This is a genomic window from Leptospira kirschneri serovar Cynopteri str. 3522 CT, assembly GCF_000243695.2.
GTDB lineage: Bacteria > Spirochaetota > Leptospiria > Leptospirales > Leptospiraceae > Leptospira > Leptospira kirschneri.
Genome location: NZ_AHMN02000005.1, coordinates 95,172 through 210,514 on the forward strand (window position 1 = coordinate 95,172; position 115,343 = coordinate 210,514).

Genomic DNA, 115,343 nt, shown 5'->3' on the forward strand with positions numbered 1-115,343 from the left:
TTTCCGCGGTCGGAGTCGGCATGAAATCACACGTAGGTGTCGCTGCAGGAATGTTCAAAGCACTTGCAGACAACGGAATCAACATAGAAATGATTTCTACTTCGGAGATCAAGATCTCCTGTGTAATTGCAGAAAGTCAGGCTAAAATCGCTGTCAATAAAATTCACGACGTATTTGGTCTTTCTTCTTAAAGTCCGTTCCAAAATCCACAAACGTCACTTTGAAAATTTACTGTACCACGACAGTTTCCAATCCTTTTTTGTTTAGGGATTTTTAAACCTTATTTTCCATTCGCCACTTTTATCAAAACCCAATTAGTCGATGATTTTTTGATAGTATTCATTTTATCTTTTTTAAACCGGTTTTATTTTTTTCAAAGTATATTCAAAAAAAATTATAAACGATTATGATTTTTTTGAAAGACCATTGGCACAGTCAAAATTTATTTTTAGATACTTCTACAAAACCGGTCCTGATTCTTATTTTTATGTAAAGCTTTAAAAAATTATATTTATTGAATATTATATAGTTTTAATTAAAAAACTGTTTCAACTGACCACTCCCATAAAACAGATTGAAAATTCATTTTTCAATAACTCTAGTTTTAAAAACGTTTATTTTAAACTAACGTGAGTTAACACAAAAAGGATCGATGCGATAGGAACTTTAGCAAAACACTCTTTCAAACTAAAACGTCTCACTGTTCGACAGGCTCATATACTACATTGGATTATACAGAACTCTCCTAACCGACGCTTTATAACAACATTTACCGAGGTTCAATTTTATGGGATGAGTAAAACATATATTCTAGCAACAAACATAATTCAAAATTAAAAATACGAAACACAGTAGTTTTCATAATTACGTCTCTTTAGATAGTTATAAATTTCTAATTCTATTCTTTCTTTAACTATATTATAGATTTTTAAAAGCCGATCATTTATAATGAAAACGCTTCTGCGAACCTGTTTCTCCCGATCAATCACGAACCTTTCGCACCCTTGTATTGATTCTCTGTTTGGCGATTGAACGGTTTCGCTTAGCATTTGTTCAGCATGGCAAAAGTAGGTTCGCAATTATTATGTCTATAAAAGCCAATAAAGCTTTTATAATATATAATTTTTCGACCTATCAAGCCGCTGTTCTTTCTCTTCTTTAAAAGGAGAGAAAGAACAAGCCAAAGCCAATCCAGATTGTATTCAATTCCGACAGAACCCAATTTATTTCAGTTTGAATTCTCTATGACAAAATAGCGCCCCTTCTGAACTTGAAAAGAATGAGTTCAGCCGAGAAAAAATTCTCTAAAAGTATGATATCAGAATTTGTTCGTAAAACCGCGATTCGTGGTAGTTCCCACATTTTAGGAATCGATCTGTAAAGTTCAGATTTCAACTTTTTTCAGAAAAATGAATCATGTTCAAACTCACGTTAGTATAAAATCAATTTTAAGGTAGATCCCCACTTTGTAACATGAACAAAAAAGTGACTACTCACACATGAAAATAATACGATTCTAATATTTCTTTCAAAACTTAAAATGTGGGAACTAACACAAAACAAGCATAAATTACGGAACAACACAAATTATAAGAGCTTTTACACTTTCGCAAATAATACACTGCTCATTTTTGATGCCATTTTCATAATAATTTAACATGGGTTTGGCGTAAAAGATTCACTTTATAAAAACCTAATCTTTCCATAAAAAATAAATATGGAACTTTTCGACGCGAATCACAAAAAATGAATGTTTAAAAATTCGTAATGCGACTTAATCCGTGGGAACTACTGCAAATCGGAATTTTACGGTAAAACTTAAAATGTGGGAACTCCACTATTTTTAGTCTTTAAAAAACTAGGATTCATCATACTATAAATGAATGTAGGAACTCTTCTTTAGAAAAATTTCTCTTATGCTCAAACCCACTCTAAAATATTTCCGAACGATAATTCCAAACTAAAACTTCAACGTGAGCAGAGCGTTTTGCTTTAGTTCATTCATCGATCCCTTTCGCGTTAACTCAAGATAATTTTAAAATAGAGTTATTGAAAAATTCCATGGTGGGATTAACAAAACTGCGTCCATCTGCCGTTTTCATAAAACAAAAACAGATGGAGAATTCATCTTTCAACAACTCTAATGATTATCTTCGAATTTTACAAAATCATCGAAAGCAAAATCAATCAATTGATAATTTGATAAAATTTAAATACCTATAAATAAATTATGGAGTATTTTTTTATATTTAAATATTATTTATTTTTAATAAATAAATGAATTAATTGTTTTTCCAAACAAATTTTCATTTTAGGGCCTGTCCTAAAACCGTCCAACGTGGGAACTCATACAAAAATGATAATAACAAAAGAATACTACTGATCTCTATAAAATTGAGCACCGTTAAGTTTATCACAAAACACTCATTCCATGCAAAATATTAGGTACTTTATTATATTAGTTATGAGTAAAAAAGAATAAATCATTCCATACGACGGTTTTTGTGGGAACTAACACATTGGATTGAAGATTTAAAAAAGATTCATTCTAAAATTTGGGGACAAATTTTAACTAAGAATCAAATTTTCGCATAAAACTATTAACTTTCAGACATGACAAAAATTAAAAATCTATTTCGGAGATGAGTTAAAGTCCAAAAAGAGACGACTCCCTTCTATAATTTATACTTTCCGAATATACAAAATTCCTAAAAATCTAAATACTATCTTATTTTTTAAAATTTTTATTTTAAAAAATGATTTTATTTAAGAAAATTTGAATTTCTTTCCGAAATTCTATATAACATTTTCAACCACTTTCCAAAACTCGGGATGACAAAAGATAAACAATCCATTTTTATAGCACACGTTCTTCGCAAAGATGACGGTAGTTTCGTTGAACATCTCATAGACGACCACCTCTATTCGGTAGCGGAGTTTGCAAAAAAATTCTGTGAAAAATTTGGAGCAGAAACTTTTGGTTATCTAATAGGTCTTTGGCACGATTTAGGAAAATTTAAATTAGAATTTCAAGAAAGAATTCGAATCCGTTCAGGACATATTGGAGAAGAAGCCCACCTAGAAGGAAAAACGGCAAAGTCAGTAAAACACTCAGTCAGCGGAGCGATTCACTGTCTCAACAAATTCAAACAAAGCGATATTATTAAAAAATTAATATGTCTACCAATACTTTGTCATCACTCCGGTCTAAAAAATTTTGGGATCGACGTAGATATTCAGCTAAACGACGAAAAAGAAATTTCGGCATTATCCGAAACCATTACGTATATCCCTCAACAAATATTAGACGGAATCGAATTAAAGCAACTCGGTAAAAGTTTTAAAGATCATTCCTTATTAATCCGGATGTTATTCTCCACCTTAATCGACGCGGATAGACTAGATACAGAAAGATTTATGGATCTAGTCAAATTCAAAGAAAGATATTCAAAAACCATAATCCTACAAGATTTAAATATCAAATTAGACAAACACCTGAACGACATACAAAAACAAGCAGATGCTACAAAAGTAAATTCAATTAGAAAAAGAATCTTAGAAGAAGTTCAATCAAAAACAAATCTAAAACCCGGATTTTATACTTTAACCGTTCCTACCGGAGGAGGTAAAACGTTAACTTCTTTATCGTTTGCTTTAAAACATTGTATTGAAAACAAAATGGATCGAGTGATCTACGGTGTTCCTTATTTAAGTATCATAGAACAAACCGCAGACGTATTCAAAAAAATATTGGGGGAAGATTCCGTTTTAGAACATCATTCGGGTATAGATATTTCCAAGGAAAAAGAAAATTCTATAAATAGGCTTTTGACCGAAAACTGGGATCATCCTTTAATCGTAACCACAAATGTTCAATTTTTTGAAAGTCTATTTTCCTCTAAAACCACAAAAGTAAGAAAACTTCATAATATTATAAATAGCGTAATTATTTTGGATGAGGCGCAGATGATTCCTCCCCAATTTTTACAACCGATCGTAAAAACACTAAAAGAATTAGTAGAATATTATAATGTAACAATAATATTATGCACCGCCACCCAACCCACGTTATCTTCTATAAAATCTACCGATCTCAATTTTGACGGGATTGACACAGCAATAGAATTGGCTCCAGAACCGGAAAAACTTTTTCAAGAGCTAAAACGAGTAATAATTCACAAACCGGAAGAGAAAAAACTAAGTTTTATGGAAGTTGCAACAAGAATTTTAAATTACGATCAGGTTTTAACAATCGTAAATCGTAAAAGCGACGCCAGTGGAATTTTCAATCAACTAACCGGAAATAAATATTATCTAACTACAAATCTTTGTGCAGAACATCGCAGAGACATTCTTAAAAAAGTAAAAAATCATCTAAACAATGGAGAATCGGTTTATCTAGTCAGTACTCAATTGATTGAAGCGGGAGTTGATATTGATTTTCCTATCGTTTTTAGAGCCGTTGCCGGACTCGATAGTATCGCCCAAGCGGCCGGAAGATGTAACCGTGAAGGTAAATTATTAGATGAAAACGGACAAGAAAAACTAGGAGAAGTATTTTTATTTAAACCAGAACAAAATCCTCCTGCCGGACATCTTTTACAAACCGAACAAGCAAGTAGAGATTGTATAAAAAACTTTGAAGAGCTAATCCATCCAGATACTTTAAAACAATACTTTAACACTTTATTTTGGTTAAAACAAGATAAAGGATTAGATAAAGAAGAAATAGAGAAAGATAAAAGAAGTTTTCAATTTGAAACGATCAATAAAAAATTCAAGTTAATCGACGAAGACTCCAGACCAGTCATTGTACCTTACAAAGAAGGTAAAGATCTAATCGTTCAATTACAAAACTCAGTCATACAAAATAATTTTTTAGACTATAAACTGATTCGAAAATCACAACGTTATACCGTAAATCTCAAAACAAATCTGTACAACAAACTTCTATCCGAAGGAATCATTTCCGAAATCGAAGGGATTATAGGAATTTTAACTTTCGGTTCTTATTATCATAATGATTTAGGAATATTAGAATCTCCGAATGAACAAGATTTAATCATTTAATGGAAACAAAAAGTATGAAGGAATCAAAAATATTTCAATTAAAAGTGTGGGGAGAAAACGCGTGTTTTACCAGACCCGAAATGAAGGCGGAAAGAGTCTCCTACGACGTGATCACTCCTTCCGCAGCCAGAGCCATTTTCGACGCAATCCTTTGGAAACCCGCAATCCTTTGGATCATCCATAAAATTGATATTCTAAAACCGATCCTCTGGGAATCCGTTCGTAGAAACGAATTAGGTTCTAAAATTGCTCCTCAAAATATTACGCAAACGATGGAAGCCGGAACCGGTAATTTAGCTCTTTATATCGAAGAAGAAAGACAACAAAGAGCGGGACTATTTCTTAAAGACGTATCTTATATCTTACACGCCAGTTTTAAACTCACCAAAAGAGCGGGAGACGGAGATAGCATCACAAAATTTGAAGAGATGTTTAAACGAAGAGCCGAAAAAGGACAATGTCATCATCAACCTTATTTTGGTAATCGAGAATTTGCCGCCTACTTTTCGTTAAACGATCAAACAGAAAAGTTAATCAAAATAGAACAACAAGATTTAGGTTGGATGTTATACGATCTTGATTTTGAAGACTATGATTTTGATACAAAAAGTTATAAGGATGCTAGCCCAAAATTTTTCCGAGCAGAAATCCAAAACGGTAGTATTGTAATTCCGGATCTGAATACAAATGGAGCAAGACTATGATTTTACAAGAATTAGTAAACTATTATGAACGAAAATTAGAAGAAGGGGAAATAGCGAGAGAAGGATTTGAAAGAAAAGAAATTCCTTATCTGATCGAAATTGATCAAGAAGGTAATTTCATTCGATTTATCTCAACGCGGCAAGATGAAAAAAAGAAACGAGCTTCCTCATATACAATTCCAAAAGCGGTCATAAGGTCCAGCGGTATCAACGCAAATCTACTTTGGGATAATTTCGAATATATCTTCGGCTTAGAAAAAAAAGAAAAACAAAAAGATTTTATCCGCAAAATTCAAGATTTAGAAAGTAAATCGGAAAAGCCTTCGTCTTTAACATCCATTCTAAATTTCTTTTCTAAATTGGAAATGTCCGAACTTAAAAAAGATCCTCTCTGGGCTGAAATCGAAGAGGACAAACACTATCTCACTTTTAAACTACAAGGACAAAATGAAATCATCTGTTCCGATAAAAAAATCGTTCAAACGATTTCTAAAAACGTTTCCGAAGATGAAGTAGAAAAAGGAATCTGTTTAGTTACTGGAAAAATGGACTCCATTGAAAGACTCCATTCTAAAATCGGTTTAACCGGAGCCAATACTTCCGGCGCCAACTTAGTTTCGTTCAATTTAGATGCCTTTGAATCTTATGGAAAAAAACAAGGCGCAAACGCTCCTACGGGCAAATACGCAAACTTTGCTTACGGAACTTCGATCAGTTCATTAACCTCAAAAGACAGCCGTCAAAAAATGCTCATAGGAAATACGACCATGATGTTTTGGTCGGAGTCTAAAAATGAATTAGAAGACGAATTCCTATTTTTATTAAAACCCTCAGATGAAGACCCAAAAAAAGACTCAAAACGAGAACAAGAAGCACGCAGTAATCAAACAATCAAAGAACATTTTGTTTCTCCTTTTACCGGAAAATTGCAATATCTGTTAAACGATGGAACTAAATTTTTTATCTTAGGTCTTGCACCTAACGCGGCCCGAATTTCCATTCGTTTTTGGTATCCTTCCACAGTCGGAGAAATTTCTAAAAACATAAATCAACATTTTACGGATCTAAAATTAGAAATACCTAATATTGAGTCCGGTTTTATCAGTTTAAATCGAATCCTGAGTTCCACTGCCATTCAAGGTAAAATAGAGAACGTCAATCCATCCTTAAGCGGTAAATTAGTAACTTCTATTATTAGTGGAAGTGAATATCCTAGAACCTTACTTTCTTCTATTTTGACCCGACTTAAGGCAGACAAAGAAATTTCTTTCGTAAGAGTCTCCGTACTAAAAGCAATCTTAAATCGAAAAGGAAGATTTGAAAAATTTAAAAACTATAAGGAGTTAACTACATCCATGGACGAAGAAAACATAAACGTAGCCTACCGACTCGGAAGACTTTTTGCCGTAATGGAAAGATTACAAGAAAGAGCAAATCCGGGAATCAATGCTACTATTAGAGACAGATATTTTTCCTCTGCATCTTCAAGACCTGCTACTGTTTTTCCGGTATTATTCAACCTAAGTATGCATCACGCACGCTTCTAAATCCGGAAGTGTCTGGTTCGAAAAACTAAAAGGCGAAATTTTATCTCCTTTATCGGGAAAAATCCCCAACACATTCAGCCTCGAAGACCAAGGACTGTTTGCAGTTGGCTACTATCACCAAAGAAACGCTCTTTTTAAGAAAAAAGAAGAAGAATTACCACAAGGAGAATCAGAATGAGCAATCCAATTCAAAATCGATACGAATTTGTCTATTTATTTGATGTAAAAGACGGAAATCCAAACGGAGATCCTGACGCTGGAAATCAACCTAGAGTTGATCCGGAAACAGGAAACGGTTTAATCACAGACGTTTCTTTAAAACGAAAAGTAAGAAACTACGTGACTATCGTAAAAAGCGCCGCTCCGCCTAACGATATTTATATTAAAGAGAAAGCGGTCTTAATTGAAACTCACGAAAAAGCATACGTAGCAGTCGGAGCTAAATTAGAAACTCCTAAAAAAGAAGAAAAAGAAAAAAGAACCGGAGGAGACCAAGTTGGCAAAGCGAGAGAATGGATGTGTAAAAACTTTTACGACGTGCGCACCTTTGGAGCCGTAATGGCACTAAAAGTAAATGCTGGCGTAGTTAAAGGACCCATTCAATTTACTTTCGCTCGTAGTATCGATCCTGTTATCAATCTAGAACATAGTATCACTAGAATGGCGGTTGCAACCAAAAAAGAAGCTGAAGACCAAGACGGAGATAACAGAACGATGGGCCGTAAACATACAATTTCTTACGGACTTTATCGCGCTCACGGTTTTATCTCTGCTCATTTTGCAAACGACACTGGTTTTTGCGAAGAAGATTTAGAATTATTCTGGTCTTCCTTACAGAATATGTTTGATCACGATCGTTCCGCTGCCAGAGGAGAAATGAATTGTAGAGGTTTATACATATTCAAACACGTAGGAGACGGAAAAGACACCAACCAAGCAAAGTTAGGAGTTGCACCGGCACATAAACTTTTCAATCTGATTTCTGTATCCAAAAAAGACGATTCAACGCCTGCTAGAGATTTTTCAGATTATTCTGTCAAAATTCAGGAATCGGATCTGCCGGCAGGAGTGGAGTTGATCAAAAAAGTTTCTTAAAAAGAAAAATATACAAACAATATTAGTTTAGTTTATTTTTATATTTAAATATATCAATAAACTAAATTAATTTTTGTATTACTGATTTCTATAAAATTGAGCACCGTTAATTCTATCACAAAACGCTGATTCTATGTAAAATATTAGGTACTTTATTATATAATTATGAGTAAAGCAGGAAAGCAAAATATTCAACTCCCTAAAATTAGGCGCAAATCGTTTCAAGATTTACTACTTAATGTCGAGTAAATCAATAAACAGAATGTTTTTTATATATTCAATTTATTTTAAATGAATCCCACTAAAGGTTACAGATTAGAATATTTTAAATTTTGCCTTTATATAGAGTTTTTTCTCAAAGTTGTAGTATTTTATTATATAGAGATCGGTAAATTCTACTTACGAACAAATTTAAATTCAATGAGGACCATTAACGATAATCTTACTCAAAAATTGAATGACTTTATTTAACTTGAATTCGACGTAATAACGTCCGGGTAAATTGTTCACAAATTTGATGGCCAAAGAGACAGACAAACCGCCCTGTTTCAATTTCTTTGGAATTTCCACTACGATTCGCTTTCGTATTATGTTGTTTTAGGTTTATCTTAAACTTCTAAAAAATAGAAAACGAATTCGTTTTGATAGGTTTTTTAAAATAAGTTTTGAATGTAATAGTTCCCACAGATTACGTCTCATTCTATGATTTTAGCAGTTTCAGAACATTTTAGTTTGATTCATAAAATGAAGTAGTTCCCACATTCTAATTTTTTAGATAAATTTATAGTATTCATAGTTCTAGAATAAAGTGCTCAGTATTTTGCGTTGAAACAGGATTTTACAAAAAAAATTACAGTACTCAATCTTATAGGGATCGATAGTATTATTTTTACACATCTACGCAATAATACAAAACTAAATTTGAATTGGATCGTAATTGTTAAATAAAAATTCTTTTTAGAAATTTGATCTCTAGATTTTACACACAACCATTTAAGAATATACAATTTATCTTAAATATATAGGAACACATAATGTCTAAAAAACTCTTTTATACAAATCAAATCCACAAAACATTCTTAAAAATTACATTAGAGTTGTTGAAAAATTCCATAGTGAAAATTCGTAAAATTGCTTCAATTGTCCATTCAATCCAATACAAACAGATCAAGAATTAATTTTTCAAAAACTCTATTAATATATTAAAATATATTTAATAAAATAACAACATGAAATTACATCAAAATATAAATCAAATTTCAAAAAGAAACTTTTTCAAAATACAGGAATCTAGCTTTTTATAAAATTTTATGAAGCCTATCCCCAAAGATAAAAAAATTCAATCTAATCCGGATTCTATTACCGAGTGGAACGATTGGGAGTTAGTTCCCATATCTGCAATTAGTCATCATCTTTATTGTCCTCGTCAAAATTCTCTCATTCACGTAGAGGGAATTTTTAAAGAAAATCATCTAACGGTTTCGGGAGACATAGGTCATACATTTGTAGATCAAGAACGATCCGTATCAGACCACGGACTTAGAAAAGAGACTTCTCTTAGAGTTTATTCGGATAAATTCGGTATACAAGGAATTGCTGATATTGTCGAATTCCCAAAAGGAAAACCTCCTTTCCCTATAGATTATAAAAACGGCCGCATTTCAAAATGGACAAACCAGGAAGCCCAACTCTGCGCTGTTGCAATTTGTCTCGAAGAAATGCTCAACGTAAAAATTCAATTCGGTGCAATCTATCACATACAATCTAAAAAAAGACACGACGTAGAATTTTCCGATCCACTTAGAACGCTTACCATTCAAACGATCAAAGAAATTAGAAAAATATTAAGAGATAAAGTCCTTCCTCCTCCCGTTTCTAATCGTTCACTTTGTAAAAATTGCAGCTTGTTTGATGTTTGTATGCCCGACTCATATTCAGATTTAAACTTTAAAGAATACTTATTTAGGACAAAAGACTCTGGCGGATATTAAACAAAACATTTTATATATTACCCAAGAAGGTTTATATCTTCATCATGAACTGGAAGTTCTTAAAGTTAAAAAAGGAGACGATACTATTTTCAAAATTCCTTTTCATCATCTTGAAGGAATTACTATATTCGGAATCTGCGGAATCAGCCCTTCCTTATTACAAAAGTGTTTAGAAAAGGGAATTTTTGTTTCTTATCTGACCACACGCGGAAAATTTCAAGGACGACTGGAAGGTTCCAACTCCGGTAACGTTTTGATCAGAAAAGCTCAATTCAAAAAATCTGAAATAGAAGAATTTAAATTGGAGATTGCAAGATCGATAGTAGCTGGAAAACTTCAAAATTGCAGAAGCGTTTTATCTAGAACCGCTAGAGAATCCAAAAACGAATTAGAAAAACAAGATATTAAAGAAGCGATTGGAAAAATAGAAAAAAATATTTCTCTATTAGAAAAAGCTGAATCCGTTGAAAGTATCCGTGGATACGAAGGAGATTCCGCTAAAACTTATTTTTCCGTTTTTGATTATTGTATCATTCAGCAAAGAGAAGATTTTCAATTTTATAAAAGAACAAGAAGACCGCCACGAAGTAGAACAAACGCTCTTTTGTCTTTTTTATATTCCTTACTTACAAACGATTGTATCGCCGCTTGTCAAGCGGTAGGATTAGATCCCTATATCGGCTTTCTCCACTATGAAAGACCCGGAAGACCATCGTTAGCTTTGGATATGATGGAAGAGTTCCGTCCTTTTATAGATCGATTGGTTTTTACTTTGATCAACCGTAAACAAATTCAAGCCTCTGATTTTTTAGAAAAACCAGGATCGGTTTTTCTCATGAATGAAGATTCTCGTAAAGAATTAATCAAGTCCTATCAAGAAAGAAAAAAAGAAGAAATATTCCATCCTTGGCTCAATATCAAATCCACCGTTGGAGAACTACCTTATTTACAAGCTAGGATTTTAGCCAGAACTCTACGAGGTGATTTAAAATATTATATTCCTTTTATATGGAAGTGAAGTATGTTCATCATAGTATGTTACGACGTAGAAACGATTACCAAAGAAGGTCGTACAAGACTTAGAAAAGTCGCAAAAACCTGCGAAAGCCACGGCCAGAGGGTTCAAAAATCCGTCTTTGAATGCCAGTTGGAACCCGCCCACTATTTACAATTCGAAGCAAAACTTTCTAAAATTATAAATTTAAAAACAGATAATCTTAGAATCTATTCTCTCGACGCTATTTCCGTTTCTAAAATCAAACAATTCGGAGTTTCTAATATTCTTGATTTTGAAGAACCCATTATTTTATGACAAAACCTTTTTGTGTTCCTGTTTCTACTAATAAATTGTGGATCTTTTGCGCTTACTACTCGGACGCATAAAGGTGATATCAAAAATTAACGGATAATTTTTTAAAGATATAGAAGTCCTAGCGAAATTGCACAAAACCTAGAACTATTGGTCTTTTTAAAAGGATCTCACATTCTAGGTTTTGAAACAAGTACAAACATAGTATTCTTTCACGTGTCCAAGTAGTAAACTTACATTTTACGTTTAACGACCCTACTCAACACTTATCAAACACAACTCTTCATTAGGTTTTTAATTTTTATACATTAAGAAAACAAAATATTTTACTTTTATAATATACTGCTGCGGACTTTTTTTATCCGCGGCTTCTTTTTCTCTTTAAAGAGTAGGTAGATTGAAACATTTTGCCGACCTCATTTAAGAGTTTCTTTTTCTCTTTGGAGAAAAAGTGGATTGAAACAAATCGAGGAAGTAAAGATAAATTCCTCAGAATAGTTCTTCGAAGAGGAGAACTATTCTTTTTTCTTCTACAAAATTTTTGTGATTCGTAAAACTTCTCATTTTAATGTCGCAGAACGATCCGCGATGTATTGAGTTCAGGAAGCGAGACGGCTTCGGTTTTAGTTTGAGAGAGCGTTCTGTTGAGTTTCTCTACGTCTCAATCACTTCTATAGAATTTATATGAAACAAGGATTTGTAATAAAAATTTATGATGACCTTATTTTTATAGGGATCAGTAAAAACGTGACTTACAGAGAAGCGTTTATATACTACTCGAACGCATAAGGTTGATTGTTTCAAAAATTTGAATGTTTTGGTCCTGCTCTAAAATGCAGTAAATCCCGAATTTGTGGTATTTTTTAAATACCACTATTTTTTCGCAAATTCGGTCGTTAATAACTTGGTACTATCTTCATACGTCCGAGTAGTGAGTTTAGGAGAGAAGATTGAATTCGATAAGGAATTTTATTCTAGTCCGGAGCTTAATTTAACGTGAGTTCGACGTAAGAAAATTGGGGCGAATAATAAACTCAGGTGCAACGAGGGTCGTCGTCGCAGCTCGCAAATTTTATAGTGGACTGGCTCACAACCTAAAACGCGATCCATAGAGAGCGTTTTGCTGAGTTACTTCGAGCGACCGTAGAAGCGAGACGCTGAGTTAACGCTTTCATAAAAAGCGTTTTGCTGAGTTCTTTTCGCTCCAATTCCTTCGGAATTTTTCAAACTTAGGTGCTGCTCTCTACGGATCACAGCATAATAATCGCTTTCGCATTTGTTATACCGAACTCACGTTAATTTAGAAATTTGAAATTTCTAGAACACTTTTTCAAAAATGAAAATATGTTATTATTCATATTGTTCGGAAGATTGAAAAACTGCAATTAACTGAAGTAAGACGAAAATGCAGTGCATAGCAGTTGTGATATAACCCATTTGCAAACTATTTACCGCAATAAAAATTCCCCACATAAGAATATTCGCAATTCCTAAAAAACTGTGAATAGCTACTGCGGTAATATGCCAAGAACGTTTTGCCTCTGCTTTAAAAAGTAAAACCCCCAGTATAAAAGCAAGACCGTGTGCTTCAAAACCGCCAATCCCCATAAATTCCTGTCCTTTTAAAAGAGAAGCAGCAGGACCTATACCAAAAAAAATTCCTAGAACGTCCATTGAAATAAAGCCGCCCAAAGAAGCGACCATAAGCACCACTCCATTGATTCGTAAAATTAACTTGCGCGCTGATAAAGACATGTAATTTCCTTATAATTTTTTTACAAACATAACTGTTCAAAATCAAAATCCATTTCAAGATATCTTAGCCTTGTCTAAAACTTTATTTTGGAACGTATTTTTGATATATAAACTTTCCATAAAATTTAAATCAAAACCAAATACAAACCAATTCTGATACACCTATGTATTCTTTTTTGATTTAAATATAAACCAAACCTAAAAAAAGAAAATACCTTTTCAAAGTAATTACGAAACACTAATTAACGTGAGTTCGACGTAAGAAAATCTTAGCAAACAAAAACTCAATACTGCTTCTGCTTCCATGGTCGCAACATATCAGTTACGCTGAATTCATGTTAAAATATAGATTTGTGAGAGTTCCCACAGATTAAGTCGCATAATTAATTTTTAAACATTAGAGTTGTTGAAAAATAAACCCTCCATCTGCTTTCTATTACACTGAAGCAGTTTTGCTAATCTCCACTACAGAATTTTTCAACAATTCTATTTATTTTTTACGATTCGAGTTGGAGTTCCCACGTTTATTTTTTATGGAAAAATCAGGTTTTTATAAAATGAACCTTTATGCCGAACGTACATTAATTATAAAAGAATATAAAATTCTTCGCCTAATGCAAAAATTGAATGTAACTATTACTTTTCTTTCCACAGAGAAATTAAACTTACTTAAGCAGTCCCTCTTTCGTTAAACTCGCGTTAAATATTTAAGTTCAAAACGAAATCATAATCTATGATTTTTAATTTTTGTCATAGAAATTTGATATTTTTTTTATAAATTAGGAATATTTTGCTCGAGCAATTCGTCCTACCCTCTATTAATTATCCTTTTGGTTACCTTAGAATCAGAACGAGCCGGGGGGCGCAATGAGCATTCGTTTTCGCATTTCTCTCTATCTTTCCATCGTGTTATTCATAGGTTTCGGTATTCTTGCAAGCATCAGTTGTTACACCGCATATAAAAAGTTAGAACAAGAAGTTGTCAATAGCTCAGAAGTTACGGCTGAACGTTGGACCTATGAAGTGAAAGACTATTTAGATACTGGTATGGGTATCATTCGAGGTTTCCGATTTCCTCTTCTATTTAGTGCCCCTCCCCGTAATCAAATCATTGCTGCTTTAAAAGAAATCTTAAAAGTCAATGAACACTACTTTGGTGCCAGGCTCGCCTACGAACCAAATTCTTTGGACGGAAATGACTTAGAATTTCAAAATACTTTAGGACATGATTCTACAGGCAGATTTATTCCGTATCTTCATCGTGGTCAAACAAAGGAAGAAATTGTTCTCGAGGCCGCTAAATACTACGACTCCTTAAGTCCAGAAGGCGATTGGTACCAAGTTCCTAAAAAAACAAAATCTCACTACGCAACCGATCCGTATTATTATGAAATCAAAGGGAAAGTAAAAATTCTCATGATGTCTCTTATGGTTCCTCTCTATGTAAACGATCATTTTTATGGTGTTGCCGGTTTAGATTATCAATTGGAAGAACTTCAACAGCGGATTGGAGTTAAAAAACCGTTTCAAGATCTTGGTTATCTAACTCTCATTTCTCCCAAAGGAATTTATGCAGTAAACGGTTTTGATTCAAATCGAGTTGGTGAAAAAATTTCAGATGCAAAAGAACTAGAATACTACCTTAGTAAAAGTCAGGAAGGCGAAAAATTCACTACTGATTCCGACGGATATACTCATTATTACTTTCCGTTTCATATCGGTAAGGACAAACGTTATTGGGTAATGCAAGTAAGTATTCCCAATTCGATTTATAGAGAAGCTGTACTATCGATTCTTTTCAAAGCTTTTACTTACACCTTAGCGGTATTAGTCGCCGTCATCCTTTGCCTAAACGTTATATTCCAAAAATTGATTACTGCTGGTCTTCTCAAAGCAGTCGATTTTTCCGAAGAAATCGCTGACGGAAACTTAATCGCTCAGAGTTCTCACGATAAAAAAGATGAAATCGGAACTCTTCTCGGTTCCATGAATAAAATGAGGGAAAACCTTCTCAAGGTTCTGAGAGAAATTGGCAGTTCCGCAAACACTCTCAGAGATACTTCCGAAAAAATGGCCGACTCTTCTAGAAACTTTTCTGACGTCGCTCAAACACAAGCTTCAGCCGCTGAAGAATCTTCTGCCGCAGTCGAAGAACTCGCTGCTTCCGCACAAAACGTCGGAAAGTCTATGGAAAAAGCTGTATTGAGTATGAAAGAAATCGATGGTAACGTCATTCGTCTGAAAGAACAAATCGTGAACATCAATAGAGAAATGCAAGATTTAGTCGGACTCGCGGCTCTCTCAAAAGAACAAGGAGTCACCGGAGAAAACGCTATGATCGCTTCCACAAACGCTATGGCCGCTATCGGTGACAGCGCTTCCAGAATCACTGAAATCCTTTCCATCATTACTGAAATTTCGGAAAGAACAAATCTACTCGCTCTCAATGCGGCTATCGAAGCTGCTAGAGCGGGAGAAGCCGGAAAAGGGTTTGCAGTTGTCGCTGAAGAAATTGGAAAACTCGCTTCTCAAACTTCTACAAGTGTTCAAGAAATTGGTTCTCTTGTTAATTCTACTAACAACGCTGTTTTAAATGGGAACACTAAAGTCGCAGAAGCTTTTAACATTCTAAAAAAACTCAGAGAACAAGTGGAAGAGTTCGATCGTTATGCTAAGAACGTTCTTACTTCCGTGAAAACTCAGGAAGAGAATACTAAAGAAATTGCACAAAGTGCTAACGAACTCATGACCTTCAGTTTACAAATTGAAGAAGCTGTTCTAGAACAAAAGCGCGCAACGGATGAAATCACAAAAACGATCATGAGTATTTCTGACGGTACTCAAGAAATCGCTTCGGGCGCGGATGATCTTACTTCATTCTCCGGAAACATACACGGACAAGCCAGAAATCTAGGTCAATTGATTGGCAAATTTAAGACTCATTGAACTTGATGACACTACAGATCGACTATTTATTTTCTTAAGGAAATTTTAATGAACGTGAGCAGGGCAATTTTCTAAAAGTATGAATTCCTACAATTTTAGGATTTGTTGGTAAAATTGTGATTTGCGGTGGTTCCACATTTTAGAAATCAATCTGCAAAGTTTATATTCTAACTTTTTTCAGAACCATGGTCAACTTACGTTCATTCGATCATAGTACAAAATAGCAATTTCATTCAGAAATTTGATTTTAAGATCGTTAGAATTGTTGCAAAAATCAGTTTCTTTCGTTTTTTCATTAAAGAGAATCGATAAAACCGTTTTGTTAATCATAATAACAACTCTGTTTCTTTTTAGATTTTATGGAAGTTACTTCAAAGATATTTGAGAAAAATAAAATATTTAGGCTTTGTTTTGTATCAAAGTAATTCAAATCAGATTCTTATAAATGATATTGCTATTTATAATTCTTATTTAGAACGTCTCTTTATAGATGAATATTTGAATTGATGAATTCATATTTTTAGATAGAATAACTTCTCCTCAGTTTCAGATACAAAAAAAGGTTGAAAAGTAACATGAGCATTCGGTTTCGAATTTCGCTTTATTTATCCATAGTTTTATTTCTTGGGTTTAGTTTCCTTGCCGTAGTCAATTCAGTCATCTCTTATGATAATTTAAAATCAGAAGTAGAAAGTAATTCCGCGATCACTTCCGAACGTTGGTCCTTAGAAGTGAAGGACACATTGGACTCGGCTATGTTCTATGCAAGAGGATTTAGATCCCCTCTGATCTTCACTTCCCCTGCTAGAGAATCCATCATCGTTTCCATTAAAGAAGTAATTGAAAGAAATCCTAACTTTTTTGCCCTCTGGCTGGTCTTCGAACCGAATTTATACGACGGCAAAGATTCCCAGTATAAAAGCGCATTTGCACACGACTCTACTGGAAGATTTATTCCCTATGTATTTCAATCGGGCGAAAAAGGAAAAGCAGTGATCAGATCCAGCATTGGGTACGAAAATCAGGACGGAACCGGGGATTTTTATCAGATACCTAAAAAGAAAAATATCTACTACGTTTCAGAACCATATCGTTATAAATCTGAAAATGTAGATACGATGATGATCTCCATCGTCGCTCCGATCAGCAAAGACGGCTTCTTTAGAGGAGCCTGTGGGATTGATTTAAAAGCGGAAGAATTACAAAAGAAATTCGGAGAAGTAAAACCATTTCGGAATCAAGGATATATGACTCTGATTTCTCCGAGCGGACTTTACACAGTAAACGGAAAAGATCCTTCCTTAATTGGGAAAAAAATTACAAATCCTCAAGAATTGGATCTATTTTTAAAACAAAGCCAAGAAGGAAAAAATTTTACATTCAACTCGGATGAACACACCCACTACTACTTTCCGTTTCATGTAGGTAAAGACAAACGTTATTGGGTAATGCAAGTAAGTGTTCCTGATTCTATTTATAAAGATGAAATGTTTAAGACCATAATCACAAGAGCTTTAACCGCAATTTTGATTTTAGTTTCTGTTTTAGTTTGTCTTAATTTTATATTCCAAAAATTGATTACTGCCGGTCTTCTCAAAGCCATTGGTTTTTCCGAAGAAATCGCTGACGGAAACTTAATCGCTCAGAGTTCTCACGATAAAAAAGATGAAATCGGAACTCTTCTCGGTTCCATGAATAAAATGAGGGAAGACCTTCTCAAGGTTCTGAGAGAAATTGGCAGTTCCGCAAACACTCTCAGAGATACTTCCGAAAAAATGGCCGACTCTTCTAGAAACTTTTCTGACGTCGCTCAAACACAAGCTTCGGCCGCTGAAGAATCTTCTGCCGCAGTCGAAGAACTTGCTGCTTCCGCACAAACGTCGGAAAGTCTATGGAAAAAGCTGTATTGAGTATGAAGAATCGATGGTAACGTCATTCGTCTGAAAGAACAAATCGTGAACATCAATAGAGAAATGCAAGATTTAGTCGGACTCGCGGCTCTCTCAAAAGAACAAGGAGTCACCGGAGAAAACGCTATGATCGCTTCCACAAACGCTATGGCCGCTATCGGTGACAGCGCTTCCAGAATCACTGAAATCCTTTCCATCATTACTGAAATTTCGGAAAGAACAAATCTACTCGCTCTCAATGCGGCTATCGAAGCTGCTAGAGCGGGAGAAGCCGGAAAAGGGTTTGCAGTTGTCGCTGAAGAAATTGGAAAACTCGCTTCTCAAACTTCTACAAGTGTTCAAGAAATTGGTTCTCTTGTTAATTCTACTAACAACGCTGTTTTAAATGGGAACACTAAAGTCGCAGAAGCTTTTAACATTCTAAAAAAACTCAGAGAACAAGTGGAAGAGTTCGATCGTTATGCTAAGAACGTTCTTACTTCCGTGAAAACTCAGGAAGAGAATACTAAAGAAATTGCACAAAGTGCTAACGAACTCATGACCTTCAGTTTACAAATTGAAGAAGCTGTTCTAGAACAAAGACGCGCAACGGATGAAATCACAAAAACGATCATGAGTATTTCTGACGGTACTCAAGAAATCGCTTCGGGCGCGGAAGATCTTACTTCATTCTCTGGGAACATGCACGGACAAGCCAGAAATCTAGGTCAATTGATCGGTAAGTTTAAAATCAACTAAGATTGGTCGGTCCGATTGTGGGAACTCACACAAATTTGAGATTTCACTGTAAAACTTAGAATTGTGGGAACTAACACGAATTTGAGATTTCATTGTAAAACTTAGAAATGTGGGAACTAACACGAATTTGAGATTTCACTGTAAAACTTAGAAATGTGGGAACTCACACGAATTCGAGATTTCACTGTAAAACTTAGAAATGTGGGAACTAACACAAACTAAAACAACTGGAAAAACGGTTGAACCAATGCTTCTTGCTTAGGATCTTACTGATCATAGGTATTCTGATTGATATGAACTCGAGACAAACGGACTCAAAAAATCGATTTCTTACGGGAATGTTTGTATTTCTGTTTTTTTTAAGACCGACTCATGCGGCCGAATCACTCAACAGAGTCATCGCCACAGTCGGAACAGTTTCCATTTCGGAACTCGATTTAGACGACGCGACGGAAAAATACAACAGACTTCAAAAACACTTAAAACACGAAGACTATCGTAAATCTTTCAGAACCAGAATCATAGATTTTCTTATAGACCGAGCCATCGTAGACGTAGTCGCGGAAGAAGAATCGATCCAAGTAAACGAACAAAGGGTAGATTCCGAAATCGAAAAAAGAATGGAAGTGATGGGAATCACAAACCGTAAACAATTTGAAAAAACAATGGAAACTTCCTCCGGAATGCCGTTTGAACTCTGGGTTACGGAACTTCCATATCAAATCAAAAAAGGACAATTACTTCAGTTAAAAATCGCAGTCCCCCCACCCAATGAACAAGAAATCAGAAGTTGGTACAATCAAAACAAAGATAAAGTAGGATTTGAAATTCGATACAGAATGATTTCTATCGCTCCCGAAAATGATTCCATCCAAGAAGAAAACAGACTCTACAAAGAAGTTTCGGAAATCAGAAAATCGATTTTAGCCGATCCTTCCTCTTTTGCACTGATCGCAGGTTCTCCCAGAAACGATCCAACACTCAGAGCCAGAAGAGGAATGGTAGAATGGATTTCCTCTTTCGATCTTTATAAATACAGTAAGATCACCGCAACGATTGCTGCCCCTCTTCCAAACGGCGGAGTTTCCGAAGTATTTAGAGACGAAAGAAAAAGATATTGTATCTTAAAGATAGAAGGGAAAAGACCCACTCCTATGGAAAACCTGAGAGGAGGAATTCAAAATATACTCTATCGAGACAAAGAAGAAGATACGTTTTATAGATGGTTAAAAGAATCCAGAGCCGAAATACCAATCCAAATTTTCGACGAAACTTATAGAAAAGAAAACAAAATCCCTCTTAAAGAAGAAACGTTTCATTTAGATTGATTTTTTAAATATTACACGATCCGAGTTTTCAACCGATATTGATTTCAAACTATGAAATTTCCAATTTCTAACACAGCGGTTTTTTTAAGTCCGGAAACGGAATCTATTTTGAAATCGTTATCTTCGAACGAAACAAATCATCTACTTTCACTTTCTATTCAAAAACTTTCCAAAGTCCTTCCAAAATCCACCGTTTTTTTTAACTCGTGGCCGTTTTCCATTCAACCAAATGATTTTGACTTTTTGAATATTCAAATATTAGAATGCTCTTTTGAAATTGAATTTCTTAAAAAAATCTCAATAAAATTACCAAAATCCAGAACCGGAGATCCGGACTGGGACGACGCTTCCTTTTTTTATTTTACCGGTTTGTTTCCCTGTTTGGATCAAAACCTAAGTCTGGAAATTTATCAAAGACACGATCGTTACCTTTCCCAATATTCTTACAGCGAAAATTTACCTTCCGGTATTATCCCTACAATTTTATCCAGAGAATTCACAAACGCAATTCCGGAATCGATTCAAACGAGCGCCCAAGATTATCTGCTCAAAAACATCAATCACTATGATGTAGAAATTTTTTATCACTCTCCCGACCTAAGACAATATAGGTTAGACTTCTCTTTAAAAAACAAAAGATCCTTAAATTTAGTGAGAGGATTTTTAAAATCCAAAGAAGAATGGAGCTACTCCGAAATTCATCCTTGGATCGAAAAAAATCCGGAAGTATTTAGAACTGGACCTTCTTATCTGGAACTAGAAGTGTTTCGCGGATGTGATTTAAGTTGTAGTTTTTGTCCCAGGCAATTTACTTCTAACGATCAGGACGGAAAATTTTTAAGTCCGGAATTTCTAGAGAATCTACTTAGACAACAAGAGGAATCTTTTTCCAACGAATACAGCGTTTGTTTCGGAGGTTTGGGCGAACCCCTTCTCCATCCTAATTTAAAAGAACTAATTCTTACGGCGATTAAGTCGTCGTCCCATTTAATGCAGGAATTGATGATAGAAACCGCGCTTTATGCGGATCTAAATAAAATTTTATACTTTTTGAATATTCTGGATTCTGCACATAAGGAAAAAATCACATGGATCATCAATCTAACCACCCGCAACCCCGAAAAATACGCAATCCTCTATGGTAAAAATAAATTGGAAAAGGTTCTCTCTAACCTAAAAGAACTCGAAAAAGTTTTTCCTAAAAATAGAATTTATCTTCAATTTTTAAAAATTCAAGAAGCCGAAGACGAGGTGGAATCCTGGGTGGATGAAACAGAAAAACAAGGTTATGGAGTAATATTACAAAAATACAATCGGTATGCAGGTTTGATGCCCGAAAAAAGAGTCACAGATCTAACACCTATTCAGAGAGAATTCTGTTGGCATCTCAATCGTGACTTATACGTAAACTCGGACGGGTCCGTATCCGTTTGCAAACAGACTCCCGGAAAGGAATTCGGAAACCTTCATAAGGAAACCTTAATAGATATTTGGCGCAAAGGACTTCCTTCCTTTAGAGATTCGTTAAATTCTAAACACGAAACTACTGGCGCCCCCTGTATAAATTGTGATGAGTGGTACACGTTCAACGCGTAAAGTCTACGCGTTCATCCAAGCCAGGACTGGTTCTTCGAGACTACCTGGAAAGGTTTTATTAGAATTTCCTCCTGGTTCCGGAAAAACCCTCATCGATAGGATTTACGATAGGATTCTGACCGTTCTGCCAAAAGAACAAATCGTTTATCTCATTCCCGAAGAAGACAAAGAACTACACTACTTTTTAAATCAAAGAAATTATCTTTTTTTTGCAGGGGATTTACTCGATGTTAGACGAAGATACATTGAAGCGGCAGATTTTTTTAACGCAGATTCGATTTTGCGTCTAACGGGGGATAATCCGTTTTACGATACAATTCATCTGGATCAACTTTTACAATCGTTTCAATTTTTTGAATCGGATCTTTCTTACGTTTCCGGACTTCCCTTAGGTATGGGAGGAGAAATTTTCACAAGAAAGGCTCTTGAATGGGCACCTAACACTTTAGAAGAAAAACATAAAGAACACGTTAGTCTACACATCAAGGAAAATCCAGATCGTTTTCGTATAACGAAACTTTCCTCCTTACTTTCGGAAAAAGAAAAGTTAATCCTTCCAAAACTCAGACTTACGATCGACGAACCAAAAGATTTCGAAACTACTTCCCAGATTTTTAATCTTTTGAATGAGCAAAATCCTATTTTCGGAGCCAGAGAATGTATAGATCTTTTTAAAATAGATCCTAACGTTTTTACAAATCAGGATGTGGAACAAATCCGTTTTCAAACTTTATCGGTTCAAAAAACTAAACATTCTAAAATCGGAATTTTTGCAGGTGATCCGAAAGATTTCGGAAGTGGTCATTTTGAACGTTCCAGAATTCTATTTGCATTATTAGCCGCAATGCCTTTCGAAACATTCTGGTTGGGAGAATTTCCCAAAGAAGAAGATTTAGATCTGTTAATCATAGACTCCAGAGACATTTCAATTCCAGAATATTCAAAAACTAAGGTGCTTCTTCTAGATCATTTTGGTTCGGACAGAAAAAAATTCCATCACTACGACCTTCTTCCTCATTCTGACATAGAAGATCATTTTTCTCTAGATCAAATTCTGATCCCTCCGAGACTTCTTAATTTAGATAAAAAACAGATCGATAATTCGTATATTCTTTGTTATGCGGGGAATATAGATTCTCGCTCCACATTCAGTTTGGATTCTTTTTTAGAATCCTTGAGTTTTAGTGAAAATATTCCTAAAATCGTCCGTATAGGTGGAGCCGACACTCTGTCTGAACGAATCGAATTCATTCCTAGAGTTTCTAAATTTAAATTTCAAAATCTTTTAGCGACTTGTTCCGGTTTTGTGGGTTATTTCGGTCAGTCTTTGTTCGAAGCTATCTTTTTAGATAAAAAAGTTTGCACGTATTCTATCGGTCCGGTCCATTTTTCTCTTTCGTCACTTTGTGAAAAAAAATACGGTATCCCTTTCGCAGGTGATCTAAACTCTATTTCTTTCGGGAACGAAGTAAAATTACAATTAAGTTCTCAACCTGTCAGCGGCAAAGGTTATTCTAAACTGCTTGGGGAAATCGAGCGGATTTTAAAATGAGTTCGATTCACTACTCTACAAAACGCTTCTTGTAGGTTGCGTTTATTCACAATCTATCTCAAAAATACTTTATCTTTAACATAAGTTCGGCGTAAAGGAAATCTTGGCGAATCCAGCTTGCCGACCGGGCTATTTAGCTCTGGCCAATAAATTGCATGCAGAAAGCGTAATACAGTATTTCGACTTAAGTTTCAGTTTCAAACGCGATCTAAAACGCACATTATTCAAGTGTTCCAACAAGAATGAGGTTTTGTACTTGCAAAAAGTATGTTTTTCTGATAGAGAAAAGTCTTTCAAATTTTCCCACCACCCAAAACGCGATCTTTTTACAGAGGATTTGTCGTAATTCCCACAGATTTATATTGAGATCCAAATACTTGTGTGGATAAGGTTACGATAGAGAGTTCTTCTTTAGTTCCCTCGCATCGATCGCTTTCGCGTTATACCGAGTTCAAGTGTGAGAACATCACAAAATTTAGGTTTGTCTGTAAAATGATGTGGGAACTACTGCAAACCACGATTTTACGAACAAATTCTAAAATTCTAGGAACTCCTACTTTTAAAAAATTTTTACTCGCGTCGAACTCACCCTAAAATGGGATTTAAATTTCTATGATGGTCGCAAAACAGCGGTTTTGTGCAAAAATCGGATGACGATGATTTTTTTCTATTTTATAGTAGTTCCCACAGATTAAGTCACATTATAAACTTATAAACATTCATTTTTTTGCGATTTAGTTCGTATGAGTAGTTCCTACATTTTCAAAATTTATCCGTAAAGTCCAGAATTTGTAAGAGTTCCCACATTTTACTACTCGGACGTATAAAAACAATATCAAAAATTAACAATCGATTTTACCAAAGATGTGAAAGCCATTCAAAAAATGGCGTTTAACCGGATTCATTGACTTTTTGAAGGAAATCCCACATCAGTATAAGTATTACTTTTATGCACCCTAGCAGTAAGTCACATTACAAATTTTAAACATTCACTTTTTATAATTGGAGTTCCTACATTTTAAAGAAAATTGCTTTCTTTACTCATCTCTATAAAATTGAGTGCCGCGAATTTGATTACAAAGTTTTGTTTAGATACAAAAAATCGGGTACTTTTTTGTATCTAAACAGAATTTCCAAAATTCCGCTTTTAAACTGATACTAAACATGTACCAAAACCAGAGGTCGTAACTACTTGCAAATACATCTCGTTCCGAAAAATACACCTATACTTGAATTCTTTTCAAAGAAAAACCTGTAGCCCACTTAACTTCGTCAATCTTAGGACCACTTCTTCAGGTTAAACCTTATTCTTAAAGAACATACTCTTTCAGTCTTCCGTGTTCAGTTCTCAGAATACTCGCACAAAATCGATTTTACCGACATTAGAAGAATTGACGCGAATCATTCTATAAGGTTCCTTATCGGTATGAGTGAATTCATTGAAATCAAAGTTGGGGAAAAATCCTATCAGTTTCCGTTGATCTCCGGAACGGACGGTAAAAAAGGAATCGATATTAGAGAACTTCATCAAAAGACCGGACTAATTTCTTACGATCCGGGATTTTTTAACACCGCTTACGCTGTTAGTCGAATCTCCCGAAGAGATCCGAATTCAGGTGAACTAAACTATCGTGGTTACGACGTAGCAGATTTAGTACAACATTCTACATTTGTGGAAACCAGTTATCTATTGATTTATGGCAAACTCCCGACGGAACAGCAGCTTAAAGACTTCTCTCTAAAACTATCTAAACACTCTTTGATTCACGAAGACATGATCAATTTATTTGATGGATTTCCGGGTAAAGGTCATCCTCTAGCAGTTCTGTCCGTAATGGTAACTTCTCTTTCCAGTTATTATCCAGAAGAATACGAAGAATCCTTGGACAAAGGAATTGATCATTCCGCAAGACTTCTTGCAAAGATTAGAACGATCGCAGCTTTTTCTTACAAAAAAATCGTAGGACAACCCTTCGTATATCCCCTAGATAAACATCCTTATTGTACGAATTTTCTTTATATGTTATTTTCAATCCCTTCTAAGGACTACATTCCCACCGAAGACATAGATCGAATTTTGAACCAACTCTGGATACTTTATGCGGATCACGAACAAAACGTATCCAACACAACCGTTCAAGTGATCGGTTCCACACAAGCCAACTTATTCGCTTCCATATCTTCTGCGATCAATGCGCTTTGGGGTTCTAGAGAAGGCGGTCGCCAAGTCGCGGCAGTAGGATTGATAGAAGACATTCTCAAATCCAGAAAATCCGTACCAGAATACTTTGAAAAATTCAAAGGAGATTCCGAAAGATTATTCTCGAACGGTTTTGGACACAAGGCATACGAAGCAAAAAGTAGAAGAGCGATCATCGCAAGTAAATTGTTTCACGATTTTTACAAAAAAAATCCTATTGGACCAATCGCAGAAGTAGCTCTTAAAGTCGAAGAGTACATGCATAATGATGAATATTACATCAATCAAAAGTTGTATCCGAATTTAGAGTTCTACAGCGCGGTAATTTTTAATTCACTTGGAATACCAAAAGAACTTTTTACGGCTATGCAGGTAATCGGAAAACTTCCGGGTTGGCTGGCACACTGGAGAGAACAAAGGGTTTCCGGAAATTACAGCAAAGCTCGTCCAAAACAAATCTATTCGGGAGAAATGGGTAGAAAATACATTCCACTTTCGGAAAGATAAACATGCAAAATCTGAGATGGAAAGACTGGCTCTCCCAAGCAGAACGCGATCTGGAATGGGCAAAAGCGTCTTTACACTCCGGTTTTTTTGCTCAAACTTGTTTTGTTTGTCAACAAGTAGGAGAAAAAACTCTCAAAGCACTTGCCTACTTTAGAGGTGCAGATCTTGTAAAATCCCATTCAGTAAAAACGATCGCAAAAGAATTGGGAGAAAACGGGGAAATCGAGTTTATGGGTCAAAAATTAGATTTATATTATATACCAACTCGTTATCCGGACGCGTTTATGGAAGGTGCTCCTTTCGAATATTTTGAAGAATCTCAAGCAAAAGAAGCCATCGAATTTGCGGAAAAAATCATCGATCTCGTCAAAGTAAAACTTTTATGAGCGTCATTGTTTTTCCAAAACGAGATCCGCTTGGCGGAATGAGCCGGGAGGAACTGATCAAGAAAATTCGATTTTTGATCCAAGATAAAACGATCAAAGCTTATCTTTTTGGAAGTGTTGCACGAAATACCCAAAACGCCTACAGCGATGTGGATCTAATTCTGATCGCCGACACGAAAACTCCTTTTCTAAGTAGACCTGAATCCTTTCCGGAGCTTCTCTCTCTTCCGGTCGAATTGAATCTTTTCGTTTACAACCAAGAAGAATGGGAAAAAATCCGTGAACAAAGCCAATATACCGGTTTTTGGAAATCGGTCTTTTCAGAAATGATTCAGATTTTTTGAATATACTCATTTGTATGAAGTTACGCGTGGCTCGATATGTTTACTCAGATTTATTGGATTAAAACAAGGTCGTCGAGTGTCCATTTGAAAAACGAATATTTCAAAATATGGTAAAACGTGATTCAATAAGAAGCCTCAATATAAAAACACAGGGATATAACAGAAATTCAATATGCTTAAAAACTTCTTTTTAAACTTCATACTATTTTCTCTTTCAATGTTTTTATTTCGATGCGACAAACCTAAAGAAATCAGCGAAGCGGAATTTAAAAATTTGATTCATGAAATGTCTGATTTGCACGAACTCAGCGAATCTCGCACCGTCGAATATCTAGGAATCGAGAATGAAAAAGCCATTCTCAAAGTATCAAGTTTATCTCCTGACAATTCCAAAAAACGAAAAAAGGAATTCTTCTACACCAAAACAAGCCCTTCCTTAATCACTTGGATTGATGAAAATCTGTATAAGATCACAATTTCCAATTATAATAAATTGTATAAATATCTCTTACAACAAAAGAATCGAAGTATTTTTTTTGATCAATATACCTTTTTGATACGGGATAACTCAGAAAATACATCCATCGATAAAAGGATTCGTATTACACAAAACGAACGTACAGTTTTTATTTTCGACCTACGTGCAGACGGAGTTACATGTTTCTCTCTGAACATAAAACATTCTCCCAATAAAGATGATCTGAAATACAAAGAACTGTGGTTAAAACTTATAAACGAAATTTTAAAATAATGTGAATTTGTTCGACATAATCCGATTCGAAAACAATTGAAGCAAGGAAATTCAACGTCCCACTTCCTGAACTCAATACATCGCTTCCTGAATGCCGATCCTTAGAGAGGGGCATTCACTGAGTTTTCCGGGTCGCTCTGGAAACTCAACGTCTCACTCCCCATGGGTCTCGACAGGTCGCGTTCACTACTCTACAAAACGCTTCTTGTAGGTTGCGTTTATTCACAATCTATCTCAAAAATACTTTATCTTTAACATAAGTTCGGCGTAAAGGAAATCTTGGCGAATCCAGCTTGCCGACCGGGCTATTTAGCTCTGGCCAATAAATTGCATGCAGAAAGCGTAATACAGTATTTCGACTTAAGTTTCAGTTTCAAACGCGATCTAAAACGCACATTATTCAAGTGTTCCAACAAGAATGAGGTTTTGTACTTGCAAAAAGTATGTTTTTCTGATAGAGAAAAGTCTTTCAAATTTTCCCACCACCCAAAACGCGATCTTTTTACAGAGGATTTGTCGTAATTCCCACAGATTTATATTGAGATCCAAATACTTGTGTGGATAAGGTTACGATAGAGAGTTCTTCTTTAGTTCCCTCGCATCGATCGCTTTCGCGTTATACCGAGTTCAAGTGTGAGAACATCACAAAATTTAGGTTTGTCTGTAAAATGATGTGGGAACTACTGCAAACCACGATTTTACGAACAAATTCTAAAATTCTAGGAACTCCTACTTTTAAAAAATTTTTACTCGCGTCGAACTCACCCTAAAATGGGATTTAAATTTCTATGATGGTCGCAAAACAGCGGTTTTGTGCAAAAATCGGATAACGATGATTTTTTTCTATTTTATAGTAGTTCCCACAGATTAAGTCACATTATAAACTTATAAACATTCATTTTTTTGCGATTTAGTTCGTATGAGTAGTTCCTACATTTTCAAAATTTATCCGTAAAGTCCAGAATTTGTAAGAGTTCCCACATTTTAGACGCGTCCCTCAAAAATATTCGGGAAGTTGAAAATGAGATAGAAAAATCTTGCGTAGCGAATCTTCGAAAATTCTCCCTACAAACAACATACTACTCCGTTCTGAGTACAAAAAAATACCGGCTAATCGCGTAAGCAACTGCCGGTTGAATAGGTTTCAATTCTGTAAGTCCAATTAATTAGACCGGTTCTTATCGGTCAACGTCTTCAGGAAAGTTACGATCAACTTTGTATCGGAATCCGAAAGATCTTTTCCAAGTTGAAGATGAGCCATTTTTTTGACCGCTTCTTCCAAAGTGGTAACTTTCCCGTCGTGAAAGTAAGGACCGGTAATCGCCACGTTTCGTAATGACGGAACTTTAAACACAAAAGCATCCGAAGAATTTTTAGTCAGATTCTGACGGCCTGTATCGGAAGAATTTTCATAAGGATTTACCTGACCCAGTTTACGAAAGGAATTTCCACCTAAAAGAGGACCTATGCGACAAGTAATACAACCAGTTGTTATAAACTTTTCTAAACCTTCCTGTTCTTCCACGGAAAGAGCGTTATGACTCCCTTTCTGAAAATCGTCAAAACGGTCTTGAGTTTTTAAAGTTCTTTCAAAGGCAGCGATCGCTCCAGTGATATTATCATAAGTGATTTTTTGTGTTCTAGTAAGAGTATTAGAATTTTCTTTTGTTAAAGAATCAGGATAAGCCTTTGCAAAAAGTTCTTGGTATTCCGGAATTTGACCAATTTTCTTTTCTACTTCTAACGCAGAAGGCATAGCCATTTCCACCGGATTTAAAATTGGCCCCTTGGCTTGTTCTTTAAGATCCTTGGCCCTACCGTCCCAAAACTGAGCGATATGAAAACCAGCATTCAAAACGGTCGGAGAATTTCTGACTCCATTTTTTCCAAATGCACCCGGAGACGTAGGAAGATTATCCACTCCAGCGGCTTTTCCGACAACGTTATGACAAGAATTACAAGACTGTGTATCGTTTGCAGAAAGTTTTTTTTCAAAATATAACTTTTCACCTAACTGGATTAATTCGGGAGTATCTACTTCCCCACCCGGCATTTTATCCGGAATGGTTCCGAAAATTTTTTTAGAATCATCAATCAGTTTTTTCGTCTTCTCAGACGGGCCACAAGTCACCAAAAGAATTCCTAGAAACGTTAAATAGAACATTCCCGTTGTAGATGGTTTCATACCAGTTCCTCTCTTTTATTTTAGAATGATTCTAAAACGAGATTCTATTTAAAATTAAACTAAATTACAATTCTTTTTTAAATCTTATTTCGCTTTTTCCGTTCGATCTGAAAAACCAAACCTTGTGCATTGATTTTAGAATCGAATTCTAAGATCATTTTTTCCCTTTCGCCTAAAGCGATTCCTTGAGCTAAAAGTTCTCCCTTTAAATAATCCCTAACTTTTTCAGTGCAAGATTCAAGAAGAGCCTTTCCTTCTAAGTCGGATTTTTCCTCAGAAGAAAGAATACTCTGCATTCTATACAAACCCCGTTTCATCTGACGTGCGCCGGACTCTAAATTTTTCCAAACTCCAAAATGAGTCAGATAAGCCTTATCCGCACCTGTAGAAAGAATTTTATCAATCGTATGGATCGCCTCTTCCGAATCAAAATCTGTGGGAGTCGTAGACGGATAAAGAATCGGTTCTTTTCCAACCGCAAAATCCTTGTATCCCAATCCAAAAGAATCTCCCGTAAATATACCGTTACTTAAAGAATCATAGATACAAAAGTGATGATTTGCATGGCCTCTTGTATAATAAAATTTGAATATTCTATTTCCCCATTGGATTTCTTCCTCGTCTTCTGGGCATTTGACTCTTTCTTGTGGGACCGGAAGAATTTCTCCGTATAACTTTTTAAAGTTTTCTTCTCCATAAACCTGGATCGAACTTTGGATTAATCTTTCCGGATTGATTAGATGTTTGGCCGCTTTGGGATGCGCTAGAATAGTAGCATTTGGACAATGTTTTGCCAACAATCCAGTTCCACCTGCGTGATCCAGATGAACGTGAGTGATTATGATATATTTTACGTCCTCTGGTTTACGTCCTATCTTTCTCAATTCCTCAAGTAAAATAGGAATCGAATGATTGGTGTTATTTTCTACAAAAGCCGCCTCTTCATTTTCCACAATCAGATAAGCGCAAGCAAGTCCAGTAGAAATATAATCACAATCAATTGTATATAAACCCGGAAAAACTTCTTTCTCATAAGAAAACATTTCAATCCTCCAGACTTCACAATTTATAGAAAGAATCTTATTCTATTATACTTTCATCAAATATTGTTCTTTTTAAAAGAATATCTAGTTTCTCGTTTAATCGAACTTAAAAACACGTGAGTTCGATATAAGAAAATTTTCTAAAAGTAGGAGCCAAAACATTTTGGAGATAATTTATACCTAATCTTAACGTAAGTTCAGTAATGATTCATTTTTTTGAAAAAAGTTAGATCCAAACTTTACAGATAATTCCTAAAATGTGGGAACTACCCCAAACCACGATTTTACGAACCAATTCTAAAATTGTAGGGACTATTTTTAGAAAGTTCTTTCTCATTTTCTCCACGAACTCACATTAAAAACGATTTATAAAAACCAATTTTGGTCTATATCTCCTAAGTAGATAGAAACTGAGAGCATTTGTTTATGAGACAGAATGTTCTTGTAAAAACCCGTGATTGTAGGAACTCTTACGAAAATGAATCCTACTTTCGTCGGCCTTTCCGTCGCGTTCCTATCCGTCTTAATAGCGATTCTTTTGGAAGGCGCACATTTTCTTTCTTTCTTTAAGATTTCCGCGTTCCTTCTAATTGTAGGAGGAACGGCGGGGGCAACCTTTGCCAGTTTTTCCCTGGTACAAATCAAAGATCTTATTTTCAATCTTCAACGTTCGGTTTTTCCAAAACGAAAACTTCCACTTGGAGAACTCTTTTTAGACTTCGCGGAACGAGCGCGTAAGAACGGTCTTCTTTCTTTGGAAGATAATCTCAAATCTATCCAAGATCCATTTCTTCAAAGAGGAATCCAACTCATCGTAGACGGAACAGATCCCCGAGCAGTAGAAGAAATTCTTTTCGAGTCCGCTATAGCTATGGAAGATAAAGAAACGAACTCCGCAAAAATTTTAGAAACTGCAGGAGGATTTTCCCCTACGGTAGGAATCATCGGAACCGTTATGGGTCTTGTAGGAGTTTTGGAAAATTTAGGCGCGGGCACAAAAGCTCTTGGAGAAGGAATCGCCACCGCATTTATAGCCACCTTTTATGGAATCGCATTTGCAAATTTACTTTTTTTTCCTCTTGCCAATCGAATTAAGTCTTGGTCAAAGGAACAATCCGATCGTAGACAAGCGATCATTCGAGGAGTGATTGCCCTTCAAAGCGGAGATAATCGTCGGATTCTTATGGAAAGAATGAATCCGTTTATTGATTAAAAATTTTAAAAAATCATAATATACTTAAACTCTAACATTTCAAAATGTCCCATCATTTAATAACAACAACGTTGTAGCCATAACGCGCACCATTAAAGAAAGACTCGAAATGGCTATAATCGCCTGCTCTTCTGGAAATTGCACTTCTAGACATTTTAGTTTTTATACAGCTTATTGAGAAATTTTCGGGAAAGCATTTTTGCAAGAAAATTTATCAATTATTTATAATAGAGTTGTTGAAAAATTAATTCTTGATCTGTTTGTATTGGATTAAAATGGACAATTGAAGCAATTTTACGAATCTTCACTATGGAATTTTTCAACAACTCTATTATTCCTCAGAACTATAAAATAACATGGATTTGACGTAAGGAAATCTTGGCGAATCCGGCGTTGCCGGACCGCGCTTTCAGCTCCAGTCAATAAATTGCATAAAAGAAACGTAATACAATATTTCATCTTTAGTTACAATTTATTAACTACGCTTCAATCGCTTTCGCGTTGGATTCCACCGAACTCGCGTTAATTTACGCTTTATCATAACATCTACGGACATTCAACTTTATAGAGATGAATAAAATGAACGGATAATTTCGTTTTTCTAATATGAGATGAAGTGAGTCAGGAACGTAAGAAAATTAGAAAGAATTTCTTAAAATCGTGATTTGCGGTAGTTCCCACATTTTTAGTTTTTTTGGGAAACTCTAATAAAGAAACTCACAAACATCCAGATATGACGATTTCGTAGGAACCTCAGCAATTTAGTATTCAGAGTTATACAAATAGAATATTCTAAATTTTGATCACAAAAATCTTCTAGAGTGGAAAATATCGGTATTTTATAGTTCTCTAGTAGAGTTGCTGAAAAATTAATTTCCCATCTGTTTCCGTTGCACTGAAATGGAGAATTGAAGCAGCCGCCAATCTACACTATGAAATTTTTCAATAACTCTATTATTTAACTATAATAGGTTTGAAGGGATTTCATAATCGATTTTAAAAACTTCAAACGATGTCCACGTTCAACTCAGATAGAATATCTTCTAATTCCCTTTTATCTTGAACTTCGATTAGGCGATCCTCTCCAAATTCATCGGCTTCAAGACGTACTGCAAAATAACCTGCGTTATCCTCTCCTTTTAAAGAACTTAAGTCTAAATTAATCAAATTTAAATCTTCCTCTTGAATAGGAGTCAAGAGTAGATATTGATTTTCATCAATCTCCAGAGCTTCCGCCACGATAAAAGAATGAGGATTTCCTTCTTCATCTAAAAGCTGAACGGTTTCTTGAATCCGCTCTTCTTGAAATTCCGAATCTTCCGCCCCGAAAAGACCGCTCATCTTTTAAAACCTCTTTTTAAACCTTAAAATGTGGGATCTCACACAAAATGAAACCATCAAAAAGATACTTCAAAAGCACAAAAAATTACTCAAAGTGACGTAATCTATGGGAACTACCGCATTTAGTAAAAGTTTTACTATAAAACTAGTGTAGAACATTTGAAATTTTACTGCAAAATACTGAAATGTGGGAACTCACACGTTTTAATATCTTCCACAAACTCACATTCATTACTTACTCAAACGTATCGGGTAATTTTTTTAAAGATATAGAAATCCTCGCGAAATTGCGCCAAACTTAGAATTGTTGGCTTTTTTATGGGAGATCCCACATTTTAAGTTTTGAAACAAGCGTAACATAAGTTTCTTTTCATGCGCCCAAGTAGTACGTAAATTTCTATAAAAAATTTATCCCAAATCTCGAAAGGCACAAACGATCATCCTTTAGAAGTTTATAATAAAATATTACTGATCTCTATAAAATTGAGTATCGTTAATTCTATCACAAAACACTGATTCCATGCAAAATATTAGGTACTTTATTATATAGTTATGAGTAGGATCCTTAAAAAAACATCATATCTGGATATTTGCAAACTTTCCAGTAATTCTCCAACAGTCATTTTTAAGTTTTGAGACAGATTCAAAATAGTTTTTCATTCTTGCGACGACCACAAAACAACGATTTTATGCGATAATTTGATTGATGACGTTTTTTTGAATTTGATAGAGGTTCCCTTCTTTCTAACTTGAGTTGTCCCAAAATCTCAAAGAATTTTACGTGATAATTTTTTAGAAATTTTTAATAAAATGCAGTAGTTCCTACAAATTAAGTCGCATTTGGCAATTTGCGAACTTTCGAGCAGTTCTAATCTCATTAAATTTTCGTAATAGTTCCCACATTTTTGTGAAACTAAAGCGGATCGTTCGAAGTAACTGAGTAAAACGCTCTCTATCATAACCAACCCAAAAGTTGAATAAGATTTTAGAATCAAAATTTAACTCAGCAAAACGCATATTTTTCAAATGTTCCGACAAGAATGAGGTTTGTTACTTGCAAAAAGTATGTTTTTCTGATAGAGAAAAGCCCCAAAAACCTTTCCTTCTCCCAAAATTAGGGAAAACTCATGCAACGCTCTCTATGGATCGCGTTAACTCATGCAACGCTCTCTATGGATCGCGCTAACTCATGCAACGCTCTCTATGGATCGCGCTAACTCATGCAACGCTCTCTATGGATCGCGCTAACTCATGCAACGCTCTCTATGGATCGCGCTAACTCATGCAACGCTCTCTATGGATCGCGCTAACTCATGCAACGCTCTCTATGGATCGCGCTAACTCATGCAACGCTCTCTATGGATCGCGTTAACTCATGCAACGCTCTCTATGGATCGCGTTAACTCATGCAACGCTCTCTATGGATCGCGTTGCAGGTATAAGTTTTACAGAGGATTTGTCGAAATTCCAACAAATTTTGGAACAAGCTCTTGCTAAATCAACTCATGTTTATTCAGCTTCCGAATCGAACTCAAACGGAAGTTTATTCTTTTTTGCTGAATTACATTCTTTGCATGCAGGAACTAAATTTGCTTTGATAGATTTTCCTCCTTTTGCAAGAGGAATGAGATGATCCATCGTCAACTCTTCGGGAAGAAATTTTTTACCGCAGTAATTGCAGACACCAGAACTTTTTTTCTTTTTCCACCAGGAAGTCTTGCGAAGATCTTTTGCAATTCTTCTTTGTTTTGCGAGTTCTTCTTCGCTAATCCAGACTATAGAATCTTCTGGTTCCATTCAAAAATACTAATCTTTATAAATAATCCAATCGGAGCCGGGCCCAGACACGGATAACTTTGTCAGATCATTTCGATTGACTGCCGAAATACCTTCTTCCAGACCGGCTGCGGTTAAAAATAAAGTATCACCTTGAAAAAGTAATTCTCCCTCAATTTCAATTTTACCCTGAAGAACGGTTAAAATCTGAAAGACTGGTTCTTTATAAACATTCGGAATTTGGAATGTTTTTCCGTTTCCAGAAATTTCCAAAGTTTCCATCAAAAACTTATCGTTTGCCGTTAGACGAAATCTATTTCCAAAATCCCAGGATTTTAGAATTGGTTTCATTACGTCCTCTTCACAAGGTCCGTCGTAATCCAAAACTTCCAGAGCCTTTTGAAGATGAAGTTCTCTCGGCCTTCCATAATCGTAAACTCTGTAAGTAGAATCCGAGGATTGTTGCACTTCCATCAAAAGAATTCCGGCGCCGATCGCGTGAATTCTTCCGGGTTTCAAAATAAAAGAATCCCCTTCTTTTACTGGAATCTCTCTTAAAATTTCTTCGGCCCTATTTTGTTCTATTAGGGTTTTAAATTCTTCTCTATTTGTAACTTTCAAAAAACCGCATATAAGTTTAGATCCTGGTTCGGCTTGTAAAACGATCCAGGCCTCTTTTTTTCCGGAACTCTGCGGGTCGTATGTTTCCGCATAAACGTCATCTGGATGAACTTGTACGGAAAGTTTTTCTTTTGCGTCTATAATCTTAATCAGAAGAGGAAAAGATTTTCCTCGAAAGGGCCGTCCCAAAATCGAATCTGTATTTTCCAAATACGCGGTTCGAAAACTTTTGCCCGCCAAAGGTCCGTTCTTGATTATGGAAATATCGTTTCCATAATCGGAGATTTCCCAGGATTCTCCTATGTTTCCTTCTGGAATCTTTCTTCCCGGAAAATCTCCTAATTTTCTACCGCCCCAAATTCTTTCCTTATAGATCGGATGAAAGCGGATCACTTTCTGCATAAAACCTATTTTTTCCCTCCTTCCAGGAGTTCAATTTTTACTTTAAGACGATTTTTTTTAAAATGGACAAATCCTTCTAGTTTTAATCCGGAAAGATCCAACTCATAAATTTTTCCAGGTAATAATTTACCAGCTCCCATTTCCAAATTGAGATTTCTAAAACTTTTATAGGTTCCTTTTCCGCCACAAGAATCACAAAATAAATTGGAACCTTTACAATCAGGGCATAAAACACGAACTACCAATGGAATTTTTGCGGAAAGCGGGAAATTTAATTCTTCTGGAATTAAGAGAATCCTAATATCATAATATATGCCGGAATACTTTTTTCTCTCGCGATTCCTCATCCCGGCTCGAAGTAATCCCCTTCTAGCCAAATCCACCGCCTGCCCTGCATATAAGATTCTGGAACTTGGAATTTGTTTAATCTTTACCGAAGAAAATCGTTCCGTTTTTTCCTCCAATGAAGACTTGAATCTTAAAAGAATTTCAGGATGTCTGGAGAGATATTGAAGATCGTATTCTTTTCTTCGAGTAGGATGAGTTAGTATCTGATAAGAGTGTGCGAATTTTTGAAATAGATCCGAAGACCCGGTTTTTCGGTTATCGGGATGAAAAATTTTAGCCAATTCCCGATAACGGGACTTTACTCTTTCTACAGAAGCAAGTGGAGAAAGACCCAGATTTTTATAATGATCCGGAAAATCGATTGTAGATTCCGGATCATTCACGAAAGAATCTTAGTCCTTTGGATTCTCCTGATAAGGTCCTCCATTTTCCACTTCTCTGAGTGTGGTTTCCACGTCTTCCGCTGCGTTTTTAATACTTCCTTCCACATATTTATCAATTCGACGAATGATTTCCAAAAGGTTGGTTCTGTAAATTCGAACCAGTTTTATCCTTTGGGCCGGTTCCCGGATCGTGGCTACATTATAAACCGTTTCTTTTGTGCCCGAGTCCGTTTTCTTTCTTACAACTAATTCGATGGAATTGGGTCCTTCATTGGTGATTTTATCATTTTTGAGAATACTAATTTCTTCATACTGAGGGCGCATTTTAGAAATCAATGATTTCCTGCTCCAAAATACGACAGATTCCAACTTTAAAGGTGAATTTGTGGCCCCTGCTCCCGATACTTTCAATACAAATCTAAGATCGAGCATATATCGATTTCTACTTTGAGGAATTTGATCCTCGTAAGCCGGAATAAATTGACTATAAAGATTATCTTGTATTTGTTTTCTTTGATTTAAAAATCCAAGGCGACTTTCGATTCTTTTATGAAACTCTACAATATCCTTACCCAATACTTCTAGGTCTTTTACCTGTCCTTGTTCATAAGGTAGAATTTTCACTTTACCGTCCGGTTCAAACTCTTGGCTCGAAATACCGGCAAACGTGGAAATTAAAATCAGGAAATAAAATAATTTTTCTTTCATTGTCGATTTTTCCAAACGCGGTCTTTTATTAGTTTCGGAGCTTCTTGTATTTTCCCCATAATTTTATCAAAAATAGATTGAACTTATCGTCAAATTCTGGGAAAAGGGAAGGAAAGGTCGGTATGGAAATTAGTCACAGAAAGTCAGGAGAAACTAATATTGTAAGTCTTTCGGGCAGTCTCGACATCTACACTTCAATCGATCTCAAAACATTTTTCGAAAATAGTATCCACAAAGATAACAAGAACGTTGTTGTAAATCTTGAAAAGCTAAACTACATAGATTCCTCGGGAATTGGAATGTTAATTAAACAGTTAAATTATGTTCAAGATCTCAACGGATCTTTTTTCATCGCCAATATGAAACCCGCAATCGAAAAAGTCTTTAAAGTCGCCGGTTTGACTTCCTACTTCAAAACAATTAGCCCTTCAGAATTCAGCTCCAACTATCCTTAATGATTGAGAATTTTAATCTTTCAAATAGTTATTTTTATGGTAGTTCCCACATTTTACTGATGGACTCAAAATTTCGTGGTAGTTCCCGCATTTTTTAAGTCTTGGAATCCCTCTCAAATTTCTGCACAAAATCGCCGTTCTACGATCATCTTTACATAAAAAACTTGAGTTCGGCGTAAGAAATTCATTTTCCTGAAAAAAGCTGGAATCTAAACTTTACAGATTAATTCTTAAAATGTGGGAACTACAGCAATTTAAAAAATAGAAGTTTATAACAATTGAATCTGTCGTATTCAAGTGTGGGAACTCATACAAAGCTTAAGTTTGTCTATAAAATGATGTGGGAACTACTGCAAATCACGATTTTAAGAAAAAATTTTCTAAAATTGTAGGAACTCATACTTTTAGAAAATTCTTTCTTATTTTCTCCACAAGCTCACCTTCAAAAAGTTCACTAGAGTTGTTGAAAAATTCCATAGTTCAATTAACAAACTACTTCAATCGACCGTTTCCATGAAATAGAAAACAGATGGAGAATTAATTTTTCAACAACTCTACTTTATAAAAGTTACTTTTTAAAACGAATCCTTACATCTAACACGAATTAAAGTAAATTTAAGATTAGAGGTTGCCCAAAGCGATTATACTGCGATCCGTAGAGAGCGTTGTGTTGAGTTTCAAACGCGATCTGTCGAACGACCCGTAAGGAGTCGTTGCACCTGAGTTTTTTATTGGCCCGATTTTCTTACGCCCTACTCACGCTATAATTAATTTCCCAAAATATTCCGAAGAACTCTGCCAAGAATCGTAGGTTCCAACAAAAGAGCAAATGCAATTCCGCATAACGCTCCCCAAAGGTGAGCGTCATGGTTAATTCCGTCCGCGGCACCGCTTTTGGAGGAAAAATAGGTATAAACCAAATACAAAACCGCGTAGATCGCACCCGGAATCGGAATTGGTATAAACATCATATAAAGAGAAAGATCCGGATAAAAAAGAATTGTGGCAAACAATACTCCACAAACGCCTCCCGAAGCGCCTAACGTAGAATAACGAGGATTATTTAGATTTTTTCTCCAGGAAATCGCACTCGTAATCAAGATCGTTCCCAAATAAAATAGAATAAACCGGATCGGCCCCACTGTCATTTCTAGATTTTTTCCGAAAGAATAAAACGAAACCATGTTAAAGATCAAATGCATCCAATCCGCGTGTATAAAACCGGAAGTAAGTAATGTATAATAGTTCTTATTTCGATTCAATCGATAAGGATTCAAAATGAACTTATCCAATTTTTCTTCAGAAGCAAAACACCAAATGCTAATGGCGAAGGTTAATAAACAAATCAATAGAGTGATCAACAATGAATTCCTTATTTTTAATTTTTGGCTGAAGGATCTTCCGTTTGAATCGATAACATTTTATCCCTCAAAATTGCGGCTCTTTCAAAATCAAGTTCCTTAGCCGCTTTCATCATCTCTTCACGAAGTTTTTCTTTCAATACTTCCTTATTCGGAAATTTCTTAAAATTAAATTTTTTCTCCACATCTTCCAGAACCAGATCCTCCGAAGTCCGCTCCTTCTCTTCTCTTTCGATAATATCTCCTACTTCCTTTTTGATAGTCAGAGGAGTAATACCAAATTTGAGATTGTGATCTTCCTGGATCTTTCTACGGCGTTTGGTTTCTTCGATCGCTTTTGCCATAGAATCGGTTGTTTTATCTGCGTAAAGAATCGCCGTCCCATTTACGTTTCTCGCGGCACGACCAATCGTCTGTATTAGAGATTTATAATTTCTTAAAAAACCTTCCTTATCCGCGTCCAAAATAGCGACCAAAGAAACTTCTGGAATATCCAAACCTTCCCGTAAAAGATTGATTCCAATCAGAACGTCGTAAATTCCTTTTCTTAGATCTCGAATGATTCCGACACGATCCAAGGTTTCCACCTCAGAATGTAGATAAGCCACCTTTAAACCGATCTCTTCGTAATAATCGGTAAGATCTTCCGACATTTTTTTAGTGAGAGTAGTGACAAGAACCCTTTCTCCCGCGTCTATACGTTTACGAATTTCCACAAGAAGGTCTTCGATTTGATTTTTAGTAGGACGTACTTCCACCATCGGATCCAAAAGTCCAGTTGGTCGAATGATCTGCTCTACAACCTTGGAACTCTTTTCAATTTCATACTCAGAGGGAGTTGCAGAAACATAAAGGGTTCTAGGAGTTAAAATCTCGAACTCTTGAAAATTGAGAGGCCTATTATCTAAAGCACTCGGAAGTCTAAATCCGAAGTCGACTAACGTCTGTTTGCGGGCCCTATCTCCAGCGAACATTCCTCCGATCTGCGGAATCGTTACGTGGGATTCGTCCACAATCAGAAGAAACTCTCCTTGAAAATAATCGATCAAACAGGCTGGACGTTCTCCCGGCTTTCTTCCAGTAAGATGTCTGGAATAATTTTCTATCCCGTTGCAATACCCCATTTCCTGGAGCATTTCCATATCGTAATTCGTACGGGATAAGATCCTTTCCGCTTCCAGAAGTTTATTGTTCTTTCTAAAAAAGTCAGTCTGAGCATCCACTTCCGCTCTTATATTTTCGACCGCTTCTTTAACCTTCGGACCGGAAGTAATAAAATGTTTTGCTGGATAAATATAAGCTTTTTCTAATTTAAAAATCGTTTGTGCGGTAACTGGATTGATTCTACTAATCGAATCGATTTCGTCCCCAAAAAATTCAATTCTGATTCCGTCGGTATGATACGCAGGATAAATTTCGATCGAATCTCCTCGAACTCGAAAGTTTCCCCTTGAAAAATCCAAATCGTTCCGGTTATATTGTATGTGTAACAACTTACGAATTACAGCATCCCTTTCGATCGTATCACCTACTTTTAACGCTACGACTGAGTTTGTATATTCTTCCGGAGAACCTAGACCGTAGATACAAGAAACAGAACTTACAATAACCACGTCTTCCCTTTCCAACAAAGAAGAAGTGGCCCTCAATCTAAGTTTATCGATCTCTTCGTTGATGGAACTGTCCTTTTCGATAAAAGTATCCGAAGAAGGAACATACGCCTCCGGCTGATAATAATCATAATAAGAAACAAAATATTCCACTGCGTTTTCGGGAAAGAACTCCTTAAACTCTCGAAAGAGTTGAGCCGCCAAAGTTTTGTTATGCGACAAGACCAGGGTAGGAAGTCCCAAATTTTGAATGACCTGAGCCATTGTAAAGGTTTTACCCGAACCGGTCACACCTACCAACGTCACCTTCTTCTCTCCCTTTTGAAAAGAATCGGCTATGTTTTGGATCGCTTTGACTTGATCCCCGGCCGGCTGATATGCGGAATGAATTTTAAAAACGGAAGCCATACGAAACTATGACAATTTCTTTTTGGCGTTGAACTGAGCTTGTTTCTTATTTTCTAAAATTTCAAGATCGAGTTCGTCAAAAAGTTTTTGCATGACCATCATACCTCGCATAAGGGTGGCCGTGGAAGAAAATTTTCCCCTTTCAATATCCTGCTCTAAATTCAGTTCTTTGAGGTTATTTATAATTTGTATAAAAAGAGTCTGAGAAGGATCTATATAATATTCGACTTCTACTTCAGTACCGTCTCCGTATTTGACTGCGTTTTCCACGGCTTCTAAAACTCCGATACAAAGATCGACCACTAAATCTTCGGGAGTATCTTGATTTTTGAGAAAAAATTCGAAACGACTTCGAACATACTGCATTGGTTGAAACGTTATTTTACCGAGTAGAGTATAACACTCCTTAGGTGGAAATTTCTTTCCTTGGATGACATCCGGATGAATATGAAATTCTTTAGAGTTAAACTTACTTCGTTTCACATAACTAGATTCTACAAAACTTTCCAGAATGTTTTCTACGACTGTATTTTCAAGATCGGGTTCGTCTTTGAATTTGCGGATAGTATCCATCCGAATCCAAGAAAAAAAATCGTTTACCGTTCCGGTCAATCCCTGAGAAAGCATAGATCGAATCTGTTTTTCGATTTCTTCTTTAGAAAGACGGAAAGTCATACTTTACCCATTGAGATGTGAAATTCTGAAAGTGTAAATCCGTTTTTACCAAGACTTAATTTGGCGCATCGCTTCGTATGAAATCACTGCGACTGAATTACTTAAATTCAAACAACGGGAAGAATCTTCCATCGGAATTTTTAAAATCCTTTCCTGATCCCAGGAATTTTTTATTTCCAAAGGAACTCCAGAAGTTTCATTCCCAAACAAAAAAGCATCCCCTTTCCTATAACTTACGTTAGTGTAAGAGCGTTTACCGTAAATCGAAATCAGATATAGATTAGTTTCAGAAGGAAGAGCCACTTTATATTCTTCTAAAGAAGAATGAAAATAAATTTTCACCTTATCCCAATAATCTAATCCCGCTCTACGTGCCGCCTTTTCAGAAAGGTCAAAGGACGCTTGTCCAACGATATGAAGTTCCGCCCCCAAAGCCACACAAAGTCTTGCTATGTTTCCGGTATTGGGAGGAATTTCAGGTCTATAAAGACCTATATACAAAGACATAAAATTATTTTTTCTTATTTTTGTTCAGAGAGTTTTGAAGGATCGCTCCAAACGAACTCGTAGAACCGCTCGTGTCCACACTCAAATAACTGCTGTAATCCATTCTCTCCTGAATCTCTTTTGCCTTTTGAATTGAAAGAGAAATCTGTTTTTTCTCCGGATTGACTTCCATTACAAAAACGTCAATTACTTCTCCGGGTTTAAAACTCTGATTTAAAGGAACTCGACTAGAAACTCCGGTTTCTCTTCCCGGAACAAGACCATTGAAATGATCGTCTAACTTTACAAATACGCCAAAAGGTTTGAGAGAGTCGATCGTTCCTTTTACGATGTCACCTTCCTTAAAAGGAACCGTTTGTGCCCAAGGGTCCTTTAGAAAATCCTTAACCGTTAATGCGAACTTCTGATTTTCCCAATCGATTCTAAGAACTCTGGCTCTTAAAGTCTGACCTACTTGAAATTCTTTTTCCAATTCCGGATTTTTTTTATAAGTAGCCTCACTGATTGGAACGAGTGCGTTCAGTCCTCCGTCCATCTCTACGATCAGGCCGAAGTTCTGGATCGTTTTTACTTTACAGGTGACAAACATTCCTTCTTTTAATTCTTGTTTCAAAACTCCTAATTTAGCTTCTTTGGCTCGATCGGAAATTTTCTTTTGAGAAACTACTAACTTATTTCTGCTTCCAAAATCCTGAATTAAGAACTTTAAACGTTTTCCAATAAGACCTGATTTTTTTAGCTCCGGGTCAATTTGGGAAAAAGGACAAAACCCGCTAAACTCTCCAATTTTCACCTCGGCTCCGGAATCCCCTTCGGAAACAAACTGTCCCAGTACAGGAATTTCAGCTTTTTTAGCAATTTCTAATAGATCTTTGTCTAATAAATCTCCGCTTAAACAAGTAGTAAAGTGAACGTCCCCGTGATCTTCCTTTAAAAAATAAGCTTCAAGTTCTTCTCCGGGATTTGGCAATCCGGATTCTATAAACTCTTCCGAAGAAATGATTCCCGGAAGTTTTCCTTCTTTTGAGGTTACAAAAACAAAATCTTTTTTTGCAGAGTTTACGATCGCTGTGATTTTGGTTCCGGCTTCCATGGCTTTTTTCTTTTTAAAGGAAGCGTCTAACATTTTTTCGAAGAGTTCTTTTTCGGATTCTTTCATTTTTATTTTCCTCTCTTTTTCTGACTGGAAGATCGTCCTTTTTTTCCGCGCAGATCGGACTTTTGATCCGAAGAATTTCTGTAAAGATCGTAGTAAATTTCTCCTGCGATAATTTTCTGGAGAGTTTTTAGATTCTTTAAATCGATGAGCGGGTCTTCCGTAAAAACATTTATAAATGCAGGTTTGCCTTCTTGAATTTTTCCTTCATGAGGAGCTTCTATAAAACTGCAGGTGGATTCAGTGGCGATCCGAATTGTTTCCTGATTACCAAGAACGCCGGAAAGAATTTCCATTTCTTTCCAACCTCCGATTCCGGGATAAACGTGCAAATTACCTGTACCCGAAGAGAGAAGTATATTCAGATTTTTTTGTCTTCCTAAAAAAGCAAGATAGGATTTATATTCTCTTTCCGCGTTCAAACGATCTTCTTCCTGAAGTTCCGTCAATTTTCCTGCAAACTCAGGCTCGGGTGCAACGTTTTTCGCAAAGTAAGAACTCCATTCCTTCATTAAATTTAAATCCGTTTCCCACTCGGAAGTTCCTGCGATCTTTTGATAATAATACACGGAAAACATCGGTCCCCAGTTTAGATTTTGAAACGCTCCGGAAGCAATTCTTCCAGAGATTTCATCCGGGATCGGATGGTATAAGATCGAAATTCCTGCATTCATTCCTTCCAAAATGCTGAACTCGTCTCCAAAAGCGGATAACGCTAGCTTGATTCCTTCCGAGTCCGCCGCTTTTTTAAGTTGATACAAAAACGAACCGTCAAAGGAAAAAGATTCTCCCTGTTGATAACGATAGAATAAGTGAACTAAAGAAGAAGTTTTTTTTTTGATTTTAGAGATCGCCTCTTTGGAAGAATGAACCAAGTCGTAACCTGGAAGATTTACAAACTTCTTCGTTTCAGAACTTTCCGCAATCCAAGGCGGATCAGATTTTTTTACCCAAGGAGATTTTTTTTTCAAACGTTGTGCGTCTTTCAAAAGTGTCTCCACCCAAGAAGGATCTCCTACCGAAAGAATTCCTGTAAAACCATGAGCCAGAAAAGATTGAAGGGAAAGATAAACGCCTGCCCGATCTTTTTGTCCTCCGAGTGAATCTACGGAGAGAGTAACATTCGCGTCACAAAATCCGGGAAGGACGTAAGAAACTTTTCCTTGGAAAGAATTTATTTTTTTAATGGATACAACTTTGCCGTTTTCGATGCGAATTTCGGAAGGTTCGGAATATTCTTTTTTTCCGGGAAGAATGTATTTTACCGGATTTAAAACAACAGATTCTGAACCGACGGATGATGCGAAAAAAGATAAGAACGTAAATAAAGAAACCGCGCGTTTTAAATAAACACAAATTTGTTGTAACTTGAAAGAGTGTTTCTTTTTTCCCTTTCTCAAAATGACTCTCTTGACAAACAAAACAGATTCCACAATGCTCATGGAGATGGGGCAGGAAATCCGAGAAATATCCGACAATATCCGCCTAACAATCGAGAACGGAAAAATCCTGTCTTTGAAGACTCACAGGATAACTCATTCCGTCGAAGAACATATCCAAAAGGCAGTCGGACTGATTCTGGATAAGATGACTCATCCAACTTTGATTCCTACGGTTTATACGATAATAAAAGAGTTGGCGATCAACGCTTGCAAAGCAAATCAAAAAAGGATTTTTTTCGAAGAAAAAGGCCTGGACCTAAACGATCCTTCCGATTACGAAAAGGGAGTTAGAGAATATAAGAGTCTTTTCAGCGAAAAGATGTCCGAACTTTACGGACAAAAAGCTCAAAAAAAGGGATACTATTGTTTGATCAGTTTTCACTATTCCTTAAATGGAATCAGGATCGAAGTAATCAATAACGCACCTATTACACAACAGGAAGAAAAATCTCTCCGCGAAAAACTGGAAAAAGGTATGCGTTATAACGACATCGCACAATTTTATTTGGACAACGCCGACAACACGGAAGGCGCCGGAATTGGATTGGCTCTCATTCTAATTATGCTCAAAGGAGAAGGGATCGATCCTTCTTACTTCAGAATCATTATCAGGGAAGACATTACAATCGCAAGATTAGAAATTCCTCTCAGTCCTGACTTTCAAAGTCTTAGAAAACAAGATCAAAAAAATTAAATGCGACTTCCTCTTTCCGTTTGTATCATCACTCTCAACGAAGAAGACAATCTAGAACGTTGTCTGAAACCTTTGGACTTTGTTTCCGAAATTATAATCGTAGATTCAGGCTCCAAAGATCAAACCGTAAAAATCGCCCGAAAATATAAGGCCAAAGTACGTAAGAGAAAATTCGACAACTATGTAAGTCAGAAAAACTTTGCTCTTTCTCTCGTTCAAAATGAATGGGTATTAACCCTGGACGCAGACGAAGAAGTTTCTACAGACTTAAAGGAAGAGATTTTAGCACTTTTTCAAAACGGACTTCCTACCGTGGACGGTTATTCTACTCCTAGACTAACCTGGTATCTAGGAAAATGGATTCGTCACGGAGGTTGGTATCCAAACCGAAGAATCCGTCTTTTTCATAGATCCAAAGGTAAATTTGGAGGTGGGATCGTTCACGAAACGATTCAACTTCAAGGTACATGCAAAAAATTGAATTCTCCTGTGTATCATTATTCCTATAAAAGTATAGGAGACCATATACGTTTTATCAACGCCTATTCAGAGTTAGGTGCTCAGGAAAAATTCAACGCCGGTAAAAAAAGTGGTCTTTTTCATGCGTTTCTGGAAGGTTTTTATAAAACGTTTTGGATGTATTTTATACGACTGGGTTTTTTAGACGGTAAACAGGGTTTTATTTTAGCAACTTTCGGATTTTATTATAATTTTCTTAAGTATATCAAACTATATGAAATGAATCTGAAAGATAAAAAAGAAGAATAGAAGTTACTATTCTATAAAATCCAAAGAAGTATTCTTAATATTTATTTTCTTCATGAAATTGTTATTTTGCGATTGCCATTCGATCAAAAATTCATTTTATAGAGGTTTCCCTAAATTACTCATAACTATATAATAAAGTATCTAATATTTTGTATGGAATCAGTGTTTTGTGATAAAATTAACGGTACTCAATTTTATAGAGATCAGTAACGTAAGTTCGGCGTAAGAGATTTAATTCGTTTTATAAAAACCTGATTTTTCTATAAAAAACCAATGTAGAACTCCCAGACCCGAATCACAAAAAATGAATGTTTAAAAATTTATTATACGACTGATCTGTGGGAACTCTCATAAATCGTAGATGATCAGTTAAACTTTGAAAATTGTGGGAACTAATACAAAAACCCAATTAGATTTTTGCACAAAACGACTATTTTGCAGTCATCATCAAAATTTAAATTCAATTTTAAGTGGGCCCTTACGCCAAACACACGTTAAATTAATGTGTGTTCAATTCTTGGCAAATTACTCGCTTTAAAAATCTTGAACCATATTGAGTTGAAATTTTTATCCATTCCAAAAGTCTAAATCGAAGTAAATCCAGCGTAAGAAAACTAGAGCAAATCCAACTTGTCTGTAACAAAACCGGACCGGGTTCTTTAGCTCTGGTCAACAAATTGCATAAAAGAAACGTAATATGATATTGCACCTTTAGGTTCAACTTATGATAGAACGCGATTTGTCAAGCACGCATAGAAACGAGACGGCTTTAGTTTGAAAGAGTGTTTTGCTGAGTTCTTTTGCATAGATCCTTTTCGTGTTAAATTAACTTATCTTTAAAAACGTTTTTCATTTTTCAAAAAGTTCTATTCTCAATCAAAATTTTACGTTGTTTTGCTAAAAGGTTGAAAGAAATTCTTTCGAGCATTTGATATATTGCCGAAAAATTATATATGAATTGCTCTACAATTTTACTCTATCGATTCTTTTGTTTGTTTCTTTTGATAACTTATATCTCTTGTAGTTCTGTATCCAACCAAAGAATACACTTAGAAAAAAAAGTTTCTTTCACTCAAATTGAAGAGGCACAATCTTTTTTACATACATTAGAAATACATTTTCAGATTATCACCGAAATTTTACAAAATATAAGAATCTTGGCTGTCAGAAGTTCGCATAAGAACCACATACAAGAAGATCGAAATCAATTTGATCTAGAATTCCAGGAATTGCTAAAAGAAATCTGTAGAATTCGAGAAAGCGCTCGTTTCAGAAACATTTTTTTATTAGATACTGAAAACTCTTCTCGGCCTATAAGCATATCGTTACAAATTGATCCACAAAGTTCTCCGATTTTGCTACCATTACCAGAACTTCAACCGGAAGAATTTGGTCTTCACACTTGGAGTCTAAAAAAATTTCAGAGTAAAATGAATGTAAAAACGAACACCGCTGCGGTTCAATCTATAGATATTATAAATAACTCTCTTTCAAAGATAGCTTTCGAGAGAGCTACAATTGGAGCTTCGTGGGAACGGCTAAGTTATAGTAAACGTTTGCGTGACTCATTGTCAAATATATATTAAAGAAAGTCGATCAACAATTTTAGAATTTACTTTTTGTTATTTTTCTGCGGAGGTGGGGGAGTATTTGGTTTTGGCTCGTTAGTATTATTTTTAATATTCCCTTTCATAAAACCTTCGGTAATCGGTTTTATTTGACCGTCATGCCTTATATCTGTACTGCCTTTTTTCTCATCCGCCATAAAACCTCTCAATATTTCGATTTACATTTCATTGGACAATGACGTATAAACTGAATTCAAATTGTAAAGTTCTTTTTGTCCCTTCATCTATTTTCATTCAAAACTTATAATAAAATGTCCAAGGTTCATATCGAAGTTCATGGGAACTCATTAAAATCGTTATAAAATTTACACCTTTCCGTTTTTATGAAAGCAAAAACCGCTTTTAAACTTTTCTTTGAAAAAAACAGTAGATAAGTATTTTAAAGAAATACGATATAACAAAGGGTATTTTTAGAAAATATCATTTTACGATTCTGCCCCCAGAACTCGTACTAAAAATTATTTAGAAGTTATATTAGAATAATTGCAATCTCTATTTGAATAAAAATAAAGTATTTTTGAGATCAGCTTTTAATGATCATTCTCAAATAACGAACAGAATTGTTGAAAATTTTATAGTTCAAATTAACAAACTACCCCAATCGACCGTTTTTATAAAACAGAAGCAAATAGAGAATTAATTTTTCAACAACTCTATATACCTTTAACGTGAGTTCGACATAAGAAAGAATTTTTTAAAAGTATGAGTTCTTACAATTTTAGGATTTGTTCGTGAAATCGTGACTTGTGGTAGTTCCCACATTTTAGAAATCAATCTGTAAAATTTAGACTCCAACTTTTTTCAGAAAAAAATAAATCACGACCGAACCATGTTAAAATATAAATTTGTGAGAGTTTCTACAGATTCGGTCGCATTACGAATTTTTAAACATTCATTTTTTGTGATTCGAGTCTGGGAATTTCACATTTATTTTTTAACGATTTACACTTCAATCCTGTAAATTCTAGATAAGAAAACTAGAGCAAATCCAACTTGTCTGTAACAAAATCGGACCGGGTTCTTTAATTCTGGTCAACAAATTGCATAAAAGAAACGTAATATGATATTGCACCTTTAGGTTCAACTTATGATAGAACGCGATTTGTCAAGCACGCATAGAAACGACGGCTTTAGTTTGAAAGAACATTCTGCTGAGTTTCCACGCTTAATCGCTTTCGCACCAGATTTTATCGAACTAACGTGAAACGGCGATTTTATGATAAACGTTTAGGTACTTAATTTGATAGAGATGAGTATTAGACCTACAAACTATTCTGCAAGTCGTCCAACCAACTAACAATGACGCAAGCGTTTGACTCAACTAAACGCCTTTTCTATGGGTTGAAGTTTAATCCCTTCTTTCTTTATTGTGATTGATGCGGTTCATAATATAAAGAGCAAGTAGACCGCCCAATAAAACCGCGAGTAAGTTTACGTTTGAAATTTGGTAGATACCGAATTTAGGTGAGACAAGCCAAAGAACTACCGAACGAATAAAATCTTGAAGCAGAGAAAGTATAATCAAAGACCCGAGAAGAGCCACGATTAGCGCTCCCCAAAAACCGCCTAGAAGATCCTTACGTTTGTAATAGTAATAATACCAAGAAAGTCCACCGGAAATCCCAACTACAAATAAAACATCCAGAATGGTAGTCCACCAAGGTGAGCCCGAAAAAGAAGCAAGAGGAATCAAAAAGAGTTGTCCGCTCAGTTCGTGTAAAAAAGAATCAGGTAAATTCAATAGGCTCATTCCAATACAGCATTTTCGGGAATTGTCTTTTTAGTCGACTCATTTTAGTAATTGCTCTGAAACTTGCTTCTTTTGGTACAAAAAAGTCAAAAGTTCTGAGAAATTTAACAAGAAACGAATTGAAGAAATCAAATCTTGTTTGTAAAGCCAAACGAAAAAGAGAAAACTAAATTTGAAAACCAAAACAAATCAGACGGTTAAAACTTTCGGTATAGTTGGATTTCCTCTTTCACATTCTCTCTCCCCTTTAATTCATAATTCAATTTATAAAGATAAAAGTATTAACGCCTCGTATCTAGTTTTTGAAACTCCAGACTTAAATATAGAAAAAATACAAGAATTCCGAAACTCCGGAATCTTAGGACTTTCCGTAACTATTCCTCATAAAGAAAACGCCTTTGCTCTCGCAGATAAAGCAGATGATACATCTAGAATTATGAAAGCTTCGAACACTTTGTTGATCGGACCAGACTCTATTTACGCATACAACACCGATGGAGATGGCGCCTATCGTTCCATATTAGAATTTTCTCCAGAATCCTTAAGAACCGGAAAAGTAGTGATCTTAGGAAGCGGAGGAAGCGCAAGAGGAATCGCATTTAGTCTTGCAGTTTCAGGTAAAATTCAAAACTTACTTGTGTGTTCCAGAAATGAAATTACCGCAAAAGAAATTTGTTTATTAGTTGCTAAAAATTCAAACGTAAAGGCGGAACCAATTTCGCAAGATCTGTTACTTGATCGAAAAGAAGAAATTTCATTAGTCATTCATACAACTCCTTTAGGAATGAAAGGACAATCACCAGGTCCGTATCTTCCCGAAAATTTTTTTAACCCGAATATGACTCTTTTTGATATAGTTTATAATCCTCTAGAAACTCCTTTGGTCAAAGCGGCGCAAAAAGCGGGAACAAAAATCATTCCCGGATCGGAAATGCTTTTGTATCAGGCAATGAAACAGTTCGAACTTTTTACAGGAATTTCGCCTAACGCAGAAGATATAATCAAAACTAGGGAACGTCTATCTAAAGCATTAGAAAATCGATGAATTCAGATTTCGACTTTTTAGAATTTGCAAACGGACTTTCTAATTTAGAAAAGAGCAGAAACTTCAACGTTTTTACCGGTTATTCCTTGGAACCGTTTGCCAAAACCTTAAAAAAGTTTGGTTTTGATCAAAGAAACGAATCTACTTTTTGTAGAATCTCAGTAGTAGGAACAAATGCAAAAGGTTCTATCACTCATTTTTTAGGAGAATATTTTCGGATCTATGGTTTCAAAACGGGACTTTACACTTCACCTCATTTAATTAGTCCTTTGGAAAGAATTCGGATAGGAACCAAATCTCAAAATTTCAGAAACATTCTCACAAAAGAATTGGATCAATTGTTAAACGAATGGAAATCTCTCAAAGCCATTGAAGATTTAAAATCTTTTTCTTTTTTTGAACTTTTTACGTGTGCCTCCTTTTCCTTTTTTGAAAAAGAATCTATGGAAATTCAAATTTACGAGGCAGGTCTTGGAGGTAGGTTAGACGCAACCAAACTCTGCGACCCGGACATAGTCGTTTTAGGAGTAATAGGTTTAGATCATAAAGAAATATTAGGAAATACGAAAGAAGAAATCTTAGAAGAAAAACTCGGAATCTGTACTTCCAACACAAAAGCACTTTTTGCAATCGAACAAAAAGAGCCGGAATTAAACGAAAAAATCTCATCTTGGTGTTCTCAGTACGGAATTGATTGTACTATCATTCCTCAAATCCCATCTAAAAACACATATCTTAAAAAAAATCAGATCTTTTCTTATCAAGTATTTCAAGATATTCTAAAATTTGATTTCTTTTTAAAATCTACCAATAAAAAAATCGATCTAGGATTTCCTAAATCTGAAACTGTTTCCTCAATTTCAAATGCACTTAGCTTCGAAATTTTTGAAAAATACATAACTTCTCCTCCGGGTAGATTAAGCGTTTTACGACATTCTCCTCTTATCGTTTTTGATCCTGCACACAATCCAGATGCTTTTATAGAAACCCTACGAAGTTTATCCTTTCTTTTCCCATCTCATAGATTTCGAATTTATGCGGGTTTGTTAAAAGATAAGGACGGAAACGGTATTTTGGAAATTTTAAGAAAAGCGCGTAACAAATCGGATATTTTGGGGTTTCAATTTTTAAAGGAAAATGGGTTTGTTATTCCAGACAACTGCCATTCAGAAGAAACGATCTCAGACTCTGAATTTAGATCCGTATTACAACGTTTAGATGATCCTTTCGAACCAATTTTGATTTTAGGTAGCTTTCGTTTATTTCCGATTGTTATCGATCTACTCTGATAAAACTAAAAAGAATGAACGCAATCTTTCTACAGAGAGTATAAAAATGAAAAGTGAGTTTTTGTGGAAACGTAATAGTTCCCACAAATTAAGTTTCTTTTCTTTGTGATTTTGAAATCAATTTGTCTGTGAATACTACATTTTACAGACAAACTAGGGTATTGAGGGAGTTCCCACATTTTCAAAATCAACTGTAGAACCTGGATTTGTAATAGTTCCCACAAATTACTACTCGAACGTATAAAAATAGCACTAAAAGCTAATCATCAATTTTGCAGAGATGTAGAAATTTTCAAAAAATGGGATTTAATCCGGATTTGTCGACTTTTTGAAGTGTTCCTACATTAGAGTTGTTGAAAATTCCATAGTTCAGTTTAACAAAACTAATTCAATTGCTCGTTTCCTTGAAATAGAAACAGATGGAGAATTCATTTTTCAACAATTCTATTTTAAAAATTCAACTGTAAAACAGTGTAAATTCGATAGATCCGCATAGAGAAACTCAGCAGAATCTCTCTATCATAACCAACCACACAAGTATTTTGATCTCAATATAAATCTGTCGGAATTACGACAAATCCTCTGTAAAAACTTACAACGTGATCTATAGAAAGCGTTGTATTAGTTTTCTCTAATTTTTGTGGCAACTCAATGAATTGCTTCCCATGGGTCGCAATTCAGGTGGAAAAGTTCTGAAGACTTTTATCCATTAGAAAAACATACTTTTTGCAAGTAACAAACCTCATTTCTGTCAAAACACTTGAAAAATGTGCGTTTTGGATTCTTCTGATTCTAAAATCCTATTCAACTTGTAGGGTTGATTATGGCTCTCCATGGATGCGCGTTCTAAATTGTAATTCAAGACGGGATATCGCATTACGTTTCTTTCATACAATTTATTCACCAGAGGCTAAGAGTCCCAGTCCGGCAACGCCGGATTATTCACTCCGGTTTTCTTAGGCTGAATTTATAGAATTGAAGCGTAAACCTGGATATTCTGTTATATGGTTCTGAGTAAAATGTGGAAACTACTGCAAATTACGATTTTACGAACAAATTCTAAAAATGTAGGAACTACTATTTTTAAAAAATTCTTTTTCATTTTCTTATACCGAACTTCATGAAATTATTAGAGTTGTTGAAAAATTAATTCTTGATCTGTTTTTGTTGCATTGCTCATAACTATATAATAAAGCACATAATATTTTGCATAAAATCAGTGTTTTGTGATAAAATTAACAGCACTCAATTTTATAGAGATTAGTAAAATGGACAATTGAAGCAGTTTTGCAAATTTTTACTGTGGAATTTTTCAACAACTCTATTGTTTTGCGGTTGTCATTCAATAAAATTGAATTTTTTCATAATTTTATATTTTCTTAATATTCAAAATTTTAAATTAAACTTCGCAAAAGAATCGATCTCAACAAACTGACCCGGAATCGCATATGGATTGTTTAACCTTTTCGGGACCGCTCCCACATCCAAAGTTTCCTCATCTAAACCAAGCCAATAAAAAGTCACGGCTAAGATCAACATCGCCGCCATTCCGTAAATCATCACGCCACCTGTCAATCCTTCGTGCCTGCCAAAGTTCCCTGCAAGTTTTTGATACCTACCCGCATCTCGATTCGTTTCACGAACAATTCTTTCTTCATAAAGATACAAACCGATAAACTGATCTTGAGGGGCAGAGAGAGACGCATAATAAAGACCTGTAAGATTCACCCGACTACGAGCACGATCGTATAAATCATTGGCCTTCAAGTTGAAATAATAATAACCGACGTAAAACAAAAGAGTTCCGTATAAGGAATAAATCGAAAAATCGTTATACGAATGATCCAAAAAAACGTTCTGTTTATTTTTATAATAAGTGATCGTATCTCCCTGTTTTAAAACCAAATCTAGTTTTGTTTCTTCGTCCTTTTTGATCTCCACTCCTTTTAAAAGATCCACGTGACCTTCCATCGAAAGTCGAAGACGATTATAACCCGTTTTAACTCGAACGTTGATGATAGGAGTTTTACCTAAAAATTCCGAACCTAGATAAACGTTTGCACCTTCCGGATTGGAAGTCACAGAAATCAATCCATCCTTAGGAGTTCTAGCAAGAATCATTTCAAAGTTTCCACCGTCCTGAATCGAAACTCTTTTTTCTTCGCTCTGAAACCCATCCATGTAATATTTAACCTTGCGATTTCCGGGAAGAATATCAGATCTTTGTAAAGGAGTTTTTCCCAAAAATTGTCCATCCAAAAAAACGAGAACTCCGTCTATATCTCCTGATTTAAACGAAAAAGAAACCGTATTCTTTCCGACCAATTCTTTTTTGATTTCTCCGATTAATCCTTCCAATTCCTGATAAGAGCGTCTAACGCTAGTTTTAGCTCGGAATTCTTTTCGAGAAGCATCTTTAGAAGATCGCAGAACGAGTTTGAGTTCCATTTGAGACTCGCTTTTTTTTTCGTATGTTCCAGCGAGATGATAAAAACATCCCGCCTTTTTACCAGATAAAAATAGATTACTGTCTTCGGGTGGAGTTTCCTCCGAAATAAATTCAGTTTTTAAAGTTAAAAAACGAGGATCTTTTTCCGGAGAAGTCTCTTTTATATTCTTTACCCTTTCCAAAATGTTTCCGTCCCATTCTCCCTTTTTTAATCTTTCTTTTTCAATGGGATCTCCGAAACCGTGCTGAATACTTTTCGGAATTACATCCGGATCAAAAATTTGAAAAAGTCCTTTTAAACCTGAAAATAATACCCCTCCGTAGCCCTTACTCAAATAGTCTAGATTCGAGTCCGCGTTTTGATTTTTAAGTGGAAATATACATAGTTTTCTTTCGGTTTCGAACGTGACCTTCGTATACATCCCGGATTCTGGGAAACGATAGTATTTTTCGATACCTTGTGCAAAAATTCCTATATTCAAAATAGATAATATTAAAATAAATGCAAATAATCGAATCATTTTTTTTTCACGTTTAAAGTAGCAACTAAACCAACGATTCCTACAATAGGCATTACCAAAGCTAAAGGAGCAGAATAAACATAGTCTCTTGCAAAGGAAATTTGTTCACCTAAACCGGGACCGAACCAGTCGGAACCAGCGCTTACTCCCAAATAACTAAAAAGCGCCAGCGTCATTACAACCCCAGGTAATCCTGTAGTAAATAGAACTTTTAAAACTGGAAAAGCCGAAGGAAAAATATGATTTTGAAAAACGTTAGCCCTCGAAGCCCCAAAAAAAGAAGATGCGAGTACAAATCCACTTCCATCCGTTTCCCGAATTTTACTTTGAAGAGTCTCGTATGAAAACGCCCAGTCACCTAACAAAATTGCGACGATCAAAACGTAAGATCCTTGTCCTAACGCGTGAACAGTAAGTAAAGCGATGAGCAAAGAAGGAACGGAAACGAACACGGAAGAAATCGGAGTAAAAAACCACCTTCCGGTAAACGGAAAAGAATATTGAAAAAGACAAATTAAAGAACTGAACGCCAAAGTAAACAACCTAGAAGGTAAAGAAAATAGAAGAGTGGAAATCGTTCCGTAAGAAAAAAGACCATATACGTCTCGGCCCAATCGATCACAACCCAAAGGATGACTCCAAGTTACAGAACAAAAACTGTCTTCTAAAAAAACTTCCGTAGGCGGATTTTTCCATAATACACCAACTAAGGTTAAGAAAACAAAAAAGATCCTCAAACCATTACCAAAGGAAATCAAAAAAGGTTCTCCTTACCGGTAAGACTTTCTTGAAAACGAATGGAAACCCTACTGAAAATATAAAACGTAAGACCACTATAAAAAAGAAGCGCGCTCAACAGCTCCGCGTCCATAGTCTGAATCGCGTAATACATGGATTTACCAATTCCCGGAAAAAAGAAAATTTCCTCCACGATCATAGCTCCGGAAAGAAGGGAACTGAAATCCAGAAGAATCAAAACCACAAGCAACGGAAGAATTTTTAATAAAATATGATTCCATAATATTCTATTTTTAGAATATCCTCTGGCTCTTAAAACCTTCGTATAAGGGGATTTTAATTCGATTTCGGTAAGACTGAGAGCAAACTGATAAATTCTAGCCCAGACTCTAGAACCCAGAGCAATTCCCGGCAAAATCACATAAGTGCTATTCCAAGGTTCGTAACCGCCCGGAGGAAACCATTCCAGTTGTACAAAAAAAATCAGAAGTAAAACAACTCCCACTACAAAAACCGGTGTGGACAAAATCCAGTTACTCAGAAATAAAAATACGCTTTTAAAAATTCCTTCTTCCTTTTTAGAACCGATAAGCGCCAACGTTACCGCAAAAAAACTCCCCCAACCCACCGAAAAAACCGCGAGGTGTAACGTGGGAAGAACTCTCGAAAAAATATGTTTCCAGACTGATTCCCCAGAAGTGGTTTTACCGGATTGAAATATTATAATTCCTTTAACAAAGGAAAACACCCGAGGCAAAAAGGATTCTTGTTCTAGAAAAGATTCTTCCTTAGAAAAGGACGAATCTGCATAAAGATATTCTTTATTCAAAGAACGTAGATGACCGAAAAGAACGGAGAAAAAAATTAATGCGACAAGAAATAAAAGGAACCTAGAGATTTCTCCCTGCACGGTTAGACGTTCCGAGAAAAAGCTTTTTGGATTTCCTCGAAGGATCCGGAACGAATCAATTTTTCTCTATCTTCTTTTACATTTAATGCTTTTGCAATCTGTGCAAGCGTCTTGATATGTTCTTGAAATTTGGTTTTGGGAACGATGAGAAGAATAAAAATATGAACCGGTTGATGATCGATCGAATCGAAATCGATTCCGTTCGGATTGAGTCCCATCACACATTTGAGTTCATCCACAAGATTGACAGAACAATGAGGAATCGCAACTCCACTTCCAATTCCGGTTGACATTGACTTTTCTCTGGCAAGAAGAGACTCTAAGATTTCTTCTTTATTTTCTGCGTCTATCTGATGTGTATCGATCGCCTTTTGCAGGAGTTTGGAAATCACTTCTTCTTTGCTTCCAGATTCCAAATTGAAAATGACTGTTTCTGGTTGAAGAAGAGTCAAGAGCTGATTCATATCCACTTCCCTGACTTTTCGTTTTGTTGTTTATGTTTGCTACAATACACGATCATCATTCTAACTACAATTCGAACGGTTCTAATTGCCCGAAATTATCGACTCTGCTTCCCAGAAATATACGGATCAAACTGGCTTCAATGAAAAAATAGAAAACGGAAAAGGTGAAAATCGGTAAAGAAAAACGTACCAAAACTTGGATGACATAAAAAAGAACCACGGTCGCTAAAACCGCTATGAATGAATAAATCCAAACGGTATATAAATTTCTTCCGGGTGAAGCAAAAAGAATCGAGAACGATACCCAAGCGGACAGAAGAACGGGAAAATATTCCAAAGCTAAATTTCCAACGACTACGATCAAACCAGTTATAAAAATCAAAGGAATCTGAAAAGAGTTTGGTCTTTTTAAAAAAACAGGAATCAAAAAAAGAATCGAATACGCTCCCATAGTTTCTAAAGAAGAAAATCTCAAAGGAGAATAACCTTCCTGTGAAAAAGAAAGAACGCTGAAAATATCCGAAATAGATTCGTCCCTAAAAGACAAATTCGGTTTACCTGCAATCCCGGAAAAAATATCTACCGTAGGCAACAAAAGATAAAAGAATAAAAAAATCAAAAGTTGGATCAAAGAAAGTGGTGCTTGAATCCGAAAGCGATCAAAAGAATTCAAAAAAATTCCAGCGATTCCCGCAAGTATGGCCCAGACTATCGTTCCGGAGTGAATCGGCAAAAGAAGAACAAAAATTCCTGTATGAACGATCCATTTTAAAGGATAGATAGTTCGTTTTAGAATCGTAAATTGATAAACAAAACAAGTTCCCAAAACTATCACATAACAAATCCATAATGGAACGGTTCCGAACAAGACAATTCCTATAAACGAAAAAAGCCCCATCAAAATATCCGGATAAAACGGATCCGACTTTCGAAAAAAACCAATCTTAGTAGCTAAGAGATAATCAGGCATTTTGATTCTCCCGGACTCTACTTTTTACTTCTCGAATTTTATTTCTGATAGAAATTCCGGAAGGGCAAAGATAAGTACAAATCCCACATTCGATACAAGCGTCCGTAAAAAATTTTCCCTGTCCGTTAACTAGAGAAATCGGATTACATTCTAAAGGGCAATTATAAGTGCATTCTCCGCATTCTATACAAGGAAGTTCGTTCCGCTCCTGAATTTTACCAGAAACGAATATAATAGAATGATGTTTATAAATATCTAAGAAATATTCCTCGGACGAAGAATGAAATTCTCCGCCGTCAAAAAAGGAATTAAAAGTGAAGTTAGGATACTCTTTCTTTTTTTCAGAAAGTAAAAAGCCGAGACTTTGGCCATCTCTGAACTTAATTGGGGATTCTTCTTTTTTAAGACCACCGTTTTTTCCCACATAGTAGATCGTGATATGTCTTTCTATATATGGGATTTTTTTGAATAAGGCTCTGTAAAGATGATAGAGAGTTTCCGGTCCGAGATAAAGGATTTTTTCTTTTTGGAATACCTTTCCGGATAGAGCCTTTTTTACAAAATACTGCGGGTATCCTAGCGGGTATTCGTATTTTCGAAAAGGAACCGGAGACAGTATATAGTCTTTAATGAAAGCCTCCGGAAACCATACTTTCAAATATTCTAAAAATTGAATATGCAGTTCTTTGCATTCTTCTAAAAGAATTTTTTGAAAATCGACTGACTGGGTTTTGATATACGGAGAAAGTACAATCAAAGAGGACTGAAACGTTTTAAAAAGAGAAGATAAGGTTGTATTTGGAAAATCGAGAGAGACAAGTCCGAGTTCGTCCATTCTCTGTAAGGCTTGGTCTAATTTCAAAGAAGGATCAATTTTGGTTTCACCGGACAATTGAAAACTTCCGTCTTGTACGATTCGGATCTTTGTAGAATGTTCTCCCTGAATGAGACTCGCGATTCCGTCTACAGGAGATAAAAGTGTTCCGACAGACTGCCTAACGAGTGGTTCTCCTGCAAATACTCGGGTGGGAAATTCTTTTAGATAGAGGGCTCCCAATTCGGGAAATAACGTGAATGGTTCTTCCAGGACGGTCTTACGAGAAAATTTTCCGTGGACCAATCCTGGTTTGAGGGTAAAAGCGGAGGGCTTCAAAACTCTTTAGGTGAGATTTTTCACCATGTAGATTTCGTCTTTGATTGGAAGTTCTTTCTTTAGATTTTTGATATAAGGAAGAATTTCACCCATCGGCTCATAAAATTCACAGTTTACTTGCATACGGCGAGCAACGGTGAAATATTTATAGAGTTTTTCTTCTCCGGATCTTTTGGACCATTTTTTCTTGGTGCATTTTACGCGGAGAATATACTTATCCGCCTCGGATTCATATTGCCTTACGGTTACACAGTGCAGGCAATTAGCGCAGTAAACTTTCTCACTCATTCGGGTTCCTATAAAAGTAACGGTTTTTTGTCAATTTTTCAGAAAAAAGTGCAAAGTCAAGCATAAGCCGCCTTAGAGCTTTCAACTCTGAGCCTCACCAAAGATTGGTAGAAAGGTCTTTGTAGTTGGAAACTATGATAGGTTTCTATTCTTTTATAAAATATAACCGTTTTTATGGATTGTTGCAATAAAAATGTGGGAACTACTACGCTTTACTGTAAACGAGTTATCAACCATAATCTGGATCTCTTTTGAGATTTAGGACAATTCTGAAACTAATCTGTGTTCGATATTTTTCTAAAAACAGTATTTATTCTTACAGTCCAACTTGGAAAAATGACTGTGTTTTTCAAAGTTTTATGTGAGATCTTAATTTGCAGTAGTTCCCACATTTTATTTTTACGGAAAAATCAGTTTTTATAAAACAAACTTCTTACACCAAATTTATGTTCAAGAAGCCTTTACAAAATAAAGTGAGTCAGCCATGATTCATCTTTCTGAAAAAAATTGGATCTTGAACTTTACAGATCGATTCCCTAAAATGTGGGAACTACCGCAAATCAGAATTTTACGAACAAATTCTAAAATTGTGGGAACTCATACTTTTAGAAAATTATTTCTTACGTCCTGCTACGTTAAAATGGGATTTAAATTCTGATGATCGCCGTAAAACAGAAGTTTTGTGCAGAAATCGGATTGAATGATGATTCTTTTTGAATTTTATAAAGGTAATTTACGGAAAGAATTTATTTTTCTTTTTAAAGAACAAAGCTAAAAGAAAACTCTTTAGCCTTGTTCTGCTATTGCTCTATTATGCCTGAGTAGAAAGTTCCTTTGCGGATTCACGTTTAGAAGCTCCCAGTTTCCAGAATGCATCTTTCAAAGACAAATATCCAACGTAGAAAAATCCGAGCGCATAAATTGCTAAGAAACCTACAATCTGAGGTTTTCCAAGTGCAAAAGAAAGAAAAACGGTTCCAATACAATAAAATCCCATTAGAAATTCAAGAACCACATGAAAATCTAAAGGCACAGTATATTTTAACCTTTCTTTCAATACATCCGTATTATTCTCGATCTTAAGTTTAGGAGTACGTTTGAATGAAGACTGAATCCCAAGAATTGCTTCTAACCAAGCCCTTGTGTTTACGATCGCAATTCCAGTTCCGATCATAATTAAAATTGGAAGATACAACATTCTTTTTTTCCAATCTTTATGAAGAATTTTCTGAGAATACGCGTAGAAAATCATGGGGCCCACAGATCCTACCGATAAAATCGCAGCGGTTCCCATTAAAATTTCGATTGGTAAATCATAGAAACTAAAACCGGACCAATAATCCATCAACAATAAAGGTGCACTAAAAAGTATATTGATCACCATTAAAGGATGAACCGAATAATTGATTAAATGAACAATTGCTTCCGACTTAATTCTCCAAGGAAGATCCGCCCGAAGAATTCTTGGAAGCAACTTGACGGCAGTTTGTATGGAACCTTTACACCAACGGAATTGTTGCGATTTATACGCAGAGATCATCGCTGGAATTTCTGCCTTACATTCAATATCTTTAAAATAGCGGAATTTCCATCCTTTCATTTCTGCCCGGTAAGAAAGATCAAAATCTTCCGTTAGAGTATCGTGCTCCCATCCACCGGAGTCGATAATACATTCTTTTTTCCAAATTCCAGCAGTCCCATTGAAATTCATCCAGAGATGAGATCCGTTTCTAGCAACCTGCTCGATCATAAAATGTCCATCAATTCCAAAAGATTGCGCTTTGGTAAGAACGTTATAATCTGCGTTTATATGTCCCCAGCGAACTTGTACCATTCCGATTTGAGGATCATCGAAATATGGCACGGTTTTAATTAAGAAATCAGGGTCCGGCATAAAGTCAGCGTCAAAAATTGCGATGTATTCTCCTCGAGCAACTTTCATCCCCGCTTCTAATGCTCCAGCCTTGTGTCCAGTACGCTCCGCCCCCGATCGATGAAGATGATGAATATCAAATCCGAGTGATTTATAATGATTGATTAAATTTCTGGACTTTTCGACAGTCTCGTCCGTAGAATCGTCTAAAAGTTGTATTTCAAGTTTATCTTTCGGATATTTAAGCGCGACGGTTGTTTCAATCAATCGGTCCACTACATAATATTCGTTGAAAATCGGCAACTGTACAGTCACTACTGGCAGATTTGGATCATTGACGTCTAGAATTTTGTCCGGCTCGGATTCGCAATATGTATGATTCTTTTTATAAAGATATACCATGATATAGGTATGAATCCCAAAGAAAAAGAGAGCGACTATGTCGATCCCATAAATAGCCAGAAACAATATAGTTACGACGGTCAGCATAATGATAGCCAGGAAATATTCTTCTCGTTAAAAGTCAAAGATTTTGCACTGCATAAATTTTTTAGTTTTTTAATTCGGTCCTTTATTTTTTATTCAGAAGCCTAATGTAGGAACTCCCACTGCCGATACTTTTCAATGGATGGACTACAACCTCCCTGGTTGTGTCTTCCACTGCGAATTTTCACTTTAAAATGGACGGGGGACGAAAGTTACACCGTCCCCTTTTTTTGCAGTCTTAAGGAATACACAACACTACTACTCTTACCGACTTTCAGATACACTCAAAGAACGTTATAAGGATCCATCCCAAAATTCATTTTTCTATAAGAAAATCTTTATAAAATCCGAATACACTTTTCTCAATACGAATTTTTTCATAAAATCTCCGTTTTACGATCTTTATTGAATTGAAAATCCATTTTACGGAGGTTTACTTGTTATTTCCATTTTTCTAATATTCTTAAAATATCATTGCCGAATTTTTCTACCTTTGCAGTACCCATTCCTTTTACACAAGATAATTCTTCCGGAGTCTCCGGCATCTCCTTTGCTATTTGAACAATGACGGGATTTTGAAGTACCATAAACTTTTTCCATTTTCTTCTTCTGGCTTCTCTATCTCGAAAATTTTTTAATTCTTGAATCAAGTTTTTGGCGGGAATCGTTTTTTTTTCGCTTTCTGTATCTGAACTTTTTTTCTTACGGGGAACCTTGACAATCACTGTGGAAGAAAGAATCAATTTAGGATATTTGTCTCCTACGATCTTTATCTTTTTTTCTGAAATCCATTCATCCAAAATTTTTAAAATCGCTTCTTCCGCAACGGAACGTAAAGAACCGTATCCGATTAAACGATCCAATTTTTTTCTCAGAATTTCGTTCGATCTAGAACCGCGTAACACTCCTACGATCATCCTTTTACCGAACTTACCTGGAATTTGTTCTAATACTTTTTCGATGGTTCCTAATTCTTCCTTTGAAAATTCATATCTTTCCCTTACTTCTTGTTTTAATCGTTTGTTTTTTTCTCTTTCCAAAAACCGATCTCTTTCATCTGCAAAAGTAGATTCTTTTTCTAAACAGATGTCACAGGTTTCACAAGGTAAGATTTCTTCGTCAAAGTAGGAACAAAGTGTTTGTTGTCTACATTTGTTAGAAATGGAATATTCTTTTAAATGGGAGAGTAACGTTTCTCCTCCTTTTCGATTGTTTTCCTTTCCTATTATAAAACCTTGTGTCACAAGATCAGAAGGATGATAAAAAAGGACACAGTCAGAAGGTTTTCCGTCCCTTCCGGCTCTACCCGCTTCTTGATAATAACTTTCCAAAGAGGCTGGTATCTGATAGTGAATCACCAAACGAACGTTTGGTTGATCCAACCCCATTCCAAACGCGTTAGTCGCCACCAATACATTTGTTTTTCCGTTGTTATATCCGTCCTGTGTCTTTTCTCGACTGGAATCGGTTCTTCCCGCGTGATATTTGCCGACTTTAAATCCATTCTTTTTTAGAAAACCGTAAACTGTTTCTACTTTTTGTCTAGTTGCGCAGTAGACGATCACTCTTCCACTTGAAACTTTTTGAAAGTTTCCTTGAACTAAAAGTTTCAAAAGTTCGTTTTCTCTTGAAATTTCGTTTTGAGGAAAACGAACCGAAAAACTAAGATTTTCTCTATAAAAACTTCCCTTAATCAATATTGGATTTTTGAGTCCTAACGAATCCGATATGTCCTTGATGACTCTGGACGTAGCTGTGGCGGTTAACGCAACTACCGGTATCGGTTTCGGGTATTTGTCCCTAAGTTCGTATAACTTTCTATATTCGGGTCTAAAATCGTGTCCCCATTGGGATACACAATGCGCTTCGTCTACGGCAATTCTTGCCAAAGGAAATTTCGGAAGAATTTCCAACACCTGTCTTCCAAGCGCCTTTTCGGGTGAAAGATATAATATCCTGATTTTACCGGTAACGGCCCTACTTAAAATTCTCAATTGTTCTAGATCATCCTGAGTGGAGTTGCAGTATTCTGCCGCGATTCCTTTTGCTTTGAGTGAGTCTACCTGATCTTTCATCAATGCGATCAAGGGAGAAATTACAAGTGTCAACGAGGTTTCATCCAAAATCGTCGGAAATTGGTATATGAGGGATTTTCCTCCTCCAGTTGGAAGAATAGCTAACGTATCCTTTCCGGAGATCAAGGATTCGATCGCTTCTTTTTGTCCGGATCTAAACTTGGGCAATCCCCATTTTTTTTTAAGAATATATTCTAAATTTTGAATATGTTGGTTCTGTTCTGAATTCATTGGATCTGGAATCGTAAAAATTCGGTTGTTGTATTACGTTCGTTTAAACTATAAATATTAGATTTTGTCCTAAAGTCAGTCTCTTTTTAAAAGAAACTTAAAAATTCAGGTATCGTGTAAATTTTATTTTAAATACTTAAATGTGGGAACTCATACATAAACTAGAAACATAAAGGAAATTCGAATACTCTTAAACTATCTTTAGAGTTGTTAAAAAATTCCATAGCCACCGATAACAAAACTGCTTCAATCGACCATTCCCATAAAAGAGAAACAGATGGAAAATTACTACTCAATGAATGAAAACAACACTTGTTCTAAAAGTTAGAATGCGGAATATATCATAAAAAAGCCAATTATTTCGGGTTAGGCGTAATTTTCTGAGAACTTCTAATATCTTAGGTAAAATTACCTATTCATTTTCAGTATCATTTTTATACGTCTGAGTAGTAATTTTTCAACAACTCTATTTATCAAATCATTAAGAATGAACTAAAATTGAATGAATCCTTATAGTTAAAAAATTTAAACATATATATAACCCAAATATATGTTCTAAATAAACAAAACATCATTTTCTTTCATTAAAATATATTCATTAATAAAAAAATCTGCCTTCATTAAAGAGTAAAAAAGAAGAAGGATCAAAGGTAAAAGTGATAAAAAAACTGAATCATCGAATTAGTTTTTTATTGCCAGAACCATAGAATAGAGTATTTAAAACACGGATTCATCAAACTTCATGATATTTCGACATATACATTAGAATAAGTTTATATAGAATTTAGTTCCAATATATGAACAAAATCAAATATATTGGCTATAAAAATTGATGTTGGAAGTTCGGATAACAATAGAGTTGTTGAAAAATTAATTCTTGATCTGTTTGTATTGAATTGAAATGGACAATTGAAGCAATTTTACGAATCTTCACTATGGAATTTTTCAACAACTCTAATCTAAAAAAACAATACAATTTGTTTCTTACTCAATCCGATAGTTCGATTTACTAACTTGTAGTAAAATGGATTCATACAATATTTGTGGAGTAATATTATAATTATTTCATATATATACGATTATGATTATTCATAGCCATATAATAAAGTACCTAATATTTCGTACTGAAACAGTATTTTGTGATAAAGTTTAAAGGTACACAATTTATAGAGATCATAATTTAAAAAAGAGGGTTTGAAAAATGTATAATTGGAAGAAAATTTTTATAGTGGCTTTGTTAGTCTCCATCATGATTTACTTGGAGTATGAAATGGATCATACACTTGTACATGCGTCTTCTTACTCAAAAACTACTAACTCGATCATTCAAAAACCTACCGATCCACCAAAAGATAAACCAATCAAAGTCAATGTAAGTGGCGGAGGAACATTTTGTTATGGTCCTACTTTTAGCGGCGGTGAAAGTTACATCGTAATTGAACAGTGTTGGCAAATGCACGTTAAGAATGCAAGATACGACGTGTTCCAAAGAATTTCGTATAACGTCAATAATACGTGGTTATGCATCACTGCTCCGGAAAAAGTAGTTAGAGGGGAAGAAAACTGGGACTATGTACATCTCAGACCTTGTACAATCAACGATCCTCTGCAAAGATGGATCGTAAAAGACAACTCGTTTTGGACTGCGGATGAGCGTTATCAATTGAAGGATACAAATTGGTACGGCTATATATCAAGAAATTCTAAAGATAGATACAACCATACATTAGATTCTTCCATGAAAGATTGGATTCAAACAATAGCCACTCCTGGAAACATCAGCGTTCAAACTTCTATCGCTTGGGATTTGCAAACTACCGAGGGAAATGAACGTTATTTTATTCGCTGGGGAGGTTCGGATAAAAATACCACACCTCTCTACTACAATCCTGAAAGTGGACATCTCGCTCAGTATGACCCGGTGAGTGGTTCTCTCTATTGTATGTCCTCTCAGGTAGACAACTATCAATGGAATTGGGTGACTTGGGCATCGTGTAATGACGCAGCGATCAGTAAAGAGAATCCGACTTTTTGGAACGTCTCTTTTCAAACCGAAGAAGGAGGAATCATCACGGATTATAAGGGAAATGCACTGAGAGTAACCAGATATGGAAGCAATTGGGGAGTTGCCTATGTAGCTAAACCTGATTTTGTCAAAAAGGATACTAAGAATAGCCCCACTTCTTTGTTTGTAGTCGATAAAAGTTTACTGGATTGGACACATTATACGTCATCTAATCTTGGAAAGACAGATCAGTATTGTCCAGCTGGTAATCACGAAAGTATTCTACATAAAAGAGTCAAAAGAACCTTACCACCTGACTTTCAATTAACTGAGGCTTGGATTCGAAGACTTTATGAAATAGCCAGGACAGATTCGAATTCGCGTATGTCACGTGGGGTATGTGGTGTTTGTATGCTTCAAGCCCTTCAAATGATAGCAGAACTACAGGAGTATCATTCTCAAGGACCTCTTCAGAGTGGAGGTTACTTCTTCAATACAGCTCCGAATACGAATCCTTTTATCTCGTTTGGACAACGTCATCCGGACTTGGACAGATTGCTGGTAGATATTTATAGAGTGTTTGAGCGCTTCTTTGACACAAACTATACGTTAGGCTACTTATCCGCTATGAATCTCTTACCTCAATACGAATGGGGACGTACTCGTGAATTTACTACTATGTCTGAAATAAGATCTCACATAAGAGCACTCATCGCTTCTCCGCCCGGAAATATTTGGCTATTGTTAATGACGATGGTTCATTCAGATGGAACTCGGGGAGGACATGCCGTTCCAATTCTTAGAACCTCTCAAGGATTAGTTGTAATTGCAACAACCATGGCGACCGCAACATTTGAAGAATACAGAGCAGCGTTAAGACCCACTACAAATCTGGAACAGATAATTAGAAATCTGAGAGGACCTAATAGTGTTCTAACAGGACTTTCAACTTTACAATTAGGAAGATTTTACCGTAATCCTTTGGACTCCATGATCTCTAACAGAAATTGTACTGGAGAAGGAAGTGATAGAAGAGGCACAGGAGAATATCCAACTAGCGCATTGGTAAATCAGTGCTCAAGTAAAAGTGGTAGGTGCTCACTGCAATAATTCAATGACTTAAGAAAAAAATGAAAATTACTCTGATTTCTTAACGGAAGAGGTGTTGACGTAGAATCGATTTTACCTGCGTCAACACCACAAGGGACCTTTATAAAATCGAAAGATAAGGATTTTAGGAATTAAATTTCTACACAAAATCGTTGTTTGGCGATCATCATACAATAAAACCGACAACGCCAAAATTTGTTTTCCTAATCAGATTATATAATAAATACCCAATATTTTACGCCGAAACAGTGTTTTATAATGAAAATTAAAAACGCTCAATTTTATAGAAATCCGTATATGCAGGATCAGTAAAAAATTTTATTTTTTAAAAGAAAGATCTAACATTCTTTGAACGGACATTCTTCCTTTTTCGATCACTTCCAGATCAAGATGAATTTCATATTGATCGTATAACAAAGAATCTCTAATTTTTTCGAGAGTGATTTTTTTCATATGAGGGCAAACCTGACAAGTGGAAACAAAATGCCTGTCCGGAAATTCGGAACGAAGATTGTCTCCCATAGAACATTCGGTAATTAGAAAAATATTCTTCGCTTCGGACTTACGGATAAAATCGCTCATCTGAGAAGTAGAACCGGAATAGTCCGAACGATCCACCACTTCGGTTTTACATTCCGGATGAGAGATCACCGTAACTCCAGGAAATTGTCTTCTTGTAAGTTCAATGTCTTCTGCAGAATACATTTCATGAACCATACAACTTCCCGGATGGGTGATGATTTTCTTCTGAGTCAGATTTTGAACGTTGGCAGCCAAATAACGATCCGGTAAAAAAATCACGGTATCACTTTCCAGAGATTCTACCACCTGTAAAGCGTTAGCCGATGTACAACAAATATCTGTCTCCGCCTTTACGTCCGCAGTACAATTGACATAAGTTACGACGGGAACACCCGGATATTTTTGTTTTAGATCGATCACGTCTTGTCTAGTGATACTTTCCGCAAGAGAACAACCAGCCTTCAGATCCGCAATGAGAACTTTTTTTTGAGGAGACATCAACTTAGCCGTCTCCGCCATAAAATGAACCCCGTTAAAAAGAATCACGTCCGCATCCGTATCCGCGGCCACTTTACTCAGATAAAGAGAATCGCCGGTAATATCCGAAACACCGTGAAACACATCCGGAGTCATATAATTATGGCCAAGAAGAATCGCGTTCTTTTCTTTTTTTAATTTTTGAATTTCTTGGATCAGCGGAAGTTTCTCTTCCACTTCGTGTTCCATATAAGTGTTTTTAAGAGCTTTTGTAACTTCTTCGAGAGTTTTCATGGATAAGGCCAATAGGTAGTTGTAGTTGAAATCCCATTTAACTTTGGAAAAGAAGAATTCGTTCCCGTGTTACAATTAGACTGGCATTGTCTCCAAAGATTCCCGCTATTTGTAGAACTGGAACGTTTAGCGGTAACATAATCGGATTCGGTTTCAAAAGAACACGAACCGGAGTAATTCAAAAAAAACGTGGAATTACATTGGCTCCAACAGCGCAATAATTCTTCCAGAACTTCTCTATTTTGCATACGAGCCGGTTGAATTCCTTTTTGAAGTCGATCCATTTCTTGATCAGAACATTTTTCGCCGATGGATACGGGAGATTTTAAACATAAATTTTCTTGAGTATAATAATCCGAACAAGCCGGGTTTGAATTCAAAGATAAAATCCAACCCAAAAGTTGTTGATTGATTGTATCCTCTTCTTTTTTAGAAGAGGCGCAATTTAAAAGAATGATAATACAAAATAGAAGAATAAAAACAAATTGTTTGTGCACAGCAAAACCCATCTGAATTCAGTATCTTGTATGAGAAGTGTCTCTTCAATCAAAAAAAGAAAGAACAAAAGATCCATTTTTCAAATCCTAATTTTTCGATTCTAAAATCATTGACATGATTCTTTTTGATTTTTAAATCATCCCTTATTCCCCAAAATCAAACAGGATTGGTGTTACTTTTCATGAGAAAATTATCTTCTCTAATTTCTGTGTTAGTTCTCCTTATGTTCTTAGGAAATTGCGCAGCTACAGTTGATGTAGAATATCCGGTATTCCCGAAAGATAAAGAAGGCCGTGCACTTCAAAAATTCCTCGGAACCATTCGTAACGTAGGTTTGGCTGTAGAAGCTCCTAAAAAAAGTCTTTGGGAAGCGATCTTCGGTGAAGGTTCCAGTTTTATTGATCAGATGCCTTCTAAAGTTTTCGAGGCGTTTGACAAAGAGTCTTATTACAAACTTACCGACTTGAGCAAACGTGCAGACGCAATCAACGAAGCGAGTCTTTCTCTTACAGGAATTACTAAAAACAGAGCAAAGATCGGAAATCTGATCGGAGCAGAAGCAATTCTATACATAGGTTATCAAAAACCTTATACAGAGTGTAGTACTGAAAATAAAGTCGATGCGGTTGCAGCTGGTTTGAAAGTGGCTGGTTTTGCCGCTTCTATGGCAACTGGTAAAGACGTAAATACAGGAAACGAACCAGTATCTAAACCTACTGGAGTGCGTATGATGTTAATTCCTCTCGATGCTACTCTCATCAAAGTAGAAACCGGAGAAGTAAAAAAGGCGGTAGTTTCCAGTCCTGCGAAAATTTACAACAGTGTAGGAAATTTAGAATGCCCTTCAATTTTAGATTCTTTCGGACAAGGTTTGGATGAAGCTGCTGCTTATATCAAGGGCAGACTTTCTCCAATTGTTAAAACAGAAAGAATTAAAGTTTTTGTTAAAGACGAAGACGAAGAAGTAAAAGAACTTCTTCAAGAAGGTTACGAAGAAATCGTTGGTGAAACTCCAAGTTTCAAAAAAGCAAAAGAAGCTTGGGAAAAAGCTGATAAAAAAGCAAAAGGTCAGTCTTGGGGAGCAAAAGCAAACCTTGCAACCTACTATTTTTCAGCAGGTGATTTTGAAAAATCGATTAAACTCTACGAAGAAGCTATGAAATTGAAAGATGCTGATAAGAGCTATCTGAGAGAACTTAGAAAAAGAGTAGAGGCTACTTTCGCCGTTGACGAAAGCAACGCAAAGTAATCGAGTTCCTTTGAAATTACAAAATTGTATGAAAAGCGGGCGAAAGTCCGCTTTTCTTATTTTTATCCTAATCTTCTCAACTTTATTTCTTATCGAGTGTAGAAAAACTCCGAACGAAGAAGAATGTGTAGAAAATCAAATGCACAACGTCAAACTAATTGCAGATGCCTCCGAAGACGAAATCCCGCCTACGATGCAACAGATTATGTTGAAACAGATTCTTCAACCGGATATGTCAAAAGCGATTGTTCTACGTTGTATGTCCGAAAAAACTCTCAAACAAGTAGAATGTGAACTGAAAAAGGAAAAGTTCAGAGATTTAAAAGAATGTAAGAAATTCGGAAAAGAAGAATTAAAATGAACACGGTACACAATAGAGTTGTTGAAAAATTAATTCTTGATCTGTTTGTATTGGATTGAATGGACAATTGAAGCAATTTTACGAATTTTCACTATGGAATTTTTCAACAACTCTAATATTCTCACAACTTACAAATAGATTTAGTTTTCTAAAATATTTAAATATTATAAACATCTAATTTTTATAGATTTCTTAAAGAAGTTTTTCAAAGAAAACCGCTTATAACAAACGCTCGTAAATAAATTGGATTTGAGTTAAACAATAGATTGGAATCGACCTATATTGTGCTTAAATCCGGGAAGACCTACGTTTTTCAATTCGTAGAAAGTGATGTCAGTTTAGTTTCCGCTTTTTGTAGAAAGTAACAGAGTAATTTTATAGTAAAACCCAGATTTGTGGTAGTTCCCACAGATTTAGTCACATTACAAATTTTTAAACACTTAACTTTTGTAAGAGTTCCTACATCTTTGAAACAAGAACATAAAAACCTACAACGTATTTTTTGATTTTACCGTTTCTGCTATAAAAACGCAGAAAAATTCAAAACAAAAAACGAACCGTGGATTTTTGGAAAATGTGGGAACTCTCACAGATCGTGGATTTACCAGTTGGACTTTGAAAATTGTGGGAACTACTTAAAATACAAAAAAGAATCATCGTTCAATCCGATTTTTGCACAAAACTACTGTTTTACGGCCATCATCAAAATTTAAATCCCATTTTAACGTGAGTTCTGGCTGAGAAAGACTTTTCTAAAAGCATGAATTCCTACAATTTCAAAATTTGTTTGTAAAATTGTAGTTTGCGTGAGTTCCCACATCATTTTACAGACAAACCTAAGCTTTACAGTAGCTCCCACACTTGAATACGAAAGGTTCAATTGTTATAAACTTTTATTTTTTAAATTGTGGTAGTTCCCACATTTAAGGAATCGATCTATGAGGTTCAGATTTCAACTTTTTTCGGAATCATAGGTTTTTTACACCGAACGCACGTTAAGTTAGCCTTTCATACTTCCGAGTGACGAACCACAATCGCTTTATAAGTAAAACAGAATTTTCTAATGTTTTTCCGAAAATAAAATGTAACGTTTAAGGTCCAGAACTGTTTCTTCTTAGATAGGCAGGAATATCGTAGTCCTCCACTTTAGGAGAAGAACTATTCGAAGAACGCAATCTTAAAGATCCCGAATTTCGGTTTTGTTCCGTATTTTCATCTTGAAAAAAATCTTTCTTTTCAAGAGAGGAATTCTCCATTCCAACAGCTTTTCTCTGAAACCCATAACTCTCTTGCGTTCCTTTCTGAACCGAATCCTGATTCTGAAGTAATTTACCTCGTTTATGGAAACCGGTCGCGATCACAGTCACTCTAATTTTATTAGAAAGACTTTCGTCTTCATGAAGACCTACGATGATATTTGCATTCGGGTCAACTTGAGAAGTGATAATTCCAGAAACTTCGTTCCAATCCGAAATCGTAAGATCCTTTCCACCAGAAACGTTGATCAATAAAGAGGAAGCTCCGGCAATTGAAGTAGAGTCTAACAACGAATTGTTGATTGCATATTCCACTGCTTCTTTCACCTTACCGTCCCCGCTTCCTTCTCCTACTCCCATAACTGCGTCTCCGGTATCACGCATAATCGTTTTCACGTCCGCAAAATCCACGTTGATTAGTCCCGGATTATTAATGATGTCGCTGATTCCTCGAACTGCATTGAGAAGAATATCGTCTATCACTTGAAAGGCGAGATCAATCGGAGTACTTTTATCCACAACCCTAAAGATAGAATCATTATTGATTAGAATCAATGTGTCCACGTGAGAACGAAGTTGTTCGATTCCTTTACGTGCAAATTCCATTCTCCTTCTACCTTCAAAAGAAAAAGGAAGAGTAACCACCCCTACAACGAGACACTTCATTTCTTTAGCGATCTTTGCAATTACAGGCGCGGCTCCGGTTCCAGTCCCACCCCCCATTCCGGCAGTTATAAAAACCATATCCGATCCGCGAACAATGGATTGAATTCTTTCCTTATCTTCTTCCGCAGCTCTTAACCCAAGCTCCGGATCTCCACCGGCTCCCATACCTCGGGTGACTTTTGTTCCTAAGATGATTTTATTTTCTACGGGAGAACGAAGTAAAACTTGTTCGTCTGTGTTGAGAATCGCGAACTCAACTCCTTTCAAACTAGAATTGGACATTCTAGTCACCGCATTCATTCCGCCGCCACCAACTCCAAACACCTTGATCACTGCAGGGCTCGTTTTAGTTTCTTCTTCAAATCGGATCATGTTATTTTTCCTTACGGGTCAAAGATTGTCTTCGATCCATCTTCTAATTTTTTTAGACCATCCTTCCGAACGATCCACGGATTTTTGATCCATGTCCGTCATCCTGTCTGCGTATTTAATCATACCAATGGTCGTGGAGAATTCTGGAGAAGATGCTTTTTCCGCAAGCCCAGTGATTCCGCCTGGTCTAGCCCTGGATGACGTTAGACGAAATACATCTTCGGCAAGAGTATCGATTCCTTCGAGAAGGCTTCCTCCTCCTGTCAGAATCACACCTCCTGCAAGGAATCCTTTTTTACCTGACTTTTCCAGTTCCTTATCCACCATCTCGAAAATTTCCCTCATTCTAGGTTCAATGATAGAAACAAGTTCTTCTCGAAGAACTTGTCTTGCGGGTCTGCCACTGATCGGAGGAATTTCGATCGTTTCGGTCGGATCAATTTCAGAAAGAATCGTATGTCCATATCTTTTTTTCAAAAGTTCTGCGGTTTCTAAAGTGGTCTTAAGTCCGATAGATATATCGCTCGTAACACTAATTCCTCCGAAAGGAATTACGGAAGAATAAGAAATTCCTCCGTCTACATATACGATTAAGTCGCAACTTCCGGCGCCGATGTCTAACACGGCGGTTCCTAAATCTTTTTCCCCCGAAGTCAAAACCGCTTCCGAGGAAGCAAGACTGGAAAGAATCATCACCTCACAACCCAGACCGGACGATTCAATACATTTTTCTAAATTATGAATTGCTGTTATTCCGGCAGTTACGATGTGAACTTCCGCTTCCAGACGAACTCCGGTCATTCCAATCGGATCTCGAATGCTGGTTTGATCATCTACAGAAAATTCCTTGGAAAGCACGTGTAAGATTTGTTGATCCGCAGGAACTCGGATAGCCTGTGCGGCTTCGATCACTCTTACTACATCTGGTTCCGTTACGGTTCGATCACGATTTGTAATCGCCACAACTCCTTTAGAATTATCCGCCTTTACCGTTTTACCCGTGATATTAACCGCAACCACAGAAACTTCTTGACCGGACATAAGTTCCGCTTCACTCACAGCTTCGATGATGGAACGTGTAGTAGATTCAATATTAATAATAGACCCATTTTTAATTCCGGAAGAAGGATAAGCACCGGTTCCAATAATTTCTACCTCGTATTCAGAGACTGGACGAGCTACGACCACTTTGGTCAACGAAGTCCCCAGATCTAAGGCGGCAATAATTCTATCTCTTGGTTCCGACATATCAGTGATAGACAGCGTCTTCTCCTCTGATATCTACAAGTTCAGACTGAATCTTATCTTTTTCAAAATATGCTAATATAGCGTAGAGTTTTCGAACCTGATCTCTATGAAGAAGAGTACCGATCTGAATTCTCAAACGAATTGGCTCGTCCGCAAAGAAAAAAATTTCACCGTCTTCTTGTAGTAAAACTTCGGAGATTCTAGGTTTCAAAGCCGGATACATTTTAAACGCGTGTTCCACAGAATTATAAAGGTCTCTAAAACTCGCGTCTTGAACGGCTCCATTTTTAATTTGAAAATTTCCGGAAAGAACACATAGATCTTTCTCACGAATATCATCTTGGGATAAAAGTCGTAACTCCGGATCGATTTCGTAGAGATGTCCGTTCGAATTGACGACATAACTTGCTTTTCTCTCGGTAAGTTCCACAAGAAGCTGATCTTCTGACTTTTTAGTAATACGGACGGAGTTGATCCTCGGAAGTCTGGAAAGGTTGTTCTCTAAAAGATCTAAATCCAGCGAATCAAAGGATGTCCCGGGTTGAATTTCAAGCATTCTTACGATTTCTTCCGTTTTAAGCTTTTCATGCCCCGTAATGATTAACTTATTCAATTCTCGTGGAATCATCCCTTGATAACCGAATCCAAGAATCATTCCAATGCTCAAAATCCCGATTAGGAGAGCCAAAAGTAGGACGTTTCTTCTTTTTTGCACAAATTCTCGTAGAAAGTCAATCAGATTATGTCTCATAATAAATTCTTAGAAGAATTTTCTTTTCTAGTTTTCTTATCGGTATTTAGGATGATTTATATATCTTGTTTTTCGATGTAGGAACTCATACGTTTTCAGTTTTAACTTGTTCAAAAATCTGAAGCTTTACCGTGATCGTAGGAACTCCTTTAAAGTGTTGAAAAATAAAAACCGATCAATGATCCTACAACAAGACAAGAAGGTTTATTTAGCGTAAGTTCGTTCAGCCATAATTGATTTTTCTGAAAAAAGTTGAAATCTAAACTTTGCAGATCAATTCCTAAAATGTGGGAACTACCGCAAATCACGATTTTACGAACAAAAAGAAGGTCGCGTCAAAATAACCGACTTATAAAATCCGATCTGAGCTAGAAGCCTAATCTTTTTATGAATCTTTCCAAACACACAGCCGTTCTAACTGGGATTGTTTTTTTCTTAGCATTTTCCTTAAGTATGTATGTCTCCGTCATTGAAAAGGCCGGAACCAAAGACGAATATCCGTATACCATGAAAATTTATTATCCTCGTTTGGAAGGAATTCATCCAGGCGCACCCGTTCGAATTTTAGGAGTAGAAAAAGGAATTGTGCGTAGTTTAGACGTGGTTCCGATCGATGAAGTAGAAGATCAAAGATTCCTAAATAAGGATCAAACCAAGGCAATCGAAATTATTATTAGACTGAAAGAGCCGATCACACTCTGGGACAATTATAGAATTACATTCCAAACCAATACAATCCTCTCCGGAAGAACCATTGATATAGATCCTGGATCTTTTGATAAAGAAGAGACGTCTTTTTTTCAACCTACCTATTTAGAAGAGGAACAAAAATCTCCCGACTTCTTACCTTCTGCAGATTACTTTGAAGATTTTTTTGCGGCTTCCACAGGAGTCATTCGAGAAAATCGTGAAGACATCCGAACTTCTTTTAATAATTTCTACGAAATTTCAGAAAAGCTAAAATCAAATCGAGGAACAATTCCTAAGATCATTAATTCCCCAGAAACGTACGATAACGTGATCGAATTACTTACGGATGCTAGAATTTTCGGCAACGATGCTCGCCGTTATTTGGAAGGGAACCGCAAGTTGGAACGTTCCGCTCCGATCCCACTCACGATCAACATGTATCGTAGAACTACTTTGATCGGAAACGTGAGTAATCGATATTATTTCGAAAAGTTATAAATTTTAAAACTCTTCTTCTCCTCGACGAAAATCGTTCTTTCAAAGATATTTGTATTGTATGGAATTCAGTTTTCCTTCGACAGGAAACCCTATCTTTGATTACGTTTTATTGCCTTGTTTTATTTTTTTATCTAGAGTTACAGACGTATCCATCGGAACGATCCGAGTCATACTTCTTACAAGAGAAAAAAAAGGAATCGCAGCCTCTCTAGGATTTTTAGAGGTCCTACTCTGGGTTGTCGTAATCACTCAGGTTATCAAAAATTTAAACAACGTATTTTGTTATCTCGCCTACGCAGGAGGTTTTGCAACTGGCACTTTTATCGGAATGATTTTAGAAGAAAAACTGGCGATCGGCTTTTCACTTCTAAGAATCATATCCCCTCAAAACGGAAACAAAATCGCAAACAAACTTTCCGAAGCAGGTTACGGGGTGACTACGATAAACGGACACGGCAGCCGGGGCCCGGTCAAAATCGTTCTTACAGTTTTAAAAAGAAAAAAAATCGATCAGGCGATGAAGATCGTTCAGAACGTGGAACCGGACGTATTTTATTCGATAGAAAACGCCCGAAGAACCAATACGACCGCATTCGAAGATTCTCCAGGACTTCTCAGAAGAGGAATCCTGGAAAAAATCCTAAAAATTAGAAAGTAATATTTTCGTTTGGGTTTTTATACCGGAATTTTGACGTAAAGTTTTTTGATTTCTTTTTGGATGAATTTAGGAAAGTTCATCTGATATTCGTTAACTAGAAGTTTCCAATCATCTTTTCGAATGGATTTTCTACAGTTCACAGATCCACAGCCGCACTCGAAGGTCTGGTCGAAGTTTACGATGAAATTCGCATAGTCGATGGTAAGTTCTTCTCCGGCTCGAATGTCCCTTTTGGCTACGATGTTATCGTCTTGATCGTACCACATATTTGGATCACAAGAATGATTCATGAAGTTAGAATGATTGATCACATACTGATCACTGGTAGGCCCGGTCACTAAACCGAAGTCCACATCGTATCCGTATTTCATGAAGATGTCCTTTTCAGAATCGGGAAGCGACTCGGCTTCTTCGACCGTTAGAACTTTCCACCCAAATTCTTCGTCTTCGATCCACTCGCTGTAACTGAACAGCAAGGTTCCCTTGGGGATGGCCTTCGTTGCGAAGGTTCCGTTCTCCCCGAATTTGTTGATTCGTTTTTCGATCATGCAGAAGATCCCTGCGTTTATTGCCATTGGCAAAATTTTTATCTATCAAGAATGGTATAAAAAAAACTTCAATTAAAATACTAAATTCGAGTAATATTTAATGCAACTTCCAGTCGACCTCAATTTCATTCCAAAAACGTAAATCAACTTTCTAAGATCTACCTTCAGACAAAACAGATGGGACCGGCGACTCTAAAAAAGTTTTATCCTCTTTCGTTTCTGACGGATCATTCATTCAATTTGAAAATTATTTCCTAAAATTTCTAGGACCAACGAAAAATTTTGAAAGAACCTATTTCTATTTAGGATCTTTGTACACTCAGTAAAACTCAAAAAACAAAACGTAAAAAATCGATCTCCTATGTTTCCTTAAATCTGTTTTACTTGTTTTTCAAAATCCTTTTCTTTAGAAATAGAATCAGATTTTTTACGAGTGTATAAAGTTCGCTCGAACCACCCGAGTTCTCCTGAAAAATAAGGATAAGATAAACATTTTTTATGAATGAGTTTCTTTTTTTAATACAATCCGGATCTAAAAGTAAAATGATCAATGAGATGGATTCGATTTTTTTAAAAGAGTTTTCAGGGACGTACTTTACAAAACCCAGATAAACTAAATATATGTATAGCCATTCATTAATGCGACATGAGAATTCATATTTACTGAGTTTTTTCGAACAAATCCAAAACCTCATTTTGGTTTTGGGACAAACTCTAAATTCGATAAATCTAATTCTTATTTTTTGGATTTTATAAAAATTCTCTATGTATTATTAAGAATGAAAAATTCACTTAAATTGATTCAAATAGCCGATTTAACTGCAAATTTTAACACTTCGGTTTAACAAAATTTTTCTAAATGAAAATCTTTTTAAAGAAAAAACGCGCAGAAGCTCCGGATACACTCGCACATCTTTATCTCAATCCGAAAAATTCTTCCTGGGCGAATCTCGGTTATTGGAAAAATTCTACCGACTACCCCACTGCCTGTAAAGAGTTAGCACTGCTCTTAGGTGAAAAAGCGGATCTAAAACCTGGACTTAAAACATTGGATCTAGGTTTTGGATGTGGGGATCAGTTCTTCGTTTGGAAGGAAGAATTCTCTCTCGACTTTTCCGATCTAGTAGGTGTCAACGGCTCTTTCGTCCAAACAGAATTTGCAAAAAATCTGATAGAATCTAAATCTGATGTTTCCCCTAAATTGATTTGTTCTCCCGTCGAAAAAGTGATCCTTTCCTTTCCACATCGATCTTTAGATCGAATTCTTTGTCTGGACAGCGCTTCTTTCTTTTCCAATCGAATCGAATTTTGTAAACAGGCCTTTCAAATTCTCAAACCTGGAGGCAGATTAGTTTCCGCCGAACTGATTTTGAAAAATTCGAAACTGGGAATGATAGATTCTTGGTTTAGAAAAATGATTTGTAGATCCGGTTCAATCCCTAAAAACAACCGAGTTACGCCGGATTCTCTTTCCCAACTTCTAAGATCTTCCGGCTTTTTGTTGGAAGATTTTGATTTTTTAGAAGAGTACATCTTTGAAGGTTTTTCAAATTTTCTTAAAATGAAATCGAAAGAACCTAACATTCCTAAAAACATCTCTCGTAAGTATTCCTACTTTGCCGAATTTTTAGGTGGAGAGAGAATGAAGAAATACTTTCAATTTGTTTTATATTCGGCGGTCAAACCGAGCTAAAAAGGCTCTGAATTTTCTACCCAACGTTTTACGTCTAAAGAAGTAGAGACCCCCGCTTCTAATAGAGGAATTCCATATCTTGCATAAGAGCCGCAAAACCAGATTTTTCTTCCAGGTTGTTCTTGAAGCGCTTTTAGTTTTTCTACCGTCTTTTGATTTTTCAAATCGATAATCGGTCTTTCAAATCGGGAACGGGAAATTAAAGTTCCTCGTTTAGGTTCTTCTAATGGATTCCAGGTTTGAAAAATTTCAGCCTTTCCGATTTCCGGAAGAACTTTATTCAAACGGATTGTAGCAGAAGGTTTGTCTGTTTCCGGTGAAAGTGTAAAACAAAGCGGGGCCCAGTGTCTTTTTTTATTTGGCATAAAAGAAGGATCGGTATGCATTAAAATTTCTGATTCCTCATAATGAAACGCTGAAAGAAGCTCTTTTTCCGAAGCCATCTCTTCTGGCAGCAACGAAATGGCCTGATTTGCCGGGGTCGCAATAATTACCCGATCAAATTCTTCTTTTCCGTCATCAAAAGAAACAAATACTTTTTTCCCGTTCTGTTCTATCTTTCTAGGATTGGTTTTTAATCTAAGCTCCTTTGCTCCGATGGAAAGTTTTTCTGTAATATCCTTGGTTCCATGACTTGCGGTTAAAAATCGCAGAAACTTCAATCCATTAGAATGATAACGAATCACCGCTTCCGCCGGATAATTTTTTGCGCTTTGGATCGTACACGTGTTTATGGTGGCGAACATTGGAATCAGATATTTATTTTCAAATTCTTTAGAATATCCGAATCTTTGTAAGAATCCGGAAATCGTAAGTTGTTCTCCATGCAGGGATTCCAATTGTTTTGCAGATTCACTATAAAAACGAATTGTATCAGAAAAAATTTTTCTAGATTCCCCGTTTTTAAAACAAACCGGAGAAACAAAGGGATAAAAATTTCCTCCGATTCCGATCGTAGCAAATTGAAAATAGGTAGTTCCGTCCCTTTCACTCAAAGAAAAAGAATAATCTACCGGTCTGAATTCGATTCCGGCCTCGTTATACATTTCTATCAGACAAGGATAGTAATTTTGTTTGAACGCTCTAAAAGGTACGTCAAACCGAAAAACTCCGTCCTTTAATGATACGTCCGTTCCATGCGCGTCCATTCCTGGAAGAGAATGACGTTCAATTAAAATTACGTCATGTTCCTTGCTTAGATACCAACACGCGCTCAATCCCGCGATTCCACTTCCTAAGATTGCTATTTTCATATTTGATTCTTAAATTTAGATTTCTGAAAAGAAAACATAGGATTTTTTTCTTTTAAAACGAAAATCCCATGGATACGTTCGAAAGATTTTTTTGACAATCAAATCGATCCTTAAATTGGATTTTAAACCTTCAGTTGGTGTATAAGTCTGATATTCCTTTTACTTGCGAAAAAATTTTTATCCTTTTGTATATATTTTTTTGAATGAGATGATTTGTCGGAACAAAGTAAGTTTTAATTCCACTTTAAGATCTAAATTTGCAGTAGTTCCCACATTTTTTTAGAATCCTTTCTAAAATCTCGAAATGAATCCTCTTTGAATGTTTAACAAAACGTGGTAGTTCCCACAATTTACGTCACATTGCAAATAAAGGCTTTTCAGTTTTGAGACATTTTCTGAATTTACTGCTCGGACGCATGAAAATAGTACCAAGTTTTAACAGCCGAATTTGCAAAAAAATAGCGGTTACTTAAAAAATTCCGCAATTCGGGATTTACTACATCTTAGAACAAGACCAAAAACATTCAAATTTTTGAAACAATCTAATCCAAGTATTCTATTTTAACGTGAGCAGGGCGTAACGCGAAAGGGATCGATGCGGGGTCAATAAATTGAATCTAAAAACGATTGTTGTATTATGTTTCCTGTATGCAATTTATTGACCAGAGCTAAAGAGCCCGGCCGGCTGCCTGTGGCAAGCCGGATTCGCCCCGGTTTTCTTATCTCGAACTCACGTTATTTATGCGTTCGAGTAGTAATTGTAAATTTTAGTAGTTTTCTCAAACCATCTACCGTTATCGATTTCATAATACGAGTTGATTGCAAAAATCCACTTTACTTCGATGTAAGAAAATTTTGGCAAATAAGCGCTCTAAATCTTAGTAGTAAGCTCACGAATCTCATAACGAAGACAACTCGCGACCACGCTCTTGATAAAGATTTGCGGCATCTATGATATAATTCTGAGTATTGACAATAGAGTTATTGAAAAATGAATTCTCCATTTGTTTCCGTTTTATGAAAATTTGCAGTTTTGTTAATATGAACCATAGAATTTTTTAACAATTCTAATAAAGTATCATAGATTTCAAAGCCTCAGCGCACTTTGAATGTTTTTTTATTATTCCTCACTTAAAAAAAAATTTCTATAAATTAGAGTTATTGAAAAATGAATTTTCCATCTGTTTTCGTTTTATGAAAATTTACAGTTTTGTTAATATGAACCATAAAATTTTTCAACAACTCTAATGAATTTTTCATTTTTGTGAAAGCCTTTAAACGACGGCTTTATGTAAAAATTGAATCGGAAGATCCTTTTTGAATTCGATAAAAATTTCCCAAAAATCAATAATACAAGTTCTTTTTTAGTAACAAATCTTTCCAAACTTCGAATTCTTTTAATAGATGGTTTATTTTAGAATTTTAATTTTTATCTGTCTTATATTCTTTTTTCCTAATTTAACTGCGGCTCCTAAAATGGAAAAAGCCACGTTTGCAGGCGGTTGTTTTTGGTGTATGGAAGGACCTTTCGAATCTCTTCCCGGAGTTATCTCGGTCGTAGCCGGTTATTCCGGAGGAAAAGAATTTTATCCTACTTATGAAGAAGTAAGTCGAGGCAAAACGGGTCATAGAGAAAGTGTTCAAATAGAATTCGATTCTTCTAAAATCCATTATGAAGAGTTATTAACAGTTTTTTGGAATCAAATCGATCCAACGGACAACGGCGGACAATTTGCAGATAGAGGGAATCAATATAGAACCGGCATTTTCTATCACAATCAAATTCAAAAAAAAACCGCCGAAAAATCCAAACAAAAAATTTCAAAATCAGGAAAGTTTTCCGGTTCAATCGTAGTCGAGATCATTCCTTTTACTTCTTTTTATCCTGCGGAAGAATACCACCAAAATTATTACAAAACCAATTCAGAACAATATAAGAAATATAGAAAGTACTCTGGAAGAGAGGATTATTTAGAAAGAATGTGTAGACAACGTTAAAACACAAGGAATCCGAATCGATTGTGTTCTATTCCGATTCCTTGTGTTTTTAAATCTGATCAGCAGAGACGAATCAAAAACATGGTAAGTCTTTGAAGTTTATCTCTTCCTTGCCCAGGTTGAGGCAAATCTTTTTCGATCGTTTTTCTATAAATCGCTTTGAGATGGTTCTTTAGAGTTCCTGAATGTACTCCAAGTTGTTGAATTAGACAAGCTCTTGTCTGACCCGCAACCAAACGTTCACAGATTTTCGCTTCCTGACACGTTAGTCCGTATTCCCTTTGCAGTTGCGGGAAAAGAGATTCTTTAACTTTTGTGTTTTGAAGATTTTCGGCTGGCATCGACTGTTCTTGGGTTGGAACCGCACCGACCTCGTCTTTCGAAGAAAGGTCTACTCTACATAAGAAATTTGAAATGTTTCCCGCTTCGTCTCGAAGAGGGGTAATCCTTTCCTTCCAAGCAATCGTTTCTCCTGACCCATTTCGATTTAAGAAATTCCCTTCGTATTCTTTGCCTGAAAGAATTGTTTTCCATAATTCTTCGTAGAAACAAGGATCGTGTACACCGGCTTGAAACAACTTCGGATTTTGCCCAATCAGTTCACTTCTGCTATAACCGGAAAGTGTTTCAAATACCGGATTGATATATTCAATCATCCCGCACCGATTTGTTATAAACATCGCGTGTGGATATTGATAAAAATAAGAAACTAAAATCGAAGAAAGGTTCATAATTTCTTTACCTCCTCGATTTTTACTTTCATCGTAGACATAGATCTCCTCCATTTCTTAAGGAATAAACGATTCTTATCTATATTGAACCGCTATAAACATACCTAAGTATTTAGTTGGATTCGTCAACTAAGTGGCCTTCGAAAACATTGAGAAACATTGATAAATATCAATAATTTAAATCCATTAAGTAATAGACTGCCTCATTTAATCGTAGATATTTGCTTAAATTTTATTTTTAACTTCATTAGGAAAATATTCTATTCTTCTATTAATGAAATGTTTAATGATAAGGAAAGAATTATGAAAGAATGTTTCATGCCTCAAAAACATCTTATTGGAATCGGAACTCGTACAAAGAATGAAAATGAAATGGGATCAAACGGAAACATTCCGAAATTATGGGAGAAATTTTTCGGTGAAGTTTTACCTAAACTCAAGATCACAGACAAGTTCATCTATGCCGTCTACAAAGATTACGAAAGCGACGAAAACGGAGAATACTCTTTTTTCATCGGAGTTCCTTCCGATGAAATTAATATCTTCGAAACAGTTCAACTTCCGGAAGGAAAATTCTTGGAATTGACTTCGTCAAAAGGTAAAAGTCCGAATATTATCATTGAACTCTGGCAAGTAGTTTGGGCAAACTCGGATATAAAACGCAGACGAGCTTTTGAAATAGACTATGAAATTTATCCAATAGATTTTTTGACAACTTCAGAAACTCAAGTTCGTCTTTTTCTTTCCATCAAGGATTAACAGAATTTTCACAAATACTTTATAAATTCATAAAATACTAAACTATTAATTTTATAATTCTGCACACGAAGGACATCATGTTTTTTTAAATAAACCCACGTTTATTTTTACAAACTCTATCGAACAACCCGAGTCGTCGAGGAGGTGTTTTATTGAATTCAGGAAGCGGCATTGGATTTTTTATTTGCCAAGATTTTCTCCATGAATTTACGTTCAAGAAGAAGTGATGGCTCTAATCTAACGTGAGCAGGGCGTAACGCGAAAGGGATCGATGAATGAACTAAAGACGATTGTTGTATTATGTTTCCTGTATGCAATTTATTGACCAGAGCTAAAGAGCCCGGGCCGGCTGCCTGTGGCAAGCCGGATTCGCCCCGGTTTTCTTATGTCGAACTCACGCTAATCTAGTAGTTTTTTTGAGACAATCCTCCGAAAAGATTGTAATTTGTGAGAGTTCCCCGATTGTTTTATGAGAAAATTTTTTCACAAAACGTGTTAGTTCCCACAAACCGCAATTTTACAAATAAACTTTCGAAAATCTAAGAATTACTATTTTAACGTGAACTCGGGCGTAAGAAAACGAGAAAGAGTTTTCTAAAGTATGAGTTCCTACAATTTTAGAATTTGCTCGTAAAATCATGATTTGCTGTAGTTCCCACAAATTACAAAAAAATCTTGAATCCTTTGATAAGTTTAAGAACGCACGTTTAAGATATAAATCCGGTTTAGTAGACATTACTTTCTACTCAGAACTATCCCAAATATTTCTTAATAAAACGTGCTTGGTGATGAAAATTGATACTACTCAATTTTATAAAATCAGTAAAAAGCACCTTCTTTTCAAATCCAGAGGTATCTAATTTCAATTTTCAAAATTCCATCCTCAAAAGAATTTGACCGTATGACAAATCTTCAACTTGTGATCGGTGACAAAAAACTTTCCTCTTGGTCCATGCGTCCTTGGATTTTATTAAAAGAAAAGAATATTCCATTTATTGAAATTTCTCTAACTCTAAACACACCCGAATTTTACGAAAAAATAAAACTCTATTCCGATGCGCGTAAAGTGCCAGTTCTAATAGACGGAGACGTCAAAATCTGGGACACCAACAGCATCGTAGAATACTTGGCAGAAACCTTTCCCGAAAAAAATCTTTGGCCCAAAGATAAAACATTAAGAGCCATCGCTCGTTCCGTCGTAGCTGAAATGCACTCCGGCTTTTCCGATCTTAGAAAAAATCTACCAATGAAAATAATCGAAAGACTCTACGGCAAATCGTTTCCCGAAGAAGTTTGGAAAGATATTCAAAGAATTGAATCTATTTGGAAAGACTGTTTGAATTTATATCAAGGTCCTTTTTTATTCGGAAAAGAATTTACGATCGCCGACGCATTTTATACTCCCGTTGTGGGAAGATTCATTACATACGGAATAAAACTCGATTCGGAAGCAAATAAATATGTTTCTACGATCAGCGGTCTTCATTCTTATAAAGAATGGATAGAAGAAGCTTTAAAAAGTAAGTAATAGAATTTGTGAAAACTACTCAGAATTATATAACAGAGTAGTTAAAAAATGAATTTTTTTATATATATAAATTTTCTATAAAAATAAAACATTTTAATATATTAAATTACTAATTTATTAAGAATCAATTTCTTTGTAATCTAAGGGCGTTCAAAACCACCGAAACCGAACTGAGAGCCATGGCGCCACCCGCAATCCAGGGTGCTAAAAATCCAGCGGCTGCGATCGGAATAGCTAACGTATTATAGAGTAGCGCCCAGAAAAAATTCTGTCGAATATTATAAACCGTTTTTCTGCTGATAGTAATAGCATTTACAATCGAATTCAAATCCCCGTTTACGATCACCAAATCGGAAGATTCCATCGCCACATCCGTTCCTGTTCCCATAGCAATCCCAAGATCCGAAATCGCAAGCGCGGGGGCATCGTTAATTCCGTCCCCTACCATAGAAACCACTTTTCCCGAACTTTTTAGATTTTTAACTTCCACGGCTTTTTTTTCCGGAAGAACTTCAGCTAACACATGTTCAATGCCACAATTCTTTGAGATGACTCGAGCCGTTCTTTCGTTGTCTCCGGTTATCATGTAAATTTCCATACCCAAAGATTTCAATTTTTGGATCGTAGTTGGAGTAGATTCTTTGACCGTATCCGCAAACGTCAATATAGCGGAATGAACTCCATTCACGCTCAAATGAACGACCGTATTTCCTTCTTCCTCTCTCATTCGTTTCAGATCGTTTAATTCTTGATTCAATTCGATTTCTCTTTCATAAAATAATCTCTCGGTTCCAATCAATATCCGATTTCCTTCTACGATAGCGGAAATACCTCCTCCGGGTATTGTTTCAAAATTTTCGGGAATCGTTAAAACAAGACCTTTTTTCTTTGCGCTTTTTACAATCGCTTTTGAAAGAGGATGTTCCGAATTTTGTTCCGCAGAAGCGGCAAGCGTAAGTAAATTATTTTCTTTAAGTATATTCAAACTTTCTAAACTTTTCAAAACCGGCTTTCCATAAGTTAAGGTTCCCGTCTTATCAAAAACAATCGCGTTTACTTTATGCAAAATTTCTAATGCTTCCGCGTTACGAAACAAAATTCCCATAGTAGCCGCTTTTCCGGATCCGGTTAAAACCGAAATCGGAGTCGCCAAACCTAAGGCACAAGGACAAGCAACCACAAGTACGGCGATCGCCTTTTCCAGTGCTCCCGAAAAATCAGAAGGTGAAATCCAAAGATACCATACGCATAAGGTAATGATCGAAATCAAAACAATCACGGGAACAAAAACTTCCGAAATTTGATCGGCAATCCTTTGAATCGGAGCCTTGGTTCCTTGTGCTTCCCGAACCGCTCGAATGATCCCGGAAAGTAAAGTTTCTTTTCCAACTTTAAAAGCCCTGAACTTGAAAGTCCCGCTTTGATTTAATGAACCCCCATAAACGAAACTGGAAATTGTCTTTTCAACTGGAATACTTTCTCCAGTTAACATCGATTCGTCGACGGTCGAACTTCCTTCCTCTATCATTCCGTCCACAGGAATACTTTCTCCCGACTTCACCAAAACCAAATCTCCGGGGCGAACCGCAAGCAAAGGGATCTCTTGAATTTCTTTTTCTCTAACAACGTTCGCTTTTTTAGGTTGTAAATTGACCAAAGATTGAATTGCCTTCGAAGATTTTCCCTTTACTATATGTTCCAATAACTTTCCAAAAAGAATCAAAGTAATCAATACAGATGAAGTTTCATAATATAGATTAGTTGTTTTATGAATATGTGTTTCATTGAAAATAAAAGTCAAATAGACGCTGTAAAAATAAGCCGCAGAAGTTCCTAAAACAACCAGAACGTCCATATTAGCACCCCCATTTCTAAGAGCACGAAAACTACCCTTATAAAAAGAAGCGCCAATCCAAAATTGGATTGGAGTAGCTAAAATAAACTGTAACCAAGGGTTCATTAGAAAAGATAAATATTCAAAAGTTAGATTGTTTTCGAAATGCCCAACCATACTTAAAAGCAACGGTAAAGACAAAAACACCGAAATAACAACTCTAATTTTCAGTTTTTTGAATTCTTTTTTCTGGATCTCTCTGTCTATCTCTAGATCCTCGTGAACAACCGCGCGATAACCTAAGGAGTCTATTTTATCCAGTAGGTTTTCTTCCGAAATTGAAGATTCAAAATTAACCTCCGCAGTTTCCATTGCAAAATTAACTCTTACATCCTTAACCCCCGGTAATTTTTTAAGTCCTTTTTCAATCCTAAGAGCGCAATTAGCACAGGTCATTCCAATTACGTCTAATGTCATTTTGTTTAAAGGTGCTTCTTGTTGAACTTTCATGTTGGTTTATAACCTTCTTTTAAAATAGCGTCTTTAACCTTCGATAATTCTTCTGTAGTTCCTTTTCCGTAATAAACTACTTCCCGATTTTCTAAGTTTGCTTTTCCCGTAAACCCGGCTTCTTTTAATGCCGACTCAACCGTTTTTAAACAATGTATGCAGGTCATTCCTTCTACAGTTAGTCTGATTTCTTTCATTAGATCCTCTTCCTTTATTTACCTAAGAACGTAACCTATAGTTCTTATAAATTCTTCTAAAATTTTTGAGTCGTTTCCTCTGATTCTCTCCGTGACACACGTTCGAATATGACTCTTTAGCAATCCCCTAGATACGCCATCTAATGCCGATTTTACGGAAGATATTTGATTGAGTACTTCGTCGCAATATTTTTCGTTTTCAATCATTCCTTGAATTCCTCGTATCTGCCCTTCTATTTTTTTTAACCTTAGAATCAGATTTTTACTTTCCTTTGGATCCGATCTAAGTTTGTGTTTTGGTTTATATTTCATATACTATACCCCTCTATACTATAGACTTTGATTTCACTTGTTGGTTGTTTATTTTATACGTCTTTGTGTAAATACTCTTCGTGATTTTTTTCTTAGTTTTAGATTTAGCTCTAATTAATTTAAAACTTTTAGAAACCGTCTCAAAAATATCTTAGAATCGGCATTTTAAGCAAAGATAAAGTATTGTTGAGACGGTTTTTTACTCGTTCCTATAAAATTGATTTCCTAAATGTTTACTATAGAACGGCGTTTCACATAAGTTCTATAAAATCCAATGCAAAAGCGATTGAAGCGTAGAAGAACTCAGCAAAACGTTCTCTATGGATCGCGTTTGAAACTTAAGGTAAAATATTATATTACGTTTCTTTCATGCAATTTATTGACTGGAGTGGAAAGCGCGGTCCGACTGTCTGTGGTAAGCCGGATTTGCCCAAATTTTCTTGTCCTGAATTGATATTACTGATCCCTATAAAAATAAGTACCGTTAATTCTATCACAAAACGCTGATTCTATGTAAAATATTAGAGTTGTTGAAAAATTCCATAGTGAAAATTCATAAAATTACTTCAATTGTCCATTCAATCCAATACAAACAGATCAAGAATTAATTTTTCAACAACTCTATTAGGTACTTTAATATATAGTTATGAGCAGGGTCGTTGAAAGATTAATTTTTTTGTTTCTTATCCATTAAAGTGAATGGATTATGCCGCTTTTCTAATATTAGATATGAAATTTTCAACAACTCTATTGATTATAACTGTTTTTTTAAAGGTTTGGTACAAGTTCTAAAATTTACGAAAATTTCAGAATCTTTTGAAATGAATTTTTATTTCATGGGGTCTTAAAACGTCGATTTTATGTATAGATCTGATCTTAATGAATACTGAATATTTTGAACTCCAATAACATTTTGTAATCAAACTCATAGTATTTAATTTTATAGATTTTAATAAAAATCAGGGTTTGATTTATTTTTTAAAAGAAAACCGCAAAGAGATTGGGATAATCTATTTGTTCATAAAAGTAAAACGGTGAATGAATGTTTAAAATCAAATGAGAAAAAACTTCGAGCGGAATTTTTATGCGCCTGAATTCAACCCGCAAGAATCCATTTGGTAATAGGGATTGGTAGTTCTTTATATACTGTTATAGTTTTGATATTACAAAATCTGTAGAACCATTATATTCACTTTTTCAATTACAGATCAAAATTCAAATATAATTCATATGTATATTCAAAATAAACAGATAATCATTGGTCTTTATTAGAATATTCCTAACAGTGAAAAATTTTGTTTTCACTGAGGAGCAAAAAGGATAACAGAAGGTGAAAATGATGAATATAGTTTTAACGATTCTAACTAGTTTCTTTTTATTAGAAACATTAGAAAATCTATATACAAGTTATGTAGAATATTTTCTAAAACAGACATCTTTAGATAACGTGCAAAAAATTTCCAAAACGAATCGAAAGCAGAACAAAATACCAATCTTTAAAATTCTAATTTCTCCAATTGTTATCTAGTTAAGGAATCTCTTAGATGTATCTGATTATAAGATCAATCATAGACCTCTATAAAATTGAGTACCGTTAATTTTATCACAAAACACTGATTCCATGCAAAATATTAGGTACTTTATTATATAGTTATGAGTAATTCTAAAAATTCGTATTAGAATTGTTGAAAGATGTTAATAACGATCAAAAAGACGATGATAAATGATACTGTATATCTTCCGTTCACTCGGATCGTCCAACTTTTCAAACAGGATCAGAGAAGAACTACTGTATCTGTTTCATATAGTGTTATGGATGTTACATGACCACGTCTTAATTTTTCAAAAAAGAGGAGGTAAGAATGGGTCGTTGGATAGTTTTATTATTAGTTTTGTTGGTTTCGATTGGAGTTGGTTACTCTTACGGTGTAAATCCTGAAATTGTTCCTATTCCATCGAATAAAATTCCTGGTTCGACCATTCAAAGACCTACCGATAAACCCAAAGATAAACCTATCAAAATCGTAATCCATGATGGAGGGAGCTTTTGTTATGCTCCAGTTTTTATCGGAGGTAAAAGTTATATTCAGATTGAGCAGTGCTGGGAACAAGAAGTTAGTAATGCTAGACACGATGTATTTCAAAGAATTTCTTATTACATTAACAACACATGGTTGTGTATTACTGTACCGGAAAGTGTAATTAAGGGAGAAACAAACTGGGATTATGTAAACCTACAACCTTGTACGATCAATGATCCTCTACAGAGATGGATCGTAAAGGATAACTCCTTTTGGACTGCAGATGAACGTTATCGGTTAAAGGATTATAAATGGTATGCTTATATCTCAAAAAACTCAGGGGATTACTATGACCATACCTTAGATTCTTCTATGGATGATTGGATTAAGACAGTAGCCACTCCCGGAAACATTAGCATTCTGACTTCTATCTCTTGGAAATTGGGAAATGATCGTTACTTTATTCGTTCTGGAAGTTCGGATAAAAATACAACACCAATCTACTACAATCCTGAAAGTGGACATCTTGCTCAATACAACCCAGTCAGTGGATTGCTCTCTTGTATGTATTCTCAGGTAAATAGTTATGATTGGAATTGGGTTAAGTGGGCATTGTGTAGTGATGCACCTATCAGTAAGAATAATCCCGCTTATTGGAATGTATATCTTGAAACTGAAGAAGGTGGGATGATTACGGATTATCAAGGCAATGCACTCCGAGTTACTAGATATGGACCGAATTGGGGTGTTGCCTATGCTGCTAAACTTTCTTATTTGAAAAAGGATACTACCAATAGTCCTACTTCTCTGTTTTTTGTTGATAGAGATTTATTAAATTGGGTTCGTTACACAGCTAGTAATCTTGGAAAGACAGAACAGTATTGTCCCGCAGGTAAAAAAGAACATTATAATATAAGAGTAAAAAGAACTCTACCATCTGACTTTCAATTAACTGAGGAGTGGATTAGAAGACTTTACGATATAGCAATTTCAACTCCATTTACAAGTCAGGGACAAGTACATGGCATATGCGGTGTTTGTCTGCTTCATACTTTTCAGATGTTGGCAGAACTCCAAGAGTATCATTCCCACGGACCTATTCAGGGTGGAGGTTACTTTTTCGATGCACTTCCTGATAGAGATCCTTTTGACTCTTTTAGACAACGTTATCCGGAATTAGATGCATTGCTGGTAGATATACCTAGAGTTTATGCTGCTGGCGGTAGCGTTCCGATGGGATTGGCATCCGCCCGAACTATGTTGCCTCAATACGTATGGACACCCTCTCGTGAACTTACCACTCGGTCAGAGATGTTATCTCACATTACCGCACTTATAAGTTCTCCTCCGGGAAGTATTTGGTTGGGGATGTTTTGGTTTCGTATGCCAGATGGAACTACGGGAGGGCATGCCGTTCCAATTCTGAGAACCTCTCAAGGGTTAGTGGTGATTCAAACAAATTCTGCTTCGCTGTCATTTTTCACCTACCGGCGATCTTTAACACCTACTACAGATCCGATTCAAGTGATGAATTACTTGGAAATGTCAAGTTGGACTTTGGAAAGATTTGTAACTGCACAGTTAGGGGGGTTTTACCACAATACCTTTGACTTCACAATCTCTAACAGGAATTGCACTGGAGAAGGAAGAGATAGAAGAGGTTCAGGAGGATACCCAACCAGAACAACAGTAAACCAGTGTTCAGAAGGTAGAGGTAGATGTGTACTACTGTAAGTGTTCTAATTCAAAACTGAATGAATGTTAAATGTCGAAATAATATTACTTGAATAGTAAGCTCATAAAATTGAATTATTCACGCTACTCGGAGCTATAAAATAAAATACCTAGTATAACGTGAGTTCGGCATAATAAATGTGAAAGTGATTATTATGCCGCGATCTATAGGGAGCAGCACCTAAGTTTATTATTTGCCCCAATTTTCTTACGTCGAACTCACGTTAGTATATAAATGATACTGTATATCTTCCGTTCACTTGGATTTTTCCAACTGTCGACAAATCGATTCAAACAAGATGAGAGAAGACTGATCTATCTCATGTAGTTATGGATGTTACATGACCACGTCTTAATTTTTCAAAAAAGAGGAGGTAAGAATGGGTCGTTGGATAGTTTTATTATTAGTTTTGTTGGCTTCGATTGGAGTTGGTTACTCTTACGGTGTAAATCCTGAAAGTGTTCCTATTCCATCGAATAAAATTCCTGGTTCGATCATTCAAAGACCTACTGATAAACCCAAAGATAAACCTATCAAAATCGTAATCCATGATGGAGGGAGCTTTTGTTATGCTCCAGTTTTTATCGGAGGTAAAAGTTATATTCAGATTGAGCAGTGCTGGGAACAAGAAGTTAGTAATGCTAGATACGATGTATTTCAAAGAATTTCTTATTACATTAACAACACGTGGTTGTGTATTACTGTACCGGAAAGTGTAATTAAGGGAGAAACAAACTGGGATTATGTAAACCTACAACCTTGTACGATCAATGATCCTCTACAGAGATGGATCGTAAAGGATAACTCTTTTTGGACTGCAGATGAACGTTATCGGTTAAAGGATTATAAATGGTATGCTTATATCTCAAAAAACTCAGGGGATTACTATGACCATACCTTAGATTCTTCTATGGATGATTGGATTAAGACAGTAGCCACTCCCGGAAACATTAGCATTCTGACTTCTATCTCTTGGAAATTGGGAAATGATCGTTACTTTATTCGTTCTGGAAGTTCGGATAAAAATACAACACCAATCTACTACAATCCTGAAAGTGGACATCTTGCTCAATACAACCCAGTCAGTGGATTGCTCTCTTGTATGTATTCTCAGGTAAATAGTTATGATTGGAATTGGGTTAAGTGGGCATTGTGTAGTGATGCACCTATCAGTAAGAATAATCCCGCTTATTGGAATGTATATCTTGAAACTGAAGAAGGTGGGATGATTACGGATTATCAAGGCAATGCACTCCGAGTTACTAGATATGGACCGAATTGGGGTGTTGCCTATGCTGCTAAACTTTCTTATTTGAAAAAGGATACTACCAATAGTCCTACTTCTCTGTTTTTTGTTGATAGAGATTTATTAAATTGGGCACGTTACGCAGCTAGTAATCTTGGAAAGACAGAACAGTATTGTCCCGCAGGTAAAAAAGAACATTATAATATAAGAGTAAAAAGAACTCTACCATCTGACTTTCAATTAACTGAGGAATGGATTAGAAGACTTTACGATATAGCAATTTCAACTGCAATTGATGCTCAGGTAAGTGGTATATGCGGTGTTTGTCTGCTTCATACTTTTCAGATGTTGGCAGAACTCCAAGAGTATCATTCTCGAGAACCTTTTACGAGTGGGGGTTACTTCTTTGATACAGCTCCTAATAGAGATCCTTTTAACTCTTTTAGACAACGTTATCCGGAATTAGATGCATTACTGGTAGATATACCTAGGATATATAACTCAGCCAGTACTACACTTAGACTACTGACATTAGTATCCGCTACGAATATGATGCCTTTATACGACTGGACACCCTCTCGTGAATTTACCACTCGGCCAGAGATGTTATCACACATTACCTCACTTATAAGTTCTCCTCCGGGAAGTATTTGGTTGGCGTTAATGAGAAGACAACGTTCAGACGGAACTATTGCGGGACATGCCGTTCCAACTCTGAGAACCTCTGAAGGATTAGTGGTAATTCCAACGAGAGTACCTTCTTCCATATCACTTGAACTCTACAGACAATATTTAACACCTACTACAGATCCGGTTCAGGTGATCAATAATCTGGAAAGACCAGATAGGACTCTGGTATATTTTGTAACTATACAGTTAGGAGAGTTTTACCACAATTTTACTGACTTAGTAATCTCAAACAGGAATTGTACTGGAGAAGGGGAAGGCAGAAGAGGCACAGGGGAATATCCAACCAGTGCAACGGTAAATCAGTGTTCGGAAGGCAGATGCGCACTACCCAAGTAAGTGATTGAAGAAAGAAGTGCAAGGTCATAACAATTACTCGGAACTACATAATAAAGCACACAATCCAACAGATTACACTTCAATGATAGAGTTGTTTTCTCCATCTGTTTTTCGTCGCATTAAAATGGACAATTGAAGCAGTTTTGCCAATCGCCACCATGAAATTTTTCAACAGCCTTATTAGGAACTCAATTTGATAGAGATCCATAATAACAAGTACCGTCATCTTGAAGTTCGGAATTTTTTCTAAATTTTATATTTGATAAGTTTCTAGTTTCTCTAGGATCTAATTGAAACTTGATCGGATTTCGCCCTAAGATTCGTTCAAATTGGAAAGAGTTTCCAAGAGTTGTTTCATTATTACAAAACATTGATATTATCTATGAATTACTAAAATCTGAAATCATTTCCAAATTCCAAAGAGACTTGTACTGAAATCTTTGGATATGTGGGAACTCTATACAAGCTTAATATTCGAAAATTCATCAACTTGCGAAATAGACGTAACACGTAAGAACTCCTACAAAAGAAATAGTCGAATAACTTTGAAAAGACGGTTTTGTAGGTATTCTTTACGCCAACTCATACTATAATACGAGTTCCGCGTAAGAAAATGAGAAAGAATTTCTAAAAGTATGAGTTCCTACAATTTTAGAATTTATTTGTAAAATTTTGATTTGCAGTAGTTCCCACATCATTTTATAGACAAACCTACGTTTTGTAAGAGTTCCCACATTTAAGGAATCAATCTGTAAATTTCAAATCCAACTTCACTTCAGAAAAATGAATCATGGCCGAACTCACGTTCCATAATAACGGAGTGACTAAATTCTTCGTCTAAACGAAAATTTAGGATAAAATTCAAAGTACTTTATTTTATTATATAGGAAATTACTGATTCCAACCAAATTGAGCACCGTAAATTTCGATTACAAAAATACTGTTTCAGCGTAGAATAACTGGGAATTGTATTTTATAGTTCTGAGTACTAGGGCGCATGAAAATAATATTAGACCACGAACTTGTTTAAAAAGTTAGAATGTAGGATCTCATTCAAAAAAGACAACAATTCCGGATTAGACGCAATTTTTGAAAACTTTTACATCTTTGATAAAATCAATTGCTAACTTTTAATCATAACTATATAATAAAGTACCTAATATTTTGCATGGAATCAGTGTTTTGTGATAAAATTAACGGTACTCAATTTTATAGAGATCAGTAATACTATTTTTATGTGTTCGAGTAGTAATTATGGGAACTAACGCAAATCTTTAAAAGTTTATCTGAAAAATTAAAGTCAATCTACATATTTTAGAATTTTATTTTATTTTTATAAATAATTTTTTAACCAAAGACCGTTCCTCTCTATTTTTTGCTTGATTGATTTTTCTCATAAAGTATGTTCCGACACGTTTCTAATTGAAAATTAAATCAGGTGAAGAATATGAAAAAAATAAATTTGAAAATTTTGTTAACGTTAGTATTTCTAATAACGAACGTTACATATGCGTCTGGAGGAGGAACCTCTAGTAAACCTCTTTCGGGAAGTTATCCCATCGTACTAGCCCACGGATTGTTTGGCTGGGGAAACGGTTCTACCGTTGTTGATTATTGGGGTGGAAATGCAGCCTATCTTAGAAATCAAGGCGCGTATGTTCTAACCCCTTCCGTCACTGCGTTAAATTCAAGTTCCAGCAGAGCCTCCCAATTAAAAACGGCTATTCTAGCAGCTATGGCTGCAAACAATTATACCGGCAAGGTACATGTCATAGGACATTCACAGGGTGGATTAGATGCACGTTATATGGTCTCCAATCTTTCAATGAGTACTAAGGTTGCCACCTTAACGACGTTAAATACTCCTCATCAAGGAAGTCCTATCGCAAATATCGTAGCAGCGGTTATTCCTAATTGGGCTTTACCTTACGTTTCAACGGTTTTAAATACTATAATCGGTTTTGTCTATGGAGATTCCAGTCAAAACGCTATCGCAGCTTTAAAACTCCTAACTACAGACGGCCTAAAAACGTTTAACTCTGTGACACCTAACGTATCTGGGGTAAAATATTTTTCGTATGGGTCAACAATCGGAATTCCAGATCTGATTCAACATCCAGCAATGGGAATCCTACATCCGATCTGCGCAATTGGAGCCCCTTTTTACGGGATGAGTATTGCAAATGACGGTGTAGTTCCGGATTCTTCCCAAAGGTGGGGAACTTGGAAAGGAGGACCTTCGATACCAATCTTGACCACCGGAGTGGATCATTTAGAAGCGACCAACGCTCTCTATCTTGGACAACTCTGGTACGATACAAACGCTTACTTCTTAAAGATGGCGACTAACGCAAAATCTAACCAATAAAATAGATTGGATCAAGATCTCCCTGAAATTACGACTGGTTTTGGGGAGTTTTTGCGATCAATCTAATACTAATTAACGCGCGTTTGGCGTAAGAAATTTTTAATTCAGGAAAACTAATTCTTCTTCAAAAATGCGGTAGTTCCCACAGAAACAGTTATATTGTCGATTTAAGTTTTTTAATATTCTTTGTTATTTAGTCTCCGCAGTAGTTCCCACATTTCTAGGTTTTTAAAACAGATTCTAGATCAAACTCAGGTTGATTTATGAATAATTTGCCGCATGAGTCAATACAGGTCTTCTTTTTTCTTTATTTGCGGTCATTGCTTCCAAAAGATTTGGAATGATACTAGACTGAGTTTTAAAAAGATATGCTAACTCTTTCGAAGCCGACTTTGCAGCCTCTAACGCTTCCTTGTTCAAAGCTCTTTTAGTTTCCACTGTTACAGAAGCCGGAATCCGATTAAGAACATTGATTTTGCCCAAGGATTTTTTCCTCAATTCCTCTAAAGAAGCTCCTACTTCGCTTAACAATCCGTTTCGAACTGCATCAGAAGGTTTATAAAGAGCGCCTTCCATGGCGGCTTCCGATACGGAAGAAGGAATCATGATTTGTCTCATTCTAATGATTAGTGCGAATGTAATTGGCAGTCCTACTAACGGCTCTGCAAATCCGATTCTTCCTTTTCCGTCTACCATATATCTATAATCGCACGTGTAAGCTATGATCGCTCCTCCTCCGACGGCGTTACCACCCACTTCGGCAATTAAGGGTTTTGGAAAACTAATAAGAGATTCGAACATTTCAAAAATTCCGGCCATAATTTTTGCAATCTCATCAACAGAGGAACTTAAAATAGCATCCGGATCGAGTCCCACACAAAAATCTCCATCAGGCCCGGAAATAATTCCTGCTCGAATCTCTTGGTCCATGGTGAATTCTTTTAATATATCACACATTTCGTGAATCAATGAAAGCGTCAACGTCATCGGTCCATCATCGGATACCAATTTCATAACACCAATTTTTGAATCTTTAGAAGTAATTATTTCTTTTACGAGTTTCATACAATTGCTTTCTATCTCCTGGATTTAAAATCCTTCGATTGATTGACAAAGTGAACATTTGATAATTTTGGATCAAACTTATTTTCTTCTCAGGGTGTAATTCTTATAAAAAAATAAACTGTTTGAACTTTCGATTTTACTAATCTCCATAAAAATTTACGATATTCAATTTTATAATGATCGCTGAAGATTCATAAACTTTTTTGACAGGTTAAAAATTGTAAGAACTTACATGTTTTTAAAGTTTGAGCAAGCTTTTAAGGGAGAATTTTTTAGATTCTCCCTTAAAAAATTTAAGCCGCGTCTCGTTCTTTTTTTCCGGGCAAACCATCAAATCGAATCATCTGTCCGACTACTTTCAATTTACTTCTATTACTACCATCCTGTGCCTTCCAACGATCCTGACGAAGTTCACCAATAACGGTTGCTTTTTTCCCTTTTTTGAGATATTCGTGCGCGTTCACAGCCTGACGATCCCACAACTCGATTTCTACAAAAGAAACTTCCCCCGGTTCCTCCGAAGTGGATTTATAATCGTGATTAACCGCCAGAGTAAATGTTGCAACACTCTTTCCGCTATTCAAGGTTTTGATTTCCGGATCGGAAGTAAGATTCCCATCCAAAATGATATGTGCTATATTTTTCATTCTTCATACTCCTATTACGGGAAAAATTTGTTCTTCCCCTATAGGCAACGGTTCCTAACAAGAATTGAGCGGAGTATAAATCTTAATTTTTTTGTGAGAATTTTTATAAAATAAACTTTTCATTTGATGATCGCCAAATACGCCAAATAGCAATTTGACGAAGAAATTCAATCCTTAAAACCAATTTCTTTTGGTACCTTAAAAAACGTGTTAGTTCCCACATTCAAGTTCTATCGCAAAATCTAGGTCCGTGGCAGTTCCCACAGATTAAGTCACATTACAAATTTTTAAACATTTGTTTTTCGTGATCGAAATCAGTAAGAGTTCCTATATTTTCAAAATCTAACTGTAAAAACCTGAATTTGTGTTAGTTCCCACATTTTATTTTTACAGAAAAATTAGGTTTTATAAAACAAATCTTTTACGCTGAGCTTACATTAATCTATGTTAGATGAAATGATCGCCGATTTTTTATCTTCCTTTCTCAGAGTATTCAATTCTATTTTCAATCTTTCTAAATCCCCGGAACCTTTGGCTCTATATATTCCGCGTAAATAATTCTTTTTATCGATCAAATATACGTTTTCCGTATGAACGAAATCGTTCAAATTACCTTTTCCAGAAATCAACTTTATATCTGCGCCGAATTGATTTCTTGCTAAATCATAAATCGTTTTTTTGGAACCTGTGAGAAAAAACCAATTATTCTGAACAATCTTATATTGACTTCTAAACTTTTTAAGAACTTCCACCGAATCAATTTCAGGATTTACGGTAATCGAAACGATTTGAAGATTAGTTTGATCCTCTATCTTAGGAATAAAATTCAACATATTTCTGGTAATCATAGGACAAATCCCCTTACACTTCGCATAGAAGAACACGACTAACGTATATTTATCTCTTAAATTTTGATTGTTAAATGTATAGTTTTCATGGGTAAGAAGAGTAAACTCCGGCACCTTTTTAAGATCGTTCGGTAATTTTCCGTCCATTTCGGGCCAATAGGGATCCATCACTTCACTTTTAAAATAAGGAAGAATCCCTTCCTGAGGAGAAGAAAAATAAGTTAACTCTGAATGATATTTTTCTTTTATATCCTCGCAAAAAACAACAAAAAATATAATAAAAAAAGAATATACTAATTTCATAAATAATTTACATATTAGAGTTGTTGAAAAATTAATTCCTGATCTGTTTCCCTTGTATTGAAATGGACAATATTGTTAACCGCCGTTATAGAATCTTTCAACAACTCTAATGAATCATTTTTTCGAATATAATTCAAAGACTCACTTGTTTAAAGGTCAACGTTCTAAAATTTGATTTTGATAAAAATAGAAAACGATCAGTCCAAACTTTTGATAGGCTCGCAAACTTTACTTCCGGGTAAACCGATAGAACTTCCATCCTTTGTAATTACGGTATTCATAAAAATCTGTCCGTTCCGATTCCACTTTTTAGAAACAAGTAACCTGCCATCTTCATCAAATTTTTCGTATATAAAAGGCCGATTATTATCGTGCCATTCCCAACGATGATGAATATACTTTCCGGAACGAAACTCGGAATACAATCGATTATTTCCATTTGGAAACCAAGTCCTATGAATTCCTTCTTTCAACCCTTCTTTAAAATATCTTTTTTCCAACAACCGACCATCTTTGTTTTTAGAAGTCATTTCACCATCTTCTAAACCGTTTTTGAATTGAGTCGTTTCTATTTCTCCCAAAACTGGAATTTCTTTTTTGATAAATCCTGTGAAAAGTTTCCTTTTATAGTAATGTCGACCTTGAAAGACTTGTAAGTTCGGATCAGTATTTTCAATCGTCTCCCCTTCTTGACAGCCGATAAACGCGACCGTCAAGATAATCGAAAATATAGAAAATGATTTAGTTAGAAACACTTCCTATCGTTCCGTAAAAAAAGGAACCCATCAAAGTATCAATCCCTGCAGTAGCATCGGGAGCAAAGTGATAGTGATAAGTCGGAGTAGAAAAGTGAACCGTCGCTTTTGTATGCCCATGCAAATTATCCAAATCGGTTGGGACAAAGTCGTCTCCAGTTGACGAAGTTCCATTGTCGCATTTTTTTCCATAAAGTGCATAACCGTCCAGAATCACTCCGATCAAACTTGAATCGTTGTTACTCACCTTTGTTACCGCAGCGTGATGGTGATAAACTCCTGTATTTTGAGGATGACCTCCAAAGTTATCAAACGTCTGAGCTTCCACTGCGAGAGTATCGGGAGGATTGGCTGCGTTATTAAAAATCGCAAGACCGTTTACTGTAATTCCTATCGATACAAGCCCACCTTGTGTTCCTACAGTTCCACTTCCTCTTGTTGGATTGGAAGGAATCGTATAAACAAACTTTTGACTTGAAACGGAATTATTTCCTGCGGGCATATTTCCTGCCGGAAGTGTTTCAAACAAAGGAGAGCTGGAACCGTAATAATAACTTTTTGTATTGGGAACATTTTGAGATTTGAATATATAACTGGAACCAGATACATAAACTACGGAACATTTAAAGTTATTCTTGATCCAAGCAGGAAGTGCTGAATCCATACAAGTAGTTACTCCGGTAACACAACCTGAAGATGAATCCAAAGTTGCCGTACCCTTAGATACAGTAATTCCAGTATTAGCCGAACTTCCATTACAATACCCGCCTGAAAGCGCTGCCAAAGCTGCTACAGTAAGATCATCATCGTTGGAATCTTTCTTACAAACCACGAAGGAAAGAAAGACCAGAAATATTAAAATCGATCTTTGAATCATATTTTCTCCTACATTGTTTTCGAACACCCGACCGGGTTTAAGCGCGCCTATTTTACACCACTTAAGTATAAGATAAAGAACTAAAATGTTTGTAGACTGAGTTAATTTTTGTTTTTTTAAGGTGAATCAAGAAAATTCTGCCTACTGATCTATCAAATTGAGTACCGTAGATTTTTATTACAAAGCCCTGTTTCAACCCAAAATACTGGGGACCTTGTTTTAACGTTAGTTCTGCCTAACGCGAAAGGGATCGATGTGGGGAAAATAAAGCAGAACGCTTTCCTGAATGCCGATCCTTAGAGAGGCATTCGCTGAGTTTCTCGGGTTGCGTTAACTCAGCGTCTCGCTTCTACGGTCGCTCGACAGGTCGCGTTCTAAATTGAATCTAAAGACGATTGCTGTATTATGTTTCCTGGATACAATTTATTGACCAGAGCTGAGAGTCAGGTCCGGCTGGCTGTGGCAAGCCGGATTCGCCCTGGTTTTCTTACGTCGAATTCACGTTATTTTATAATTCTGAATAGGACTTGATCTGTAAAATTCAGATTTCAATTTTTTTCGGAAAAAGGAATTTCTCCACGAACTTACTTTATCCTAGACTTTTTTGTGGTAGTCCCCACAAATTTTGTCTCTGAGATGAATTGGCAGTACCTTGTGCAATGTTAAATTTATAATAGTTCCTACATTTTCAAAATTTAACCGTAAAATCGAAAATTGTAATAATTCCCACATTTTTAGGTTTTTGAAATGAATTCTTAAGTGGAAAGAACATTAGAATTCGTAAAAGTGTAACTTGAAATTGTATATCTCTAAACTGTATTGTGGGAACTATTACAAAACTTTGAAAGGAGCATCTTTGACATTTCATCACAAAAATGTAGGAATTCAATTACCAAAAAAATAGTTAAAGAATCTAAAATCGATAATCCGTAGGAACTCATACTTTTAGAAAATTCTTTCTCATTTCCTTACCTCGAACTCACGTTAGATATAAACAAAGTTCCCGGTAAATCCTTTATAAGTTTTCAAGATAATTTCTTTGGAAAAATGTAGTTTGCGGTAGTTCCCATAATTGTTTTACAAGAAAACTTTTTGATAAAATGCAGTAGTTCCCACAAAAACCGTCTTTTACGGGTTATTTACGAATTTTTAAACCGATATTTTATTATTAAACTCATACATGGTAGTTCCCACAAACTACGATTTTACAGATAAATTCTTCAATACACAAAAGAATAAAAATTTGTTTTCTAATTTTATAAAATTCTAAAATGACTTACTACTCGGACACATAAATAGAATGCTTGGGTTAGATTGTTTCAAAAATTTAAATGTTTTGGTTCTGCTCTAAAATGCTGTAAATCCCGAATTTGAGGAATTTTTTAAGTATCGCTATTTTTTTCGCAAATTCGGCCGTTAATAACTTGGTATTATCTTCATGCGTCCGGGTAAGCACTACAAAATAAACTTTGAATTTGGCAAAACACCTAAAAAAGATAGAAGCAAAAGTTGATTTTTCTGCAAAAAAATCTCATTTATCCAAAGCGCTCTCCAATTCTTCAAAAACACCGGTACTTAAAAGATCCGAATCCCCAGAATCAAAATCCTGAGACCAAAAACTAATATAAACACTCAAACCTAAAAATAAGATGAGAGAACCACCTAACACGCGTTTGTTTCTAATTTCTTTTCGATCCATTTGAATTACGTTTGAAGAAATACGCGTTACCCAATCCGGATCTTTTTTTCTTTTGAGAATTTCTGATTTCATAGAATAGGTTCGATCATTCTTCATAAAATTTTTCCTTAGCGCCAACTCGCTTCATCATCTCTTTTCCTCTAGCTGCCCTTGACTTAACGGTTCCAGGTTTCACTCCCATCGTTTCCGCAATCTGTTTTTCAGAATACCCCGCAAGATAAAATTCGAGAACCTTTCTATATTTATTCGGAATTTTAATCAAAAGAGAACGTAACAATCCAATCACTTCCTGAGAATTCCGTTCGGAGTTTTCATTCAGATTGGATTTGATTTCGAGAAAGTCTTCCTCTTTTTTAGAGTTGATCAATCTCTCCGCACGCACTTCTTCCTTTCTAAGTTTATCGTTCATTCTCAGAGATTCGTTTCTAGCGATCGTATATAACCAAGTACTAAGTTTAGATTCTTGGCGGAATTGATTTTTTTTGAGAGCTTTGTAAGCACGAAAATACGTTTCTTGAGCCACGTCATCTATGGCATAGTAAAACCTCTCTGCGAGATTTTTTTCAATCGCAGAGAGGACTGTGTCCCGAGTGGAGTTAACAATTTCTGCAAATTCAGATTCAGTCATCATGATGACGATGTTTTTGTTGAAACTCTGTAATTAAATCCACCAGTTGATTTCTTTGTTCCGGAGTTAAAATCGAATGAAATTCGACCGCCTTTTTTGTCATAAAGGTCCTCATTTCAATCATCTTATTCATTTCTAACTCAAACGACTTGTTAATTTTTTTTTCGTCTAAAGTCGGCTGACGAAACTCCGCGAGAACTTCAGCAGGAATTCTAGGACCTTGTAGTTTGAGCTCCTTTCTTTTAGACAGAATTTCATCTTTAATCCGATAGAGCTCTTTCTTTTGAGAATCATTCAGATCTAATTCGGAATTAATCTTTTTTACTACAAACTCCGCTCTTTTTTCAGGAGACCTATAATGTCTACTACAACCACCGACAAACAAAGACATCGTCAAAAGAATCAAACCGGAAACTTTAAAAAATCCTTTCATTGGATTTCCCCCATTATCTACACCTCTGACCAAAGACATCAAACTTGGTTCCACTTTTTTTAGAATTCAAAAAAGTAACCCGGAACAGAGGCATTCTGATTCAAAACAAATCGAAATGTAGTTTTGTTACGGTTTATTTTAAAATTAGGCTTTAGTTAACGTTATGCTTCTTTTTCTACCTATAACAAAATTCACAGAAAGTCTTTGTAGATTTTTTACAAGACGTATGAAGTTTGTCCAATAAATTAACGTGGATTCAGCAAAACGCTCTCTATGGATCGCGTTAAACAACTCAGTAAAAGCGTAGGGAACTCTTACAATCTTTAACACTGTCGAAAAAATTTATAAATCTCCTACTGGTCTTCATGAAATTGAGTTTCGTGAATTTTTATCGCAAAATCCTATTTCATCAGAACAAAACATTATGGTTCTTTTATATTATTCTAAGTAAAGAGACAAAATATGTGGGAACTACCACATATTGTTACTAACGACTGAACATATCATGACCATAAAACGATGAATTTGATATAAAACATTTTTTTATAAAATCCGATTTTTCAGTAAAAAATAAAATGTGGGAACTACCGCAAATTTGAATTTTACAGATAAATTCTGATGCAGAAAAACATACGCAAATGATATGATCGAAAGAAAAAATTCATAAAAAAAATAAATCACAGCATGAGACAAAATATGTGGGAACTCACACAAACCTGGATTTTAAAGATAAACTTCCAAAAGTTCAGATATATTCTGAATAAAAAAACCAGGTTCCTAAAAATACAATTAACAATTCTAAATTTTGAAACACACCTTCTTTTAGACAAAGTTAAACGCTCTATTCTATAACTTCTGAATAAGAAGTATTTTTCTAATTTTATTATATTCAATTTACATAAAATAATAGTCATTACAACTAAACCTTTGGAGCAAACTTATTAATAAAACTCTAATGAAGAATTATTTCCCAAAAATAGAAATAAACTTCGTGAACTTTAATTTAAAAACAAAAAAGTTGGGGAGAAATTCACGACTCATTACGACAAGATTTTAAAAGTAAAAAAGCAGATGTAAAATTACAATTGAAAAAACAAATCGATCCAATCAGTGTTCCGTCTGAATTGTAATGTCTTCCTTTGAAATTTCATATTTAATCGCCAAACGATCCTTTAGAGAAGAAAGAAGTTGGGTTCCATTTTTAAAATAAAAAAATTCAGGATTCACTTTGATCAGAATACTTCTCAAAGAAGGAAGTTCCTTTAAAAAAAATGCAATTTCCTGAACGAGTTTTTCTACACTCTTACCGTAAGGACATCCTTTTAATTCGACCCCGACCCCTTTATCGGTGTGAGTAAAAGGAAGAATTTCAAACGGATATTCTTTCTTATCGATCAATGAATTCGTTTTAATCCCCAACGCCTGACAGATTTTTTCGATCAAAATCTGAGTATCGATCGGTTTTAAAAGATAAGCTACAAGCTTCTTATTATGTGCAGCTTGAATGATCGTTTCTTTTTCGTTACTTACAGTTAGAAATATAATCGGAGTCATTCGATTCATATCCGGAATTCTTTCCAAAAGATCAAGACCGCTGAGTTTAGGCATCCGATTATCAGTAAGGATCAAGTCGTACCGAATTTTCCTTAATTTGATTTCGGCGGCGACCCCATCCACAACATGATCCACGTCAAAATTATATCTTTCTAAATGACGGATTAAAAGTTCCGCATTACTTTCATCATCTTCTGCTAGTAGGATAGGATAAGTCGGCGCAACTTTCATAAGATCATCGAACTCCTTAAAATTTTAAGAATACATATCTATCTTTTTTGTATTTTTCTGACAATTTTTTTAAAATCAACGAGGAATGTTTTTCATACGAAAAATTCTATTTAGAAAAACGAGTTATTCCAGAAAAACACCTTTTAAAAAAGTCTATTCCAAACCTTGTTTTACAAAATAAAATACTACACTTTTTTAAAGGACTTTTACTCAGAACTAAATAATAAAACAACAAACCAATAAGTTTACACTTCAATAATAGAGCTATTGAAAGACGAATTCTCCATCTGTTTCTATCACATAAAAACGGTCGATTGAAGCAATTCTACAAATTTTCACTATGAAATTTTTCAATAACTCTAATTTAATTTTTTATAATATACTTTTTTAATTCCTCGATTTTAGGCTTTTTACGCAAGACTATACAATAGAATGTTCAGAATTCTTTTTTGAAAGCATACCGGAAGAAAGTATCTGTTCTATATGTTCCGTAAAAGTTTCAGAGATTGGTCTATAATTCAAACCTAAATCTTTCTTACTATAAGAATGATCTAGTTCGAAATCAATACCAACGTTATGCGAAATATAAGCCCAAGACAATCCGAAAAAAGGACCAATCAAGTAAGTTAAAAATTTAGGAAGAGAATTTTTAGGAGTGGGAAAACGATTTCCATATTTCTCACGAATCATGTTTGCAACTTCTACAAATTTCATCGTAACGGCAGAAACGATATGACGACCTTTAGCAGAAGGAGTAAAACCCGCGAGTATATGAGCTTTTGCCACGTCTCGAACGTCCACAAAACCGATCCTCATATCCGGAACTCCCGGAGCAAACTTTCCGTTGATCATAGAAATCATAAAGTTCACACTCGTTCCATCGGCTCTTTCTGAAACCGAAGGTCCCATCACAAAAGAAGGATTGATCGTAATTAAATCCCACTTGGATTGTAAATCGGCAATCTTCCAAGCTTCTTTTTCTGCCAAAGTTTTAGAATAAGGATACGGCTGATGTGTCAAACTACTCGTTTTGTTCCAATGCTCTTCGGAAAAACGGCGATTTGGAATCGAAAGAGCTTCTACATTGTCACCCATAATAGCCGCCACACTCGAAGTCAAAACGACCCTTTTAACAGAAGGACTTACATTTGCAGATTCCAAAACATTTTTAGTTCCAAAAACTGCTGGTTCCACAAGTTCCTTTCTCGCATCCTTAATTCCATCTATAAAAAAAGGGGAAGCAGTATGAAGGATCAACTCTACTCCTCCTTTATCTTGAATTGCATCCAAAAAAGACCCTTCCTTTAAAAGATCCGCTTCATAGAGTTCCAATTTTCCAGGATAAAGTTCCGCAAGTTTAAGAAGATGGAATATCTTTTTAGAATCCGATTTATTCCTGACTGTGGCTCGAACCGAAATTCCATCTTCCAACAAATAACGAACAATCCAAGAAGCAATATAACCCGCCCCTCCAGTGACTAAAACCGGTTTAGTACGATCGATTTCTTTCATCATTATTCTCCTTAAAAATTTTTAGGATCATCCAAAGTTCAAATTTTCGAAACTCAATAATCGAAAATGTGATCCAATTTATATTCATTTGTATTCGCATTTATTAGAATTTCATGAAGTTTTTGTATAGGAGCAATCAAAGCGACTCGTTTTAAACTCGGTTCCGTAAGTATTTCCCATTCGTATAAGACAGTTTCCGTTTCCCAAGAGTTCGTTTCCTTCGGAACGATTAGAGTCAAAAGGATCTGACGATTTCCCGCAATTTCCACAAAGGAAATATTCTTATTTACAAGTATAGGAACGGTCTGTGTAAAAGTTTGGTATCTAGGAATTGATAAAATTTTACTTCTACCATTCTCTTTTACCCAAGCCTTGACTTCCAAAGTTTCCGGTTCGTAAACGGATTCAGTTCCCAATCCAATCAGTTTTCCGTAAATTGCTTTTATAAGAAGTTCGACGGAAAAGAAAATTCTCCTTTCTATCCTTCGGATCAGACTCGTGTTCGGACCGTCTTTTATTTTCCAAAATTCTTTTAATTTAGAATAAAACGGATATTCGTACCAAGGACGCAATTTCACAAAGTCCGTATAATCACTTGCAATTTTTTGAATATATTCTTCCACTTTCATCTCAGGAGAAGGCACCTCGCTTTCCAAAAACGACTCCGTCAATCTTCCGACCGAATTCTCATATAACCCTTTTAAGAATAATTCACTTGAATAACTTATTCCAATTATGTTGATCATCAGGTGATATCCCCAATTGAATTCGTATGAATTCCAGGTTTTTTTAACCACCTTTCCGTAGATTTTCCAGAATTGAATTATACTCGAAAAATACGGAAAATCGCTCGGCAAATGATACTTTAGAAAATTTGCATATTCTTCCGAACTGAACACGATATACCATTCGGGCAAAGTCAAAAAAGTCTGATCTTCGTTTCGGCTATAGTCCTTGAGAGCATCCAATCGAAGACGGATTTGTTTGTCTTCCTTATCATGGAAATAATATTTATCCCAAAGTTTATTTCTGAATTTATAGTTAGGATCTAGTTTTCTTTTTAACGAAAAAAATTGATCGGAATTTGGATATATCTTTTCAAATTGAGAGACGGTGGCGTGAAGTTGATACGGAAGATAGTATGTTCCACCCACACTCATAACCGAGTCGATCAATTCCCTGGTCCAAACTCCCACTTCCCTTTTTGCACTTTCATAAACCCTCTGTTTATAATAGATCACAAAAGAAAAAACTTCGGTTCTTGCCCAAGCCAAATAAGAACCTGAATCCTGTTTCGCATGACGTATTGAAATGTTTACTACGTTTACGTCGTGTTTCTGCAAAATAGATCTCATCATAGGATAAAATTCATCAAACTTTTCTACCGGAATAAAATACTCTTGTAAAACATAAGTACTGATTCTTCGATTAGGGGGTTCCAACTCTTGCACGTCATAACTCGCCTCGTAGTTTCTCCAAAGAACCCTATTCTTACGATAATACAAAGGATCCAAAATGACTTCTCTCAACTCTTTTCCATAAGGTAATTCCGTTAACCAGAAATAGATTAAATTCTCCAACCAATAACTTTCTTTAACTGGAACAATTCTATCTTTTACGGTAACCGGCTCTTCCGTTTCTTCCCAAGTGATCGTATTTACATTTTCATACGTAGGAGGATAAATATCTCCGTTATGAAACTGAGCTTTTGGGTTATCTCTTACGTTTTTTAAAAAAAAGTTTTTATATTCGGTAATTGGAATTTTTTTCACAAACCGTTTTATCTTTTTATTTTCAGTCAGCTCCAAAGTGACTTCTACAATCACTCCAATTCCGCCGTAACCACCAACGGAAGCAAAAAAGATTTCTGAATTTTCTTTGGGGCTTGCAGTTATCAGTCTTCCATCGCTTAACACTAATTTGATGGAGCGTACCGATAAAATCATCGGGCCATAACCTACATATCTTCCGTGTGCGTTTACGCTTAACGAACCTCCAATCGTAAAATTTGAATATGTCTGTTTAATCTGAACGGAAAGATCAAATGGATCGATCGACTCTTGTAATTTTCTCCAAGTGATTCCTGACTCTACAGTGATTAACTTCGCCTTTGGGTCAAAGGAAAGAATTTTATTGAATTCTCTTGTATCAATAAATAAGGCGTTCTCCGTTGCGATCTGCCCTCCCATGGAGAACCTACCACCTCCAATCGAAATAGGACCTGGATGATTTTTGATCAACTCTTGAATCCCGCCTAACGTAGTCGGAGTAACTATCCGATCTACTCGGATCGGATTGATCTGTGTGACATCGTTGACAACTTCTGGATCGGCAAAAATTAAACTTACAAAAATAAAAAGAAGTAAAACAAATTTTTTCATTAGGATTTTACAAACACCATTAAAGTATTTTTAGTAGGATCTCCTTTTTGAAGGACGTATTTTCCAACGGGTTTGAATCCAAATTGACTGACTCTGTTTTCAATTTCTACAATCGAAGTAAAGTTGCGAACCTGTTCAGAAGTTTCTTTCCAAGAAATTTCTAAACCAACATTATACACATCGTGAGCCAAAGCCACCACCGATTCCATTTCTTCAGAATTTACATTATGATCTCTTAATATAAATTTTCCTCCCGGTTTTAAAATTTTAGAGATCGATCTGATAAAACCGTCCAATCGTTTAGAAGGAGAATGATGAAAACCTATAAAATTAGTTACTAGATCCAGACTTTCCGATGGTATCAATTTTTCTTCAATAGGATCATAATTTCCTAATGGAATGAACGTGCCTACCTTTGTAATCTGACCTCGTTCCGCCAAATCTTCCGGACTATATTTAGGTTCTAAATCGTTTAAAACAAAAACGTTTCCTTCGATTTGAATTTTCTTTTTTAGATTTTTTACATATCTTCCTAAGGTACCAATTTCAAGATAACCGTTAAAACGACTTCCTTCTCCCAATAATTCCACTACTTCCTGCGAAATTTCAGTCTTTTGTTTATTAAGAGCCGGAAGTGCATACGTTAAAATTCCTGCAAAAGGTTTTATTTCCGGGATTCGTTTTAAGATCGTTTCGTAAATTTCCCGATCCGTTTGTTTCGATTTAGAAATTTCGAATATAAGTTTATGTAAATCTTCTTCGGGATAAAGATGATATACATTTTGCAGAAACTGAAAAAAATCATCTCTCAGTTTAGGGTCCAGATATACGTTTCTGAAATTGGAATTTTGATTAAGATCGAATTGGTCCTTCTGATCTTTAGAAAACAAATCGAACGCGAGTCCGCTTAAAAATACATAAAAAAACGATTTCAAAAACTGTTTGCGATTTAGATCTTTCATACAAGGAGTCAAGCTGAAAAATCCAAACATTCGTCCACTGACGTTTTCCTTTTTAGATTCAGAAAGGATCGTCATTCCATTGAATTCTTCGTAAAGTTATCCAATCATAATTTTAAAAACGAATTGTCAACTCGTGAACGATTCTTTGGAAATTTTCCGCATCAAACAAAATAAATACTACTCGAAAAGCAATTTACAAAATGTTCGGTTCAATTCCACTAACGAAATCCGAAACAGATACAAAATCGATTGAAAACAATGAGGAAAACTTTATGAAGTCAGCCGCCGAAATCACGAAGGAATTTTACGAAGCTTTTCAAAAAAAAGACGCCACAAAGATGGGAACACTTTATTCCGATTCTGTGATATTCAACGACCCGGTTTTTACCAATCTTAACGCAACCGAAGCCAGAGGAATGTGGCAGATGTTGATCTCCAGAGGAAAGGATCTGGAGTTAAAATTCGGAGAAATTCAATTGGAAGGAGATACCGGAAAAGTTACCTGGGAGGCGTATTACACGTTTTCAAAAACAGGAAAAAAGGTGCATAACGTAATTCAAGCAGAGCTCGTTTGTAAAGACGGTAAGATCGTAAAACATACAGATCGATTCGGTTTTTATCGTTGGTCAAGACAAGCACTCGGATTTCCGGGGTTATTATTCGGTTTTTTACCTTTTCTCAAAAACAAAATTAGAACAGAAGCTAGAAAAGGTTTGGATCTGTATCTGAAAAGACAGAAATAAATCTAAGTTTATAACTTATAACACCGAGATTGAAAATTGGTGTTATAAGTTAGTCGTCTTGACTTAAAAACTCAATTATAAAATAAAGACAGCCATGATATCATTCAAATGAATCATAAGAATTTTAGAAAAGAATTAGATTAAAAAAATTCAAAATTGCAGTCCTATCTGGTAGTTGGAAAATCTCAATAATCAACTTCCAATATTTTCAAAAGAAAAATTCATGCAAAGAGCATCTAACCATAACTTAAAAATTATTGGTTCCGGAATGGAAACCATCGTATTCAGTCACGGATTCGGCTGCGATCAATCGACTTGGAATAAACTCATTCCTAATTTAAAAGATCATTATAAACTTATACTTTTTGATACGATCGGTTCCGGAAAAACGGATACTTCCCTTTTCAGCGCAGATCGATATTCCAATCTTTATTCCTATGCAGAAGACCTGGTCTTACTCATGGATGAACTTAAAATTAGAAATTCATTATATGTAGGACACTCCGTTAGCGGAATGATCGGACTTATAGCTTCAATTCGTAGACCGGAACTTTTTTCCAAGCTTACATTTATCAGCGCGTCTCCTCGTTATTTAAACGATACGAATTATAAAGGCGGGTTCGAACAAACCGATTTGGGTCAACTTTTTGCTGCGATGGAAACAAACTTTTTTTCTTGGGCGGGTGGATTCGCTCCCCTGGTTATGGGAAACCCGGATCGTCCCGAGTTGGCTCAAAGTTTTGCAGAGTCGCTTCGGGAAATACGTCCGGATATAGGACTGACAGTTTCAAGAACCATCTTTCAATCCGATCACAGAAAAGATCTGAATCAATGCAAACGACCCGTTTTAATTTTACAGCCATCTTCGGATATAGCAGTTCCGATCGAGGTAGGAAAGTATCTCAGCGAGAAAATTCCCCAGGCAATTTTTAAATCAATTCCTGCAACGGGGCATCTACCTCATTTCAGTTCTCCAGAATCCGTACTCCAAGAAATTAAATCTTTTTTTAAGTCTTCAAATTGAATGAATGAGTCCTCTCATAAAACCTTTACCGAGAAAATCAACGAATTCTATAAACGCTCATTCGAAATTTTTTTAAAGGGATCATATTTGGAGGAGATGGATAAGTTCTACTCTCTTTGTAAAACCACGTTATATGCAGACTTTATAATTTTATTAGAAAGTAGAGATCCGTTATCCATCAAAATCGCGGAGTCCGAACCAAAATTCAATTTTTCCATAAATCAAACAAATATAAATTTATTGTCTATTTCTTATTCTGAAAATCGCCCCGTTTTACCTTATACACTGACGCGTCAAGAAATCAATTTTTCCAATTTTGACGCACTGGAAGAAATCGATTTCGCACAAATGATCGTGGTTCCCATTCCAAACGAAAACATAGAAGACCGAAGAAAAAACATTCTTTTATTCTTATATTCAAAAAACACAGAAAGTATATCTGAATTTTTAAAACTTATCACGGAACTATGCCCTAGAATCTACGAAATTTTTTCAATTAAAAACAAGGAAATCCTGTTGAATTCAGTCCATTCTAGATTGGATTCCATTTTAAAAACGATACCTCAACCAATTATCTTTATGGATTCGGGAACTGGAAAAACTTGGATCAACGAAAGTGCGGCAAAACTTCTTTCTCTTTCTGAAGGGGGAGAAGTCTCTTCCTGGAAAGTTTCTACTGCAATGACCGAGCTGATACAATCCGCGGTTAATCAAAAAGAAATTTTTCTGGAAATGAATCGGAATTTATCTAATATGAATCTGGAAAAATTTTCAGCTCAGTGGATGTTTACGGATCCGGAAAAAAAAGTATTCGAGGTTACGTGTGTATTTTTACCCGGCAAAACGGCTCCGGGAAGACTATGGTTTTTCGAAGACATCACTTCTTTTCATTCGCAACAAGAAACATTAGCTTTATTGAATCAAGCTTTGAAGGAAAAAAGTGAAATCGCACAACAGGAAAATCAGGAAAAAACAGTTTTTATCTCTAACATCAGCCATGAAATCAGAACTCCCATGACCGGAATATTAGGAATCACCGAATTACTGTTAAATACTCCTTTAAATCCGGATCAAAAAGATTCTTTAGAACTTATCCAAAGAAGCGGGGATAAACTTCTTAAAATCGTAAATCACTTGCTTGACTTTTCCAAAGCGGACACTGGAAAAATCGAATTGGAATCCATTCCATTTAATATGCAGGAATTGTTAAACGATCTAGTTTCCCTCCTACAAACGGAAATACTTAAGAACAAAAACGAATTGAACATACTATTCCCACCGAACTTTCCCAAATTACTCAAAGGAGATCCAGTCAGAATCGGCCAGATTCTTACGAACTTAATCTCCAATGCAACTAAATTTACAAAAGAAGGAACCGTCGAAGTTGGATTTCATATATTAGAAAAAACGAATTCTGAATTGAGTTTCAGAACCTGGGTTTTTGATACCGGAATCGGGATTCCCCACACAAAATTTAACTCCATATTTGAACCTTTCGTTCAATCTGACAAATCCATCACAAGACATTTCGGCGGAACCGGATTGGGGTTATCGATTACAAAAAAACTAATCGAATTAATGGGAGGCAAAATTCATGTGGAAAGCCGACCTGGAATTGGAACCAAATTTTGGTTCGAACTCAAACTGGAAATCAACGAAGAATCACTCACTGAAAATTCTAAAGTCGAAGTTATAACCAACAAATCGGATCTTTCTCGTTTAAAGGTTTTGATCGTGGAGGACAATCTTATCAATCAAAAACTTTTAGGTCGAATCTTGAAAAAGAGAAAAATAGAACCTTCTTTAGTGGAAGACGGAATGAAAGCGATAGAAAAGGCGAGAAAATTCCATTACGATCTGATCTTCATGGATATTAATATGCCCGGAATCGACGGCCTTTCCGCAACTGAAATTATCCGTAAATTTCCGAAAGGAAACTCGATTCGAATCGTGGGACTCACCGCAAACGCAGCTCCTGAAATTCAAAAGGTAGCGGCTCAAAGAGGAATGGACGATTTACTTACAAAGCCGTATAACGTTTCCCAAATAGAAAAAATTTTGAATCTATTTGAAAAATGATGATCCTAAACTTTTTCAACTGAACCCGTTCTAAGTTTGCATAAGAATTAGGACTTTTCCAAGAGTTCATAACAAATTTACGTCAAGGGAACTTCTATAAAATCCCAAAACGAAAACACTTCAAACAAGCTTCTGCACCAAATCTAAGCTTTGCGGCCGTCATTGAATAAAAAAATATTATAATATACAGTGAATTCAAAGTAAGAAATCCATGATTCATTTTTTAGAGAAAATTGAATTTTGCAGATCTATTCCTAATATGCAGAAACTAGCACCAATCACAATTTTAAGAACAAATTCTAAAATTGTAGGAGTTCATACTTTTAAAAAATTGTTTCCCATTTTCTCCATAAACTCACGTTAAAATATAAAACCACAGCAGCTTATTTGGAAAATCCGTGGTTTTAATTTATGAGCAAGCTTTAACAAAATTAGCCCGCTTTGCGGGCAACACAAATAAACAATAGAGTTGTTGAAAAATTCCATAGTGGCG

86 protein-coding genes and 5 pseudogenes (1 of these 91 only partly in view) are annotated in these 115,343 nt (G+C 35.7%); 42 read left to right on the forward strand and 49 right to left on the reverse strand.

Annotated features, from left to right (window positions below):
* The 9 genes and pseudogenes from LEP1GSC049_RS219665 to LEP1GSC049_RS2000000228475 form a co-directional block, all read left to right on the forward strand.
* Nucleotides 1-191 carry the end of an aspartate kinase gene (locus LEP1GSC049_RS219665; protein ID WP_004751000.1) on the forward strand. Its footprint begins 1,027 nt before the window's first position, so 191 of the gene's 1,218 nt are visible here — the last part of the coding sequence; the start codon falls outside the window, past its left edge; it ends in the stop codon at nt 189-191.
* A 2,641-nt stretch (nt 192-2,832) separates the two neighbouring features.
* A complete protein-coding gene (locus tag LEP1GSC049_RS219660) occupies nt 2,833-5,070 on the forward strand; it encodes a CRISPR-associated helicase/endonuclease Cas3 (protein ID WP_016560536.1) in 2,238 nt (745 codons plus the stop codon).
* Nucleotides 5,070-5,774, forward strand: a complete 705-nt coding sequence (gene cas5c, locus LEP1GSC049_RS219655) for a type I-C CRISPR-associated protein Cas5c (protein ID WP_004757770.1) — start codon at nt 5,070-5,072, stop codon at nt 5,772-5,774. Before LEP1GSC049_RS219660 ends, cas5c begins: the two co-directional genes overlap by 1 nt.
* Nucleotides 5,771-7,499 (forward strand): annotated as a pseudogene (gene cas8c, locus LEP1GSC049_RS12225) (type I-C CRISPR-associated protein Cas8c/Csd1). Before cas5c ends, cas8c begins: the two are co-directional and overlap by 4 nt.
* On the forward strand, nt 7,496-8,416 hold the full coding sequence (cas7c, locus tag LEP1GSC049_RS219650; protein WP_004751034.1) for a type I-C CRISPR-associated protein Cas7/Csd2: 921 nt from the start codon (nt 7,496-7,498) through the stop codon (nt 8,414-8,416). The pseudogene cas8c and the gene cas7c overlap by 4 nt, the downstream one beginning before the upstream one ends.
* 1,310 nt (nt 8,417-9,726) lie before the next feature.
* On the forward strand, nt 9,727-10,407 hold the full coding sequence (gene cas4, locus LEP1GSC049_RS12215; protein ID WP_016560589.1) for a CRISPR-associated protein Cas4: 681 nt from the start codon (nt 9,727-9,729) through the stop codon (nt 10,405-10,407).
* A 7-nt stretch (nt 10,408-10,414) separates the two neighbouring features.
* The gene (gene cas1c / locus LEP1GSC049_RS219645) at nt 10,415-11,425 is read left to right on the forward strand and encodes a type I-C CRISPR-associated endonuclease Cas1c (protein ID WP_255297313.1); all 1,011 of its coding nucleotides are present in this window, start codon (nt 10,415-10,417) and stop codon (nt 11,423-11,425) included.
* Between the two features lie 3 nt (nt 11,426-11,428).
* Nucleotides 11,429-11,719 (forward strand): CRISPR-associated endonuclease Cas2, encoded by a 291-nt coding sequence (cas2, locus tag LEP1GSC049_RS219640; protein ID WP_004751038.1) that lies wholly within the window; start codon nt 11,429-11,431, stop codon nt 11,717-11,719.
* A gap of 394 nt (nt 11,720-12,113) precedes the next feature.
* Nucleotides 12,114-12,313: pseudogene (locus LEP1GSC049_RS2000000228475) on the forward strand (hypothetical protein).
* Nucleotides 12,314-13,066: 753 nt separating this feature from the next.
* On the opposite strand, the gene LEP1GSC049_RS219635 reads toward LEP1GSC049_RS2000000228475, so the two are convergent.
* Nucleotides 13,067-13,471 carry a hypothetical protein gene (locus tag LEP1GSC049_RS219635; RefSeq protein ID WP_016748028.1) on the reverse strand — a complete coding sequence of 135 codons (405 nt, stop codon included), beginning with the start codon at nt 13,469-13,471 and terminating at the stop codon, nt 13,067-13,069.
* Nucleotides 13,472-14,338: 867 nt separating this feature from the next.
* Here LEP1GSC049_RS219635 and LEP1GSC049_RS219630 point away from each other — a divergent pair.
* From LEP1GSC049_RS219630 to LEP1GSC049_RS219595, 9 genes and pseudogenes are all read left to right on the forward strand, one after another.
* Nucleotides 14,339-16,417, forward strand: a complete 2,079-nt coding sequence (locus LEP1GSC049_RS219630; protein WP_016560622.1) for a methyl-accepting chemotaxis protein — start codon at nt 14,339-14,341, stop codon at nt 16,415-16,417.
* Between the two features lie 575 nt (nt 16,418-16,992).
* Nucleotides 16,993-19,065, forward strand: a pseudogene (locus tag LEP1GSC049_RS2000000228665) (methyl-accepting chemotaxis protein).
* Nucleotides 19,066-19,358: 293 nt separating this feature from the next.
* Nucleotides 19,359-20,393: a putative peptidyl-prolyl cis-trans isomerase gene (locus tag LEP1GSC049_RS219625; RefSeq protein ID WP_004755125.1), complete on the forward strand. Its 1,035-nt coding sequence runs from the start codon at nt 19,359-19,361 to the stop codon at nt 20,391-20,393.
* Between the two features lie 51 nt (nt 20,394-20,444).
* Nucleotides 20,445-21,989, forward strand: a complete 1,545-nt coding sequence (locus LEP1GSC049_RS219620) for a spiro-SPASM protein (protein WP_004757797.1) — start codon at nt 20,445-20,447, stop codon at nt 21,987-21,989.
* A complete protein-coding gene (locus LEP1GSC049_RS219615; protein ID WP_016560562.1) occupies nt 21,964-23,541 on the forward strand; it encodes a glycosyltransferase family protein in 1,578 nt (525 codons plus the stop codon). The genes LEP1GSC049_RS219620 and LEP1GSC049_RS219615 overlap by 26 nt, the downstream gene beginning before the upstream one ends.
* A 1,426-nt stretch (nt 23,542-24,967) precedes the next feature.
* Nucleotides 24,968-26,248, forward strand: a complete 1,281-nt coding sequence (locus LEP1GSC049_RS219610; RefSeq protein WP_004754113.1) for a citrate/2-methylcitrate synthase — start codon at nt 24,968-24,970, stop codon at nt 26,246-26,248.
* A gap of 2 nt (nt 26,249-26,250) precedes the next feature.
* The gene (locus LEP1GSC049_RS219605) at nt 26,251-26,634 is read left to right on the forward strand and encodes a HEPN domain-containing protein (protein ID WP_004755212.1); all 384 of its coding nucleotides are present in this window, start codon (nt 26,251-26,253) and stop codon (nt 26,632-26,634) included.
* Nucleotides 26,631-26,978 (forward strand): nucleotidyltransferase domain-containing protein, encoded by a 348-nt coding sequence (locus LEP1GSC049_RS219600; RefSeq protein WP_004755145.1) that lies wholly within the window; start codon nt 26,631-26,633, stop codon nt 26,976-26,978. The genes LEP1GSC049_RS219605 and LEP1GSC049_RS219600 overlap by 4 nt, the downstream gene beginning before the upstream one ends.
* Nucleotides 26,979-27,150: 172 nt before the next feature.
* The gene (locus tag LEP1GSC049_RS219595; RefSeq protein ID WP_016560636.1) at nt 27,151-27,729 is read left to right on the forward strand and encodes a hypothetical protein; all 579 of its coding nucleotides are present in this window, start codon (nt 27,151-27,153) and stop codon (nt 27,727-27,729) included.
* Between the two features lie 1,162 nt (nt 27,730-28,891).
* On the opposite strand, the gene LEP1GSC049_RS219590 is transcribed toward LEP1GSC049_RS219595, so the two are convergent.
* Both LEP1GSC049_RS219590 and LEP1GSC049_RS219585 read right to left on the reverse strand, forming a co-directional pair.
* Nucleotides 28,892-29,914 (reverse strand): cytochrome-c peroxidase, encoded by a 1,023-nt coding sequence (locus tag LEP1GSC049_RS219590; protein WP_016560599.1) that lies wholly within the window; start codon nt 29,912-29,914, stop codon nt 28,892-28,894.
* A gap of 77 nt (nt 29,915-29,991) precedes the next feature.
* The gene (locus LEP1GSC049_RS219585) at nt 29,992-30,957 is read right to left on the reverse strand and encodes an MBL fold metallo-hydrolase (protein WP_004754849.1); all 966 of its coding nucleotides are present in this window, start codon (nt 30,955-30,957) and stop codon (nt 29,992-29,994) included.
* 478 nt (nt 30,958-31,435) lie between these two features.
* Here LEP1GSC049_RS219585 and LEP1GSC049_RS219580 point away from each other — a divergent pair, with 478 nt between their 5' ends.
* Entirely contained in the window at nt 31,436-32,170 is a 735-nt protein-coding gene (locus LEP1GSC049_RS219580; protein ID WP_004755148.1) for a motility protein A, read from the forward strand.
* A 1,005-nt stretch (nt 32,171-33,175) separates the two neighbouring features.
* Here LEP1GSC049_RS219580 and LEP1GSC049_RS219575 read toward each other — a convergent pair.
* The 5 genes from LEP1GSC049_RS219575 to LEP1GSC049_RS219555 form a co-directional block, all read right to left on the reverse strand.
* Nucleotides 33,176-33,511 carry a DUF1292 domain-containing protein gene (locus tag LEP1GSC049_RS219575; protein WP_004754452.1) on the reverse strand — a complete coding sequence of 112 codons (336 nt, stop codon included), beginning with the start codon at nt 33,509-33,511 and terminating at the stop codon, nt 33,176-33,178.
* Nucleotides 33,512-35,020: 1,509 nt separating this feature from the next.
* A complete protein-coding gene (locus LEP1GSC049_RS219570) occupies nt 35,021-35,308 on the reverse strand; it encodes an HNH endonuclease (RefSeq protein WP_004755402.1) in 288 nt (95 codons plus the stop codon).
* 9 nt (nt 35,309-35,317) lie between these two features.
* The gene (locus LEP1GSC049_RS219565; RefSeq protein WP_004754561.1) at nt 35,318-36,310 is read right to left on the reverse strand and encodes a type I phosphomannose isomerase catalytic subunit; all 993 of its coding nucleotides are present in this window, start codon (nt 36,308-36,310) and stop codon (nt 35,318-35,320) included.
* A gap of 5 nt (nt 36,311-36,315) precedes the next feature.
* Entirely contained in the window at nt 36,316-37,041 is a 726-nt protein-coding gene (locus LEP1GSC049_RS219560; protein ID WP_004753767.1) for a J domain-containing protein, read from the reverse strand.
* 9 nt (nt 37,042-37,050) lie between these two features.
* A complete protein-coding gene (locus LEP1GSC049_RS219555; RefSeq protein WP_004770032.1) occupies nt 37,051-37,749 on the reverse strand; it encodes an LIC_12936 family protein in 699 nt (232 codons plus the stop codon).
* Nucleotides 37,750-37,871: 122 nt separating this feature from the next.
* On the opposite strand from LEP1GSC049_RS219555, the gene LEP1GSC049_RS219550 reads away from it, so the two are divergent.
* Nucleotides 37,872-38,204, forward strand: a complete 333-nt coding sequence (locus tag LEP1GSC049_RS219550) for an STAS domain-containing protein (protein ID WP_000406135.1) — start codon at nt 37,872-37,874, stop codon at nt 38,202-38,204.
* A 767-nt stretch (nt 38,205-38,971) separates the two neighbouring features.
* Here LEP1GSC049_RS219550 and LEP1GSC049_RS219545 read toward each other — a convergent pair.
* The 6 genes and pseudogenes from LEP1GSC049_RS219545 to LEP1GSC049_RS219520 all read right to left on the reverse strand — a co-directional run.
* Nucleotides 38,972-39,565, reverse strand: coding sequence for a rhomboid family intramembrane serine protease (locus LEP1GSC049_RS219545; RefSeq protein WP_004755282.1), 594 nt, complete (start codon nt 39,563-39,565; stop codon nt 38,972-38,974).
* Between the two features lie 17 nt (nt 39,566-39,582).
* The gene (gene uvrB / locus LEP1GSC049_RS219540; RefSeq protein WP_004754107.1) at nt 39,583-41,583 is read right to left on the reverse strand and encodes an excinuclease ABC subunit UvrB; all 2,001 of its coding nucleotides are present in this window, start codon (nt 41,581-41,583) and stop codon (nt 39,583-39,585) included.
* Nucleotides 41,584-41,589: 6 nt separating this feature from the next.
* Complete coding sequence (locus LEP1GSC049_RS219535) at nt 41,590-42,258, reverse strand: ATP-binding protein (RefSeq protein ID WP_004755158.1); 669 nt, start codon at nt 42,256-42,258, stop codon at nt 41,590-41,592.
* Between the two features lie 45 nt (nt 42,259-42,303).
* Nucleotides 42,304-42,765: a tRNA (cytidine(34)-2'-O)-methyltransferase gene (locus LEP1GSC049_RS219530; protein WP_004753884.1), complete on the reverse strand. Its 462-nt coding sequence runs from the start codon at nt 42,763-42,765 to the stop codon at nt 42,304-42,306.
* A gap of 4 nt (nt 42,766-42,769) precedes the next feature.
* Nucleotides 42,770-43,924, reverse strand: a complete 1,155-nt coding sequence (locus tag LEP1GSC049_RS219525; RefSeq protein ID WP_004755060.1) for a S1 RNA-binding domain-containing protein — start codon at nt 43,922-43,924, stop codon at nt 42,770-42,772.
* Between the two features lie 5 nt (nt 43,925-43,929).
* A pseudogene (locus LEP1GSC049_RS219520) lies at nt 43,930-45,363 on the reverse strand (hypothetical protein); the annotation flags it as partial.
* On the opposite strand from LEP1GSC049_RS219520, the gene LEP1GSC049_RS219515 reads away from it, so the two are divergent.
* From LEP1GSC049_RS219515 to LEP1GSC049_RS219505, 3 genes are all read left to right on the forward strand, one after another.
* Complete coding sequence (locus LEP1GSC049_RS219515; RefSeq protein WP_004755386.1) at nt 45,362-46,057, forward strand: hypothetical protein; 696 nt, start codon at nt 45,362-45,364, stop codon at nt 46,055-46,057. The pseudogene LEP1GSC049_RS219520 and the gene LEP1GSC049_RS219515 sit on opposite strands and share 2 nt — an antisense overlap.
* Nucleotides 46,058-46,825, forward strand: a complete 768-nt coding sequence (locus LEP1GSC049_RS219510; RefSeq protein ID WP_004754748.1) for a glycosyltransferase family 2 protein — start codon at nt 46,058-46,060, stop codon at nt 46,823-46,825.
* 953 nt (nt 46,826-47,778) lie between these two features.
* Nucleotides 47,779-48,411, forward strand: coding sequence for a flagellin N-terminal helical domain-containing protein (locus tag LEP1GSC049_RS219505; RefSeq protein ID WP_004757757.1), 633 nt, complete (start codon nt 47,779-47,781; stop codon nt 48,409-48,411).
* Nucleotides 48,412-48,437: 26 nt separating this feature from the next.
* Here the strand turns inward: LEP1GSC049_RS219505 and LEP1GSC049_RS2000000227360 are convergent, their stop codons facing one another.
* Both LEP1GSC049_RS2000000227360 and LEP1GSC049_RS219500 read right to left on the reverse strand, forming a co-directional pair.
* Nucleotides 48,438-48,590, reverse strand: a complete 153-nt coding sequence (locus LEP1GSC049_RS2000000227360) for a hypothetical protein (protein ID WP_000752813.1) — start codon at nt 48,588-48,590, stop codon at nt 48,438-48,440.
* Between the two features lie 1,211 nt (nt 48,591-49,801).
* Nucleotides 49,802-50,194 carry a hypothetical protein gene (locus LEP1GSC049_RS219500; protein ID WP_002177393.1) on the reverse strand — a complete coding sequence of 131 codons (393 nt, stop codon included), beginning with the start codon at nt 50,192-50,194 and terminating at the stop codon, nt 49,802-49,804.
* Between the two features lie 181 nt (nt 50,195-50,375).
* Here LEP1GSC049_RS219500 and aroE point away from each other — a divergent pair, with 181 nt between their 5' ends.
* The gene (gene aroE / locus LEP1GSC049_RS219495; protein WP_004760613.1) at nt 50,376-51,248 is read left to right on the forward strand and encodes a shikimate dehydrogenase; all 873 of its coding nucleotides are present in this window, start codon (nt 50,376-50,378) and stop codon (nt 51,246-51,248) included.
* Complete coding sequence (locus LEP1GSC049_RS219490; RefSeq protein WP_016560634.1) at nt 51,245-52,537, forward strand: folylpolyglutamate synthase/dihydrofolate synthase family protein; 1,293 nt, start codon at nt 51,245-51,247, stop codon at nt 52,535-52,537. The genes aroE and LEP1GSC049_RS219490 overlap by 4 nt, the downstream gene beginning before the upstream one ends.
* A 1,386-nt stretch (nt 52,538-53,923) precedes the next feature.
* Here the strand turns inward: LEP1GSC049_RS219490 and LEP1GSC049_RS219485 are convergent.
* The 8 genes from LEP1GSC049_RS219485 to LEP1GSC049_RS219455 all read right to left on the reverse strand — a co-directional run bounded on the left by LEP1GSC049_RS219485 (nt 53,924) and on the right by LEP1GSC049_RS219455 (nt 62,305).
* The gene (locus tag LEP1GSC049_RS219485) at nt 53,924-55,507 is read right to left on the reverse strand and encodes a PEGA domain-containing protein (RefSeq protein ID WP_004768200.1); all 1,584 of its coding nucleotides are present in this window, start codon (nt 55,505-55,507) and stop codon (nt 53,924-53,926) included.
* Nucleotides 55,504-56,265, reverse strand: coding sequence for an ABC transporter permease subunit (locus tag LEP1GSC049_RS219480; protein ID WP_004755152.1), 762 nt, complete (start codon nt 56,263-56,265; stop codon nt 55,504-55,506). The genes LEP1GSC049_RS219485 and LEP1GSC049_RS219480 overlap by 4 nt, the downstream gene beginning before the upstream one ends.
* Nucleotides 56,262-57,155 (reverse strand): ABC transporter permease subunit, encoded by an 894-nt coding sequence (locus LEP1GSC049_RS219475; RefSeq protein ID WP_004762433.1) that lies wholly within the window; start codon nt 57,153-57,155, stop codon nt 56,262-56,264. The genes LEP1GSC049_RS219480 and LEP1GSC049_RS219475 overlap by 4 nt, the downstream gene beginning before the upstream one ends.
* 2 nt (nt 57,156-57,157) lie before the next feature.
* Nucleotides 57,158-57,619, reverse strand: coding sequence for a PTS sugar transporter subunit IIA (locus LEP1GSC049_RS219470; protein ID WP_004755378.1), 462 nt, complete (start codon nt 57,617-57,619; stop codon nt 57,158-57,160).
* A 64-nt stretch (nt 57,620-57,683) separates the two neighbouring features.
* A complete protein-coding gene (locus LEP1GSC049_RS219465) occupies nt 57,684-58,589 on the reverse strand; it encodes a hypothetical protein (RefSeq protein ID WP_004755006.1) in 906 nt (301 codons plus the stop codon).
* Entirely contained in the window at nt 58,582-59,742 is a 1,161-nt protein-coding gene (locus LEP1GSC049_RS219460) for a 4Fe-4S dicluster domain-containing protein (protein ID WP_004757803.1), read from the reverse strand. The genes LEP1GSC049_RS219465 and LEP1GSC049_RS219460 overlap by 8 nt, the downstream gene beginning before the upstream one ends.
* 6 nt (nt 59,743-59,748) lie before the next feature.
* Complete coding sequence (locus LEP1GSC049_RS0205245; protein WP_001291938.1) at nt 59,749-60,030, reverse strand: hypothetical protein; 282 nt, start codon at nt 60,028-60,030, stop codon at nt 59,749-59,751.
* 811 nt (nt 60,031-60,841) lie between these two features.
* A complete protein-coding gene (locus LEP1GSC049_RS219455; protein WP_004754319.1) occupies nt 60,842-62,305 on the reverse strand; it encodes a cellulose synthase family protein in 1,464 nt (487 codons plus the stop codon).
* Between LEP1GSC049_RS219455 and LEP1GSC049_RS2000000228480 the strand changes: the two genes are divergently transcribed.
* The gene (locus tag LEP1GSC049_RS2000000228480; protein ID WP_016748037.1) at nt 62,279-62,497 is read left to right on the forward strand and encodes a hypothetical protein; all 219 of its coding nucleotides are present in this window, start codon (nt 62,279-62,281) and stop codon (nt 62,495-62,497) included. The genes LEP1GSC049_RS219455 and LEP1GSC049_RS2000000228480 overlap by 27 nt on opposite strands.
* A gap of 332 nt (nt 62,498-62,829) precedes the next feature.
* Here the strand turns inward: LEP1GSC049_RS2000000228480 and LEP1GSC049_RS219450 are convergent, their stop codons facing one another.
* Nucleotides 62,830-64,695: a RecQ family ATP-dependent DNA helicase gene (locus tag LEP1GSC049_RS219450; RefSeq protein WP_016560591.1), complete on the reverse strand. Its 1,866-nt coding sequence runs from the start codon at nt 64,693-64,695 to the stop codon at nt 62,830-62,832.
* Nucleotides 64,696-65,896: 1,201 nt separating this feature from the next.
* On the opposite strand from LEP1GSC049_RS219450, the gene LEP1GSC049_RS219445 reads away from it, so the two are divergent.
* Complete coding sequence (locus LEP1GSC049_RS219445; RefSeq protein WP_016560558.1) at nt 65,897-67,810, forward strand: DUF1561 domain-containing protein; 1,914 nt, start codon at nt 65,897-65,899, stop codon at nt 67,808-67,810.
* A gap of 318 nt (nt 67,811-68,128) precedes the next feature.
* Here the strand turns inward: LEP1GSC049_RS219445 and nadA are convergent, their stop codons facing one another.
* A complete protein-coding gene (gene nadA, locus LEP1GSC049_RS219440; RefSeq protein WP_004760616.1) occupies nt 68,129-69,103 on the reverse strand; it encodes a quinolinate synthase NadA in 975 nt (324 codons plus the stop codon).
* The gene (locus LEP1GSC049_RS219435; protein ID WP_004757332.1) at nt 69,100-69,612 is read right to left on the reverse strand and encodes a hypothetical protein; all 513 of its coding nucleotides are present in this window, start codon (nt 69,610-69,612) and stop codon (nt 69,100-69,102) included. Before LEP1GSC049_RS219435 ends, nadA begins: the two co-directional genes overlap by 4 nt.
* Before the next feature lie 170 nt (nt 69,613-69,782).
* On the opposite strand from LEP1GSC049_RS219435, the gene LEP1GSC049_RS219430 reads away from it, so the two are divergent.
* Nucleotides 69,783-70,850, forward strand: coding sequence for a lipoprotein LipL41 (locus tag LEP1GSC049_RS219430; protein WP_004752914.1), 1,068 nt, complete (start codon nt 69,783-69,785; stop codon nt 70,848-70,850).
* Between the two features lie 28 nt (nt 70,851-70,878).
* Nucleotides 70,879-71,211 carry a LipL41-expression chaperone Lep gene (lep, locus tag LEP1GSC049_RS219425; protein ID WP_004753380.1) on the forward strand — a complete coding sequence of 111 codons (333 nt, stop codon included), beginning with the start codon at nt 70,879-70,881 and terminating at the stop codon, nt 71,209-71,211.
* A gap of 1,091 nt (nt 71,212-72,302) precedes the next feature.
* Here lep and ftsZ read toward each other — a convergent pair.
* From ftsZ to LEP1GSC049_RS219410, 3 genes are read right to left on the reverse strand one after another with little or no spacing between them, the layout of a single operon-like run.
* Complete coding sequence (ftsZ, locus tag LEP1GSC049_RS219420) at nt 72,303-73,505, reverse strand: cell division protein FtsZ (RefSeq protein ID WP_004752854.1); 1,203 nt, start codon at nt 73,503-73,505, stop codon at nt 72,303-72,305.
* A gap of 18 nt (nt 73,506-73,523) precedes the next feature.
* Nucleotides 73,524-74,753, reverse strand: coding sequence for a cell division protein FtsA (gene ftsA, locus LEP1GSC049_RS219415; protein ID WP_004757340.1), 1,230 nt, complete (start codon nt 74,751-74,753; stop codon nt 73,524-73,526).
* Between the two features lies 1 nt (nt 74,754).
* The gene (locus LEP1GSC049_RS219410; RefSeq protein WP_016748038.1) at nt 74,755-75,504 is read right to left on the reverse strand and encodes a cell division protein FtsQ/DivIB; all 750 of its coding nucleotides are present in this window, start codon (nt 75,502-75,504) and stop codon (nt 74,755-74,757) included.
* Nucleotides 75,505-75,891: 387 nt separating this feature from the next.
* Between LEP1GSC049_RS219410 and LEP1GSC049_RS219405 the strand changes: the two genes are divergently transcribed.
* On the forward strand, nt 75,892-76,692 hold the full coding sequence (locus tag LEP1GSC049_RS219405; protein WP_004757315.1) for an MlaD family protein: 801 nt from the start codon (nt 75,892-75,894) through the stop codon (nt 76,690-76,692).
* Nucleotides 76,693-76,750: 58 nt separating this feature from the next.
* Nucleotides 76,751-77,350, forward strand: coding sequence for a DUF2179 domain-containing protein (locus LEP1GSC049_RS219400; protein ID WP_004752982.1), 600 nt, complete (start codon nt 76,751-76,753; stop codon nt 77,348-77,350).
* A gap of 17 nt (nt 77,351-77,367) precedes the next feature.
* Here the strand turns inward: LEP1GSC049_RS219400 and LEP1GSC049_RS219395 are convergent, their stop codons facing one another.
* Complete coding sequence (locus LEP1GSC049_RS219395) at nt 77,368-77,898, reverse strand: SET domain-containing protein (protein WP_004757338.1); 531 nt, start codon at nt 77,896-77,898, stop codon at nt 77,368-77,370.
* Between the two features lie 859 nt (nt 77,899-78,757).
* On the opposite strand from LEP1GSC049_RS219395, the gene LEP1GSC049_RS219390 reads away from it, so the two are divergent.
* On the forward strand, nt 78,758-79,591 hold the full coding sequence (locus LEP1GSC049_RS219390) for a class I SAM-dependent methyltransferase (protein ID WP_004757317.1): 834 nt from the start codon (nt 78,758-78,760) through the stop codon (nt 79,589-79,591).
* Here the strand turns inward: LEP1GSC049_RS219390 and LEP1GSC049_RS219385 are convergent.
* Nucleotides 79,588-80,844 (reverse strand): NAD(P)-binding protein, encoded by a 1,257-nt coding sequence (locus LEP1GSC049_RS219385; RefSeq protein ID WP_004752926.1) that lies wholly within the window; start codon nt 80,842-80,844, stop codon nt 79,588-79,590. The genes LEP1GSC049_RS219390 and LEP1GSC049_RS219385 overlap by 4 nt on opposite strands.
* Nucleotides 80,841-81,082 (reverse strand): annotated as a pseudogene (locus tag LEP1GSC049_RS2000000229030) (hypothetical protein). The gene LEP1GSC049_RS219385 and the pseudogene LEP1GSC049_RS2000000229030 overlap by 4 nt, the downstream one beginning before the upstream one ends.
* A gap of 1,166 nt (nt 81,083-82,248) precedes the next feature.
* On the opposite strand from LEP1GSC049_RS2000000229030, the gene msrA reads away from it, so the two are divergent.
* Nucleotides 82,249-82,842, forward strand: coding sequence for a peptide-methionine (S)-S-oxide reductase MsrA (gene msrA / locus LEP1GSC049_RS219380; RefSeq protein ID WP_004757310.1), 594 nt, complete (start codon nt 82,249-82,251; stop codon nt 82,840-82,842).
* 59 nt (nt 82,843-82,901) lie between these two features.
* Here msrA and LEP1GSC049_RS219375 read toward each other — a convergent pair whose 3' ends face one another.
* A complete protein-coding gene (locus LEP1GSC049_RS219375) occupies nt 82,902-83,627 on the reverse strand; it encodes a PAS domain-containing protein (RefSeq protein WP_004760634.1) in 726 nt (241 codons plus the stop codon).
* Between the two features lie 249 nt (nt 83,628-83,876).
* Here LEP1GSC049_RS219375 and LEP1GSC049_RS219370 point away from each other — a divergent pair, with 249 nt between their 5' ends.
* Nucleotides 83,877-84,332: a GyrI-like domain-containing protein gene (locus LEP1GSC049_RS219370; RefSeq protein ID WP_004753213.1), complete on the forward strand. Its 456-nt coding sequence runs from the start codon at nt 83,877-83,879 to the stop codon at nt 84,330-84,332.
* Between the two features lie 901 nt (nt 84,333-85,233).
* Nucleotides 85,234-85,860, forward strand: a complete 627-nt coding sequence (locus LEP1GSC049_RS219365; protein ID WP_004760623.1) for a glutathione S-transferase family protein — start codon at nt 85,234-85,236, stop codon at nt 85,858-85,860.
* Between the two features lie 124 nt (nt 85,861-85,984).
* On the opposite strand, the gene LEP1GSC049_RS219360 is transcribed toward LEP1GSC049_RS219365, so the two are convergent.
* From LEP1GSC049_RS219360 to LEP1GSC049_RS219350, 3 genes are read right to left on the reverse strand one after another with little or no spacing between them, the layout of a single operon-like run.
* Nucleotides 85,985-88,204, reverse strand: coding sequence for a heavy metal translocating P-type ATPase (locus tag LEP1GSC049_RS219360; RefSeq protein WP_004760612.1), 2,220 nt, complete (start codon nt 88,202-88,204; stop codon nt 85,985-85,987).
* Entirely contained in the window at nt 88,201-88,401 is a 201-nt protein-coding gene (locus LEP1GSC049_RS219355) for a heavy-metal-associated domain-containing protein (RefSeq protein ID WP_004753121.1), read from the reverse strand. The genes LEP1GSC049_RS219360 and LEP1GSC049_RS219355 overlap by 4 nt, the downstream gene beginning before the upstream one ends.
* A gap of 18 nt (nt 88,402-88,419) precedes the next feature.
* Entirely contained in the window at nt 88,420-88,713 is a 294-nt protein-coding gene (locus LEP1GSC049_RS219350) for a metal-sensitive transcriptional regulator (RefSeq protein WP_004757324.1), read from the reverse strand.
* Nucleotides 88,714-90,052: 1,339 nt separating this feature from the next.
* Here LEP1GSC049_RS219350 and LEP1GSC049_RS02000000224540 point away from each other — a divergent pair.
* The 4 genes from LEP1GSC049_RS02000000224540 (at nt 90,053) to LEP1GSC049_RS219330 (ending at nt 97,109) form a co-directional block, all read left to right on the forward strand.
* Nucleotides 90,053-90,241 (forward strand): DUF1563 domain-containing protein, encoded by a 189-nt coding sequence (locus LEP1GSC049_RS02000000224540; protein WP_004757313.1) that lies wholly within the window; start codon nt 90,053-90,055, stop codon nt 90,239-90,241.
* A gap of 334 nt (nt 90,242-90,575) precedes the next feature.
* The gene (locus LEP1GSC049_RS219345; protein WP_016560547.1) at nt 90,576-92,468 is read left to right on the forward strand and encodes a DUF1561 domain-containing protein; all 1,893 of its coding nucleotides are present in this window, start codon (nt 90,576-90,578) and stop codon (nt 92,466-92,468) included.
* Between the two features lie 380 nt (nt 92,469-92,848).
* A complete protein-coding gene (locus LEP1GSC049_RS219340; RefSeq protein WP_016560633.1) occupies nt 92,849-94,741 on the forward strand; it encodes a DUF1561 domain-containing protein in 1,893 nt (630 codons plus the stop codon).
* 1,447 nt (nt 94,742-96,188) lie between these two features.
* On the forward strand, nt 96,189-97,109 hold the full coding sequence (locus LEP1GSC049_RS219330; protein WP_004754900.1) for a lipase family alpha/beta hydrolase: 921 nt from the start codon (nt 96,189-96,191) through the stop codon (nt 97,107-97,109).
* Nucleotides 97,110-97,370: 261 nt separating this feature from the next.
* Here the strand turns inward: LEP1GSC049_RS219330 and LEP1GSC049_RS219325 are convergent, their stop codons facing one another.
* The 12 genes from LEP1GSC049_RS219325 to LEP1GSC049_RS219270 form a co-directional block, all read right to left on the reverse strand.
* Nucleotides 97,371-98,174 carry an enoyl-CoA hydratase/isomerase family protein gene (locus LEP1GSC049_RS219325; protein WP_004754476.1) on the reverse strand — a complete coding sequence of 268 codons (804 nt, stop codon included), beginning with the start codon at nt 98,172-98,174 and terminating at the stop codon, nt 97,371-97,373.
* 293 nt (nt 98,175-98,467) lie between these two features.
* Nucleotides 98,468-98,821: a single-stranded DNA-binding protein gene (locus tag LEP1GSC049_RS219320; RefSeq protein WP_004755311.1), complete on the reverse strand. Its 354-nt coding sequence runs from the start codon at nt 98,819-98,821 to the stop codon at nt 98,468-98,470.
* 437 nt (nt 98,822-99,258) lie between these two features.
* Nucleotides 99,259-99,972: an SCO family protein gene (locus tag LEP1GSC049_RS219315; protein WP_004759468.1), complete on the reverse strand. Its 714-nt coding sequence runs from the start codon at nt 99,970-99,972 to the stop codon at nt 99,259-99,261.
* Between the two features lie 197 nt (nt 99,973-100,169).
* Entirely contained in the window at nt 100,170-100,727 is a 558-nt protein-coding gene (locus LEP1GSC049_RS219310) for a toxin-antitoxin system YwqK family antitoxin (RefSeq protein ID WP_004754357.1), read from the reverse strand.
* Complete coding sequence (locus tag LEP1GSC049_RS219305; protein WP_004755177.1) at nt 100,714-101,604, reverse strand: YHYH protein; 891 nt, start codon at nt 101,602-101,604, stop codon at nt 100,714-100,716. Before LEP1GSC049_RS219305 ends, LEP1GSC049_RS219310 begins: the two co-directional genes overlap by 14 nt.
* A gap of 1,531 nt (nt 101,605-103,135) precedes the next feature.
* Complete coding sequence (locus LEP1GSC049_RS219300; RefSeq protein ID WP_004755379.1) at nt 103,136-103,399, reverse strand: hypothetical protein; 264 nt, start codon at nt 103,397-103,399, stop codon at nt 103,136-103,138.
* Nucleotides 103,389-103,934 carry an RNA polymerase sigma factor gene (locus LEP1GSC049_RS219295; RefSeq protein WP_004759509.1) on the reverse strand — a complete coding sequence of 182 codons (546 nt, stop codon included), beginning with the start codon at nt 103,932-103,934 and terminating at the stop codon, nt 103,389-103,391. The genes LEP1GSC049_RS219300 and LEP1GSC049_RS219295 overlap by 11 nt, the downstream gene beginning before the upstream one ends.
* A complete protein-coding gene (locus LEP1GSC049_RS219290; protein WP_004759474.1) occupies nt 103,924-104,403 on the reverse strand; it encodes a Spy/CpxP family protein refolding chaperone in 480 nt (159 codons plus the stop codon). The genes LEP1GSC049_RS219295 and LEP1GSC049_RS219290 overlap by 11 nt, the downstream gene beginning before the upstream one ends.
* A gap of 1,068 nt (nt 104,404-105,471) precedes the next feature.
* Nucleotides 105,472-106,149: a response regulator gene (locus tag LEP1GSC049_RS219285; RefSeq protein ID WP_004755329.1), complete on the reverse strand. Its 678-nt coding sequence runs from the start codon at nt 106,147-106,149 to the stop codon at nt 105,472-105,474.
* A 420-nt stretch (nt 106,150-106,569) separates the two neighbouring features.
* Nucleotides 106,570-107,661, reverse strand: a complete 1,092-nt coding sequence (locus LEP1GSC049_RS219280) for an SDR family oxidoreductase (protein WP_004755281.1) — start codon at nt 107,659-107,661, stop codon at nt 106,570-106,572.
* A gap of 53 nt (nt 107,662-107,714) precedes the next feature.
* Nucleotides 107,715-110,042, reverse strand: a complete 2,328-nt coding sequence (locus tag LEP1GSC049_RS219275) for an FAD-binding oxidoreductase (RefSeq protein ID WP_016560581.1) — start codon at nt 110,040-110,042, stop codon at nt 107,715-107,717.
* The gene (locus LEP1GSC049_RS219270) at nt 110,042-111,079 is read right to left on the reverse strand and encodes a class I SAM-dependent methyltransferase (RefSeq protein WP_016560602.1); all 1,038 of its coding nucleotides are present in this window, start codon (nt 111,077-111,079) and stop codon (nt 110,042-110,044) included. Before LEP1GSC049_RS219270 ends, LEP1GSC049_RS219275 begins: the two co-directional genes overlap by 1 nt.
* Nucleotides 111,080-111,276: 197 nt before the next feature.
* Here LEP1GSC049_RS219270 and LEP1GSC049_RS219265 point away from each other — a divergent pair, with 197 nt between their 5' ends.
* From LEP1GSC049_RS219265 to LEP1GSC049_RS219255, 3 genes are all read left to right on the forward strand, one after another.
* Nucleotides 111,277-111,747, forward strand: a complete 471-nt coding sequence (locus tag LEP1GSC049_RS219265; protein ID WP_025175938.1) for a nuclear transport factor 2 family protein — start codon at nt 111,277-111,279, stop codon at nt 111,745-111,747.
* Between the two features lie 223 nt (nt 111,748-111,970).
* Nucleotides 111,971-112,771 carry an alpha/beta fold hydrolase gene (locus LEP1GSC049_RS219260; protein ID WP_016560584.1) on the forward strand — a complete coding sequence of 267 codons (801 nt, stop codon included), beginning with the start codon at nt 111,971-111,973 and terminating at the stop codon, nt 112,769-112,771.
* Nucleotides 112,772-114,850, forward strand: a complete 2,079-nt coding sequence (locus LEP1GSC049_RS219255) for an ATP-binding protein (protein WP_016748049.1) — start codon at nt 112,772-112,774, stop codon at nt 114,848-114,850.
* Nucleotides 114,851-115,343 lie beyond the last annotated feature (493 nt).

What these genes read in the sequence shown, in the direction of transcription:
- LEP1GSC049_RS219610 (WP_004754113.1), top strand. Translation starts at nt 24,968, where the DNA reads ATGAGTGAATTCATTGAAATCAAAGTTGGGGAAAAATCCTATCAGTTT.
- LEP1GSC049_RS219305 (WP_004755177.1), bottom strand. Translation starts at nt 101,604, where the DNA reads ATGATTCAAAGATCGATTTTAATATTTCTGGTCTTTCTTTCCTTCGTG.
- LEP1GSC049_RS219515 (WP_004755386.1), top strand. Translation starts at nt 45,362, where the DNA reads ATGGAGATGGGGCAGGAAATCCGAGAAATATCCGACAATATCCGCCTA.
- LEP1GSC049_RS219330 (WP_004754900.1), top strand. Translation starts at nt 96,189, where the DNA reads ATGAAAAAAATAAATTTGAAAATTTTGTTAACGTTAGTATTTCTAATA.
- LEP1GSC049_RS0205245 (WP_001291938.1), bottom strand. Translation starts at nt 60,030, where the DNA reads ATGAGTGAGAAAGTTTACTGCGCTAATTGCCTGCACTGTGTAACCGTA.
- LEP1GSC049_RS219285 (WP_004755329.1), bottom strand. Translation starts at nt 106,149, where the DNA reads ATGAAAGTTGCGCCGACTTATCCTATCCTACTAGCAGAAGATGATGAA.
- LEP1GSC049_RS219355 (WP_004753121.1), bottom strand. Translation starts at nt 88,401, where the DNA reads ATGAAAGAAATCAGACTAACTGTAGAAGGAATGACCTGCATACATTGT.
- LEP1GSC049_RS219295 (WP_004759509.1), bottom strand. Translation starts at nt 103,934, where the DNA reads ATGATGACTGAATCTGAATTTGCAGAAATTGTTAACTCCACTCGGGAC.
- LEP1GSC049_RS219375 (WP_004760634.1), bottom strand. Translation starts at nt 83,627, where the DNA reads ATGGAGGAGATCTATGTCTACGATGAAAGTAAAAATCGAGGAGGTAAA.
- LEP1GSC049_RS219430 (WP_004752914.1), top strand. Translation starts at nt 69,783, where the DNA reads ATGAGAAAATTATCTTCTCTAATTTCTGTGTTAGTTCTCCTTATGTTC.
- LEP1GSC049_RS219525 (WP_004755060.1), bottom strand. Translation starts at nt 43,924, where the DNA reads ATGAAAGAATCCGAAAAAGAACTCTTCGAAAAAATGTTAGACGCTTCC.
- LEP1GSC049_RS219510 (WP_004754748.1), top strand. Translation starts at nt 46,058, where the DNA reads ATGCGACTTCCTCTTTCCGTTTGTATCATCACTCTCAACGAAGAAGAC.
- nadA (WP_004760616.1), bottom strand. Translation starts at nt 69,103, where the DNA reads ATGAAAACTCTCGAAGAAGTTACAAAAGCTCTTAAAAACACTTATATG.
- LEP1GSC049_RS219630 (WP_016560622.1), top strand. Translation starts at nt 14,339, where the DNA reads ATGAGCATTCGTTTTCGCATTTCTCTCTATCTTTCCATCGTGTTATTC.
- LEP1GSC049_RS219600 (WP_004755145.1), top strand. Translation starts at nt 26,631, where the DNA reads ATGAGCGTCATTGTTTTTCCAAAACGAGATCCGCTTGGCGGAATGAGC.
- cas5c (WP_004757770.1), top strand. Translation starts at nt 5,070, where the DNA reads ATGGAAACAAAAAGTATGAAGGAATCAAAAATATTTCAATTAAAAGTG.
- LEP1GSC049_RS219470 (WP_004755378.1), bottom strand. Translation starts at nt 57,619, where the DNA reads ATGAATCAGCTCTTGACTCTTCTTCAACCAGAAACAGTCATTTTCAAT.
- cas4 (WP_016560589.1), top strand. Translation starts at nt 9,727, where the DNA reads ATGAAGCCTATCCCCAAAGATAAAAAAATTCAATCTAATCCGGATTCT.
- LEP1GSC049_RS219565 (WP_004754561.1), bottom strand. Translation starts at nt 36,310, where the DNA reads ATGCAGAAAGTGATCCGCTTTCATCCGATCTATAAGGAAAGAATTTGG.
- LEP1GSC049_RS219490 (WP_016560634.1), top strand. Translation starts at nt 51,245, where the DNA reads ATGAATTCAGATTTCGACTTTTTAGAATTTGCAAACGGACTTTCTAAT.
- LEP1GSC049_RS219315 (WP_004759468.1), bottom strand. Translation starts at nt 99,972, where the DNA reads ATGAAATTAGTATATTCTTTTTTTATTATATTTTTTGTTGTTTTTTGC.
- LEP1GSC049_RS219290 (WP_004759474.1), bottom strand. Translation starts at nt 104,403, where the DNA reads ATGTCTTTGGTCAGAGGTGTAGATAATGGGGGAAATCCAATGAAAGGA.
- LEP1GSC049_RS219435 (WP_004757332.1), bottom strand. Translation starts at nt 69,612, where the DNA reads ATGGGTTTTGCTGTGCACAAACAATTTGTTTTTATTCTTCTATTTTGT.
- LEP1GSC049_RS219445 (WP_016560558.1), top strand. Translation starts at nt 65,897, where the DNA reads ATGTATAATTGGAAGAAAATTTTTATAGTGGCTTTGTTAGTCTCCATC.
- LEP1GSC049_RS219570 (WP_004755402.1), bottom strand. Translation starts at nt 35,308, where the DNA reads ATGGAACCAGAAGATTCTATAGTCTGGATTAGCGAAGAAGAACTCGCA.
- cas7c (WP_004751034.1), top strand. Translation starts at nt 7,496, where the DNA reads ATGAGCAATCCAATTCAAAATCGATACGAATTTGTCTATTTATTTGAT.
- LEP1GSC049_RS219505 (WP_004757757.1), top strand. Translation starts at nt 47,779, where the DNA reads ATGAATTGCTCTACAATTTTACTCTATCGATTCTTTTGTTTGTTTCTT.
- LEP1GSC049_RS219580 (WP_004755148.1), top strand. Translation starts at nt 31,436, where the DNA reads ATGAATCCTACTTTCGTCGGCCTTTCCGTCGCGTTCCTATCCGTCTTA.
- LEP1GSC049_RS2000000228480 (WP_016748037.1), top strand. Translation starts at nt 62,279, where the DNA reads ATGATTCTTTTTATAAAGATATACCATGATATAGGTATGAATCCCAAA.
- LEP1GSC049_RS219635 (WP_016748028.1), bottom strand. Translation starts at nt 13,471, where the DNA reads ATGTCTTTATCAGCGCGCAAGTTAATTTTACGAATCAATGGAGTGGTG.
- LEP1GSC049_RS219255 (WP_016748049.1), top strand. Translation starts at nt 112,772, where the DNA reads ATGAATGAGTCCTCTCATAAAACCTTTACCGAGAAAATCAACGAATTC.
- LEP1GSC049_RS02000000224540 (WP_004757313.1), top strand. Translation starts at nt 90,053, where the DNA reads ATGAATATAGTTTTAACGATTCTAACTAGTTTCTTTTTATTAGAAACA.
- LEP1GSC049_RS219395 (WP_004757338.1), bottom strand. Translation starts at nt 77,898, where the DNA reads ATGATCGAAAAACGAATCAACAAATTCGGGGAGAACGGAACCTTCGCA.
- LEP1GSC049_RS219550 (WP_000406135.1), top strand. Translation starts at nt 37,872, where the DNA reads ATGGAAATTAGTCACAGAAAGTCAGGAGAAACTAATATTGTAAGTCTT.
- LEP1GSC049_RS219405 (WP_004757315.1), top strand. Translation starts at nt 75,892, where the DNA reads ATGAATCTTTCCAAACACACAGCCGTTCTAACTGGGATTGTTTTTTTC.
- LEP1GSC049_RS219300 (WP_004755379.1), bottom strand. Translation starts at nt 103,399, where the DNA reads ATGAAGAATGATCGAACCTATTCTATGAAATCAGAAATTCTCAAAAGA.
- LEP1GSC049_RS219360 (WP_004760612.1), bottom strand. Translation starts at nt 88,204, where the DNA reads ATGAAAGTTCAACAAGAAGCACCTTTAAACAAAATGACATTAGACGTA.
- LEP1GSC049_RS219590 (WP_016560599.1), bottom strand. Translation starts at nt 29,914, where the DNA reads ATGAAACCATCTACAACGGGAATGTTCTATTTAACGTTTCTAGGAATT.
- msrA (WP_004757310.1), top strand. Translation starts at nt 82,249, where the DNA reads ATGGTTTATTTTAGAATTTTAATTTTTATCTGTCTTATATTCTTTTTT.
- LEP1GSC049_RS219455 (WP_004754319.1), bottom strand. Translation starts at nt 62,305, where the DNA reads ATGGTATATCTTTATAAAAAGAATCATACATATTGCGAATCCGAGCCG.
- lep (WP_004753380.1), top strand. Translation starts at nt 70,879, where the DNA reads ATGAAAAGCGGGCGAAAGTCCGCTTTTCTTATTTTTATCCTAATCTTC.
- LEP1GSC049_RS219280 (WP_004755281.1), bottom strand. Translation starts at nt 107,661, where the DNA reads ATGAAAGAAATCGATCGTACTAAACCGGTTTTAGTCACTGGAGGGGCG.
- LEP1GSC049_RS219620 (WP_004757797.1), top strand. Translation starts at nt 20,445, where the DNA reads ATGAAATTTCCAATTTCTAACACAGCGGTTTTTTTAAGTCCGGAAACG.
- LEP1GSC049_RS219345 (WP_016560547.1), top strand. Translation starts at nt 90,576, where the DNA reads ATGGGTCGTTGGATAGTTTTATTATTAGTTTTGTTGGTTTCGATTGGA.
- LEP1GSC049_RS219615 (WP_016560562.1), top strand. Translation starts at nt 21,964, where the DNA reads ATGAGTGGTACACGTTCAACGCGTAAAGTCTACGCGTTCATCCAAGCC.
- LEP1GSC049_RS219410 (WP_016748038.1), bottom strand. Translation starts at nt 75,504, where the DNA reads ATGAGACATAATCTGATTGACTTTCTACGAGAATTTGTGCAAAAAAGA.
- LEP1GSC049_RS219370 (WP_004753213.1), top strand. Translation starts at nt 83,877, where the DNA reads ATGAAAGAATGTTTCATGCCTCAAAAACATCTTATTGGAATCGGAACT.
- uvrB (WP_004754107.1), bottom strand. Translation starts at nt 41,583, where the DNA reads ATGGCTTCCGTTTTTAAAATTCATTCCGCATATCAGCCGGCCGGGGAT.
- LEP1GSC049_RS219625 (WP_004755125.1), top strand. Translation starts at nt 19,359, where the DNA reads ATGAACTCGAGACAAACGGACTCAAAAAATCGATTTCTTACGGGAATG.
- LEP1GSC049_RS219585 (WP_004754849.1), bottom strand. Translation starts at nt 30,957, where the DNA reads ATGTTTTCTTATGAGAAAGAAGTTTTTCCGGGTTTATATACAATTGAT.
- LEP1GSC049_RS219535 (WP_004755158.1), bottom strand. Translation starts at nt 42,258, where the DNA reads ATGACTTTCCGTCTTTCTAAAGAAGAAATCGAAAAACAGATTCGATCT.
- LEP1GSC049_RS219320 (WP_004755311.1), bottom strand. Translation starts at nt 98,821, where the DNA reads ATGAAAAATATAGCACATATCATTTTGGATGGGAATCTTACTTCCGAT.
- LEP1GSC049_RS219575 (WP_004754452.1), bottom strand. Translation starts at nt 33,511, where the DNA reads ATGAGCGGTCTTTTCGGGGCGGAAGATTCGGAATTTCAAGAAGAGCGG.
- LEP1GSC049_RS219340 (WP_016560633.1), top strand. Translation starts at nt 92,849, where the DNA reads ATGGGTCGTTGGATAGTTTTATTATTAGTTTTGTTGGCTTCGATTGGA.
- LEP1GSC049_RS219365 (WP_004760623.1), top strand. Translation starts at nt 85,234, where the DNA reads ATGACAAATCTTCAACTTGTGATCGGTGACAAAAAACTTTCCTCTTGG.
- LEP1GSC049_RS219325 (WP_004754476.1), bottom strand. Translation starts at nt 98,174, where the DNA reads ATGAAACTCGTAAAAGAAATAATTACTTCTAAAGATTCAAAAATTGGT.
- LEP1GSC049_RS219555 (WP_004770032.1), bottom strand. Translation starts at nt 37,749, where the DNA reads ATGAAAGAAAAATTATTTTATTTCCTGATTTTAATTTCCACGTTTGCC.
- LEP1GSC049_RS219275 (WP_016560581.1), bottom strand. Translation starts at nt 110,042, where the DNA reads ATGAAAAAATTTGTTTTACTTCTTTTTATTTTTGTAAGTTTAATTTTT.
- LEP1GSC049_RS219450 (WP_016560591.1), bottom strand. Translation starts at nt 64,695, where the DNA reads ATGAATTCAGAACAGAACCAACATATTCAAAATTTAGAATATATTCTT.
- LEP1GSC049_RS219530 (WP_004753884.1), bottom strand. Translation starts at nt 42,765, where the DNA reads ATGTCTTTGTATATAGGTCTTTATAGACCTGAAATTCCTCCCAATACC.
- LEP1GSC049_RS219265 (WP_025175938.1), top strand. Translation starts at nt 111,277, where the DNA reads ATGAAGTCAGCCGCCGAAATCACGAAGGAATTTTACGAAGCTTTTCAA.
- LEP1GSC049_RS219605 (WP_004755212.1), top strand. Translation starts at nt 26,251, where the DNA reads ATGCAAAATCTGAGATGGAAAGACTGGCTCTCCCAAGCAGAACGCGAT.
- LEP1GSC049_RS219465 (WP_004755006.1), bottom strand. Translation starts at nt 58,589, where the DNA reads ATGCCTGATTATCTCTTAGCTACTAAGATTGGTTTTTTTCGAAAGTCG.
- LEP1GSC049_RS219400 (WP_004752982.1), top strand. Translation starts at nt 76,751, where the DNA reads ATGGAATTCAGTTTTCCTTCGACAGGAAACCCTATCTTTGATTACGTT.
- ftsA (WP_004757340.1), bottom strand. Translation starts at nt 74,753, where the DNA reads ATGTCGGAACCAAGAGATAGAATTATTGCCGCCTTAGATCTGGGGACT.
- LEP1GSC049_RS219485 (WP_004768200.1), bottom strand. Translation starts at nt 55,507, where the DNA reads ATGATTCGATTATTTGCATTTATTTTAATATTATCTATTTTGAATATA.
- LEP1GSC049_RS2000000227360 (WP_000752813.1), bottom strand. Translation starts at nt 48,590, where the DNA reads ATGGCGGATGAGAAAAAAGGCAGTACAGATATAAGGCATGACGGTCAA.
- LEP1GSC049_RS219270 (WP_016560602.1), bottom strand. Translation starts at nt 111,079, where the DNA reads ATGACGATCCTTTCTGAATCTAAAAAGGAAAACGTCAGTGGACGAATG.
- cas2 (WP_004751038.1), top strand. Translation starts at nt 11,429, where the DNA reads ATGTTCATCATAGTATGTTACGACGTAGAAACGATTACCAAAGAAGGT.
- LEP1GSC049_RS219260 (WP_016560584.1), top strand. Translation starts at nt 111,971, where the DNA reads ATGCAAAGAGCATCTAACCATAACTTAAAAATTATTGGTTCCGGAATG.
- ftsZ (WP_004752854.1), bottom strand. Translation starts at nt 73,505, where the DNA reads ATGATCCGATTTGAAGAAGAAACTAAAACGAGCCCTGCAGTGATCAAG.
- LEP1GSC049_RS219660 (WP_016560536.1), top strand. Translation starts at nt 2,833, where the DNA reads ATGACAAAAGATAAACAATCCATTTTTATAGCACACGTTCTTCGCAAA.
- LEP1GSC049_RS219350 (WP_004757324.1), bottom strand. Translation starts at nt 88,713, where the DNA reads ATGAAATATAAACCAAAACACAAACTTAGATCGGATCCAAAGGAAAGT.
- LEP1GSC049_RS219385 (WP_004752926.1), bottom strand. Translation starts at nt 80,844, where the DNA reads ATGAAAATAGCAATCTTAGGAAGTGGAATCGCGGGATTGAGCGCGTGT.
- LEP1GSC049_RS219390 (WP_004757317.1), top strand. Translation starts at nt 78,758, where the DNA reads ATGAAAATCTTTTTAAAGAAAAAACGCGCAGAAGCTCCGGATACACTC.
- LEP1GSC049_RS219595 (WP_016560636.1), top strand. Translation starts at nt 27,151, where the DNA reads ATGCTTAAAAACTTCTTTTTAAACTTCATACTATTTTCTCTTTCAATG.